Raw genomic sequence first — 115,343 nt, forward strand, 5'->3', positions numbered from 1 at the left:
GACGCTGCTCTATGTCAACGACACCGTGCAGGCGCTGATCCGCGTCTTCGACGTCAACGCCGACGGTTCGCTGTCGAATGCGCGGGTGTTTGCAAGCGGCATCCGTTCCGAGCTGGAGGCCGGCCTGCCCGACGGCATGAAATGCGACCAGCATGGCAATGTCTGGGTCACCGCGCCCGGCGGCGTCTGGGTCTATTCGCCGCGCGGCGAGCTGCTCGGCAAGGTCCGCGTGCCCGAGATGGTCGCCAACCTCGCCTGGGGCGGACCGGATTTCCGAACGCTGTATCTGACCGCGACGCATTCGGTCTACGCCATTCCGACCAAAGTCGGCCCGCGGCATGAGCCCTATATGGCTGGCCGGCGAAGCGGCGGCGGCCAGGCGGCAAGCGCCTCGCCGGCGGCGCCGATCCTCGCCGACGGCGACATGCGGCTCGATCCGCAGCGCTGTGCCATGATTATCCAGGACCTCCAGAACGACGTCATCATGGATGGCGGCGCTTTCGCCGAGTCAGGAGCACCGGGGCATGCGAAGCAGCAGCACGTCGTCGAGAATGTCCGCCGCCTCGCGGAGACCGCGCGGGCCCGCGGCGTCGCCATCATTCACGTCTGGTTCGTCGTCGAGCCCGGGGCACCCGGCGTGACGTTGAACGCGCCGCTGTTCGAGGGTCTGGTCGACAGCAAGGCGATGGTGCGCGGCAGCTGGGGCGCGGCGCCCGTTTCCGGCCTCGAACCGCGGCCAGGCGATTTCGTCGTCGAGAAGATGCGGATGAGCGCCTGGGAAGGCACGCGGCTGGAGACCATCCTCAAGGCGACCGGGCGCGACATGATCATCAACACCGGTGCCTGGACCAACATGTCGGTCGAGCACACCGCCCGCACCGGGGCCGACAAGGGTTACTTCATGATCGTGCCCGAGGATTGCTGCTCGACCATGAATGCCGACTGGCACAATGCCTCGATCAACTTCGCCATGCAGAACGTCGCGATCGTCACGAGGTCAGACGCCGTCATCAAAGCGCTGGGATGAGCGTTGGCAAAGCTCCTGCACCTCTCCTGCTCGCCCCGCGCCGACTCAGAATCGACCGCCGGCGCGCGCGTCTTTCTTGACGGTTTTCGCCAGGCCCGGCCCGACTGGGACCTCGACGTCATGGACCTCTGGCGGGAGCGGATGCCGGAATTCTCGGGCCCGATCGTCGAGGCCAAATATGCCCGGCTGAACGGGCAAGCGTTCAACGACGCGCAGCGCGACAGCTTTGCCGAGGCCGAGCGGATGGCGCTGCGGTTCTCGTTGGCCGATCGCGTGCTGATCTCGACGCCGATGTGGAACTTCGGCATTCCCTACAAGCTCAAGCAGTGGTTCGACATCATCGTGCAGCCCGGGCTGACGTTCCGGTTCGACCCCGCACAGGGCTATCTGCCGCTGCTCAAGGACCGGCCGACGCTGGTGATTCTCGCCAGCGGCAGCGACTTTGCCACCGGCATGAACCGCGGCCGCATCGACATGGCGACGCCCTACCTTCGCGACATCCTGCGCTTCATCGGCATCGACAATGTCCGTTTCGTGCCGATCGGCCCGACCACCGGACCGCAGCAGCCGATCGAGGCTGCGCGGGACAGGGCCCATCGACGTCTGGCCGCAATGGCCACGAATTTTTGAGCACTCGGGAGCGGCGGCCCCGTCCGGGGAGGCCTTGTGCTGAGGCTTGCGCAAAAGCTTCGCAGACCGGCCAGAAGCTGGTCCGGCCCAGACGGGCGAGCGCAGCAGGATTGATTCACCGCAAGAGCACGGAGCGTGGTCCTGATATTCAGGCTTCCAATCAGCAAGGAATGGTCGGATGACGCTGAAGAATTGGTGCGCGGCTCTGGTGATCTCGGCAGGTGCGGTCTCAGCCGCGATTGCCCAGTCCGACTTTCCGCCCTCCGCGAACAGCAAACAAGCAGCGCCTCGCCTCGTCGAGGTCATGAGCATGGCCCAACTTCAGCATCTCAAGTTGTGGCATGCAGGCAAGGCAGGAAACTGGGACCTCGCCGCGTATGAATTGCGCCAATTGACCAACAGCTTGGCCGAAGCGGCCATTTTTTACCCGGCAATTCCGATCAGCAACGTGACCACGATGAAGGAGCCGCTGCTCTCGATCGCCGACGCGATCGCGGCGGGAGACAATCGCAAGTTCGCCGTTTCCATGCGCGGGCTGACCGACGGCTGCAACGCCTGTCACGCCTCGATGGGACGCGGTTTCATTACGATCTCCGTTCCGACCGGCGGGCAACCGCCCGCCAATCAGATTTTTTCGCCATCCGAAAGCGGCAAGAAGAAATAATGCGGCCGAGCCGGGCCGAATGATCGCGGTCCCGGCTCGCGTGGCGGCGGGCCAATGATCAGGTGGCGTCTGGATAAATTCGCTCGCGGTGGACTTCCCGGCCGTTCTCATCGATGACGACGACCCGCAAGTCGGGATGGCCTTTCGGCTTATCTCTGCGCGTCTTGTCGGCCAAGCTCTTGCTGTGCGCGATGGCGGCGCCATCGCTCACCAGTTCCAGTCCAGACCGGTCCCGGGCGGGGACACCGTCCTTCATGTCGAAATAATATCTGGGCATGAACTCTTTCTCGCGCCTTCGCGCGGCTCGTTTGACGCCATCATCCCGGGAAAAGGAGCTGCCGAGGCTTGGGGTGGCCCGCGGCGAACCGGAAAATCGAATCATAATGGTCTCGCCGGTCGAAATCTTGACCCGGATCAAATCCGGGAAAATCAGGCAAGTCTCAAAGGACCCCATTCTTTGCGTAGGGCAATCGCAGACTTCAGCGATTTCGCCTGTGGCCATCGTTCGAGACGCCCGCCGCTGGCGGCCTCAGGACGAGGACCGAGTGCGCGGCCCATCAAGCTGCCGGCGCCGTCATGCGGCGACCGGCTTGCTTGCTCCGGAGCGCTTACCTAGCAACGGCGAAAACTGCTCGGATGTCAGGGTCTCATTTGCGATCAACAGTTCGGCGCCGGCATCGAGATCTGGCCGCCGGCACTGGAGGATCTCCCGGGCGCGGCGATCTCCCTCCTCGATCAAATTACGTACGGCGAGATCTATCTCGCGGCCGGTTGCCTCCGCGGCCGTAACGATCTTGTCCTGCGCCGCCACGAGAAAAACCTGCGGTTTTGTCGCATAGGTGCGTTGCCCCACCGTCTCGTCCATACCGTACTTGGTCACCATTTCGATCGCGATTTCGGTCGCACGTTGAAGGTCATCGGCTGCACCGGTCGAGATCGCCCCGTCGAAGATCAAATGCTCCGACGCGCGTCCTCCCATCAGCACCGCGATGCGGTTCTTCAGTTCCTCGACCGTCAGCAGGAACCTGTCTTCGGTCGGACGCTGAATGGTGTATCCGAGCGCGCCGATTCCGCGCGGGACGATGGACACCTTCTGCACGGGATCGACGCCGGGCAGGCTGGCCGCAACGAGGGCATGGCCCATCTCGTGATAGGCGACCCTGCGCCGTTCGCCCTTGCTCAGCACCCTGCTCTTCTTCTCGATGCCGGCCACGATCCGCTCGATCGCCGTGACGAAATCGTCGAACGTGACCTCCTCGGCGCTCCGTCTGGTCGCCGCGATCGCGGCTTCGTTGATGAGGTTTGCGAGGTCGGCCCCGGTGAAGCCGGTCGTGAGACCAGCCACCTTGTCGAGATCGACGTCTTTGCTGGTGTGAATCTTGGGGGCGTGCACCTTCAGGATCGCAACGCGCCCAATCTTGTCCGGCCTGTCAACCAGAACCTGCCGGTCGAACCGGCCTGCGCGCAGCAGCGCCGGATCCAGAACCTCGGGCCGGTTGGTGGCCGCCAGCAGAATGACGCCGGCGCTCGGGTCGAAGCCGTCGAGCTCGGACAGGAGCTGATTGAGGGTCTGCTCCTTCTCGTCGTAGCCGCCGAACGACTGCGGCCCGCGGCTGCGTCCCAGCGCATCAAGCTCATCGACGAAGATGATGCATGGGGCCGCCTTGCGGGCCTGCTCGAACAGATCCCTAACCCGGGCGGCGCCGACACCGACGAACATCTCCACGAATTCCGAGCCCGAGATCGAGAAGAACGGGACGCCGGCTTCTCCCGCGACCGCGCGGGCCAGCAGGGTCTTTCCGGTCCCCGGCGGTCCGACGAGCAGGATGCCCTTGGGGACATGCGCTCCCAGGCGACCATAGCTCTTGGGATCCCTGAGGAATGACACCACCTCCTGCAACTCGAACTTCGCCTCGTCCACCCCGGCGACATCGGCGAAGGTGACCTTGATGTCCTTCTCGACGTAGACCTTTGCGCGGGACTTGCCGATCGACATCAGCCCGCCCAGGCCCTGGGCGCCACCGATCCCGCGCCCCATCCAGAACCAGATCAGGAAGAAGGCGATGACCGGGAAGATCCAGGACAGCAACGTCTGCAACGCTCCACCACCGGGAACGCCGGTGACGCTCACGCCCTTTGCCGCGAGCTTTTCGGCCAAGACCATATCGACCCGGGCGGTGAGGAAGGCGGATTTGCCGCCCGGAAGCGGCTCTTTCAACTTCCCCTGGATCGTATCCGAGCCGACGGACACTTCCGTAATCTTGTCCTGGGCGAGCAATTGCTCGAACTGGCTGTAGGGAATGGTTTCGGTCGAACTATAGGTAGCAAGGCCGAACTGCAGCATGACGAGCAGCAAGCCACCCGCCAAAACGGCAGCCATCGCGAGGCCCGGCTTCCGTGAACCTTGATCGGACTCCAACCTGCTTCTCCCGTCGCCATCAGCTGCAGCTTGAATGGTAATGAGGAAAGGGAGGTCTCTTCTTGATTCAGCTCAACACCGCCGCCGGCTCACATTCGCGCGACTGAAAAGAGGGGATCTGCTTGGTGTTCGGCGTCAATGCGACATCAGCAGGCAGGTCGGAGCTTGCTGCAGCAGGCTCTGCGTCATGCCGCCGAAAATCCATTCTCCCAGTCGGCTATGCCCATACCCGCCGGTCACGACGAGGTCGGCACCGACGTCGGCGGCCAGCCGAACGAGATAGCCTGCGTCGGGTTCTGCCGTATGCACGCGCACCTCGTGCTGGCAATTGACGCCGTGCCGCTGAAGATACCTGGCAACGTCCCGCACCCGATCACGCGCGGCATCCTGTTCGCTCGACGTGCAGATTTCGGCGATCGTGACTTGCGAAGCCCGCGTCAGAAACGGCAGTGCGTCGCGAACGGCCAGTCGCGCCTCCCGGGAATCTTTCCAGCCGACCACGATCCGATCACCCGACAACGTGGTGACGCCGTCCGGCACCGCGAGGATCGGACGGCCCAGCCGCAACATGGCTCCGGCCGCATCGAGGTAGCGAGTGGATTTGGCCTTCAGCCGGCTGCGCCGCACCACGACAAGGTCCGCCGCCCTGGACTGCTCGACCAGGAATTCCGTCGGAAAGCCGATCGCCCAACGCCATTCCACCTTTTCGCTCGGCAGGCGAACGATGCGCCTGAACCATGCCTCCTTGGCCGAAAGAGTTGCGCGCATGCGCTCGAGATCGTCGGCGGTCGTCTGCTCGATGATCACGCCTTCGGCGACGAACGGAGGCTCTATTGCGATGGCCGAGACGCCGAGCAGGGCCGCTCCAAAGCTGTTCGCGACGCCTTCGGCGACGGCAATCTGTCCTTCGTCCTGCTGCTGGGAATCGACGTAGACCATGACGCTGGCAAGAGACATAGCGTTGCTCCTTTGCTCGGATCACCCCTTTATCTCGCGTTTCCCAGCTATCCCGTTGACGCACATCAAGCAGTCCTGCGGACGGTCCGTTACTGACGTCCGGTCGAGCAAGGAATCGCTCCTCCACAGATGACCGATTCATCCGTCGATATTTCAGGCAATCTGCGCCGCCGGCTCGGCCTTCCCTTGCTTGTCCTCTACGGGACCGGCATCACGAGCGGCGCGGACATCTATGTTCTGATCGGCGCCCTGGCCGGGCACGCCTAACCATATTCCGTATGGTCGTTCCTGCTGGCAGCCTTGGTCATGGGGCTCACGGTGGCATCCTACGCGGAGGCGCGGGTGCCATCGGTTATGTTTACCACCCCGAGAAGATTTGGAGAATGCGAACTGATGGATGTCAAACGCGGCGTTTTCTGCTAATTGACAGGGGTCAAGCGCATGACTTACGGCTTTCTCGATTAGACATTTTCTTCAAAGTCTGCGCTGTTTTGTTCGAAAGTCCATGATCAAACCATGACTTTGCCCCAGGCCCTGAGCGACGGCGCACCCGACGCCCCCGATCTGTCCGCCCTTGCCATCGACCGTAGCGCTGGCTCGCGGCGCCGCAGGCAATTCCGCCGCCTCCTGGGACGGGTCTTTCTCGTCGCGCTGCTCGTCGGCATCGCCGGCGCGATCTGGGTGTGGCGGCGGCATACGCAGATCGTCGTCGAAACGGCGGTCGTCTACTCCGTCTATCCGTCGCAGGCGCTGACGCTGCTGAACGCGACAGGGTACGTCGTTGCGCAACGCAAGGCGTCCGTCGCCTCGAAGGCGACAGGCCGTCTCGAATGGCTCGGTGTGCTCGAAGGCAGCAAGGTGCACGAGGGTGAACTGATAGCCCGGATCGAGAGCAGCGACACGGCGGCGGTGCGCGACCAGGCAGCCGCCAACGTCCAGGTTGCGGAGGCCAACCTCGCCCAGGGGCGGGCGGAGCTCACGCAGGCGGAAATCGCGTTCAAGCGCTCCGAGGCCCTCGGCGAGAAGAACATCATCAGCGACTCGTCGCGCGAAACCGCCGAGGCGCGCCTCGCCAAGGCGCGCGCTGCGTTTGCCGGGTACGGGGCCGCCATCGCCGCGGCGCAGGCCAATCTCCGCGCCTCCGAAGTGGCCGTCGGGCAGACCCAGATCCGAGCGCCGTTCGACGGCGTCGTCCTGACGCGGCACGCCAACGTGGGCGACACGATCACGCCGTTCTCGCAGGCGGTCGACACAAAGGGCGCGGTCGTCACCATTGCCGACATGGACTCGCTTGAAGTGGAAGCCGACGTGGCGGAATCGTCGTATCTCAGCATCCACGTCGGACAACCGGTCGAGATCCAGCTGGACGCGATCCCCGGCGAGCGTTTCGAGGGCGTGGTCAGCCGGATGGTGCCGACCGTGGATCGCGCCAAGGCGTCGACCCTCGTCAAAGCCCGATTCGTGCAGCGCGACCCGAGAATGCTTCCGGACATGAGCGCCAAGGTGGCTTTCCTCGAGCGTGAAATCTCCGAATCGGAGCGCAAGCCTGTTCTTGCGGTGCCGATGGCAGCCGTCTTCGAACTCGATGGGAAGCAGCATCTCTATGTCGTCGAGGATGGCAAGGCCCGTCTGCGGAGCGTGGATCTCGGAGCAAAGGTGGGCGATCAGATCGAGGTCCGCGACGTCAAAGCCGGCACGCGCGTCGTGGTCCGGCCGCTCGAAGATCTGGTCGACGGGCGCGCAGTGAAGCAGGCCACGAAGTGACCGTGGTTCACATCTCCGAGGCGCGGACCGGAGAGGACGTTCTGATCGCGCTGAGCGATGTCAGCAAGAGCTACCGGCGCGGCGCGCAGATCGTCCCGGTCCTCGCCAGACTCACATTCGACATCCGCCGCAAGGAATTCCTCGCCCTGATGGGCCCGTCGGGGTCGGGCAAATCGACCATGCTCAACCTGATCGCCGGCATCGACAGTCCGGACAAGGGCTCGATCAGGGTGGGGGGCGAGGACATCACGCTGCTTCCGGAAGCCGAACTGGCCGACTGGCGCGCGGCGAACGTCGGCTTCATTTTCCAGTTCTACAATCTGATGCCCGTGCTCACGGCCCTCGAGAACGTCGAGTTGCCTCTCACGCTCACGAGCCTGGGGCGGCGCGAGCGCCGGGACCGCGCACAACTCGCGCTCAGCCTGGTCGGCCTCAGCGATCGCGTCAAGCACTTGCCCTCGGAACTCTCGGGCGGACAGCAGCAGCGCGTGGCCATCGCGCGGGCGATCGTGACCGACCCGACGGTGCTTGTGGCCGACGAGCCGACAGGCGACCTCGACCGGCAATCAGCGAAGGAGGTACTGGAGATCATGCAGCGGCTCAACCGCGACATGGGCAAGACGATCGTGATGGTCACGCATGATCACCGCGCCGCCGCGCATGCGAAACGCATCATGAGCTTGGAGAAGGGCGATCTCTCCTATCTGGTGGAGCAGCGGCTTGAGTGAGTGCCGGTCATGAGCCAGTGGCTCACGCTCGTGGCACGCAACGTCTTGCGCCACCGGCTCCGCACGTCCCTGACGCTGGTCGGTCTCGTCGTCGCGATCCTCGCCTTCGGCGTGCTCCAGACCGTCGTCAAGACGTGGTATGCGGGGGTGGACGGCGCCGTCCCTTCGCGGCTCCTGACCCGAAACGCCATCTCCTTTGCGCTGCCGCTGCCGAAATCCTATCAGAAGCGCATCAGCGCCGTCGAAGGCGTGCGGCGCGTCACCCACCTGAGCTGGTTCGGCGGCGTCTACAAGGATTCGAAGAACTTCTTTCCCCAGTTTGCGATCGATGCCGCGACCTATCTCGACATGTTCCCCGAGCTCCTGGTCCCGGACGAGGTGCGGCGCGCCTTCCTGCGCGAGCGCCGCGGCGCGATTGTCGGGCGCAAGCTCGCCAACCGCTACGGCTTCAAGCCGGGCGACGTGATCCAGCTGCGCGGGACCATCTTCCCCGGCAATTGGGAATTCTTGATTTGCGGCGTCTTCGACGGCCGGGATCCAAAAACCGACACGTCGCAACTCTTCTTCCGCTGGGACTACCTGAACGAAACATTGCGTGTGCGCTCCAAGGCACAAGCCGACCAGGTGGGCGTGTTCGCCGTGGACGTCGTCAGCCTGGATAGCGTCGCAGACGTCAGCCAGGCCATCGACGAAATATTTCGAAACTCGCTTGCCGAGACGCTCACCGAGACCGAGCGCGCGTTCCAGATCGGCTTCGTCAAGCAGACCGAGGCGATCCTCATCTCCATTCGCGTCGTCTCCTTCGTGGTGATCTTCATCATCCTGGCGGTCATGGCGAACACCATGGCGATGACGGCCCGCGAGCGGCTCCGCGAGTATGCCACACTGAAAGCCATCGGCTTCAGCCCCGGCTACGTGGCGCGATTGATCCTCGCAGAATCCGTCTTGATAGCCTCGATCGGCGGTGCGATCGGCATCGGGCTCACGCCCCCGGTCGCCGCGCACCTGGCCGAACTCTCGGCCACGCTGTTCCCGACCCTGATCGTGAGCGTCAATACCGTCATGCTGCAGGCACTTGCAGCGGTGGTGGTCGGAATCCTCGCCGCGGCCCTGCCGATGCGCAGGGCTGCCCGCGTCAGCATCGTGAACGGTCTTCGGGCGTTGGGCTGACCATGCCGTTGCTGCTCTCCTACAGCTTACGAAACCTACAGGAGCGCAAGCTCACCAATTTCCTGACCGCGACGGGCATGGCCCTCGTGGTGTTCGTCTACGCTGCCGTGCTCATGCTCGACTCCGGACTCAAGCAAACGCTCGTCGCGACCGGCGAAGATACGAACATCATCATCGTGCGCCGCTCCGCGGAAGTCGAGATCCAGAGCCTGATCGACCGCCGTCAGGCCAGGATCATCGAAAGCCAGCCCGAGATCATGATTGGGGCCGAAGGTGCGCCTCTCATATCGAAGGAAGTGGCGGTTCTGATCTCACAGCAAAGACGCAAGTCCAGGCAGGCGAGCAACCTCGTGATCCGCGGGGTCGGTCCGGCCGCTTTGGCCGTGCGCCCGCAAGTGCGGATCGCCGAGGGGCGCGTGTTTCGCCAGGGGTCCAACGAGATCGTCATTGGGCGCGCCCTCGCGGGACGTTTCCAAGATGTCGAGATCGGATCGAGCCTCCGGTTTGCCCAGCGGGAATGGAGGATCGTAGGCCGGTTCGACGCGGGCGGCAGCGGGTTCGATTCCGAGATCTGGGGCGATAGCGAGCAGCTCATGCAATCGTTCCGCCGAGACTTTTTCTCTTCGATCACGGTACGGCTCGCCGATCGTTCCGGCTTCGAAGCCCTCAAGGCGCGCCTCGAAGCGGATCCCCGCCTCACCATCGAGGCCAAGCGGGAACGCATCTTCTATGAGGAGCAGTCACGCCTGCTCTCCGGGTTCATTCAGATGCTCGGGCTCACGCTTTCGGGGATGTTCTCGCTCGGCGCAGTCATCGGCGCCACGATTACGATGTACGCGGCGGTGGCCAGCCGCATGATGGAGGTAGGGGTGCTGCGCGCGCTCGGATTTCGGCGTTCGAGGATCCTGATTGCATTCCTCGTCGAGGCGCTGCTGCTCGCGCTGATCGGCTGGGCCGTTGCAATCCTATTCGCCTCACTGATGACGCAGGTAAAGATCACGACGCTCAACTGGACGTCACTCTCCGAGCTCGCATTTCGGTTTGTGCTGACGCCAGGGATCGTGCTGCGGTCGCTCGTCTTCGCCCTCATAATGGGCTTTCTCGGCGGTTTCCTGCCGGCCGTGCGGGCTGCCCGCATGAAGATCGTCGACGCCCTGCGGGTCGCTTGAACGCCCGGCGTTGCACCATGTCGATCGGCGATCGTCAGCCGATCGCCCCGCGCAGGCCCATGTCCGCGAGCGCATCGTGCACGAAAGGCATCAACTCGGCGTGGGACGTGACGTGGTCCGGCACGTAGCCGCATACGGTACAGGACAGCTGCTCGCCGACACGACAGCACGCGACGAAGAGGACGCCACCGAGCTGCGCGAGCTCCGAGGCCGTATAGCGCTGCAAAGGCGCAGCCTGCAGGAGCAAGGCCTCGCCACAGGGACGGTTCGCGTCCGGCGGCAATTCGCCAACCAGGCTGCATCCAACCGGTAGGCCAGCCCCGAGCACCTCCTGCTCCAGGCGCCGCACAAGCCACAGCGGCACATACGGAATCAATGGAAACAATGGCGACAGATCATCGCCGTGCTGGTTCAGCGAGGCCAGCGCGGCCTTGAAATCCCGCTGCAAGGCGCGCGGATCGTTGCGGCAGGCATCCGGGTCCGCCATCACCGTGATTGACCGCAGCGCGTTGCCACGCCGGTCGCCGGAACGGCGGTCGCTGACCGGCAGCACCAGCTTCACCCGCCCCGAGGCGTCCACGCGGCCGATCCGAAACGCGAGCCGTGCCACGAATGCCATGATCAGCGTGCTACTTGCAACGCCGAGATCGGACGCACGCTGCTGGCACGCTCCCGCGTCCATGACCACCGGCACGACCGGCGCGTCCACGGCCGGCTCCAAGTGGTCCCGATCTCTTCGCACGCTGGGACTCGAAGCGGGTAACCTCGCCCTGCGCGACCGCCGCGCGAGAGCCGCCAGAGCGCACCAAACGTCAGGCAGGGCGCGCAGGCTCTCGACACTGTCGCGCGCCAGCATCGGCGGGGACCAGCGCCATGACCGGGCCGGAAATCCGCGGTCGAGAGGTCGACCGGCCACCGCGTCGGCGATGGCCAGACCGGCGGCACGCATGTCAGCGATCGTGTGCGACACCAGCATCGTCAGCGCGCAGCCACCGCCTTCCAGCGCCTGGACTGCCAGGCGCCAGCCAGGTCCGCGCTCGGGATCCACCGGGAGATCGAGCAGCACACGTCGCAGCTCGGGCAAACGCTCGCGGGGGAGCGGGTCGCGGAACCACGCCACCGGGCCCGGCACGGGGTTCGCCACCCAGCGGTGCCGCCCCCATGGCAATGGTGAACGCTGCAGCAGGCGTCCGAGCAATCCGTGTGCGAGCCGCTCGCTGAATTGCGTCACGGCCGCCTCATCGATCGCGTGAGGATAGAGCCAGGTGAGCTGCATCGCCGGCTCGCGTCCCAGCGCCCGCAATCCGACGAATGAGGCCTGGTCCATGTAGCACAGGACGTCGTCCGCCCTGACCTCGGGGTTACGCCCGTCACGCCGTTCGTTGGCAGAAGAGTTCAACCGTCAAGCCCCCTGTCGTCCTGCTGCACGATACGACCACCGCCCATCAAGGCTCCATCTCCCTATTGATTCGAAATCCACTTGCAATAACCGGCTTCGGTCACGCGCCGAGATCAGCCGTCTATGACCGCCTCTAGCCGAAAGTCGGTGAGTGTTTGAGAGACCAGCAAACGAAGCTCGTCGAGCGTCGTTGCTGCGGGTCGCAACTGGCAGGCCTCGATGCAGAGAGAAACCGTCTTGTCGTAGCGGGAAGCCACGACGACGAGATGACCGTGGGAACGCTCGAGGTCCTGCCGTGTGACGTTGACATCGACGGCTCGCGTCAGCAAGTGCCGGCACGGCGCGCCGTCGATCCGCGCGAGCCCTTCCGGCAGCATTCCAAGGTCCGAACAGCTTACCGGCAGATCGTCGGCATAATCGAACAACCGGTTCACAAGCGTCCTTGCGACGGTGCGGGGCATCAAAGCGATGGCAGGAAGCAACGAGGTCAGTACATCGGTCTGGCTTTTCCTCGCGCCACGGAGCAGTGCCCTTGCGGCATTCACGGGCTCCAGGCTCTCGGTCAGGCCTTCAGGAGCGACGTTCATCATATGGAATTCGATCGCCAGCGCGCGTTCGTCGGCCAGCCCACGCCTTCGGCTTCTTGGGACGAGCAGGCTGATCGCGCCATCCGACAAACGGCGGCGGCCCAGACGCGATGCCAGCGACGCCACGAAGCCCGGCAGCAGCGTACTCATGCCGCCACCAAGCCGTTGCTCGCACGCGAGCCAGACACGCGATTCAACACTCACCACAACAGAGGGCAGCTCTACGATCGTTGGGTCGTGAATTGCGTCTGCTGCTGGAACGGCCGGATTTCGCCCGGGAGCGACGGGTCTCGACCAGCCCGCCTGTGCAATCCGAGCGAGTGCGGCAACCGTCTGCGGGGCATCGGCGATGATCTGCCACGTATCCGACAGGCAGCCGGACATTCGCCCGCGAGCGCCGTGAGGCAAGTACGGATTCGGGACGCCGGTTCCGTTCACGGCAGCCGCGATGACGCGCAAAGCTCCCATTCCGTCGAGCACCAAATGCGATCCGACGATGCTCACGGCTGTGCTGCCATCATCGAATGGCTGGATGGCCATTCGCCCGGCCGGACCGATGACAGGGTCTACCGGCGCGCGCGCCTGCTGGTTCGCCCACTGCAGCAGCTGCGATCGCGGCAGCGGATCCGAACTCTGCTCGAACGGGACGGACGCCCCGGCCACCCAGCGAGGCCTGCCCCATGGCAAGGGAGACGGCTCGATGAGCCGATTGAACGACAGTGAGATGAGTCGTTCATATGTTTGCACCAGCGCGGCCCGGTTCACGTCACGATCATAGAGCCAGAGGCATTGCATCAGCTGGCTCCGGCCGGTGACCCTGAACAATTCGTAGGCCAGCTGGTCGAGCCAGGCGAGGCGGTGCCGAGCGGCTTTCGAGGCGCCGGTCGCGTTCATCTCAAGCATCAAAAAACTCGGCAGCCAGCTCGTAATCAGCCAAGAGACGTTCGACCAGCGCTCGAAGATGCCGAGGCTCAGTTACCACGCCAGGCTGGTAGGCAACGAAGCTTAGGAAGATATTTCCGGATATGACGCCGGCAAAGAGCGTCGCCACGCCCTGACGCGCTTCGATCGCGCGGCGCGCGACCGGGCGGTCGATGCCGCGAAAGCAGATTCGATCAGCCGCGTTGCCATCGATCTGGAGCATGTCCTTGTGCAAGTCGCCCACATTCGAACACGTGACCGGCAGGTCGGCGAGCGCGCCAAGCGCCAGATGGCTGGCGGCCGAAAATGCGCGTTTGGGCACGAAGGGCACCAGCGGCAGCAGCGCCGCTAGTCGATTGGGCTCCCGTCTTGTCTGCAGCAGCGTTGCCCGCAGACGCCGCTGCAACGCATGCAGGCGCCCGCGCGGTTCGTCGATACGCACCTTCAATGTGGCAAGCGCGACGTCGTTCCCACCGGTGTGCGATAGACCCTCGCGCTGATTCACGGGAATAAGCAGGGTCACATCGTCGTCACGGACGCGACCGAGGGCCTCCGCAAACGCTGCGGTCATCGCGGTCAGGAGCGTGAGACGGCTCGCACCGCGGCTCCGTGCTCTGGCGTCCCAGACCGAAATGGGCACGCTTATGAAAGCCGACGGAAAGACAACCGTCCGGTCATCTGCAGTTGGCACGACTGGTGATGCGGCGGGTGTCTTCGGCGTGCCGCGCGAGGTGCACGCGGCATGGGCCAGCTGCCGGAGCGCTCGAAGTGTTGCCGGCGCGTCACGCGCCATGCGCTGGAGTTCGGCAGCCAGCACCGTCGCGGCGCTGTGTGCCGAGCGGACTGCAGGATAGATCGGGAGCCGGCGGTCTCCACGCACGGCTTCGCTCACGGCGATTGCGGTCGTCAGTCCATCTGCGATGCAGTGCGACAACACAAGCGAGACCACCGTAGAGCCATCGGTGAAGGTCTGGCTCGTCAGGGTCCATGCAGGTCCGCGCACGGGGTCCAATGGAATTTCCACCTGCGCATCGGCCCACGTCTGCATGGATTCGGGCGCAAGCGGCGCCTCAGCGGCCGTCAGCGCAGCCGACGGCGGTGGCGCGTTGGTCCATTGGTGCCGCCCGAACGGAAGCAGCGCCGGCCGGATCAGCCGCGCCAGATGGCCATGCGCAAGATTGTCACGGAAGCGTGTCAGGGCGTCGATGTCTACAGGCCGCAGATAGCGCCATAGCACCTGAATGACCGCGTGCTGCCCGAGCGAGACATGCGCGAGGTACATGGCCTGATCTGCAAAGGACAAGAATGCCGGCGGCCTATCCGACGCGTTCGCTGGGTGCGCCATCGCCTGCGTCATCGTTCACGACCGACATCAGAGTATGTCGGCATCGATGCGTCGGCGGCCATGCGGCATGCGCTCGCAAACGCTTCGACATAGCGGTGCATCGATGCGCGGGCTGTCTCGTTTGCCGGATAAGCCGCCGTGAGCGAGAGACCGCGCTGCGTACGGAAGAGCCAGATCGCAACCTGCGCGGCGATGCCCTGGTTGATATAGACCCGGCCATTCGCCTGATGCCATTCGCGCGCAATGTGTGCACTGAGTGGAGCAACGTTTACATCCATATAGGAGAGCATGACGCCGCCTGTGGCGACGGGCCCGACCGTCGGTAGTCCAGCTGCGAGTTCGAGCACGAGCTCGATCGGTATATCGGCAAGGCTTAGCCGTTCGTCAAAGTTGCTCTGGGCAGTCGAGGCGAGCTCAGGAAACGTCCGTTGTTGCACGTCGAAATCGATCGGCACCACGCCGACGCACCAGCCCGTCGTCCGGAAAGCCTTTGGCGATCTTCGCGTCGTCGTGGGCGTGACGACACTGTAGCGCGAGCGACCTGCCAATTCCCGTTCGGTCAGCGCTGCGCAGGCCAACAGACCGCCGATCGCTCGCGCGCCAGCAGCGTGGCACGCGGCCTCGAACGCGTCCATGACGGCATCCTCGAGGATGTCTACATCCACGTACTCCGCATGATAGCGATCCTCCAGCACACCGAGCGGCAGCGCGAAAGCGGGCATCCGCCCGCTGTTGCGGTGCAGAAACGCGATCCATCGCGTCACCTCAGGATCCGCCAGCGTCGTTGCGGCAGCCCGCCGGCGCTGATTGCTGCAGTAATCCAGATAGCTCCCTGGCAGTCCGAGCTGAAGGGGTCCCTCGCCGTCGATCACGGCGCGATAGGCCGAGCGGATCTCTGTCATCAGGAACGCGATGACGGTCGCATCGGCATGCAAATGGTCGATGCTTGCGAAGAACGTGAACCCATTCGCGCGCTGGAGAACGCCAAATCGAAAGCAATCCCACGCAAACGGTGCAGGAGTTGCCATGACGTGTTTCTGCCAATCCTCCGCGCGAACCTCACCGAGTGCCACAGGCTCCATCTGGATGGCCGCGGGATCTGTGAGCATGTGCCGTACGATGGCCCCGTCACGCTGTTCGAACCAACTGCGATACGTGTCGTGCCTGCGCAGATGTGCGGTCACCACATGGGTCATGGCCCTGGGGTCACACCGCCCGGGCTCCTCCCACACGACGACAAGCAGCCGCGCCATCGCCTCGTGCCGCTGCTCACAGGCGCGGAAGGCGTGCAGATGCTGTTCCTGTTCGTAGCTCGGCAATACGGCAGACACCGGTGCGCGCTCCGCACGTTCCATCGATGCCGCGGACGGACGCCAGAGTGTCAGCATCGCAGGAGGCCCTGACCAGTCGTGCAATGGACGCAGATCAGTCACGGGTATCTGCTCCAGCGGACTGCAATTGCTGCATGGCGCCACACAGCGTGTCGGCGAGTGCGCGCACGGTCGTTACGTTGATGGAACGGAGCCGGACGCCTGTGTCGGCCTCGAGCGCGATCAGCAACTGGAGTGTCCCGAGTGAGTCGAGGCCGTAATCGAAAAGCGAGCGGTCTGGATTCACGGTGCGGCGCAGGATGACACCGAGATGCTCGATGATCAGATGCCGCAGCAGGGCCGGCCGCTCTTCGGAGGGCGCGCGCCTCAACTCCACGCGCCGGTGGCGCGCCGGCTCGCCCGCGGCCTCTGGTGCGTGCGACAGCGCCGCCCCGAACGGGCTCCGCGCGGCGAGCGCCGTCAGCCATGGGGCGCCGTCGAGATGGACATAGGCGGCATACCCCCGGTCGTGCCGCAGCAGCGTCTCGAATGCGTAAGCACCGTCGTGTGGCTCGATCATTCGCGCATCGCCGCGGGCCGACAGATGCGCACCGGCACCGATATCCGCCCACGCCGCCCATGCGATCGCCGACGACGGCAGTCCCTGGGCGCGCCGCCACTGTGTGAACGTATCGAGCCAGCTGTTGGCGGCTGCGTACGCGGACTGTCCGGGCGAACCAAAGAGCGCGGCGACCGAAGAAAAGCAGCAGAACCAGTCGAGTCGTTGCTTCAGTGTTGCCGCATGCAGATGCCAGGCGCCTTCCGCCTTGGCTGCCCAGTTGCGATGCAGCTTCTCGTCTGTGATGGAGGGAAGGATGCCGTCCTCGATAACGGCTGCACCGTGCAGGACACCGCGCAACGGCAGACCCGTCGCCGTGGCAGCTTCGACCAGACGTCGTGAGGTCGATGGCTCCGCGATATCCGCACTTATCACCCGAACCTCGGTGCCGCGTGCTTTCATCGCGACGAGCACACTGGCCACGACGTCGGTGGGCCTGGAACGGGCGTTGACGATGACGCGACCCGCTCCGGCGGCGGACATCGCGTCGGCGAGGAACAGGCCGAGCCCGCCAAGGCCGCCTGTGACGATGTATGCACCATCGCGCCTGAACGGCGTGAAGCGTTCCGGCGCCGCCGACACCCGGTAGCATCCGGTTCTCGGAACGGTGAGCACGAGCTTGCCGGTGTGACCGGCGCCGCCAACAATTCGGATGGCGCAAGCCGCTTCGGCGAGGGGGTAGCTCGCGATGTCCGGCAGGCGCAACCGCTCTTCCCCGGCAAGACGCATGACGCGCGACAGCAGCGCCTGCGCGCGGGCCGGAGCCGTCATACACATCTGCGCAAGATCGACGGCGAAGAACGAGAGGTTGCGCTTGAACGGAGACAGTCCCAGCCACGTGCCTCCATAGATATCCTTCTTGCCGATTTCGATGAACCTTCCGCCCGCCGCAAGGAGCTCCAGGCCCGCGCGCTGCGCCGCGCCCGTGAGCGAGTTGAGGACGACGTCCACGCCATAGCCCGCCGTGTCCTGCCGGATCTGCTCGGCGAATAGCGCGGTTCGAGAGTCGTAAACGTGGCGGATGCCGTCGGCGCGCAGCAGCTCTCGTCGCGCTTCCGAGCCCGCTGTTGCGAATATCTCCGCACCAGCCGCGCGGGCAATGGCCACAGCCGCCTGCCCCACGCCGCCGGTCGCCGAGTGGATGAGCACCTTGTCGCCAGGCCCGATCCGGGCCAGATCCTCGAGGCCATGGATGGCCGTGGCAGTTGTCGTGAGAATGGCGGCCGCTTCGGCATCCGTGAGCGTGCGGGGTATCGCGACGAGCAGGCGTGCATCGCAAGTCAGATAGGTGCCCCAGGCGCCCCCGCAGCAGAGCCCGGCCACGCGGTCGCCCACGCGAAACGCCGAAACGCCAGGCCCGACTGCGGAGACAATGCCTGCGAAGTCCAGGCCAAGCCCCTGCGCACGACCATCGAGTGAAGGATAGCGGCCAAGGGCAACGAGCACATCGGCGAAATTGACACTTGTGGCATGGACGGCCACTTCCACCTCGCCCGCGCCCGGCGCACGACGCTCGAATGCGGTCATCTCCAGGCTCTGCAGATCACCGGGCACGCGGATTTCCAGGCGAAGACCGTCGCGAGCCGCGTCGTGGTCCACCATGCGACGATCAGCGTGACCAAGGGGACTTCGCTGCATTCGTGCGACATACGCGCTCCCTCCGCGCAGCGCCGTTTCGTCTTCGTCCGAGCCGCTCAGTAGTTGAGACCGAAGCAGTGACACGTCAGGCTGCGGCGTTACGTCGATCTGGGTGGGATGGAGTGCGGGACACTCGGCACCGATGGCTCGCAGCCATCCACGCACACCGGCATGCGCGAGCTGAACCGTGTCGTCAGGCAGGACGCGTTGGGCCATACAGGTGACCACGAAGAGCCGGGGCCGCCGCTCGCATTGCCTCAGTGCGTTGGTTAGGTGTAGCAGGCGGCTTATGTTCGCCCGAGATGCGTCGGGTTTCGCCGGCTCATTGCCGCGTGGCAAGACCACCACCACAGCTCCAGGGCGATGCAGACGCAGAGCGTCTTCGATTTGCTCGCGCCATGCGTCCCCCTTCCCCACCCCGGCGCAACTGAGGATCCGAGACTTGAACCCTTGATCGCGCAGGCTTCCTTCCAGATCCAACATCAAGCGGTGCGCCGCATCATCGGCATCGAGCAGCAACCAGGCGCCGTCGTCCGGCCTGACCTTGGCGCGAGGAATGTCCCATGGCTGCCAGGTTATGTCGAGCAGGCGCGCGTTGCAGGCGACGGCATCGGCGTGCTGTTCGGCCGCGCCGCTCCACAGTTCCAATCCATCAACACTGAGCAGCACGCGACCGGAGGCGTCAAGCAATTCAATGTCCGCTTCGACGTGCAGCGCGTCGATGGCTACCAAGCGGGTCATGCAGTGGGCGACTTCGGCGTCTGTGCGGTGGAGCCGGAGGCTTCGTACCGAGCGCGGCAGCAGCAGGCGCCCGTTTGTCTCCGAAACGACCCGGGCGAACGCCCCGACGGACTGGAAGCACGCGTCGAGCAGCACGGGATGCACCGTGTAGCCCCGCCGGCCCGTTCGGAGCGAGATCGGGAGCCGAAGATCCGCAAGGAGCGAAGCGCCGTCCGCAGACATCGCCAAGTCCGGGGCCAGCGCGCGAAATGACGGGCCGTACTGGATGCCCTGCGAGTCGAACCACCTCCACACCTCCTCCGCAGCAACGGGCGTCGCGTGAGCGGCGCGCAGCGCGGCTAAGTCGTGCGCGGCCGGCGGCTTTGCAGAGGGAGCGCCAGAAAGCCGGGCGCTTGCAAGGACCGACGCTTCGCGGTTCGCCTGGCTCTCCAGCCTGAAATTCAACTCACCCGGTCTGTCCAGCACTGCCGAGCAGACGATCGGCAACGATGGCTCCAACCGCAACGCGTGGTCGAACGTGATCGTCTGCACCTCGACGAGCGATGTGCCGAGGGCCGTGCGCGCCGCGGCGAGCGCCATCTCGCAGAAGCCAGCACCCGGGAAAAGCGGCGTTCCGTTGACCCGATGATCCGCAAGCCAGGGGTGGGCACCGAGCCCAACCTCACATGCCCAGATGTGACGTTCCGGCTCTTCGTGCAGGACGCGGTGGACGTTCAACAGCGGATGCGTCGACGGCACGTGATGCGCGCCTACGGGCGGCGTCGCCGGCGCAAGGAACAGGGGATAGTGCGTCCAGGCCGGCAACGGAAGGTCAAGCAGCTGGCCGTCCGGATACAGGACATTGAAATCGATCGCGGCTCCCGCGACATGGACGGCGCCGACCAGATTCAAAAGCCCGTTGGGCATAGGCTCGCCGCGGGTCATCGACGGAAGCGCGCGGACGGCGAAGTCCGTCGCGGCAGCATTCTCCAGCACTGCGCGGGTCACGATCGGGTGCGGCGAAAGCTCGACGAATACGCGGTGTCCGTCTTCGAGCGCCGCCTGCACGGCGGGACGGAAGCGAACCGACTGCCGAAGGTTGTCGATCCAGTAGGGGCCGTCGCAAACCGGGGATTCGCGCGGATCAAGCAGCACGGTGGAGTACATCAGTATGCGCGGATCGTGCGCAGTCACCTCCGCGAGGCGCTCCGACAGCTGCGCCAGAATCGGTTCGACTTGCGACGTGTGTGAGGCCACATCCACCGCGACCTCACGAGCGAAAAGGCCCTCGGCTTGCCACGCAGCCACGAGGCGCTGCACGGCCTCGACGGAGCCCCCGACGACTGTCGAGGTCGGCGCAGCCAGCACGGCAATCTCGACATCGTCAATCCGTCGGCGCGCCAGATCTTCGCGAACCGCCGCCGGTGCCATCCCGACGGCGGCCATCGCGCCGGATCCAGCGAGCGTCTGGCACAGCATGGCGCGATGACAGATCACCCGCACGCCATCTTCGAGCGAGAGCGCGCCGGTCACGACTGCCGCGGATACCTCACCCATCGAATGGCCGATCACTGCCGACGGCACCACACCCTGGGCTTTCAACGATGCTGCCAGCGCGACCTGAAATGTGAAAATCGCCGGCTGGATACGTTCGATGCCTTCGAGTTGCGCGGGGCGACGCAGGGTATCGGTCACCGAGAAGTCGCCGATTGCCTGAATCAGAGGCTCGATAGCGGCAACCGTCCCGGCGAAGACCGGGTCGATATCGAGCAATTCCGCGCCCATCGAGTCCCACTGCGAGCCCTGTCCGGAGAATACGAAGACGGGACCGCTGCTATCATGCTCGGCCCAGTCCGCATCGATAGACTGAGCGGCTGCGAGCTCGCGCAATTGCGCCGACAGGCCGCCGAGCGTTTTCGCAATGAGCGCCTGCCGGACTGTTCGGTGCCCACGCCTGCAGGCAAGGGTCCGCGCGACGTCAACGGGGCGATGACTGGCGGAGCTCCCGTCCAGCCAAGACGCAAGGTGCGCAGCCGTTGCGCGAAGCGCCTCCGGCGAGGTCGAAGAAATTGGAAACAGCCACGGCTGCTCCTGTGGTCTGGCGGCCCCTGGTCGATAAGATGAGGCAAGTGCCCGAGGAGCCTGTTCGAGCACGACGTGCGCGTTCGTGCCGGACATGCCGTAAGACGATACGGCCGCGCGGCGAAGGCCGTCGGGACCAGTCGAAGGCCAGGGCACGGTGTCGGTCGGGATAAAAAGCCGCGTCTCGATTGGCTGGAGATGCGCAGGCAGCTGACGGAAGTGAAGCGATCGCGGTACGACGCCATGTGCCAGCGCGAGCGTCGCCTTGATCAGACCAAGGACGCCCGCCGCCGATTCCGCGTGGCCAAGGTTGCTTTTGAGCGAGCCGAGGGCGCAGGGCGAATGTCGTCCATACTGCGTCGAGAGACTGTGGAACTCCTCCGTGTCGCCCACCGGCGTACCAGTGCCGTGCGCCTCGATCATGCCGACGGATGAGGGATCAACCTGTGCCTCGGCAAGCGCACGATCGATCACCGCGACCTGGGCCGCGCGCGAAGGCGCGAGAATGTTGTGCGTGCGTCCATCCTGGTTGACGGCGCTACCGCGAATGACGGCGAGCACGCGGTCGTCGTCGCGCAGGGCGTCGCTCAGCAGCTTGAGCATCACCACGCCGCAGCCTTCGGCGCGAACAAAGCCATCGGCTCGCTCGTCAAACGCATGACACCGCCCTGTCGGTGACAGCATGCCGAGACCCGACGCCGAAGCGAAGCTCGTGGGCGAGAACATCAACATGGCCCCGCCGGCAAACGCGACGTGGCATTCGCGCGCAAGCAGGCTTCGCCGGGCCGCGTGCACGGCGACGAGGCTGGACGAGCAGGCCGTGTCCATGGTGATGGCAGGACCCGTGAGGCCCATTGCATGTGCAACCCGCCCTGATGCCATGCTGAAGGGCGTTCCAGTGAAAGCGTAGGCCTGGCCCATCGCATCTGCGTCACGCGTGACCTGCATGTAGTCCTGGTGCGAAAGGCCGAAGAACACGCCGGCATCGGTCCCGAACAGGCTGCGCGGATCGCGGCCGGAATGTTCGGCGGCCTCCCAAGCGACCTCGAGCAACAGCCGGTGCTGAGGGTCCATGGCGATGGCCTCGGGTTCACCGATACCGAAAAAGCGATGATCAAAGCCTGATGGGTCGTCCAGGAAGGCGCCCCAGCGCGAAACCGAGCGGCCCGCCACGCCCGCTATGGGCTCGTAGTAATCGTCGGCATTCCAGCGCTGCTGCGGAATCTCGCCAACGAGGTCGGTGCCTGCCAGCAGCGCGCCCCACAAGGATTCCGGGGAGTCGATGTATCCCGGGAGTCTGCAGCCGATGCCAACAACAGCAATCGCAGTCACTATCAAGACCTTCTTATGGGGAAAGACTTTTCGGTCCAAATCAATACATGCGACACTAAACTATTGATCCTCCTATCAATGGTCCAGCACCCTTGGTGGCTGGGAGATGGCTGGATCGAGCCTGCTGAGCCCGTGGCGAAAAGGGCGCCCCAAGTGCGCCAGCACACCACGCAAGGCTGAACTCGCCTGGACCGTGTTTGCCCGCATCATGTACTTGCAAAGGATCGCGGCATCATCACCACCCCTCGACACGACTTTGCGTCGCGGCCGGATCATCCTGACAGACACGCTCGGCCGCCCCGGACGTCCGACGGCTTCAGGACGTCGTGGTCAAAGGCATGCGTGCGAGCTGGTGTCAACAATCTTACGTTTCAAGACCTGACAGTACCGCAGCGGTTCGCCTGGCGATCGCCGGCGCAAGCGGGCCGCAGATCGCTGCCGTGACCGGTCACTCCTTAAAGGACGTCGAGGCAATTCTCGATACGCATTGCCTTGGTCGCGACATCAGGCTCGGAGAGGCAGCGGTCATGAAGCTCGAAGGGCAAACAGACCTGTAGAATGGCCTGTAAAATGAGGCCAATTGCTGTATCGCGATCAATGCAAGTGATTGATTTATATGGTGGGCTACCCCTCCTCCGTCTCCGCCTCAGCACCGGAAATTGACTCAAGATACATTCGGAAACTCGACCTTGCAGCGAAGTCCGGCAGGTAGCTTGTTGTCGGGATTGGGCAATAGAGGCCGGATCCCGAAAGTGCCGCTTCGGGCGTCGATGAGAGGATCGATCACTTCGACCTTTGCGACGTAGCGGCCGCTGACCGGCGCTTCACCTGTCACTGCGGCCTCCATTCCCACTTTGATGGTACCGTACAGGGCGATGGGCACGAAGACCTCGACGTTGAGCGGATTGATCTGCGCAATCGTCATGATCGGCGCCTGATCGTAGGCATACTCCCCACCAAGGAGATTTCGTTCGGCCACCACGCCGTCGATGGGGCTCCTGACAGAACGTAGCTTCAGGACCTCCTCGGCCCGCAGCACTTCGAGCAGCGCGATGCGCAAATTGGCTTGCGCTTCCCGCAGATCCTGACTTGCCACGCCAAAGTCGGACTCGATCTCGTCGAGAGCCGCGGCCGAGGCTGCGCCCTTCGCCATGAGGAGACGGCGGCTGGCATCTGCTCGGTAAGAAAGTGAACACAGCGTCGCCTGATCGTTGCATTCGAAAGCGCCACCCCTGACGCCACAGCCGTGAATTGCGGCAACGTGCTCACTGCGCAGTGCTGGACGGCTTATGCCCCGGGATGGACCAGACATGCGCCGAAACCAGGTTTCGGTAGATCGGAATGTTTTTGTGCGGGTGGATCGACAGAGGCCGACGCAGGCGCATCCCGTCGCCAACCCATTTGCCGCGGTTGACTTGTTATAACATTTGGGCAAATGTTCTAACTAACCGGAAAGTAAAAATCCGGATTTTCGGGAGGACCGCATGCCGTCATTCACGCCGACGCGACGAACGCTACTCAAGACCGGAACCGCAGCCGCCGCTTTCGCGACAATTGGTCCGGCTTTACTCCGGCAAGCCTCAGCGCAGGATGCCGACCTCGCGCCTTACAAATCCGCTCAGATCGATTGGCAGCAGGTCTCGGGCGAGACCATCACAGTCGCCGTGATCCCGGCGAGCTATTTCGAAAACCTCATCACGCTGGCGCCGCAGTTCAAGGCACTCACCGGCATCGACGTCCGTTTCGAAAAGATTCCGCCGGCGCAGATCCGGCAGAAGAGCGTCATCGACCTGACCTCGAAAACCGGCACCTACGCGACCCATGCTGCGGATCCAATGTATTACGCGCTCTGTGCCGCCAACAAATGGGTCGAGCCGCTCGACACCTATCTGAACGACAAGTCGCTGACCGATCAGGTCTGGTTCAAGCTCGACGACATCATTCCGGCCTGGCGCAGCGCCAACGGCATCGACGGCAAGCTCTACGGCATGCCCTATGACGGCGAAGTCACCATTCAGGTCTATCGCAAGGACCTCTATGACGCGAAGGGCCTGAAGCCGGCCGACACGCTGGAAGCCTACATGTCGAACGCCGCGGCGTTGAATACCCCGAACGATCGCGTCTGGGGCGCAGCGCTGCGCGGTGTCGCCGGCGCCGGCCAGAACATGTACATCTATCCGTCGATCTTCCGTGAGTTCGGCGGCGAATGGATGAAGGGCGGCAAGCTCACCGTCAACGGCCCCGAAGCCGAGGCGGCGCTCGCCTGGTACGTCGATATCATGAAGAAGTACGCGCCGACGGCGGCTGCAAACTGGAACTGGCCCGACATCGCGGATGCGTTCTCGCAAGGAACGGTCGCAAGCTACATCGACGCGCATTCCTCGGCCTCCGTCATCAACAATCCCGAGAAGTCCAAGGTGATCGGCAAGGTTGCCTATGCACGCTGGCCGAAGGGCCCGTCGGGCAAGCGCACCACCTCGATCTGGAACTGGGGCTTCCCGATCAATTCCGCGCTGCCGGAGAAGAAGCGCAAGGCGACCTGGCTTTTCATCCAGTGGGCCACGAGCGCCGAGACCCAGGCGCGCACCGCGCATCGTTTCGCCGGCCCCACCAAACGCTCGGGCGTCAACCGCACGTCGGTGTGGAAGGATCCCGACTACATCAAGCTGATGAGCGGCTTTGGCGAAAACTTCGTGGAGGCCACGATGGGCGCTCTGCAGGAGGACACCGACGTCGACTGGCGTCCGCGCGTGCCGCAATGGCCGGCGATCGGTGATACCATGGCAACCGCGATCCAGTCGGCCCTCTCCGGCCAGGCCACGATCAAGGCCGCCTTGGACGATGCGCAACGCCGGATCGAACCGATGATGCGCGGCTGAGCCATGGCGACGACAGCGGTGGCATCGGCCGGGATCGCGAGCGAGGCGCCTCGCAGCGATTTCGGCCGCGTCCTGGCACAGCGCGAGCGCCGGTTTGCGGCGGCCCTGCTTGCACCGGCGTTTCTCGCCCTGCTGGCTACGACGACGTTTCCGCTGCTCTTCCTGGTCTATACCAGTGCGTTTCGGATGGATCTGGCGATGCCGTTCACCAACGGCTTCGTCGGGGTCGACAACTACCAAGTTCTCCTCTCCGACGAACGTTTCTGGACCTCGCTGCTGGTGAGCCTCGTCTATACCGGCTCGACCGTTGCGCTTCAGGTCGTCATTGGCCTCGCGCTCGCCTTGCTGGTCATGGACATGAAGCGCGGCCAGGGCTGGTTCCGCGTCATCGCCATCTTGCCCGTGGTGCTGTCGCCGGCCGTGGTCGGCATGATCTGGCGTACCTTCATGCTGGCGCCGGAATTCGGCATCGTGGATTTCCTCGCGATCAATGCGGGGCTCGGCAGCAAGAACTGGCTCGGCGATCCCACGCTCGCGATGGTCTCGGTGATCGCGATCCATACCTGGCAGTGGACGCCGTTCGCGTTCATGGTGCTGCTGGCATCGCTCGCCTCGCTGCCCGAGGATATCTACGAGGCAGCGCGGCTCGACCGCGCCTCCGCCTGGCAACGCTTTCGCCGCATCACCCTGCCCTTGCTGCGCCCGGCGATCGTCATGGTCATCATCATGAGGACCATGGTGGCACTGACCGCGTTCGCGGCGATCTTCACCGTCACGGCGGGCGGGCCCGGCACAGCGACCGAAATCCTCAATCTCTATGCCTACCGGAAATCCTTCACCGAACTGTCGATCGGCTACGGTTCTGCACTCGCGGTCGCCCTCCTGATCGTGACCATCGTCATCTCCGGCATCCTGTTCGCGATGCGGAGGGCGAAATGACCGCAAAGCGCCTTCGCGTCTTCGCCCTGCTGGCGATCTCCATGGTTTTCCTGCTGGCCTGGGCGTTCCCCATCATCTGGAGCGTGCTGAACTCGCTCAAGACCGATTCCGACGTGCTGGCCTATCCGCCCAAGCTGGTGTTCGCGCCGACCCTGGACGCCTATCGCGACGTGCTGTTCGGCTCGGGATCGATCCTGCCGAACCTTCTTTCCAGCGCCATCATTTCGGTCGGCACCACCATCGTCACGATGCTGATGGCGGTGCCCGCGGCCTACGCGCTGGCGCGCCTGCGCTTTCGCGGTAAGAAGTTCGCGGGCTTCTACGTGCTCGCAACGCAGATGCTGCCGCCGGTCGGCATCATCATCCCCTACTTCCTGGTGCTGCGGAACATCGGCTGGATCGACACCTATCAGGGCATCATCCTGATCTATCTGTCGTTCTCCCTGCCCTTCGCGATCTGGTTGCTGGTCTCCTATTTCGAGGACATTCCCTTCGAGATGGAAGAAGCCGCCTATCTCGACGGCGCCAGCCGGCTCAAAACCCTCTGGCGCATCATCATTCCGCAGGTCCGGGGCGGCATTGCCGTGACCGTGGTGTTCGTGTTCCTCAACGCGTGGAACGAATTCCTGTTCGCGGTCGTACTTAGCGGCAACACGGTACGTCCGGTCACGGTCGCCATGTTCAATTTCGTTTCCGTCGAACAGACATTGTGGGCCAAGCTCGCTGCAGTCTCGGTTCTCGCCATGCTTCCTGTCGTCGTCCTCGGTGTGGTCGCGCAGAAGCATATCGTGAAGGGCCTGACGGTCGGTGCAGTCAAAGGCGGAGGGCGCCGATGAGCGGCCAGGGTCAGGTCAGTTTTCGCAACATCGTCAAGATGCACGGCGAGTTCACCGCGCTGAAGGGCGTAAACTTCGACATCAAGCCGGGCGAGTTCTTCGCCCTGCTCGGGCCCTCGGGCTCGGGCAAGAGCACGACGCTGCGCATTCTCGCCGGTTTGGATGCGCCGACAGCCGGCCGCGTGCTGATCGACGACAAGGATGTCACCTCGACCGACGCACGCGACCGCGACATCGCCATGGTGTTCCAGAGCTACGCGCTCTATCCGCACATGACAGTGGCCGAGAACATCGCCTTCCCCCTGGAAATGGCGAAGCTGCCGAAGGCCGATATCGCGCCTGCGGTCAAGGACGCCGCGCGCAAGGTGAAGATCGACCATTTGCTCGACCGCAAGCCCGGCCAGCTCTCGGGCGGCCAGCAGCAGCGCTGCGCGCTGGCCCGCGCCATCGTGCGCAAGGCCCGCCTGTTCCTGCTCGACGAGCCCCTGTCCAACCTCGACGCCAAGCTGCGGCTGGAAACCCGCGCAGAGCTGAAGAAGCTGCAGCGCTCGCTCGGCGTCACCGCCGTCTACGTCACGCACGATCAGGAAGAGGCCATGACGCTCGCGGATCGCATGGCGGTGTTCATGTCAGGCGAGATCCAGCAGGTCGGCACGCCCGCCGAGGTGTTCGCGCGTCCGAACTCGATCGACATTGCCGGTTTCATCGGCAATCCCCCCATGAACCTCATCCCGGCCCGCTACGTGAACGGCGACGTCATTGTCGCGGGCCATCGTTTCAAGACGACGAGCACGACCGCGGGTGATCGCGATGTGGTGGTCGGGCTTCGTCCCGGCGCCCTGCGCATGACGGAAGGCGGCCTCAGCGCGCGCGTCGACCTCATCGAGGACCTCGGCGATACCGCTGTGCTCGACCTCGACTGCGCCGGCACCATGATCCGCATGCGCGTCTCCGACGGCAACATTCCCGCCGAAGGCGACACGATCTCGATCTCCTCACGCCCGCAGGATATTCACCTGTTCGACCCAGCGACACGCATGCGGCTCTGACACCATGGCTGTTCAAACGCGCAAGAAGAAGCCCGCACCGCTGGGCAGTGATGTGACCGGGGAAAGCTCAACGCCCCTGCACATCCAGATCCGGGAATCCATCCGCAACCAGGTGCGTGACGGCAAGCTGATCGACGAGACCGGCCGCCTCATGACCGAAGCCGAACTCGGCCGTCATTTCGGCGTCAGCCGGATCACCATCCGCAACGCCATCGCGCCCCTCGTGAACGAAGGCATGTTCGACCGCTCGCGCGGCCGCGGCACCTTCCTGCGCTCGAACCAGCCCGAGAACTGGGTCGGCCATCTCATGGGTTTTTCGGAAACCATCCGCGACGCCGGCTACCAAGCCGGTGCAAAGATCCTGCAGCAGGGCATGACCAACCGCCACGATCCCGCCGTTCGCGAGCAGCTTCGCGAGCGGGCCGTCTGGCAGCTTCGACGTCTCCGCTTCGCGGACGACACGCCGATCGCGATCGAGCACGCGTTTTATCCGCCGGACATCGGTCTCGAGCTCGAGAAGCGCGACCTGGTCTCGATCCTGATGTATCGCGTCTTCGAGGATGAGCTCGGGCTCACCATCAAGGACGCGCAGCAGACCATCAGCGCCGATCTCGCTGACGCCAGCAGCGCCAAGCTGCTGGGCGTGAAGGTCGGCTCGCCCCTGCTCGCCATCGAACGCGTCACCTTCGGCAAGGACGGACGGGCGCTCGAGCTGCTGCGTGCCGTCTATCTGCCGAAATATTTCCGCCTCAGCATCAGCCTGACGCGCCGCCACTGACAACGCCACACGTCAATAACGAGGACACGAACATGCCGAATGGCGCAAAGACCCCGGACAGCCCTAACATCCTGCTCATCCTCAACGACGACATGGGCTTTTCGGACATCGGCTGTTACGGCGGCGAGATCCAGACGCCGAACCTCGATCGGCTTGCGGCCAATGGCTTGCGCTATTCGCAGTTCTACAACACCGCCCGCTGCAGCCCCTCGCGTGCCTCACTGCTCACCGGCCTGCATCCGCACCAGACCGGCATCGGCATCCTTACCTACAGCAACGGCCCGGAGGGCTATGCCGGCAATCTGAACAAGAGCTGCGTGACCATTGCCGAGGCCCTGAAGAGCAGGAACTACACGTCCTATCTCAGCGGCAAATGGCACATCGCCAGCAGCCTGACGGAGCCGACCGACGCGTGGCCGATGCAGCGTGGCTTTGATCATTTCTACGGCACCATCATCGGCGCCGGCAGCTTCTATCATCCGAACACGCTGACGCGCGGCAACGAAAACATCGAGCACGAGGCCGAGAAAGATCCGTCGTTCTTCTACACCGACGCGATCAGCGATCAGGCTGCGGCCTTCATCCGCCAGCACAAGTCGGAAAAGCCCGACGCCCCGTTCTTCCAGTACGTCGCCTACACGGCGCCGCACTGGCCGCTCCATGCCCACGACGAGGATATCGCCAAGTACAAGGGGCGCTTCGATGCGGGCTGGGACAGGCTGCGCGAAGAGCGCCTCAAGCGCCTCGTCGATGACGGTATCATCCATCCGAACTGGCGCCTCACCGATCGCGATCCGACCCAACCGCCGTGGAGCGACGCGGAGCAACGCGAATGGACGCTGCGCTGCATGGAAGTCTACGCAGCCCAGATCGATCGCATGGACCAGGGCATCGGCCGGATCCTGAAGGCGCTGGAAGAGACCGGCCAGATGGACAACACGCTGATCATTTTCCTGTCCGACAACGGCGCCTGCGCCGAGGACATTCCGGAGGGGGTCACCGCGAAAGAGCTGGTCGACCAGCTCATGATCGCGCAGGCAAAGACCCGCGACGGCAGGTCGGTGCGCTTCGGCAACGATCCGAGCCTCATGCCCGGCGCCGAAGACACCTATCAGAGCTATGGTACGGCCTGGGCCAATCTCTCCAACACGCCGTTTCGGCTCTACAAGCACTGGATCCACGAAGGCGGCATCGCGACGCCGTTCATCGTGCACTGGCCACGCGGCATCTCCGAAAAAGGCGGCCTGCGGCACAATCCAAGCCAGCTCACGGATGTGATGGCGACCATCCTCGACGTCACCGGCGCCACCTATCCCAAGGAGTATAACGGCAACGCGATCCTGCCCTGCGAAGGCGAGAGTTTGGTGCCGTCATTCGCCTCAGCCTATGGCAACCGTGGGCCGCTGTTCTGGGAGCACGAGGGCAATGCGGCCGTGCGCGTCGGCAAGTGGAAGCTGGTCCGAAAGTATCCCGGCCCCTGGGAGCTCTACGATATGGAGATGGATCGTACCGAGATGAACGATCTGGCCGCGCAACATCCAGATCGCGTCCGCGAGATGACGGCTCAGTATCAGCAATGGGCGAACCGTTGCGGCGTGATCCCGCGCGAGAAGATTCTCGAGCTGATGGAGGCGGAAGGCGGCACCGCCTTCTGGGAGGAAGAGAAGCAGAAATAGGGCATGACCGGGGATCGCTCACATTGTTGCACCCTGCGCACCGCCGGCAATGAACCGGCGGCCGGCATCGACGCGCAAGTCACGGTCCTTCCGAGTCCAACCCCGATCCCGCGCCGCTGGAGCTCACTGATCGGCGGAACGTTCCACATGGGATCCGCCGACGGGGGCTTTGTCGAGGACGGCGAAGGTCCGGTGCGGCTCGTCACGCTGTCGCCGTTTGCCATTGCCTGCTACACCGTGAGCAATCTGCAATTCGGCGACTTCGTCCGGGCCACGGGCTACACGACGGATGCCGAGCGCTACGGCTGGAGCTTTGTCTTCGAGGGGCTCGTGACCGAAGCGACGCGCACCGCGCACACGATGCGCGTCCAGGACACGCCATGGTGGATCCCGGTGACGCGGGCTTATTGGGCGCAGCCGGAAGGACCGACCAGCAGCATCCTTGACCGGCTCGATCATCCCGTCGTCCACGTCTCCTGGAACGACGCGGAGGCTTACTGCCAATGGTCCGGCACGCGCCTGCCGACCGAAGCGGAATGGGAGATGGCCGCGCGCGGCGGGTTGGACCAGGCCGCCTATCCCTGGGGCAACGCGCTGCAGCCCGACGGCGAGCATCGCTGCAACATCTGGCAGGGCAACTTTCCCGACGGCAACACCGTAGACGATGGCTATTTCGGCACGGCTCCCGTTCACGCTTTCGTGCCCAACGGATATGGCCTGCACAATGTCGCCGGAAATGTCTGGGAATGGTGCCAGGACTATTTTTCGCCGAGCTATCACCGCCTCACGCCATCGCGAGACCCCTTGAACCGCGAGCCAGCTCCCAGGCGATCGATGCGTGGCGGATCCTTCCTCTGCCACGAATCCTACTGCAATCGCTACCGGGTCGCGGCGCGAAGCTCCAATACGCCCGACTCCGCGTCGAGCAATATCGGCTTCCGCGTCGTGCGCATCGAGCCGCTGCGGGATCCTGCATAGGATGGAGTCGGCACCCCATCCAGCGAAGCCGGCCGCCGCTCCCGGCATCCGGCTGCTGCCACTGTTCCTGCGCAATTTCGTGCGTAATCGCGAGACCGGCCTTGTGCTGGTCGGCATCGTCGTCGGGCTGCTCAGCGGCGTGCTCGTGGCTGCGATCTCGAGCCTGAGCCAGCTCTTTCACGCCCTGCTGTTCGACATTCCTTTCGACGCCCACCTCAGTGCCACCGGCGTGATCTCGTGGCAGCGCACGCTACTGATCCCGGTGCTCGGTGGGCTCGTGCTTGCGCTGATCGGGCTTTACTTCGCCCGGCGGGTGAAGGGACAGCAGCTCGCCGACGCCATCGAGGCCAACGCGCTCTATGGCGGCCGGGTGTCGTTTCGCGGCAGCCTGCTGATCTCGATCCAGACATTGCTGTCCAACGGGTTCGGCGGATCGGTTGGACTGGAAGCCGGCTACACCCAGATCTGCTCGATGTTCGGCTCCCATGTCGGTCAGCGCCTAGCCGCCCGACGCAACGACATGCGGCTGCTCGTCGCCTGCGGCGCCGCGGGAGCCATCAGCGCCGCGTTCTCGGCGCCCCTAGCGGGCGCCTTCTACGCCTTCGAGGTCGTACTCGGCGCTTACACCTCTGCCGGTCTTGTGCCGGTCATCGCCAGCGCCGTCACCGCGTGGCTCGTCGCGCGGCAATTGACGCACCAGTCCTTCCTGATGGTGCCTGGATTCCCCTCGCCGGTGTCCGTTGAAATGATCGGGCAGACGATGCTGATCGGCATCATCTGCGCCTTCGCCAGCATCGTCGTCATGCTCGCCGTCGCATTCTCCGAACGCTGTTTTCAGCGCATCACGGTGCTCAAGGGCCTGCTGCGGCCGATGCTCGGCGGCCTGCTCCTCGGCGGCCTCGCCCTGTTGACGCCGACCGTGCTCGGCGCCGGCCACGGCGCGATGCAGATCCTGCTGGTCAGCAATCCGACCTGGCTCCTGCTCACGACCACCATCGTGTTCAAGATCCTGGCCTCCGCCATCTCGCTCGGCTCGGGCTTTCGCGGCGGACTGTTCTTCGCCTCACTCCTGCTCGGCGCGCTGATCGGACAGCTCTACAGCGTCGTGCTGACCGGCCCTCTTCCCACGATCGCGCTTCAGCCCGGCACCGCCGCGATTGCAGCGCTCGCCGCGCTTGGAACCGGCGTGCTCGGAGCGCCCTTCAGCATGGTCTGTCTCGCGCTCGAGATCACCGGCGATTTCTCCGTTACCGTCGGCGCCGTGGTCGCCTCCTCGGTCTGCGCGCTGATCGTCCGCGAGCTGTTCGGCTACAGCTTCGCGACGTGGCGCTTCCATCTGCGCGGCGAGGCAATCCGCGGCCCGCAGGACGTCGGCTGGGTCCGGCAGATGAGCGCGGCATCCCTGATGCGCGCCGACTTCGAGAATGCGCTGACGACGATGCCGATCGGCGAGGCGCAAAGGCAGTTCTCGCCGGCGCTGGTCCGCCAAATCGTGTTGCGCGATCCCAATGGAATCTATGCCGGCATCGTGCCCGCCGCCACGCTGCATTCCGTGGCCAGCCGGGACGAGGAGCTGCTCGGGTCGCTGGCGCAGCAACAGGAGGAATATCTGCTCCCGACCACGCCGGTTCGCGAGATCCTGAAGGCCTTCGAACGCAGCGAAGCCGACGTGCTCGCGGTTGTCGACCGTCCCGACCATCGCGCCACGATCGGCACCCTGAGCGAAGCGCACGTTCTGCGCACTTACGGGGAAGAACTCGAACGCCGGAACCAGGAATTGTTCTCGCGTTGAGGGCGCTCAGGGCCGCAGATCCATGTCGATCCGCACGAAGTCGCCGCGATAGGTGACCTCGCCGAGATAGATCACGGTGCGGTCCTGCGTCGTAAAGATGCGGCGGACTTCGGCCACCGGCGAGTTCAGGGGCACGCGCAGCAGCCGCGCCGCCTCGATATCCGCGGTACCGATCGTCAGGGTCTGGCGCGCGCTGGTGATGGCGGGATCCCTGAGATCGTTCAGGATCGGGATCACGGTCTCGTTGCGGAAGCGCTTCGGCGACCTGCGGAAGATCTTCTCGTCGAGATAGATGGAGATGACGCAATAAGGCTGCTTCTGCCGCGAATGCAGCCGACGCATGAAGACGTATTTGTCGGCCGGCTTGCCGTCCCCGGGAAGCAGCGGGGCATTGCTGCGGCTTTCCGAGATGTTGATGATCTCGGGCGAGGTGTCGCGGTACATGTCGGCGAGATCTGACAAGGTGGTCTCGACCTTGAGCCAGCGATCCTGCCGCACGGTCCCCGTGACGAAGGTGCCGCGGCCCTGCTGCGCCTCGATCACGCCGTCGCGGGCAAGCAGCTCCACCGCCTGCCTGATCGTAACGCGTGACACGCCGAACTCGGCCGCCAGTTCCTCGTTGGCCGGCAAGCGAAATCCCTGAGTCCAGACGCCGCGCGCGATGCGCTGCCGGAAGATGTCGGCGATCTGCGCGTATTTGGGGACGTGACTGTCGGAACTCAATTCCATCTCGTCCTCCGGAATTCAGGTCGCGCGATCAAGCCATGACCAGCGCTGCACCGCGTTCGCCGATCATCAGGCTTGTCGCATTCGTGTTGGCCGAGGTGATCTGCGGCATCACCGAGGCATCGATCACACGCAGCCGCTCGACGCCGCGCACACGCAGCTGCGAATCGAGCACGGCCTGCGCGTCGCTGCCCATGCGACAGGTCCCGACGCAGTGAAATACCGTGCCTCCCGTGCTGCGCGCAAAGTCCCAGAGGCCGGCATCGTCCCTGGCTGCCTCGCCCGGCACCATCTCGACATCCCAAAGCGGGCGAAACGCCTTCTGCCGATAGATCTCGCGCAAAATCTTCAGACCCGCAACAATGGTCTTGCGGTCGATCTCCTCGGCAAAATAATTCGGCACGATACGCGGCTGCTCAAACGGATCAGTCGAGCTTATCGCGAGCTGTCCGCGCGACTTTCCGTGGCACTGCCAGACCGAAGCGGTGAAACCAGAATAGCTGTGCAAGGGTTCGCCTGGCTTGTCGACCGAGAGCGGCATCACGTTGAACTGCACGTCCGGTCGTCCACCGACGGCGTATTCCGTGCAGGCTGCGCCGCCGACCTGCCCCGCCCCGACCGTCAGCGGACCGCTGCCTGCCAGCATCCACTGCAGCCCCATCTTCGCGAGCGCGAGGGGATTGCGGACCTGATCGTTGAGCGAAATCCGCTCCTTCAGCCGGACGATCAGCCGGGCCTGATAATGATCCTGAAGATTGCCACCGACATCAGGAGAATCGGCGACGACGGGAATGCCGAGCTTGCGCAGCAGGTCGGCCGGACCGACACCGGAAAGCTGGAGGATCTGCGGGGATTGCAGCGCGCCGCCGGACAGGATGATCTCACGATCAGCCGCCGCTCTGTGGACCTGCCCATTGCTGATCCACTCCACGCCGGTCGCGACACGACCATTGAAAACGACCCTGCTGACCTGTGCGTGGGTGATGATGGTGAGGTTCGGACGCCCGGCGACGGGACGCAGAAACGCGGAGGCCGAACTGGTCCGCCAGTGCCGCCCGATGCCGAGCTGGTAGCTGCCGACGCCCAGCGTGGTGGCGCCGTTGAAATCGGGATTGCGCGGCAGACCGAACTGCACACCCGCCTCGACCCAGGCCTTCGATGCCGGATTGTCATTGCGAAGGTCGGATACCTCAAACTCCCCGAGCCCGCCGTGAAACTGGCTCTCCCCGCCGCGGTAACGCTCGTAGCGCCGGAAGTAAGGCAGGAGCTCGCGATAGCCCCAGCCATCGGCGCCGAGGCGTTCCCAATCGTCAAAATCCTCGTGCTGGCCTCGGATGAAGATCAGACCGTTGATCGACGAGGAGCCGCCGAGCACGCGGCCGCGCGGCCAGACGATGGAACGACCGCCACTCCCTTCCGAAGGCTCGGTCCTGAACAGGCGCGAATATCGCTCGTTGTAGATGGTGCGGTAGTAGCCGACCGGAAGTTTCAGCCAAAAATTCCGATCCGAGCCGCCGGCCTCCAGCAGCAGCACGCGGCAGGTCGGATCGGCCGACAATCGGTTCGCAACGACACATCCGGCCGAGCCTGCGCCGACGATGATGTAGTCGTAGCCAAGTGCTGGCATCAGACCGTCCGGTATTGTTCGATGGAGGCAAGATCGGGCGTGATGCCGAGGCCCGCTTCGTCGCCGAGCTCTATCATGCCATCGCGGACATCGAGCACGGGACCGCAGAACCTGTCGCGCAACGGGTTCTCGTTGCAGTCGACTTCGAGCAGTCCGTCGCCGCCGACTCCGGCGAGAAGATGCGCGGATGCCAGGAGCCCGATGCCGGCCCCGAGATAGTGCGGGCAGAACATCTTCCCCGACGTCAGGATGTCGCGGGCAATACCTGCGCACGCCGACAGCCCGCCCCATTTGGCGATGTCGGGCTGGACGACACCGAGAACCGGCTCGCGCAGCACCTCGGCAAACACGGCGTGGCTCGCGATGTTCTCACCGGCCGCGAGCGGAAAGTGGACGCTCTCATGCAATTGCATCCATTCCTGGCGAGGGCGATCCGCACGGATCGGCTCCTCCAGCCAGGCGAGATCGAAGTGCTCGAGTTGCGGTGCAAGTTCGAGCGCCTGCGCAATGGTCCAGCCCTGGTTGACGTCTGCAGCAAGCAGGCCTTCGCCGACAAGCCGGCGCAGCGCGGCGAGATTGGCCCGGTCACCTGCCGGATCGAAGCCGATCTTCAGCTTCAATGCGCGGTAGCCGCGGCCAAGCGCCGATTCGGCTGTCCGCTCGGAGCCCACCGGATTGATGCCGCTGGCATAGACCTTGATCTTCTGCCTGGCACCACCGAGCAGCCGCCACAGCGCGAGGTTCTGGCGGCGGGCGTGGAGATCCCAGACCGCGAGATCTATGCCGGCGATCGCCTGGGCAAACGGGCCGGCTTCTCCCGATTGCAGCGCGAGCACCGAGGTTCCCTGCGTCAGACGCTCGAACGCCGCAATTGGCTCCGGCACGGAGGATCCGACAAGAGCCGGCGCAAGCACCTCGTTGACGAGCCGAACACGATGTTCGGCACCTGGTGCGGGAAAATTGCACCACACTTCGCCCCAGCCGATATTTCCGTCAGTGTCCTCGACACGGACGAAGACGGCAGGCCGGTCCTTCATCCGCCCGAATGACGTGATGACTGGCGTCGTCAGCGGATAGCGATAGCCAAAGGCCTGAACGCTTCGGATGGTGAAAGGCGATGGTGTCATGCGGGAAAGCCTGCGACGCCTACGACCAAAGGCGGCACTTGTATGGTCATCCTATTTATAATATGACCGTTGAAAACATCAACCTGAATGTGGGTGGACGCGTCGAATGAACGGAGCTGGCGTGAGACGCTTTGGTCTCGGATTGCTGCCGTGGTTCGGCGCGATCCTGCTCTGGTACGCCGTACGCTGGAGCGGCTTCGTCAACGTCTCGCTGATCCCGGCGCCGCATCAGGTCGCCGCAAAGTTTTTCGAGCTTCTCACCAGAGAAGGCTTGCTGATCGACATCTTCGCCTCGACCCGGCGCGTCTTTCTCGGTGTCGCGCTCGGCATCCTCGTGGCAGTGCCGGTCGGATTTCTGCTGGGGTGGTATCGCCCCGCCCGCACCTTCGCCGACCCCATGATCAACTTCTTTCGCGCGCTGCCGCCGATCGCGCTGATCCCGCTGGTGATCGTCTATTTCGGCGTCGACGAGCTCGCAAAGCTCGTCATCCTGTTCTACGCCTCGTTTTTCTCCGGCGTGATCGTGATGTATGAGGGCGTGTCGCAGATCACGCCGCTCTACATCCGCGTGGCGCAGACGCTCGGAGCCAACCAGGCCGAGATCTTCCGCAAGGTCATCATTCCCCTCACCGTCCCGCACATTCTCACGGCGCTGCGCGTAGCGTTGGGCGTGGCCTGGGCGACGCTGGTCGCATCCGAATTGATCGCGGCGCAGCGCGGGCTCGGCGCCATGATTCAGAATGCCTCGACCTACTTCCTGCTCGACGTCATCTATGTCGGCATCATCTGCATCGGCCTGATCGCACTGATCATGGATTTGATCCTACGCAAGATCACGGCCCGGCTGCTGGTCTGGCAAGATCGAGCCATCGCATGAACAAGCGCGCACAATTCGACAAGGTTTCGCTGTCCTTCGAAACGCCGAAGGGCCGCCTCAAGGTCGTCGAGGACGTCAGCTACGACATCAACGACGGCGACTTCATCGCCGTGATCGGCCCGTCCGGCTGCGGCAAGACCACGATGATGAGCATGCTCGCCGGCTTCCAGAAGCCGACGACGGGCAAGGTCCTGTTCGATGGGCGCCCTGTCGCCGGTCCCGGCCCCGAACGCGGCGTCATCTTTCAGGAATACGGCGTGTTCCCCTGGCTGACGGTCAAACAAAACATCGCCTTCGGCCTGACGCTCAACGCCAATCGTGTCCCGACTGCCGAGCGCGATGCGACCTGCGATCACTATCTCGGCCTGATGGGCCTGTCCGACTTCGCCAATTCCTATCCGAAACATCTTTCCGGCGGCATGCGGCAACGACTCGCGATCGCGCGGGCCTATGCCGTCAAACCGCAATTCCTGCTGATGGACGAGCCGTTCGGGGCGCTCGACGCCCAGACCCGCTCCAACATGCAGAACCTGCTGCTCAAGGTGCTGGAGACCGAAGGCAAGACCGTCATGCTGATCACCCATTCCGTCGAGGAGGCGATCTACCTCGCCTCCCGCATCGTGGTGGTGACCGCGCGGCCGGCGCGGATCAAGCAGATCATCGACGTTCCCTTCGGTTACCCGCGCGATGAATCGATCCAGGAACGTCCGGAATTCGCTGAGCTGCGCAGTCATATCAGGCAGCTGGTCATGGACGAATATCGCGCCCAACAGGCGCAGATGCGTCCGGTCTCATTCTCGGAATAACATAACGGAGGACACATCATGGATCGGCGGCAATTTCTGACCACGACGGCAGGCCTGGCACTCGGCAGCTTCACGGCCTCCGCACCCGCGATCGCCCAGGCAAAGACAAAGGTTCGTGTCGGCTATCTTCACACCGTCGCCGTCGACGGCCAGATCTGGACCGGTATGGACCGCGGCTCTTTCGAAAAGCAGGGCCTCGATCTCGAGCTCCGGCAGTTCAATACCGGCCTCGAAATCTTTCAAGCGCTGATCGGCGGCAGCCTTGATGTGCTGGCAACCGGCGCGGTCCTCTCAAACTTCCCGGCCCGCGGCCAGGGCAAGGTCTTCCTCATCAACGACATCGAGGTGGCGACCGCTCAGCTCTGGGTGCGCGGCGATCAGGGCATCAAGTCATTCGCGGACCTCAAGGGCAAGCGTATCGCGACGGCCACCGGCACGACGGCGCACGTATTCCTCGACACGGCGCTCCGTGCCAACAAGGTCGATCCCAAGGAGGTCGAGCTCGTCAACCAAACCATGCCTGCCGCCGTCACCGCCTTCATTTCCGGCGCGGTGCCTGCCGTCGCACTCTGGGTGCCCTTCAACGTCACGGTTCGCGACAAGGTGCCGGGCGCCGTTAAGCTGGCAGATGCTTCGGCATTTTATCCCAAAGCCGCGATCATCGGTGGTTGGGCGGCGGCTAACGACTATTACGAGCCTAACAAGGAGACGTTGGCCAAACTGGTCCGAGGCTGGGCCGATGCCAACGACTATATCGTCGCGAACAGCGCTGAGGCCATGGAGAAGCTGCAGAAGGGTCATTACAGCCAGACGCCGCTTGCGGACATCAACGAGTCGTTCAAGGCCCAGAAGATGTTCACGTCCAAGGACTGGAAGCGGATGTACTCGGACGGCACCGTCACCAACTGGCTGCAGCAGTCGACAGACTTCTTCATGGCCAATGCGGGCATCAAGGACTTCACGCCGGCAAGCAAATACTTCGATCCGAGCCTCTATCTGAGCACCATCGCTTGATCGATTCTGCGCGCCAGCCCGCTATCCAAGCCAAGCCTGGCTCACCGGAATTCGTTCGAGAGTATCACGACGCGCGCGCAAGCCTTCGACAACCGCGCGCAGGCACGTTCATGACGATCATCGCACATTACAAGGCTGCACCGAGTTCACTGGCCTAACGGCGTCGACCCGCCATGCCTACCCTGCCTATATCAAACTGATCGAAGAGGAGTTCGGCGATCTCCCGGTGGTAGCTCTGGCGGATCGTCAGGTACGCAGTGAGTTCAAGGCGTGGCGCGACTTGTTCGCTGAGACGCCACGGAAGGCGGATTACGCCTGGCGATCGCCGGCGCAAGCGGGCCGCAGATCGCCACCGTGACCGGTCACTCCTTGAAGGATGTCGAGGCAATCCTCGATGCGCATTGCCTGGTCGCGACATCAGGCTCGTAGAGGCAGCAGTCATGAAGCTCGAAGGGCGAACAGACCTGTAGAGTGGCCTGTAAAATGAGGCCAATTGCTATATCGCGATCAATGCTAAGTTTCGCGATCAGTCTCGATACCCGTCGACATAGCGTCGCCCGTTTCCGGACACTTGATCATTACCACAACCATCTTGATTTCCTGCAATCTGTTGCGGACCCTGGGCACCTTGGCCCGCCATCGACTGGACCGAGCGTCCCTCGTCGCGGAGGCGCCTGTCCAGTCGATCCGCGCGGCCGGTAGCCTCGATTCAGACGGTCTTGTGCAGCACTCTGTTGAAGCTGGTCTTGATGGGCTCGGTCGTCTCGATCGCAACTTTCTGCGCGAGCTCCCAAAGCTCCCGATTCTGTGCGGAGACAACGTCGAAAGCCTCGCGGCTTCGGGCGGTCGAAAGATGCACGATATTCAGCAGCGACCTGTTCTCAGCGAGCCGGGATAAAAACTCCAGGGTGGCGCTGGTATTGTCTTTGGAAATCTCGATGACCTTGGCGCCGTAATCGACGGCCCCTCTGGCGTTCATAGAGCAGGCTTCACGGAGAGTGTCGCTGATCTCTTGGGAAGTCGCTCTCATGCTCGCGATATTTTTCTTAGTCTGTGCGGCGCCCTGCTCGGCGAAGCCATGGAGGAGTTCCTGGAAATTCAAAAGCGGCAAATCGAACCTTGCACCATTCTTGTTCTCATTCACCGGATCCCCTGCGTTTCGACTTTCACATTGGCATCATTCACGAGTTTTCATCCTTTCAAGCGAAACTAGTATGACGAATCTCCTCTCCCCGCACGTACTGCTCCATAAAACTAGCGCCCCTGTTCTCGGCGTGACGGGAGGCTGCTGCGGATGAACCGCTCGTCCCCTGCCGAAGCCAAATATGATCGATTAAATTCGAGCCATCCGTTCGCTTTCGGACTCTCGCTGATAATTTGATGGTTGCGACCCCGCGGAGCAGCCTAAGCCTTAAATCTGCGACGTTGCAACGGCCGCTCGGTTGCACTGTGAGCTCGCGCGCCGCCCGAGATAGCCCGACCGGCGCAGCTCCCGCTGACGGTTCTCTTCTCGATCCACTCGGCCCCTGAGACTCTCAAGTTCTGCGAGTTGGGAGGCAAGCGTTTCGAGACGCTGGCGAAGAACAGCAGCGGGGTTGTCCACTCGAGCGCAGATTTTCATGTGAGGTCTCTCCTGGCAATATGTACGCTAGAATTCCGCCAGCTTTGACGGTGGGCAAAAAAATATGCAAACACAGAAAACACGACTAACATTCGGATGCTGCTTTGCCGATAACGATGCGGCGGCGCGTTAAGAGAGTACTCATGTGCCCAGGCGCGGCACGCTCCATTGAGCCAGGCTGCTCAGCATGCAACAACAGGGGGTCGAACCGTTGTTAATGCTCGGATCGGGTTGCGCTCGAAAGTCGAGTGGCGGCTCGCCCGCACTCGGGCTTGTGCCTCCGCTCGTCGTCTTCGTCATCTGCACAATCGACCCCTCCATATGCGGTGGGATTTCCGGAGTTCCCTCCTGTCGCGAAGGGCCCTTTGCCACCGGCCGCTCCGCCGGATCCGCCGCCACCGCCGGATGCCCCTCCAGCAGCAGATGCCCCACCACGCCGCCCCCCAGGTCCGCCACCGCCTCCAGGTGACCCGCCGCCAGAGGACCCGCCGCCAGAGGGCCCCGACGCTGCAGAGGATGAGCGATCGTTGTCGAAGAATGACTGGCCCCTGTCGTCGCCATGCGTTGCTCCGCTCAGTCCGCCTGAACGCGCGATGGCCGTCGAGGTCAGCGAGGTCGACAGCAGCAGCGTCATGACGGGGGGTGTCACGGCCGCGAATCTTCCGCAGGTTTTCAGGAACGCCCGCCGGTCGTCATCTTCATTGCCACCTTGGGTCACCATGCGCACCCTATGATTTAATTTGCTTCATTCGTATTATATATTAAATCTATATTCAACCAAAATTTGGTTTAAAAAGATGCAGATTTCGAAGCGTGTGCCACCGGCAGCAGATTGCCAGCATTTCCACGACTCGGGCTTGCCGGCCCCCGGCGCCGGAGCCCCAAATCGAAAGTTTAAAATTAATGGTTAATATGCATATATCTGATTAGCTTGGTTAAGTGCAGCGCAGGACGGATGATTACAATGCCACTGCAATTTCACCGGCCCGTCGAAAACATGGAGATCTGGAGCGCGAGCGGCGATGGCTTCTCGTTTGTGATCAGCCTGGAGAGCCCTACCGGTCCAGGCTTTCACGGACGCTCCGGGTACCTGGCGAGTTGGCGACCAATCTACGAGAACAATGGCGCGATCAAGATCAGCGGGTCGCCCTTCCGAACATTGGCTGAGGCCGAAGGAGCCTGCCGCAACATGGCCGAGCATCTGCGCGCCGCAACCGATGCTCACCGCCCAGCATGATGCGACGTCCAGCTAACGCGTACGTTCCGAAAGGACAATGCTGCGCTTGACGTCCTCATCGTTTCGAACCGCCGAATCCTGCTGTAGTAGGCTGGAAGGGGGCGAGTTCACGTGCGGCCTATTATTGCCCGTTTTGCACTGGGCATTGAATTATCGACCAGTGCAATGTCGGGCACCAGAAGTCGGATGGCCCCAACAGCTTGCAGTATCGCCGCAGGCGGCCATGATCGCAAAATCGCGCTGCGCCGGAAGGAAGCTGCTGATCCCCTGCAAGACAATCGGGTGCCGCTCCGCTATGAAGACCCTGATTGCGGCGCATGCTTCCCCTGCTTATTCCTGATACCCCGCGCGGCAGTTTTTATTCCCGCCCTCACCTCAAGGCGCGCGGAAAGCACAGCCAATCTGTTCTGCCAAAACGTTGTTTCAATTCGTCACGGCGCGCATCGGCAACGCATGATGGCCACACCACTGTAACTCGCTTTGAGAATGCGTGCAGCACCGTAGGACTCCGGTCCTCCATGGTAAAACCGAAGCAGCCAATTCATCCAAAACAGCGCCTTCTCAGCTGGCGATGATCTGCAAACCGTCCCACAGATCTGGCGGTCCAGTATGTGGCTACCTTGTTTGGATTGGTTAACCGCCATCAAGCTCATTACCGACCGCTTATTACGAACGATATATGGTCACGTTCACGATTCAGGTCTAACATCACAAACTTGATCGGAGCGAGGCAGCTGAAAAGGCCTCGACCCATAACGCGAAAAGGAGGTTCAAAAAGGAAGACTATTAATTCAACATATGAGGACTGGACAATTTTTCCGACCATTAATCAGACGTCTCGAACGACAACGGCTCTGCTTCGGAATGAAAACCTGGTCAGCTAAGTTCGGCGACATTTTCGCTAACCCGGCAAACTTTAATCTGCGGTCACGAGTATCGCTGGTAATGAGTAGGTGGTCACATGTATTCTTCGGCTGTTTTGCGGCAAACGCATGAATCTCTGATCGTTCAATTCACCGAATTGCAGAATTTACGTAGTCGCGTGTCGATGGCCGAGCAGCGCTTGCTCGGCCCAATGCGAAGGGCCCGCCGGTGGAGACGGGCTGGGAGGCGACAGGCCGGTCGAAGGCACAGGCCCGGCTGGTAGCACCAAGAAGTACCGCACTGCACACTAGACTGCTGCGCGCAGGCCGATCAGGCTTGCCCGACCGTGCCTCGACCTGATAAGTCCCCTCCTATTTGGAATCGGAAGTAGTGGGGACGGCTTCCATGGGGAACGACGAGTGGGCATCTGCGGCCACAGCCGAGTTGTGGCGGCTTTACGATGAAGTGACGGCTGTTCTTAGTCGGAGAATGATTGCGGAAAAAGCCAAGCTCGAAGAGCGGCTGCGCAAAATCGAGGGAACTTCCGGGGCCCCAAACGGGGAACACGCGCGCCGTCCCTACCCGCCAGTGCTGCCGAAGTATCAAAATCCGAAAAACCCATCCGAGACCTGGTCCGGTCGCGGCAAGCAGCCCCGCTGGTTGAAAGCGCAGCTCCGAGCTGGCAAGAAGCTGGACGATTTGTTGATCAACCGTTCATCCAGCCACAAGCGCCGCCGCACCGGTTGAGCCTCGGGACAGTCGCGACCCCGTACACACCGGAATCGCGTCACAGCGACATCTAGCGATCGCGATCCTCTTTATTGTTCGGACTGCCGTCCCCGCCGCCGTTGCCGTAGCCGTTGTTGCCACGCACAATATGACCGCCTGACCTGGCTATCGCGGCGGAAGTAAGAGAGGTGGACAGCAACAGCGTCATGGCAGGAGGGGTGACGGCGGCAAATTTCCCGCAGCTCTTCAAGAACTCACGACGATCTTCGCCGTCGCTATCGGGGTGGGTCATCAGTATCCTCCCATCGTCGTTGCGGTAAAAATAGGCCAGACTGGAAATACTGCAAGTTAAATTTGTTAATTCAACAATTTAAAATGCCGACCCGTCGTCACAGCACAGCGCTCAACGGCGACCCGGTCGCACAGTCCATTGCGAGCATTGAGGTTGCACTACCGCGCCGCCTCGGCCCGAGCGCGGCCATGGCCCGTCATTGACATTAAATTGGAACTATTATAATTCTAAATACGTGAATTAACTCATGACAGTTTTTGCTTATAAAACCTTTCGGCGCGCAACGAGCTCGGGGCAGCCCGACCACATATGCGGCGCACAAAGCATCGCTCTTGCCAAGTGGTAAAAACGAAAGTCAGTTCATGACCGGAACCGAGACCGGAGCAGCATTCAGGCAATTGCAGTCTGGCTTCGACACGGCCTTGCGACCAGGATTCTCACTGCCGCGTCTAGGAGCCTTGATGAGCCGAGCGCTGACGGCAACGCTCTTAGACCTGTCAGAATTAACGGTTCTCACTGAGGCTGCGACGGGCGCGTATGCCGTGACCGCCGTCCTCGCAGCGATGGCCGGAGCCAGGCACGTTTATGCCTTCACGCGACCTACGCGGCACGGCACACCAGCTGACGCCAGGCAACACACTCTGGAGCTTGCAGATTCGGTCGGCGTGGCCGATCGCATCGACGTCTTGGAGCAGATCACCCCGGATATCCTCCATCAAACGGATATTGTAACCAACAGCGGCCATCTTCGGCCTCTTACCGCTGCGCTCATTGATAAGTTACCAAAGGAGGCCGTCATCGCCTTGATGTTCGAGGCCTGGGAATTTCGCCCCAAGGACCTCGACATGGAAGCATGCTTACGGCGCGGAATTCCGATTGTCGGCGTGAACGAACGCCACCCGTCAGTCGATGTCTTCTCGTTTCTCGGTCCACTCTGCGTGAAGCAGCTCCACGATTGCGGCTTATCCGTCTACAAGAATCGCATTGGTGTGCTGTGTGACAACGACTTTGTTGACTCGCTCTGCGCCGGTCTCGTGAGCTCTGGAGCATGCGTGGACACTTTTGACAACGTTCAAGCTGTGTATCCCGACGAATGGGACGCAATCATCGTCGCGCTGCGACCGGCGGCTCAGCCTCGCATCGGTTCGCCGGAAGCAACGCACCTCGCTGCTTGCGCGCCCGCAGGTAGCGTTATCGTGCAGTTCTGGGGCGATATGGATCGGACTGTATTGTCAGCAAATGGATTGGCCGTTTGGCCAACAGCGCCTCCAGCAATGGGACACATGGGCATTCTCCTGTCGGAGATTGGCCCTGAACCGATCGTGAGGCTACAGGCGGGCGGTCTCCGCGCTGCTGAATGGGTTCGGCGCAGTAGAACCGTTTCGTCTGACGGATACGCACAACTCGTTACGAGGCCCTTCGGCGAGCTTTCGCCAATTCACACTACGTCTTTGCCTCGATGAGTTCGATGAGTGTGCGCGTCGCGGAGGCGAGAAACACTATACGGCGCATGCCGAACGCGACCGCGGGCGCGGGTGACGATACGGGAAAATACTGCCGCTCCCTGAAGTAAGCGATCGCGTCGTCGAGCCGATCCACTTCGTAACCAAGATGATAGAACTTGCTGCGGCGCTTCAGGATGCCCTCCACTGGCGATTGTGCGCTGGCCGGCTCAATGAGTTCGAGGCGCGGACCGCCGCCTGACACGAACTGGATCCGAACCTGCTGGATCGGGTCCTCGAATATGGGTCCTTCCGGACTGTAGCCAACTATCGCGAGTTCTGGCAACTCCGTCGCGATCTTTCGGCACGCCATTCCCAAATGATGAAAATGCAAATCCATCTGCTCTTCCTTCTTCCCTTTCTAGCGCAAGGAGACGAGTGCGTCCGGCGTGGGGTGCTGCGTCCAGGAAACGAGGCCCGGCAGCAGTTGAAATACCAGGACTGTAGAGCTCTTCACGAGCAAGTAAACGATACGAACGCGTCGGGCGACCCGGCCGATAGAAAGGAGCAGAGGGTCCGAGATCCACGCGCGGGCCACGAGGTGCGCCTGAGGACAGCCCCCAATTCCAGCATGAAATCCGTCGCAGCCAGAAGCGCGATGCGCTGCCTCCGCTGCTCTGACCAGTTGCTAGGGGCAGTTAGTCTTCCCGCGCATCAAGAAGCAACGCCGACCAGGCCTGCTTCAACCGCGGATAGTCTTCGCGCGACATCCGAAACGTAATCACGTCGTCGCCGTTCCACCAAGCCTTCGGCGAAATCTTTTCGATTTGAAAACCAAGGCGAATATGGAAGTTCTTCGCAGCCCCGTTCTTGCTTTGCACGTTGGCTACGACGACCGAAAGCCCTAACTGCACGAACGCGAACGCGAGAAGCAGATCGAATATCTCGGCCAGAAAGAGGCGCGCACCCGGGTCTACAATCAACCGCGCCACCTCGCCGCGTTTCGCCGCGAAATCCAGGTTCGCAAGGGCAATGCTGGCAGCGGGTTTTCTCGATCGCTTGAACTCTGCGATGAAATAGTAGTCGTCTGTCCTAGCCTGATAGCCTCGGAAAAACTCTTCTTGCTGGATCAAGGTCAGCTTTTCTCGGGTCATGAATTTGCCGAGAACGGGATCGTTCCGCCAGGCGATGATTTGCGCGGAGTCATCCAGCCGGACCTCTCGGAGGACTAGGTTGTTTCCCTCAGGAAGCCGGCTGAGATTCTCAGTCTTGGCGGAAAGCGTGCGCGAGCCCGGCGGCTCTGACCCCATATGCGCCGTCATATTTACCCCCCGAATTTAACAAAATTAAATATATTTAAATTGACCGGAGCATTAGCATTATTTAATGTTACTGACAATCAGACGATGCTTCTTTCCTTGGTGGAGGCTCGCTATTCTCGCCGCTATCCCCGCTTTGCCGGTCCGGCATGTAAACGATGCCGAACTCAAGTCCTTGGCGCTGTCCGGCGATGCCGCGTTCTGGGGGCATCTCGCGGCCCGCTCGCGGCAAGCTGCGAGCTTTTCCGAACTATTCTTTCTGTCGAACCTTCGGAAAAAGGCGAAGCTACATGCGACCGGAAGCGGTCAGCCAAGACTTCGACTAGCCCTGATCGGCGGCTACAACCTGTATCCGTTGCACGAATTGGTTGAACACCTCCTGGCCATTCGCGGAATCGAGTGCGAACGCTTCCTCGGCGAGTACGATAACTTCGTCTCGGAAATCCTCCACGGGTCGAGTCCGCTGTACGCCTTCAAGCCGGATCTCGCCTTCATTCTGCCGAACGCGAGCCACTGCCGCTTTTCGGGCTCGCTCCGCGATGCCGTGGAACATCAGCGCGAAGCTGCAGTCGGCGCTGCGGAGCAGCTCCTCGACCTCGCGCAGACTTTCATCGAACGCTCAGGTGCGGCGGTGATTCTCGCCAATCTTGCGCTGCCCGGCGACCTCGATCTCGGCTCGTTTCGTTCCCGCACGCTTGGCGCCGATTGGAGCTTCCGTAAGGCGGTGAACCTTGAGCTCGGGCTCCGGGCCCCGGCTGAGGTGCAAATCTGCGACGTCGAGTTCCTCTCGGCACGCCGAGGGATCACGGCCGCGCAGGACGCGCGAGCTTGGTACGAATCGAAGCAACTCGGCTCACCTGATTTTCTAGTGGACGTCGCGCAAGAGCTGAGCCACCTGATCGCCTCCTGTAAGCAAGGCCCGAAGAAGGTGTTAGTGCTCGATCTCGATCAGACGCTATGGGGCGGCCTGATCGCGGAGGACGGCATCGAGGGAATCGAACTTGGGGACTCGTCTCCCCGCGGCGAAGCTTTCAAGGCTTTCCAGAAGTATCTCCTCGCGCTTTCCGAACGCGGCGTCCTGCTTGCGGTGTGCAGCAAGAACGACCATGCGCGCGCGATCGAGGTATTCGAGAAGCATCCTGAGATGATTCTCCGGCTGGAGCACTTCGCTGCCTTCAAAGCCAATTGGGATCCAAAGTCCGACAACCTGCAGAGGATCGCCGATGAACTCCGCGTTGGCGTGGACAGCTTCGTCTTCGCTGACGACAACCCGGCGGAGATCGAGATCGTGCGCCAGTTTCTGCCCCAGGTCGAAGGCGTGCTCCTCGGGCCGGATCCCGCAGAATTCATCGGCCGCCTCCAGGCCGGGCGCCATTTCGAGCCACGTAACGTCACCGAGGAGGATCTCGAGCGGACGGCGCAGTACCGGCAGGAACGGCGACGCACGGAGCTCGCGGCGAGCGTAACCGACATGCCAGCCTACCTCGCGTCGCTCGAGATGCGAGGTACGATCAAGGAGTTCGACCCGCTCGACCTGCCCCGCATTGCCCAGCTGATCGCGCGCAGCAACCAGTTCAACCTGACGACGGCCCGTCGATCCGAAAGTGAGGTCCAGGGCCTCCTGAAAAGGCCGGACTACAAGTGCTTCACCATGCGGCTTGAGGATCGGTTCGGCGATTCCGGGCTCATCTCTGTGGTCATTGCAAAGATCGAGGGTGGCGTCTTCGTTCTCGATACCTGGCTCATGAGCTGCCGCGTGCTCAAGCGCCAAGTCGAGGACGAGATCATGAACGAGATTTTTCGGCTTTCAGAGGTCGCCGGCTGCGCGAAAGTGCGCGGCATTTATCTTCCGACGGCCAAAAACGGGATCGTCGCCGGGATCTACGAGGAGTTTGGCTTCGTACTTACGAAAGGCTCCGCCGCCCGAAAAGAGTTCGAGCTCGAGGTGGAGAAGTATCAGATGCGTTCGACAAAGATCCGCGTAATCCGGAGGGCTTATGAAGCAGGCTGAAGTACTGGCGAAGTTGCAGGAGGTGTTCGACGGTATCTTCCTCGAGAAGGTCGAGGCCAAGCCGGAGCTGTTGGCGGCCGAGGTCGAGGAGTGGGACTCGCTCATGCAGATTTCGCTCGTCATCGCCGTGGAGCAGAAGTTTCGCGTGCGATTCCGCGTTGGCGAAGTCGAGACGGCCCGGAACCTGGGTGAATTCGCCGATCTGATCGCGAAACGGATAGAGCCATAAGAACTGGACATCGCAAAAGACGATCGCGGGAATACGCGGCCCGCCACCCTACTTGGTGTCTCTCGCCCGCCTTATGGGCATGACGCGGCACAGCTTCGCAGAATCGCCGCCGACGCTTGTTCGTCAAGAGCGCGCGGAGCCGCCGGGATCTTCGCCTCCACTGAAGCGGACCCCGCCTTGGGCCGGCTGCATCAACGGGAGCAGCCGCCAGCAGCTGTTCATGATCCGGAGGCTGACTGGGGACCTAGCCTTTCAAGCGAAATTGACAACCGTGCAGAAAAAAATGCCCCCGATAAATATAAATTGTTTTTAAATTAAGTTAACTCCCATCATTTTATTTGTTAAATTTTGTTTATTGCGTGCAAGAAACGACTGCGCGGGAGAACAACATGGCAAGCTTGTTCACCACTCAGGCCCCCGTCCTGACCAACAACACGGATGGAATAGGGGCTGATTATGAGCTTGGGATGCGCTTCACCAGCGACACGTCCGGCGTGATCCAGGCGATCCGGTATTACAAGGCCTCGAATGAGACCGGCACCCATATCGGCCACATCTGGTCGGCCACCGGCCAGGAGCTGGCGACGGTCACCTTCACCAACGAAGGCGCATCGGGCTGGCAGCAAGCGACCCTCGCCACGCCGCTCACCATCACGGCCGGTACGACCTACGTGGTCTCGGTCAATATCAACAGCTACTACGTCTCCACCACCCAGGGCTTCGCGTCCGGCATCAGCAATGGAGGCCTGAACGCCCCGGTCGGCGCCGGCGTCTTCGACTACAGCGCGGGCGTCTTCCCGACCGCCGCCTATCAGAATGCAAACTATTTCCGCGACGTCGTGTTCGCTGCGGGCTCGACGAACCCCAATCACCCCGGTACGGTGAGCGTCAGCGGGACCCCGACGCAGAACCAGATTTTGACCGCGACGGTGAGCGATGCGGATGGAGTGCCGGGCACCGTCACCTATCAGTGGCAGCGAAGCACGAACGGCACCACATGGAGCAACATCACCGGTGCGACGGCGAGCACGCTGACCCTCGGGCAGGCCCAGGTCGGCAGCTTCATACGAGTCAACGCCGTCTACACCGACCTGCTGGGCAGCAACGAGACCCCGGTGAGCGCCGCGACCGCCACGGCAGTGGCCAACGTCAACGACGTCGGCGTCGTCACGATCAGCGGCACGGCGACCCAGAACCAGACGCTGACGGCCAGCGTCACGGATCCTGACGGCGTCCCGGCGAGCATCACCTATCACTGGCAGAGTAGCCCCGACGGCACGACCTGGACCAATCTCACCGCCACGACATCAACCCTCACCCTCGACAGCAGCCTGGTTGGCAAGCGGATCCGGGTGAACGCCACCTACACCGACCTGCTCGGCACCAGCGAGAACGCAACCAGCACGGCCACGGCGACGGTGGCAGCTGCGAGTGCCACCACCACCTTGCTCACCACCCAGGCGCCGGTCAACGCCAATGCCACCGACGGGCCGGGCGCGGATTATGAGCTTGGGATGCGCTTCACCAGCGACACGTCCGGCGTGATCCAGGCGATCCGGTATTACAAGGCCTCGAACGAGACCGGCACCCATATCGGCCACATCTGGTCGGCCACCGGCCAGGAGCTGGCGACGGTCACCTTCACCAACGAAGGCGCATCGGGCTGGCAGCAAGCGACCCTCGCCACGCCGCTCACCATCGCGGCCGGTACGACCTACGTGGTCTCGGTCAATATCAACAGCTACTACGTCTCCACCACCCAAGGCTTCGCCTCCGGCATCAGCAATGGAGGCCTGAACGCCCCGGTCGGCGCCGGCGTCTTCGACTACAGCGCGGGCGTCTTCCCGACTGCCGCCTATCAGAATGCAAACTATTTCCGCGACGTCGTGTTCGCCCCGGCCAACGTCATCGCACTCCTCAACACTTCTACGATCTATGTCAGTGAAGCGGCCGGCACGGCCACCGTCACCGTCGTACGCTCCGGCGACCTCTCGTCTCAAAACACCATTGAATACACGACGAATGAAATCGGCACCGGCGGAAGTGCGACGGCTGGATCGGACTTCATCCAGCCCACCTTCAATGGTCGGGCAAACACCGGCCAGATCGTCTTCGCACCGGGAGAGAGCACCAAGAGCTTCACCATCCCCATCGTCAACGATCAACTGATCGAGGGCAACGAAACGTTCGCTGTCGGCCTTCAAAATCCCGGCGCCGGATCCCTCGGAGCTCCACGCACTGTGCTCGTGACCATCGTCGACGACGACTCACCCGCCACGATCGCAATGGCGGACGTCGCGGTGAGTGTTGCGGAGAGCACCCCGACAGCGACGCTCACGCTGTTGCGCAGCGGGCCCGTCAATCAAACAGCCACCGTCGGCTATGCGACGAGCAGCGGAAGCGCACTCGCGGGATCCGATTACACGACCACGTCCGGCACGGTCACCTTTGCCGCCGGACAGGTGAGTCAGACCATCTCGGTGCCGATCATCAATGATGCGACACCGGAGAACGACGAGACTTTCACCGTCACCTTGAGCAACCCGACGGGCGCCACTCTCGGCGCCCAGGCGACGACGACAGTGAAGATCCTGGATAATGACAACCCCGCTCTCGGCAATCTGGTGGGCGAGACAGCCGTGACGGCGCTGAACCAGCCAGTGGCGATGGACTGGACTCCCGACGGCCGCTACATGCTGGTCGCGGAGAAGGACGGCGTGGTGCGCGTGGTGGACAACGGCACGTTGCGGTCGACTCCACTGATCGACATTTCGAGCGAAGTTAATGATTTCGGCGATCGCGGGCTACTGGGCATCGCGGTGAACCCAAACTTCGCAAGCAACCATTATGTCTACCTGCTCTACACTTACGATCCGCCCGAGACGGCGACCCAGACCGGGCTCGCGGCCGCCGATGGCGGCGGCAACCGACCTTCTCGTCTGGTGAGGGTCACTGTCGATCCCACCACAATGATCGCCGATCCGTCCAGCGAAACGGTGCTGGTCGGCAAGAACAGTATCTGGGCCTATACCAGCAGTCCCGACGCGAACAGCGGCGGCGATCCCAGCATCGTTCCTTCCGGCATCGTCAACGGCACGACGATTACGGCTCCCGCGAGTCAGATCGAGGTTGGATCGCAGGACAACGATCCGGATCGGCCCGGCATCCAGAACCAAAACATCCGTGACTATCTCGCGACCGACAGCGATTCGCACTCCATAGGTGCCGTTCATTTTGGCCCCGACGGCTATCTCTACCTCTCGGTCGGGGACGGCACATCGTACAACTTCGTCGATCCCCGTGCAGTGCGCGTCCAGGACATCCACAATCTCTCGGGCAAGCTCTTGCGGATTGATCCTATTACGGGTGAAGGAGCGCCCGGCAATCCGTATTATCAGGCTGGTGATCCCAACAGCAATCAGTCGAAAGTGTTCTACTACGGCATCCGCAACTCGTACCGCTTCAGCTTCGATCCCGTCACGAATCTGCCTGTGCTTGGAGACGTCGGCTGGAACAACTGGGAAGAGATCGATACGGGGCCCGCAGGCTCGAACTTCGGATGGCCCTACTTTGAAGGTCCAAACAAAACCGCCAGCTACCAGAACCTCGCCCAGGCGATCACCTTCTACAACAACGGCAACCGCAACAATTTGTCGGATCCGCCTGCCGTGTTCCCGATCTTACCTCTAAGCCACGGGGCTCCGGACAACGCCCACGTGATCACAGCGGGAGATTTCTACAATCAGAACACCATGTTCTTCGACGACGTCTACAATGGCACGATCTTCGCCGCGACCTTGGATGCGAACCGGCAGGTCGCAAGCGTCCAGTTGGTGGACAACGTACAGGGCATTGTGGACCTGCAGAAGGGGCCCGACGGTTGGCTCTACGGTGCCGATGTCTATGATGGCACGATCCGACGTTGGGTCGACCCCTCGGCCGCCGCCGGGAACGCGCTGCTCCCAGCGTCATGACAGCGGGCGCGCCGGCTCTCGACTGTCCCCCGCTTCCGGCCGCGTGGCAGGAGTCACGCTCCTGAACGACCAGGCGTCGCCCACAATTGGCTGTCGCCCGGCGTCTGCATGCGGACCCAGCCATACGGAACCCGCGCCCAGGGCTTGATCTCGGGCGTTAGATTGTCGAGGACCAGATCGCCAGTCCTGGCCCGCACCACGAGCACAAGGTGATGGTCTCCGGACCTGGTGACCACTTCGCTCAACAGCAGGACTCGCGCGGGCCAACCGCGTTGCAGCAGTTCATGACGCTTGCTCACTGCGTAGTCGTTGCAATCGCCTCGATCCGGGTTAACGACCCACTCCTCACCTGCAAGGCCGAGTTCATTAGGCTCCGGAGCAATGGCGCGGTTCACGGCGCGATTGACTGCTTTCAGCTCTGCCCACCGTTGTTTCGTCAGCGGGATCGGCCCGCCGCGGAACGACCGCCGCGGGCGACATTCGGCCTCATAGCGCAGGCAAAACACCGTGTAAGTGAGGGGCGGAAGGGTCGGGCGTCCCAGCTCGATGTGCGCAAGATCTGCTTGGGGCGCCCTCGGCATGATCAACAATGCCGCACGCGCCCACTGAATGCCACCGATCACGATAGCTATGGTTGCCGCGATGACAGGGCCCGAGGTTCGTTGCATCTGCCGATCCCCATGTGAACGCCAAAGGCGCCCGCCGCCGGCACATCGGCGCCCGATCGCGCAAAATCGACCATTTTAATATTATACTAATAATTCAATTTAATTTAATTAGCAATAATACATTTAATGTTGGATCGACAAGAAAGTCGCATTGCAGGGCGCGCAGTGACGCCAGTGGCGCCTGCAAGGACGAATGAGACGGAACGGGAAGGATGAAGGGACCCGGCTTCGGTTGGTCTCGCTGGAAAGCGCCGAAGCGCGGCGCGGCGCGGACGCGCTTCGCGCCCCTGAGCCGGGCAACGATTTACTGCCTATATAATTTTATTGTTGAATTAATTATTCACCGGGGCCAAATCGTTGGACAGAGCTTCCTCGGGCAGGATTGTCTCACATGCCAGTCGAGCTACTCGTCATTCTGGGAGCTGAAGTTGCAATACTTGGCTTCGTTGCCGCGATGACCTTGTACGCCAAGCGGAAGGATGTGCTGAGCAGACGGTCGTTCGATCGACCCGTAGCCTCGCCCAAGGGCAACAGGCACCTAACACGGTCAATCCGTCGAAAGGCACGCGATTTACTACGATTGACCAGGAGGTGGGGCGACCGCGTCACGTTCGTCCCACCAGATCTCTTGCGGCGCGCTGATCTCACCAGAATGCGGCGGTGGATCCTTCTCCTTCAAACCAGACTGCAGAAGCCGTTCCGGTTTGAGACGCGCGCTCGCGGCCGGGCACGTCGGCTGCCGATGTTGCCGGCCGCCCAGCCGTGCTTTCAGAGGCTTTCAGAGGCTGGGCGCAACACCGACGCCCACGGAACGGGCGCCGGTCCCGAATGCGTGCAGTCGAGCGCCAACCGCGATCGTGCGCCGACTCAGCGCTCCTTGAACGCGCGCTCCGCCTGATCGTGCAGCGGCTTGAGCAGGTAGGACAGCGCTGTCCGACCGGCCGTCTTGATGAAGACCTCGACCGGCATGCCGGGCAGCAGCTTGGCCGACCCGAGCTTCGCCAGCTCTTCCGGCCTCAGCAGGACGCGGCCCGTGTAGTAGCTCGTGCCAGCACGCTGATCCTGTGTAATGTCTGCCGAGACCATGCTGACCTCTCCGTCGATTTCGGGCGTGGTCTTCTGGTTGAACGCTGCGAACCGCATGGTCGCGGTCTGCCCCACATAGAGCTGGTCGATATCGCGCGGCGCGATCTTGACCTCGATCGCGAGCGAATCCGCATCAGGTACGATCAGCATGATCTGCTCGCCGGGCGAGATGACACCGCCGACTGTATGGACGTTCAGCTCATGGACACGGCCGGATTGCGGAGCCCTGATATCGACCCGATTCAGCTGATCAACGGCAGCAGTCTTGCGCTCGCTCAGTTCGGAAAGTTTCGAGCGCGTTTCGATCAGGTCCTTGCCGACTTCGGTCCGCAGGTCCTGGTCGACCTGAATGACCTGGAGTCCGATTTCAGAGATCTTGCCCTTCGACTGAGCGATCATGCCGGCGAGCTGGCTGCGCTCGCCCTCGATGCGCGCGGCATCGCGTTCGAGGGCATTTAGCCGCGTGATCGGCACCAGATTTTTTTGCCAGAGACTGCGCACGCCTTCCAGCTCCTGGCGGATAAATTCGACTTCCTTCTGCTTGGCCTCGGTCTGCCCCGTATAGCCCTTGATCTCGTTTTCGAGTTGCGCGCTTCTCTCCTGCAACTGCGCTTTTTGGCCGCTTCTCGCCTGGCGACGGAGGTCGAACAACTTCCGCTCCGCGGTGATTGCACGATTCGCCTCGGAGTTGCTCTCCTTGGCCCGATCGAGCAGCACCTTGGGAAACACAACCTGGTCGGCGCTGTCGCGCTCGGCCTCGAGACGAGCCTGCCGTGCGAACAGCTCATCGATGCTGTTTGTGACGATCGTCGCGTTCGCGAGCGTCTGAGTCTCGTCGAGGCGGATCAAAATGTCGCCTGCCTTGACCCGGTCGCCTTGGCGTACGCGCAACTCTCCCACGATCCCGCCTGTGGCGTGCTGGACCTTCTTGACGCTCGAATCCACCACGACCGTGCCTTGGGCGATCACCGCGCCGGACAATTGGGTCGTTGTCGCCCAGCCGCCGACCCCGAAAGTTACCAAAGCGAGCATGATCATACCTACTATCATGTAACGCTGGATGGATTGCAGCGCTGGCGCTACCTCGCTATTCATCGGCCGCCTCCGTGAGCATCGACGACCTTGAGCGGTACTGGATTACGCAACACTTTCTTAAGAACCTCCTCTCTCTTGCCGAAGGACTGGACCCTGCCCTCGCCGAGGCACAAGACATGGTCCACACCTTCCAGCGCCTTCGGACGATGCGCGACAATCGCGACAATCCCACCCCGGCGGCGCACGTTCATGATCGCCTCGGTCAAGGCCTCCTCACCCTCGGCGTCGAGATTGGAAGAGGGCTCATCAAGTACGACCAGGAAGGGCTTGCCGTAAAAGGCGCGTGCGAGCCCGATACGCTGCCGCTGACCCGCCGACAGCGCCAACCCTCCCTCGCCAATCTTCGTGCTGTAACCGTCCGGAAGGGACAGGATGAGGTCGTGCGCGCCCGCGGCATGCGAGGCTTCCAAAACAGCAGCCGCCGTCGCCTGCGGGTCGAACCGCGCAATGTTCATTGCGATGCTACCGTCGAACAATTCGACGTCCTGGGGCAGATAACCGATGTGCTTGCCGAGGGCATCCGAAGACCAGTGATCGAGGGCCGCGTTGTCAAGCCGGATCCTGCCTCGAATGCACGGCCACACACCCACCAGTGCACGAGCCAACGTCGACTTGCCGGATCCACTCGGGCCGATGATGCCAACCGCCTGCCCGCTCCGCAGTTGGAACGACACTTCGCTGAGGGTGGGTCTCTCGGAATTGGGGGCGCCGACATAGAGATGCTCGACGGAGAGGCTTTCGGCAGGCGTGGGCAAAGCCAACCGCTCCTCCTCGTGAGGCAGAAGTTTCAGCAGGTGATCGAGCCGTTTCCCCGATTGCCGCGCGGCTACGAAGCCTTTCCAGTTCGCAATGGCCATTTCGACGGGCGCCAGTGCCCGCGCGGTGAGGATCGATCCGGCAATGATGATGCCGGCGGTCGATTCCTGGTTGATGACGAGGACGGCGCCAACTGCGAGAACCAGCGATTGCAGGATCGACCGGAAAATCTTGGAGGCTCCGCCGAGCCCGTTTGCGACATCGCTGGCCCGCTCATGGGCTGCGAGGTACTTCGCGTTGACATCCCGCCAACGGAAAGCCGCCTGTTGCCGCATGCCCATGGCCTGCAGGACTTCGGCATTTCGCCGCCCCTCGATAACCAGGGCGGTTCGTGAAACAGCCAGGCGCGAGGACGCCTTTGCCGGCCCTCGGGTGCGCGTTTCCGTGAGCAGCGTAATGCCGACCAGCACCAGCGCGCCGGCCAGCGCAGTGACGCCAATCCAGAAGTGAAAGAGGAAGCAGACGCCGAGATAGATCGGCATCCAAGGCAGATCAAACAGCGCCGTCGGCCCTCCGCTCGACAGGAAGCTGCGGACCTGATCGAGGTCCCGCACCGGCTGCAAGCCATCGCCATCGGCCCTGGTCTTGAGAGGCAGACGAACAAGCGCGTCGAATATGCGCAGGCTGAGCCTTTCATCGAAATACCGGCCGACGCGGGCACTGATCCTGTTCCGGACAAGGTCCAGCCCACCCTGAAACAGGTAAAGCACCGTCGCCAGAACCATCAAGGCGATCAGAGTCGGTATGCTGCGACCGGGCAGCACTCGATCATAGACCTGCAGCATGAAGAACGAGCCGGTGAGCATCAGGAGATTGCTCATCCCGCTGAAGGCCGCGAGAGCCCAAAAAATCCGGCGGCAAGACCGCAGGAAAGCCGTCAGCTCTGACTGAGACTCGTCATGATCCTCCGCCGGCCGGGGGCGACCAGCGAATATCCGTTGCCGCAGCGCTTCGACCGGGCGCTTTGCCCAAGCGATCAGTTGCGGCGTCCGCACTTCGACGTCTTCCGCCCACTGCCGACCGAGGGACCAGAGTCCCGATATGTGCACAAGAGAGATTCGATATAGATCCGCAGGCGGGGGGGATCCCCCCCGCCGTCCAAAGTCAATCATGGGTGCCGCCTTTGAACCATGCCTTTATCGGAAGATCCCCCAAGAGATCCCCAAGGCAGTTGTTGAGTACTGCTCTGTGTGGTTACCCCGTCCCCTACGCGAAGTGGAAGTCGTGGCTGGTCAACGAGTCGAGCTTGATGTTCTTCAGCGTGAGCGTGTCGCTCCCCGTCGAGATCACGACGTCGCCGCCGGATTGGGTCGCGTGGGAGAGAACGCTCGCGAAACTGTCGAACACGGTCTTGCTAAAATCGATCGTGTCGTGAGCAGGTCCGCTGGCAACGAAGCCCTTGACGACATCGTTGCCGAAATTCGCGGCAAACGAGAACGTGTCGGCCTTGCTGGTGCCAACGAGCACGTCATTGCCTGAAGTGCTCGTCTGTGTGTTGCTGCTTGTCGAGCTCGAAGTAGCAACGACCTGACTGGTGCTCGTGGACGACGTAGCTACGGTGGAAGTACCGATCTGCCCGTCACCGTTGAGATCCTGATGGAAGCTCGTCTCGAGCGATTTAAGGCCAGAGCTCGTACCCGACACGGAGCCGCCCGACGAGGAACCGCTTAGGCTGCTGACGTGGGAAACGTAGTTTCCGTTGCTGTCGGTGTTCCAGGCCGTGTACTGACCGGTGCTCGCTTCCTTCCAGACAACCTGATAGCCGGTCCCCGTCTTCTCAGCAGCAATCGGTGCCCAGGTGTGATCTGACCCGTCCACAAAATCCGCGCCCTTATTCTTCAGCGTGGGGCCCGATCCGGTGCTGTCGTTGAGGAAATATTTGCCACCGTTCTCAACGAGGGTTGTCACGCCAGCCGACTCGATTTGCGTTCCAGCACTCGGCGAAGTCGGTGTGGTTGGCGACGTCGGCGAAGTCGGTGTGGTTGCAGTGGACGTACCGATCTGCCCGTCGCCATTGAGATCCTGATGGAAGGTCGTCTCAAGCGACTTAACGCCAGAGTCCGTACCCGACACCGAACCGCCCCACGCGGAGCCGGTCAGGCTGCTGACATGGGACACGTAGTTGCCGTTGCTGTCGGTATTCCAGGCCGTGTACTGACCGGTGCTGGCCTCCTTCCAGACAACCTCATACCCAGTCGCCGTCTTCTCCGCAGCAATCGGTGCCCAGGTGCCATCTGACCCTTTCACGAAATCCGCGCCGCTATCCTTCAGCGTGGGGCCCGTTCCGGTGCTGCCGTTGAGATAATATTTGCCGCCGCTTTGAACGAGAGCGGTCGCACCAGCGGACTCGACTACCGTACCGGAAGTCGGCGACGTCGGTGTGGTCGGCGCCGAGGTGCCGGTGCTGATGCTGGCCGTGGCCACGGTGGACGCCGTGCTGGTGTTACCTGCCGCATCCATCGCCTTCGCGGTGAGGCTGTGCGAACCGGCCGCAAGGCCGCTGGTGGTATAGTTCCACACGCCACTGCTGTTGGCGGTCGCGGTCCCGATCTGGGTCGTGCCGTCGAACACCTTTACGACGCTGCTCGCTTCGGCACTGCCCGACATCACCACCTGATTGGCACTGTTCACCGTATTGCTAGCAATGGTCGGCGCAGTCGGCGCTTTGGTGTCGACGGTGACTGCCAACGCAACCGACGCCGCGCTGGTCAGCCCCGACGCGCTGGTCGCCGTTGCGGTGAGCGTATGCTTGGCGTCAGTCAGGATCTTTGTGATGTAGTCCCAGTTGCCGCTTGAATCCGCAGTCGTCGAACCGATCTGGGTCGTACCGTCGTAGAACTTGACCGTGCTGCCGGCAGCAGCGGACCCCTTGAGCTCGATGGCATTGTCGTTGGTGATCTTGTCGCCAGCGGTGCCGCTATCGGTCGAGAACGAGGCTATGACGGGAGCGTCTGGTGCGGCTGGCGCCGACCCGCCCGTGTTGCCGTGGTTCGCCGACGTGTTGAGCGTCGCGACTACGGCCGCACTGTCATCGACGTTGCCGGTGTAAACCGGGTTGTTGCCGGTGAATGCGGTCGGGCCCCAATAACCTCCGCCCATATGATTGTTCGTGACCGACACACCCGTGACGGATCCGCCGTCGAACTGGGCCGAGCTGTAGATGTTGTAGCCACCACCGTACAGCAAATTGTTGTCGACGGTTACGTTCGAGACGGGCCCGAAGTAGTTGTCGATCATGATCGCCGCAGTTTGGGTATGGTCATTGATGACCGTGTTGTGGGTGATCGTGATATTGGAGTTCTTCCCGTCGATCGAGATACCGTCGTAGTGCGGAGATCCCGACGCGATCATGTCGTGGATGTAGTTGTCCTGGATGAGGGTATTCCCTCCATCAACCCCGATCCCATTTTCGACATTGTAGATGTTGTTGGCGATGAACTTCCCTTGCCCCATGATTCCATAGTCGCCGTCATTGCCCGAGCCGACGCCATTGATCTCATTGTGCTGGACCACCGCTCCGGTAACGCCAGCCGCAACCCTCACGGCGTAGAACGCTTCCGTCGTGACCTTGCAGTTCTCCAAGGTGACATTCGGAGCGTTGATGAAGACCGATCCATGGATGTCGAGGCCGCTGATCACGGCTCCCGCTGTATTGATAACGAGATCCCCGTAGTAAGGAGTGAGGGTCACGCCCGCCGACACTCCAGTGTTCGTAGCATCAGGCCACGCAGTCGTCGTTGCCAAAATGTGTTCTCCTTCGAAGTTAAATAGAAACGTGCAGTGCACGTAGGCGCGATCATCCCAATAGGTGCGCCATGGCCTGTGTCATGCTCCATCGGCGGGGGCTTTTTTGGGACGAGATGGGGGCGCGACTAGGGTCATTTTCTGGGTGCATCGCTCGGCCAAATTCAATCGCGATTAAAAAAAAGCGAAGAAACTTCCGCCATATAAGCTGCCACAGATTCGAGCATTCGCGCGTTGCCGCCAGAGCACACCATGAACTTATTCATCTCAATCCTCGCAGGAGTCGGCAGCATTGGACGCCTCTCCACCACTGGCGAGGCCACTGGGCATTTTACTCGATTTAATTGGCAATAAATAATATACGACTGCAGCAAAACCCGCTGCCAGAACGCCTGAGCACGAATGGCATGGGATCGACCCTCTCGATCTGACGGACGTCGTGCGATCTCGCCAGCAAAGCTCGGCTACGTACTGCGCGTCCGCTGGCAACATTCATGAGAGAAGCGGCGGTCGAAAGCGTTCGAAGGAGCTCTTTTGAGTGCCTGATGTTGCGGGCCAATCCTATCGCGTAGCCGTGGCCTTTCGTTATCAGGTGCGAGCGAAGTTCTCGCGCCTCTGAGCTGCACGCTAGGCTGGCTCACCGCGATGTCCCGGCAAGGCCTCGCTGAAGATGCCGCCCTTCCTCTACCGACGCGGCCCTCTGGAACGTCGGCCGCCACAGCGCTCCTGCCCACCCGCTACTGACGTCAATCCGCAGCCGCGCCGCCTGAAGCAATTCGACGATCAAGAATTGGTCCGCTATTCCTCAGTGAACGACATCGCGACCAACACCAGAGCCAATATGGTATCGAACCGGCCCGAGCCGTATGTGGTTTCCGCCTTGCGAAGAGCACGGACGGCTTTTAGAGCCCGGACGCGCTCCGTATGGGTGGTTCTGGTCTGGACGGCGGAATGGCAATGGGTCACAATATTCCCGTGCATAAAGTGGAGCGCTGTTAGACGCCGACAACCCTCGTTTTTCTTCATTCAGATCGGAAGTGATTGTCCATGCACTTTTTCCGCAAATCTGTTTACAGAATACTTGATCTGATTTTGGCTCCGGTCGTTTTGCTCTTTGCTCCGTTTGCAGTCCTCGTGAGCGGCCTTCGTGATAGAGCTCGCTTGTCGAGGTTTGTCTGCGACAGGTTTCAGTTCGCCATTGTGCGGCATCACTACTACGAGCCCATCCTTTTTGCGGCGGACCTGAAGCGCGATCTCTCTCTTCCGAGGCAAATTGCCGGGCTGAACTTGAACGAAGCGGCACAGCTTGAGTTGGCCGAGCAATTTAACTACCGGGATGAACTACTCGAAATTCCAACCATTCAGAAAGGACCCGGCGAATTCGGATACCACAATGGTTCGTTCGAGCCTGGAGATGCCGAATTTCTTTACAATATGATACGACACTTCCAACCCAAGCGGATCATCGAGGTCGGCAGTGGGAATTCGACTCTCATGGCTCGCCTGGCGATAGAGGCGAACAAGAGGGACAATCCACAATACGACTGTGAGCAAATCTGCATTGAACCGTTTGAGCAACCATGGCTCGAATCGGCCGGCGTGACGGTCCTAAGGAAGAAGATCGAGTGTTGTCCCGACAGCCTGTTTGAGACGCTGAGCGAGAACGACATTCTCTTCATCGACTCCTCCCACATCATTCGGCCGCAGGGCGACGTTCTGCACGAATACCTACACGTGCTCGGTCTCCTCCGCCCCAATGTGATCGTCCATGTCCACGACGTCTTCACGCCGCACGATTATCCCGCTCAATGGCTGCTTCGCGACCGCTGGCTGTGGAATGAACAATATCTTCTCGAGGCCTTCCTGAGCTTCAACGTACATTTCGAGATCATCGGCGCAGTCAATTGGCTTGCCCGTTCCCACAGAGACAGGCTGAACAACGCATGTCCGGTTCTGATGCGCGAACCTTGGCGGGAGCCAGGTTCATTCTGGTTCCGGCGAGTGAAATAGACTAGAGACCCGGCCAACCGATGATTTACCTCGGGCCAACAAGGCGGCCTGAGGCGTGATCGACATTCTCCCGCCAGACCGGGACGTTCTTCACAATTGAACTGTAGCCCCACTTTCCTTTGCCCATCCGGTTATTCGTAAAGGAAACCCCACCAACCGTTCCGCCATTGAATTGCGCAGAGCTGTAAACCGTATATCCGCCGCCCATCAGCAGGTTGCTGTCGACTTCAACATTCGAGATCGGTCCGAAATAATTGTCGATCATGACCGCCGACGTCTGCGTGTGCGTGTTGATGACCGTGTTATGCTTGATAACGATGTTGGAGTTGCCGCCATCTATCGAAATGCCATCGTAATGCGGAGAACCGGACGCAAGAAGATCGTGAATGTAGTTGTCCTGGATGAGCGTATCAGACCCTGACACACCAATTCCGTTTTCGACCTTGTAGATGTTGTTTGCGACAAAAGTCCCCTGGCCGACTATGCCGTAGGAACCATCGTTGCCTGAGCCAACGCCGTTGATCTCACAGTTCTTGATCACTGTGCCAGTCACCCCCGGCTCAATTCTCACGATGTAAAATGATGCAGAAGTCACCCTGGAGTCTGTCAAGGTAACGTTCGGTGCCTTGATGTAGACGCGACCTCTAATATCGAGTCCCGAAATAGTCATGCCGGCCTGATCTGCCACGAGGTCGCCAGAAGGCGTCAACTTGGCACTCGGGCTCACTCCCGTATTCGTTTCGTTGGGCCACTCGGACCTGGAAATCTGCTCGCTCTCGGCTGCGCGCGCAACAACTCCACTTGGTTCGGGGCTTGCTAACACAAACAATAGAAGCGCCTGAATGAAGACCAACTGCCGCATCTGGAAGTGAACCCCGACTTGCGTTCGCTATTGGGCCATCCGCTCCTTCGGCCGACCCATCTCGCCTTTCAAACCGGCGACAAGTCCTTCGACCGCTGCGCGACTGTTGTTTGGCGCTCCCTGGAGCAAGAACCTGAGCGCATACATCAGAGAAACCGCAACTCTCAGGGGCACCGACCACGGAAAATGCCGTCGCACAAAGCGAACGCAATTGCGGTGCTGGAGATAGACGGAGAGCATTGGTATGGCCGATGAACCTTTGGCTGATCCCGTCGTCGTACCTCGCTTGTGAACGACGATCGAGTCGACCGCATAGCCGAGCCCCAAGTGTCTCGCCCGAAGCCCCCAATCCATATCCTCATAAAACAGAAAATAGCTTTCATCCATCAGCCCGATCCGCTCGATGCACCAGCGGGTCACGTACATCGATGCCCCCGAAGGACTATCCATCGCGTGTTCAACGGCGGCAATGTTGCAGGACACGTTGAGAAGTTCTCCCAGGCCGATGGCAACATCTCGCGCCGCCAGCTTCTGCCAGGAAAGTCCGCCGCGAAATCTCACGTGGTCTGCGTCCAAGCTGTCGAGAATAGTGCTGCCCACCATCGCTTTCCGGCCGGACTCCGCCCGTTGGTGTAGCGCCGCCAGCGCAGACTCGGTCGGTTGGGTGTCCGGATTCAAGATCCAGACGGCCCGCCAGGTGGGTATCGCAGAGAGGGGGCGCAACCACGCGTTAATCCCGCCTGCATAGCCCAGGTTGTCGGAGGCGCAGGCAACCCACACATTTGACGACCTCGCTCGCAGAGCCAGGCGCTGAACGTCGGTAAACCGGCTGGTGTTGCAATCTATCCCGGTCCCAGAAGATTGGCCCCGCAGGCAAGGGCCTCCCTCGCCGATCAGGGCGCCAACAAGGCGGTGATACGCATCATCACCGCCATTCTCGCATATGAAGATGTCGAAAGCCGGCGAAACTGTCGCCCGCGACAACGCCAGCAGACAATCAACAATGTCCTGTGAGTTGCGATAGCCGACGATGAGCACCGCGACCTCGGAAACGAGGTTTTCCGCCAGCCCGCACGAACCGTCCGTTTCGCTAGCCTTCAAGCCGGCCGTCATGGGGCTTCCGCTCCGACTATCCTGATAGATAATATATGTTCTCGTAACTTTAAATGGTCCACGTTGCAATCTGATTTATTTGGTTTAATCTCAACTTATTTAATGCCCACTCGTAACCTCTGCCGCGGCAAGGTCCTATCGTCATGAATCTGAAGCCTTTTGCCCGTTTCGCATATGCGAACATCCCTGGCGTTGCCGCCGCGCGGTTTGCATTCAAGGATGCGGCGGCCTCATACCTTGCAAAACCCGAGTACAGGGGTGCCACGTGGACCGCGAGGGCTGATGGTTTGATCATCGACATCGGGGCGAACCGCGGACAGAGCATTCACGCGTTTAAGAGGTTCAGGCCGCAATCGAGCATCGTCGCCTTCGAACCCGAACCTCTCTCGGCCGAGCGGCTCAAAATCCGGTTCTCCGGAGATCGGTCCGTCTCGATATTGGCCTGCGCTCTAGGGGCCAAGCCGGGCACCATTACATTCTTCGTTCCCTCATACGGCTGGTGGGCATGCGATGGTATGGCGGCGACCTCCCGCAAGGCGGCGACCGAGTGGCTGAGTGATTCCGGCCGCATGTACCGTTTCGATCAGTCCAAGTTATCCGTGGGCGAACACAGGATCGAATGTCGCACGCTCGATTCCTTTGCCGTGTCGCCCTCCCTGATCAAGGTGCACGCTCAGGGGGCCGAGTTGGAGATCCTGCAAGGGTCGGAGCAGACGCTGAGGCGGCACAAGCCAGCACTGATGTGTGCCTTTGCATCGGACGAGATTTCGGAGTTCGTTTCCGACATCGGCTATAGGCCGTACATCTTTCAGAACGGACGTTTCGTGAGGGGACTGGCGCCGCGTTCAGTCACTTTCACGTGGTATTTGACTGACGATCAAAGCCGCCGCGTTCAGGTCGAAGCTGGGTCACCGAGCAAGGCGGTTCTCTCATGAGCGTCACGGTTGCAGGCGGCGAGTACGGCCTGACAAGTACGGCTTTGCCAAGAGCCGCTGAGCGATGCAGTACGCTGCCGGCTTGGCTGCTGCTGATCGGACTCATTCTGCCAGCAGCACAAGTCCAACTCTACCTCGCCGACGCGAAATTGACGATAGGTCGGATCGGTATCCTGCTTCTCATAGTGCCTGCGGTGGCAAGACTAGCCAGGGCAGGTCGTCACACACTCGCCTCTGACTATGTTGCATGTGCCGTCGCAGCATGGATGTTCGCAGCCGCCTACTACACGAGCGGGCCGAGTGCGATCTCATCGACCGGCGCCGAGAGCCTCGAGTTTCTGGGCGGTTACCTTGTAGCGCGCGGATTTTTCTTCGGACCGGCAGCAATTTACGGCTTTATTCAGCCATTCAAGATTGTGACAGCTTACATCGTCCTGCTGGCGCTTTTCGATAACCTTTCGGGCCGGCTCATTGTTCAAGAAACGTTTTCCGCCGCTTTCGGTAGCTCTGCGCTGCTCTCGCCCGACTTCAGGCTGTACTGGGTAAGAGCTGCCTCGACGTTTGACCACCCAATTCTATTGGGCACCTACTGCACTGTCGCTTGCAGCATCTTCCTGTTTTCGGAGCAACGCCCGTTGTCAAGGATGCTTTGGGCGAGTGTTTGTATTTTCGGCTGCCTCTTGTCGTTGTCCTCCGCGCCCCTATTGTCGTGTCTCATTGTCCTGATGCTCTACCTTTATAATACGGCACTGAAAGAATTCCCTGGACGATGGCGCGTGCTGCAGGTGTGTCTTGTTACGATCGTTGTCGTAATCATGGCCGTGGCCAATCACCCGCTTGGCTGGATCATCTCCCACCTGACCTTCGATCCGGTGTCAGGATACTTTCGAATGTTGATCTGGGACGCAGCTACACAAAAGATTATGGAATCTCCTTTCACCGGATACGCATTCGGCCCGCTCAATCACGACATTCTCGATACCACCATCGACTCTGTGTGGCTGGTGTTTTCGCTTCGGTTCGGACTTCCTATGATTGTCCTTCTTGTTTTGGCAAACATTGCGAGCCTCCTGCCGACGAAAAGTCGCTTCACGGACGTAACGGAGGATCCCAGCGCGCCAGGTCTGCGCATCGCGTTCACCGTCGCAGTAGTGATGCTCATGTTTACCGGGCTGACGGTCCACTATTGGAATTACCTCTGGATATTTTGGGGAGTATGCATCGGCATTAGGGCGTCGCTGCGGGAGTACTCGATGTATCAGGTCTAGCCCTGCCAGCCGGTCCAAACGCGAGGCTTTTTTAGGCGCGGCACCACGAGCAATTCCCGTCAGCGCCGAAACGTCGTGGTAAAGCAGCCAGGAAGCCTCAGAGCCGATTACGGCGTCCTTAGCCGCTCGATGGCCGGCCGCAGCAATTGCCATCCGCGCGATCCCAGCTGCCGTTTGCAGGCGAGAAGCCACCAACGACGCGATCTCGTGACCTTGGGGTCCAGCTTCGACGCAATGGACGAGAGGCGTTCCGATAATTCAACGTCTCCGTCATTGAAGGCTCGGCTCGCGCAACTGATCGCGTCGAGCGCCAAATGGCCCATCAACCAGGACCGGAGATCGTTGACGTCTGGAAGCACCGGAGGGCAGCTATCCAGGAAATGCTCAAACGCCAGCTTGCGTTGAAGGAAGTCCTGCTCTGCCGAATATCCGCCTGACATGTTGGCTGAATGTCGTCGATACACAGCCTGGATCGCATCGATAAAGCCGACAGGACCATGCGCTGCGAACCGCAACCACATCTCCATGTCACCGCTGTGCGTCAAATCCGGTAAGTATCCTCCCACTTTCTTCTGCAGGCTCGTTCGCACAATCACGCTCGGTGCCACCACTATATTTCTGGCGCCCCCGATTTTAATGAAATCTCGGCCGGACAGTATCTTTGTACCAGTCCCAAGTTCCGGAGGCGATGCCACGATCTCCTCGCGACCTTGATAAAGTGCGACCGCGCCGCCAAACGTGAGGCTGACGGAGGGGTTCTCATCCATCAGTCTCGTCGCCCTCTCAATCGCGCCGGGCATCAAGTAATCGTCCGCGGACAGCAAGATCATGTAGTCTGCAGCGGCCCAGGCGATCCCCTCATTGAAGGTGGCGATGTGGCCTTTATTGGCAGAATGCCTGTGAAACTCAACCCGAGGATCAGACCGAACCAGTTCTTGCGCAACCTGGGCCGTATTGTCTGTCGACGCATCATCAATGATGAGCACCCGCAACTCGGGTCCGCATTGCTTCAATAGGCTGTCGACGCAGTCCTTGAGGAAATGCCCATACTGATAACAGGGAATGATTGCATCGACGGAACTCACGGCGCGTCCGTTCCAATGTCGCTTATCCACTGCAGATCAACCGTTCATCAGATGGCGGCAAAGATAATGCCATCTATTTAATTGGATTTTTTGCTCTGCGCAACATATGTTTAATATTTAATTTTTGTGCTACTTATCGGCCTCTATAAATCCAGACGGGCGGCATTTGACGCATGACGGGTCTCAGCCAAAACGACCTTTCTTTACGAGGACGTGCGACACTTTGGGCACAGCGAAACTCCTGGCGGCTGCCAGGAAGCGTTAGACGCATCGCAAAGAAACTGTTCATTAGCAGTCAGTTGGCCTCCGGAAGCGACGACATTGTCGACGACTGGTCGAAGCCGCTCATGCCATACGATGCGACGGTCGCGCCGCATGCACGGGCGGCACCCGCCTCGATTCCGACCAGCAGCGTGTCGAACCCAAGCGAATTTCTTGTCTCGCCAGGCAGTGTACATTGCCTCATCGTCACTCCAGTGCTCGACGCCGGGGGCCTTGATGAATTCGTCGCCTTTCTTGCACGGCGCCTGCCCCACTTCGGATTTCGCATTACGGTTATGTGCGCACATTCATCGTCGGCACCCGTCGGACAACTGTTCACGGCCTTGCAGAGGGAAGGCACAGCGGTTATTGCCGCCTCGCCAAGCGACGCTTGCCTATGGATGGAAACGAACCGTCCTGACGTCGTCAGCGCGCACGATCCGCCCGGCTGGCTCTTGCAGGCGGCTAGTGACGCCCGCGTTCCGATCGTGGAAACGCTCCACGGCATTCCAACTCCCATCAGCACGAATTGGAGGGAGGAGCGCCAGAGATCGAAATTCGTTACCTGCTTTGTCGCGGTAAGCGAGCTCGTGAGGCGTCAGTACCTGTCGGGCAATCCGTCCTATTCTGATAGCGCGGTTATCACCATCCCCAATGCGTTCAACCAGACACACCGCCCCCTTGTGAACCGGCCAAGAGCCCGCGCCTGGCTAGGCCTCAATGACGAATTTCTTTTTCTCTCGCTCGGTCGTCACACGGTTCAGAAGAATGCATACGGCCTGGTACGGGCATTTTCCGAATTCGCAAAGGATGATCAAAAGGCGCAGCTGCTGATTGCCGGTCGCTTGGACGATGCTGTATACACGCGTCAAGTGCGTACGCTTCGCGACACGATGCCTTGCAAAGAGCGAATTCACCTCCGGCACTCGTTTCCAGATCCGTCCATCCTGCTGGCCGCCGCTGATTGCTTTGTTCTGAACTCCTTTTTCGAGGGCTGGTCATTGGCTTCCATGGAAGCCTTAAGCGCGGGGCTGCCCACAATTGTGAGTGACGTCGGCGGCGCGCGTGAACAACTCGGTATGGACGGCAGCCGCGGATTCGTTGTGGCGAACCCGGTTGGCGATCCCGAAAGCGCAAATTGGCACAGCTCGAGTCTAATGCGATTTCAGCCACAAAAAAATAAGGATGAACTCGTCTCCGCTATGAAGTCAGTCGTCGCACACCGAGAGTACTGGTCAGGGGTACGCGGACAACTGTCTGCGGATTCAAAAAGCCGCTTCGATCCTGTCATATGTTCCAAGCGGCATGCGGAGATCCTTCTTCAGGCGATTTCACGATCTATGGTCAAGAGTGAATTCGCGGATTGTGGTCGCCCGTAGTCGACGCCCCGACGAGTATCGAGCGCTTCCGGGACTCGAGCGGTTCGCCTCGCAGTCATCGCCCTGCTAGCTGATCAGCCGGCTCTTCTTCCAATTGATCTTCGGCTGCGCGGTACGTTCACCAGTCGGCTCACCCGCCATAATGTATTGCTTTGCCAGGTGATGGGTCAGGAATCCAAGGGTAAGTCCATCCAATATCTTGGATTTTGGACCTTCAAGGCCTGTGATCAGACCATCTTTGACGATCAGATTTGTATCATTGAGAAGCTTAACGGCGGTGTCCTCGACAAAGAACTTCAAATGGGTGCGGTCAAGAATTCCCGAATCTGCGTATTCAAATCGACGCTGGAAAAGCAGCGGAAGGGTCACGCTCAGATGCGCGATGTTCGGAACAGAAACAATCACGCGCCCACCATCCATGAGCAGATTTCTGGTGATAGCCTGAAGCGTACGAGTTGGATCCGGGACATGCTCAAGGACATCAAGCAACAAGATCAGGTCAAACTTGCTAGCCACCCGTGATATCAAATGGTCGATGTCTCCGATAATCGCGACATCGGCATGCTCTTGCAGGTCGGCCTCGAGTGCTGGATTGAGCTCGACTCCGCATGTTGTGGCAGCGGGGTAGATCGACTTAAGCCACATCAGAGTGAAGCCTGCGCCAGGTCCCACTTCAAGTATCCGAGAGGCGCGGCTAGGCAGCAACGACCGTATCTCGCGGCGAGAGCGGCTATAGTAATTTTTCGCAGCCGAGCCCTGCGCAACACCAACGCGTCCCTGCATTTCGCCGATTTCAATTCTTCTGGAGGCTTCCAAGCTCATTGAACGACGCTCCCTCTGGAAACCTCCATTTGCTCCATTCCGTGATTTTCGCGAGCAAACGGCTTCAGCGATTCACGCCTTGTGGCGGTTACAACAAGGTCGGGCGCAAGTATGGGAGACAGGAGTTGCAACATCGGACCGCTTCGATGGGGAGCGCGCCTTTCGATCTTCTCGATCGCTAGACCGGCCCGCGCACACCAACCTTGAATTTTTCCGATTGTGGTATTGTGGATCCCTACAGCCTCGAAGCTCCCCCAGCGCTGAAAGACGTTGCTGGTCTTCGCGCATTCCCAGGCATAACGAAGCGACGGTCGATTTGGCGCGCTTATGATCACCCTTCCGTCCGGAGCCAGGAGATCGACAAATAGCCTAAGCAGATGTGCCGGATCACGAACGAATTGCAAAACATCGACGAAAAGCAGCCGGTTGAACCGCTCTGCTGCAATCTTTGCTCTCGCCGTCAAGACGTCCCCTAACACCACCTCAGCCCCGAGCTGGGCCAGGCCGTTGCCCACAACGGGGTCGAGGGGAACAGCCACCACGCGGTTTCCCCTCTCCAGCAGTCGCCGCTCGTTTGCGGCGGAGCAGGATCCAATCGATAGTACGGCAGCGTTCTTCGGTACGCCGGACAGCACTTCCTCCCTGGCCGGCTCGTAATAATCCTTCGAATACATGCTATGCCAGAGCCTAGTCTCGACGCTGAATAGCGGAACCGCGTTGTTTCCCTCACGCGCGATCTGCATCAGGACGGATAGTTGTGCGTCCAATTGTTGGCGATCGACGCCGAGCCGGTTGATATACTTGTTCGGTAAATGGTGAGCTGAGAAGTCATCGATATTGGAGATCGGTATCAACTTCTTGAAACCGCACTGCGTGTATGGATCAGTCGCAGCAGTGCACGGCAGGTCGTACTTGCCTTGGTGAGGTCCGACCACAAACCCGCCGGACGCAATTGCTCTCACAAGCTGCTGCCGGGTGAGCACATAGCTGGCGGCATGCTCGTTGGTAAAATGAGCAAGGTAGTAATTTCCCCTGATCTTTACCGACGTGCAGTCCCAGTGGAAAGAGCCATGGGCCTGCGGATAATTCAGTTCGCCGTTTGACGCTTTCTCGACGAGCATTAATCCGGCAACTTCGTCCTCATTCAAGACTGAAGTCACGTCCAGAAAAGCTCGGATGTTCCTTTCCGTTATCAGGATATCGTCTTCGGAATAGATGAACAGGTCATACTGATCAACCCGCGCTGCAAATAACTCCTTGTGCGCGAAGGGAAGCGACCAGGGATTCTTATTGGGAAGGCCAACGACACACTGGATGCCTGCTGCCGGCTTCTTGTCAATGTTGGAGATGATTATGACGTCCACGTCGAACGACATGGACTGGTATTCCTTAATCACTCGATCCAGGTAGGTGTTATTGGCAGTCCCATAGCTCGCGATCACGACCAAAAGCCGCAATGCCTTTTGATCGGCGATCCTCGAGATCATCGGTCCAACTCTGCCCGCACCGCAGCAGCCACCCTCAAAGTATCCTCCGCGTCCATCTGCGCATAAATGGGCAGCAAAATCGACCAATCCTGGGCGAGTTCGGATTGACGCAGATCCTGCCCCTGGGGGTGGCTCGAATAGGGCTGCTCACGGTGGGCGCACATGATACCGCGGCGGGTCGCAATGCCCTTATCGAGGAGATGTTGCATAACGATGCGTTGGTCGAGGCGATCAGGGAGACGCACGCAATAGCTCTGCCAGTTGGATCGGGCCCACGCCGGCTCGGTTGGTAACCGCAGGCCTTCCAGATTGCCGAGCTGTTCGGCATATTTAGCGGCGACCGCTCGTCGGCGTGCTACCAGTTCTGGAAGTCGCTCGAGCTGTCTGCGCCCAATTGCAGCCTGCATATCGGTCATTCGGTAATTGTAGCCGAGAACGACGTACTCCTCGAAGATCACAGACGACGAGTTGTGACGCACCGTATCCGGAACGCTCATGCCGTGCTGGCGCAGCAGCTTGAATTTACGATCGAGCCCCGCATCCGCGGTGGTGAGCATTCCACCCTCACCGGTCGTGATCACCTTTCGCGGATGAAAGGAAAAGCACGCAATGTCTCCACGCGGCTTGCCGATCGGCTCCCATTCCCCGTCTATCCGGATCTGCGATCCGGCGGCACAGGCCGCGTCCTCGATCACGGCGATCCCGTGGCGGCGCGCTATAGCCATGAGCGCTGCCATATCACACGGCATGCCCATCTGATGGACCGCGATGATCGCGCGCGTGCGCTCGGTGATGGCCTCCTCCAGCCGAGCGCAATCCAAATTGTATGTCTCGGGATCGATATCGACAAAAACCGGAGTGGCGCCCTGATGTCTGATGACGTTCGCGGTCGCAATGAAGGAATGGCTGACCGTGATCACCTCGGCGCCGGCGCCGATATCCAACGCTGTCAGGGCGAGTTGCAGGGCAGTCGTACAGTTGGAGACGGCACAGGCGTGCGGCGCGCCAACAAGTGCAGCGAACTCGCGCTCGAACGCCGCCACCTGCGGACCTTGCGACACCCAGCCCGACAGCACGACCGCGCGCGCAGCGTCAGCTTCTTCGTCCGCAAGCAGCGGCAGAGCGATCGGAATCACGATGCCGCCGCCTGTCGCTGGCGGTCCGAACCGAGGTCGCGTTCGGATCGCCACCATTTCACGAGATCGGCGAGCCCCTGCTCAAGCGAGACCGTGGTGCGGAAACCCAGCAAACGCTCTGCCTTGCCCGTCGAAGCCAGCCGTCGCGGCACCGGATTGACCGAGCGCTCCGGCGCGAATTGGGGTGTCAAGCCACGGTGTCCCATCACGGACGCAAGCACCGTCGCCAGCTCGGTCAGGCTGGTTTCAGTGCCGCTCCCGACGTTGAAGACCTCATCAGTAACCTTTGCCCTGGCTCCAAGGATGTTGGCACGCGCGATGTCGCGGACGTGGACGAAATCCATGGTCTGACGGCCATCACCAAAGATAATGGGCGGCACTCCGGCTTCCAAGCGCTCCATCCAGCGGATCAAGACCTCGGTATACCGTCCGTGGATATCCATCCGGCTGCCGTAGACGTTGAAATATCGGAATGCCACATAGTCGAGGCCGCTTACATCGTTGAAGGCCCGCAGGAGCCCTTCGTTAAACGCCTTGGCGGCCCCATAGAGCGTTCGGTTATTGTACGAATTCTGCCGCTCGGTCGTCGGAAACTCCTCGGCCATGCCGTATACAGATGCCGAGGACGCTGCGATGATCTTCTCGATATCGTGCTTGATGCACAGCTCCAGCAGGTCATAGGTGGCATCCACCATGACTTCCTTGGCGAGGCGTGGTTCGGCTGCACAGTGAGTGATGCGGAGTGCGGCCTGGTGAAAGACGATATCGGCCGCCTTGACGAGCGCTTCCATCAGCTTGCGATCGCGTATGTCGCCGTGAACCAATCTCACCGGCCCGCGCCCGAGCGCGCGCCGGAGATTTTCCGGCCGGCCTCGGATCATGTTGTCTATGGCAACAATCTCGATACAGCCCTCGTCGCAGAGCTGATCAACGATGTGGGAGCCAATGAATCCGGCCCCGCCGGTGACCAGAACGCGCTTTCCCTTGAGATCAATCAAGACGCTCTCCTGTTGTGGAACCATGTCATGACGCTTTGTGGATGCTCCGCCCGGTCGCTGAAGGCGTCGCTGGGCCGCAGGACCGCCCCGTTCCTCAATGTAGCGACAACTTCGATCGCCTGTTCCGGCAGCATCTCCGGATAGATGGGAAGAGAGAGGAACTCGTTCGCAAGCATCTCAGTGACGGGGAGATCACCGGCACGATAACCGAGCTCGGCATAGGCTCTTTGCAGATGCACCGGAACGGGATAGTGGATCCCGGCTCCAATGCCGGCATCACGCAATAGGGTCAGCGCGTCGTCGCGCCGCTGCAGTCTGATCGCATAGACGTGATACACGTGACGGGCGTGGCGGGGCGGCTGGGGACGCGCGAATGGGAGATCGGATAGCAGTGCATGGTATCGCTCAGCGAGCGACCGACGCGCTTCCGTCCAACGCTCGATGTAGTCCATCTTGACGTTCAGTATCGCGCTTTGAATCTCGTCCATGCGATAGTTGTATCCGGGGATGACGTGGTCGTATTTCGCCTCCTGCCCCCAATCCCGCAGTAGTGACACGTGTCGCGCGAAGTCAGGCCGATCGGTTACGACCGCCCCACCCTCGCCAAACGCTCCAAGGTTCTTGCCGGGGTAGAAGCTGAAGCATCCCAGATCGCCAATCGAGCCTGCGCGGCGTCCCCGGTATTCCGCGCCGTGCGCCTGCGCGGCGTCCTCGATGACGACCAGACCGTGACGGCGTGCGATCGCCATTATCGGATCCATGTCGGCCATCAACCCGTGGAGGTGAACCGGCAGGATCGCTTTGGTCCGCGGCGTTATGGCAGCTTCAATCAAGCCGGGATCCATCGTCCACGTTACCGGGTCGACGTCGACAAACACCGGCCTGGCGCCGCTGTAGAGAATGGCCGCGGTTGTCGCGACGAACGTCATGGATACCGTGATGACTTCGTCACCGGGACCGACGCCCGCTGCAAGCAAGGCAAGGTGAAGCGCCGAAGTGCCGGTGTTCACCGCGCGGCAATGGGCAGTCCGGCAATAATCCGCAAAGCGCCCCTCGAAGGCCGTCACCTCCGGCCCGAGCACAAAGTGCCCGCTGCTGACGACCCTCGCTACGGCGGCGTCGATTTCCGGCTTGATCTGGCTATATTGGGCTTTCAAATCCAGGAAGGGGATCAAGATTCAAGACCTTGGATTGGAGAAAATTATAAAACAAATTAACTCTCACTATTCAATTTAATCAAGCATTAAATTATACGACATATATCTCTCGATTTAAAATGGTTTATGGAGCGAGACTGACGAGCTTCGATCGCCCAGAACGGTGTTTTCAGTTCCGGACAGAACCCGAGCGGGCACTCCGGCGACGATGACGCCGGGCGGAACGTCCTTCGTCACCACCGCACCCGCGCCTACGGCGGCACCCGCACCGATCGTTACACCGCACAGAATAGTGGCGTTCGAGCCGATGGAGGCTCCCTTGCCGACATGAGTGCGCTGCAGTGTCCAGTCTGACGCTTGCTGAGGACGACCATCCGCGGTTGTTGCCTTCGGAAATTTGTCGTTCGTGAACATCACGCCATGCCCGACGAACACTTCGTCCTCGATTGTGACGCCCTCGCAGATGAAGCTGTGCGACGATATCTTGCAACGCGCACCTATCTTTGCCCCAGCCTGGATCTCGACAAAGGTTCCGATCCTGCTCTCGTCACCGACGGCGCAACCATACAGGTTGACCAGGTCAGGATGCAGAATGCGGACATCGCGGCCAAGCTCGGTGTCCTTTATTGGCATGTCAGTTCCTCGTCTCTACAGTCAGGCAAGCCTTCACAGTACCGGGCGTGACGGAAGCAACCGGGGCGCCATCTCGGCAAGACCTGCTGCCGCTTGACGAAGGTGCTGCAACAGAGGATGCCTTGTCGCGATCAGTCCCCACAACCAGCAGAAGGCGGCGACCACCAACGCTGACATAAGCCCTACCATGAGATTAAGAGTTCCCGTCCCGATCAACACCGCACAGGTGGCTGCGCCCGAGGCGGTCGCCATCGTGACGACACCGCTTTTCAGCAGGGCACGGAAAAATTCGCCCGGCCGCAGCGCCAGATGCGGACTGAGATAGTATATCGCCACTGCTGCTTGGAATGGCAACGTCAGCAAGGCGCACGCTGCGACTGCCTCCACGCCAAGAAAGGACGCACCCAGGAGGGCAAGGAGCGATGGCGGCAACGAGATGAAGGACGAGACAAGCGCGTCGCGCACGCGACCAACTGCCACGAATACAGGATACGTCAGACACGCAGCGAACAGCGCCAGATTTGCAAGGCAAAGGATTCGCACTAACGGCACGACTTCCAGCCACGCTTCACCCAGCCAGAGCAAAACGATCGGTCTTGCCATAATCGCTATGAACGTGAGGAATGGCCACTGCACGGCGGAAAGCAGTTGGACCGCGTCAAGATATACGCCCTTCAGGTCCGCCCCGGCTGCACGCCTCGTCACGATCTCCGGCATGATGATCGGATTCAGCACCTGCGTGACGAGCCTGTCGAACACCTGGGTCAGGATCATCGCCCGGCTATAGAGACCGACAGACGCAAAATCGAGAATTCTCGCAAGAAAGAGCTGGGGTGCAAAGTTGTAGAAGATATTGATGGCGCTGACGCCGCTGGAAAAGAGACCGAACCGAAGGACGTCTCGGTATTCGGACAGCGAAGGACGTAACACGCTGAAATCCCGATACGAGTTCAACAGAATGGCCGTGAGAACCATGCTCCCTGCCACCCCCCCCCAGATCGGAGCCATGTAGCTGAAGTTCATTACCGCCAGTCCGATCGAAACCAGCGCGATCGTCGTGTTGCTTGCAAGATTGCAGATCGCGAGCGTCCCGAACTGCATGTCACGGCGAAACAAGGCGGCCAACGTTCCGGAGACCGGTAGAAGGAGAAGGTTGAGCGCAGAAACCTCGATACCTCGCCTCAGACTGTCCTGCCCAAACAGTTGCGATATGACGTCGGCCAAGGCCAACAGGATCAGCGCAACTGCCAGTGAGATCGCCCAGGTGATAGTGAACGCTGTGCGGATAGTCCCGCGCGATAGCTCACGTTTCTGAATCAGGTAATTCGCGCCTCCAAATTCTTGAAAAGCGGCCGCGATCACGGCGGTGAGCGCATTGACAACCGCGAAGACCCCGAACTCGCCCGGCGCCAGCAGACGCGAAAGTACTGCGGTCGAGACAAGGAACAGCACAAGACTCGCATACCGGTCCACCGCAGAAAACAAGACTGAACGCTGTACTGAGTTCATTGCGACTCCGTCGCGGGGCTCGGCGGGCGAACAGCCACGACCAAACCGCCAATTAAGCCGTGGCCCGAGCCCGCTCCGGTAGCCTGCCCGGCAACTGCCTGATCGCGACTGGTTTGCCCTGTTCGGCGATCGATCGCGAAGCCGCCTCAAGCACCTCGATAACTCGCAGCCCAGACATGCCGCTGGAAATCGGCTGTCCGCCGGTGCGCACGCAGTCGATAAAATGCTCGACTTCCGTTTGCAGCGCCTCCTTAGGCGAGATATGCGGAGCCCACATGTCGCCGGCGCGATATCCGATCCGAAATTGATGTGCACTTTCGGGAGGCCTATCAAGGATAATTCCCTTGTCATAGACCTTCACCTTTTCGGTCGGCTCGAGATCGTCGTAGACGATCATCTTCTTGCTGCCACCAATGAACGTCTGGCGCACCTTGACGGGCGACAGCCAGTTGACGCTGACGTGGGCCACGCATGCGTTGGGGAAGAACAACGTGATGTGGGCCATGTTTTCCGGCGAACCCGCGACATGGCACGAGCCCGTTGCCGAGACCGCGACCGGCTCCTCATCGAGGATATGGTTGATGATCGAGATGTCGTGCACCGCCAAATCCCAGATCACATTTACGTCATTTTGAAACAGCCCGAGGCTAGAGCGTATGCTATCGTAATAGTAGATGTCTCCGAGCTCTCCCTTCACCAAGAGCTCACGGATCTTCTGAACCGCTGGCGTGTAGAGAAAGGTGTGATCGACCATCAACGTCAGTCCACGCCGGTCCGCTTCGTCGATCAAGCGGGACACGAGCTCCGTGCTTGGCGCCAGGGGCTTCTCGACCAACACGTGCTTGCCAGCTCTCAACGCCGCAATTGCCAGCTCGTAATGCGTGTGTACCGGCGTAGCGATAGCGATTGCATCAATCGAGGCGTCCTTCAGCAGATCGTCATATCGCGGTGTGGTTGATACCCCCGGATAGACCTGCCTTATGGCGCCGAGCCTGCCTGGATCAAGGTCGCTGACGCTGACGACGCGGGCGTCCGGACTGATCGAGAAGTTGCGAACGAGATTAGGGCCCCAATAGCCATATCCCACGACCCCGATTCCCACTTGGCTATCTCGCATACTGACCTCGATCTATTCGGGGGTTTACGCCGCAATACGTTATGTCCGTGCCGGCATATCCTGCCATATGCCTCGCGTATCGATCACGTCGAGGTGCCGCCGCTCTGCCAACGGCACCATTTTGAACTCATCATGATCGACGAGGAGAATCGCGATCTCGCAACTGCGCAGGGCTTCCTCGATATTCACGAATGCGACACGATGATCGGCCAATTGAGGAGGCAGACGGCGCAGATTCGGCTCAACAACCTTGATCCGTTCGCCGTATTTTGCCGCGAGATGCGTGGCTATCTCCATGGCCGGGCTTTCACGCACGTCGTCGACATTGGCCTTGAAGGTCAGCCCACAACAAGCAACGTTCGCATAGGGATGATCGTCGATCAGTGCCTCCGTGCGCTCGATGATCTTCTGCGTTTTGGCGTTGTTCACTTCTCGGCTTGTTCGCATCACACGCGCAAGGTCCGGCGCTGAGTCGATGATGAACCAGGGGTCGACCGCAATGCAGTGCCCGCCCACTCCAGGTCCCGGCCGCAATACGTTTACGCGAGGGTGGCGGTTGGCGATATCGATCACTTCCCAGACGTTGATATCGAACCTGTCGCAAATCAGCGAGAGTTCGTTGGCAAATGCTATGTTGGTATCGCGAAAGGCGTTCTCCGTCAGCTTGACCAGTTCGGCCGCACGCGCCGTAGTACCGACGCAAGTGCCGCGAACGAACATCTTGTAGAAGCGCTGAGCACGCCGCGTGCAGGTTGGCGTAATCCCGCCGATGCACCTGTCATTGTTGATAAGCTCGGTCAGGATCCGTCCCGGCAGCACGCGTTCGGGACAGTATGCGACGTAAATCGCTCCATCTTCCTTGCCGTTGACACCTATGTGCAACTCTGGCCTGCGTTCAACGATCCGCTTTGCGATGGCCTCTGTTGTCCCAATCGGCGATGTCGATTCAAGAATAACAAGATTTCCCGGCGCAAGAAGATCCACGATACTGTCGACTGCGGCATTCACCATTGACAAGTCTGGACGGTTCTCGTGATCGATCGGTGTCGGCACTGCGATGATGAACACGTCCGCAGGCTGCGGCTTTCTGGCCGTCGTGAGCGCACCACTCGACACGACCTTGGAAACAAGCCCATCTAGATCGGGCTCGGCGATGTGAATTCTGCCGGATGTAACGGTGTCGACGATGCGTTCATTGGTATCGATACCGACCACCTGCAGCCCTCGGCTCGCAATCAGCGCTGCGGTCGGCAGTCCGATATAACCAAGTCCAACGACATTGATCTTTTGGAATTCAGGCATCGAGAAGCACTTTCACGATCCGCTCGCTCGCGTGCCCGTCACCAAACGGATTATGCGAACGCGCCATGGCAGCATAAGTCTCGTCGTCGTCGAGGAGACGAAATGTCTCCGCAACGATCCTGTCGTAGTTCGCACCGACCAGGCGCGCCGTTCCCGCTTCTACTCCCTCGGGACGCTCGGTTGTCTCGCGCATTACCAGGACTGGCTTCCCGAAGGTGGGTGCCTCTTCCTGTACGCCGCCTGAATCTGTCAGGACCATATAAGACATCGAGAGCAGGCTCACAAAATCCGTATATTCCTGAGGGGAAATAAGGACAACCCGCGGATGGTCCGAGAACCGAGACGCAAACATGTCGCGTACATTCGGGTTCGGATGCACGGGGAGCACCACGGCAACGTCCTCCCTGCGCAGGATGGTCTCCAACGCGTTCGCGATATTAACGACGCCGCCGCCGAAATTTTCCCTGCGATGGCAGGTCACCAGGATGATGCGCCGATTGCCGTGACGCTTCTTGATGCCGTCCCATCGGCACGAGAGCCCTGGATCGGATTCGACCATGGCTTTCGCGAGGATGAGAGCGTCCACCACCGTGTTTCCGGTAACGTGAATGCGGTTATCGGAGACATTTTCAGCGCGTAACGCACGCGCCGCGCGCTCTGTCGGGGCAAAATGTTGATCGGCGATCGAGCCGACGATCTTGCGGTTCACCTCCTCGGGCCACGGCGCGAAGATGTCACCGCTGCGCAGCCCGGCCTCGATGTGCGAGACCGGTATACGGTGATAATAGGATGCCAGTGCACCGGTCATGGCAGTCGCCGTGTCGCCTTGGACAATAACCCTGGTGGGCTTCAATTTTTCGAGGAGTTCGCCGATTTGTCCGAGCAGTCGAGCGGTCAGATGATCGAGAGTCTGATTGGTCGTCATGACGTTCAGATCAAAATCCGGGACCACTTTGGCCAACTTGAGGACTTGATCAAGCAAGTGTCGATGCTGTGCAGTCGCACAGATCGTTACGGAGATGTCCTTGCGCTTCTCGGCCTTGAGCCGGTTGATGACAGGAAAGAGCTTGATTGCTTCCGGCCGCGTTCCCAGAAGAATGAAAAAATGCTTACGCACGCCTCAGCCTCCAATCCGGTTCGGACCAGGCTTAACGGCGCCGGGCGCACCAAGCGGGTGCCGAAGCGCCTGCTTGATGAGGGCCTGCGCCAGGACGCCCGCAAACAGCGTGTTCGTCGTGGCGTATCGCCACCACATCCGCCCAGGCTCCTGATAGATGCGGTACAACCATTCGAGGCCGAGTTTCTGAATCTGGACCGGCGCGCGCCGAACGGTGCCTGCTAGAATATCGAATGCACCACCGACGCCCATGATAAAAGGTACGCCGAGATCATCGCGGTGAGCAGCGAGAAAGCGCTCCTTCCGAGGTGTCGGCATGCCGATGAAGAGACAATCAGCCCCGCTGGATTGGATGTCCCGGACGACGTCACCCTCCTGCTCGCGTTTGAAGTAGCCGTCGTGCCAGCCTCCAAAGACAAGTGAAGGATGCCTCTCGCGCGCGCCTTGCACCGCCTGCCGCAGTACGGCGGGAGTGGCTCCCAGGAAATAGGGCTTGAAGCCCTCATGCGCGCATACCGCGAGCAACTCGGCGAGGAGATCCACGCCCGCGACCCGCGACGTCGCCGGAAGCCCCAGTGCTCGAGCGCCCCAAACAATCCCCATGCCGTCGATGCCGACAACATCGCTGTTGGCCACATCGGCCGCGAGCACGGGATCGGATCGCATATTGACGAATTTGGCGACGTTCAGCGCCACATGTTGCAGCCGTCGCCGGCTGTGCATGGCCCCGCGCGCCAGATCGACGGTTTCCGCCATTGTCAGCAGGTCGATGGGGCATCCCAGAAATGAGGCGCGCATTGGAACCTATCTCCTAGAAAATTCGACCAAATTTAAATTTGCATTTAAGATTATTATTGAGATAATACGCCAGCAGCATTTAATTGCAAGGTTTAAATCGAGCGGCCCTCGTCGCACCCCTCGCAAAATACAGAGGCCGCCGCGCTAACGGGCTGGCAGAAAATTCAACCTGAATTAAATGGAGGAATTAACTTATGATTTCGGTCATTATTCCCCACCTCAACCAGCCCGATGCGCTGGAAGCCTGTTTGCACAGCCTGGACGCGCAGACCCTGACGCGTGACGCGTTTGAGATCATCGTGGTGGACAACGGCTCGGCAACGCCCCCTATGGACGTCGTTGCGGCTCATCCTGGTGTGCGGTTGCAGCACGAACCGCATCCAGGACCCGGCCCGGCGCGAAATGCAGGCGTCGCGGCTGCCAACGGCGAGATCCTCGCCTTCATCGACGCCGATTGTAGGGCCCATCAGGATTGGCTGCGCAGCGTGGTGAAATGGTCTCGCTTGTCACCGGCTGGCACCGTTCTCGGGGGCGACGTTCGCATTTGGCGGCCGGATAATGCGAAGCTTGACGCCATTGCGGCTTACGAAAGCGTCTTCGCTTATCGTTTCAAGCTCTATATCGAGCGCCACGGTTATTCCGGCACTGGCAATATGGCGGTGTTTCGCCGCGACTTCGATCGCGCCGGCCCTTTCGCTGGCATTGAAGTAGCCGAAGATATGGAGTGGGGGGAGCGTGCGCTGCGCGCCGGACTTCGATTTCGATACACCCCTGAGATGATCGTCTTCCATCCGGCCCGGGGCTCTCTCCAGGAGCTCTACGCCAAATGGGACCGACACATCGCGCACTATCGCAACATGGCGGAACGTAAACCCATTTGGCAATTGCGCTGGATAGCGCAAGCTTTGCTCGTCCTCGCGTCACTCGCGCCAAACGCCGTGACTGTGCTCACCAGCGACCGCCTACACGGTAGCGGCGTCCGCCTCAAAGCTATTGCTGTATTGTGTGCTGTCCGAGCGCACCGCGCCATGACGATGCTCTCGCACCTACGAGGCCGCCGAGCAGTCGCCTGGAACCGTTAGCGAAACGCCAATTCTGTCAGGCGCCCCCAAAGGCACAATTGTGGGTCAGCTCCTGCAGGTCGGTACGCCGGCCGAATGACCACAGGATCCAACCCAGCTCGTAGCTCCGGCACTCAAGCCGAACTTCCACGTCAGCGCCATCGATCAGTCGCTCCCCGTTTCCGAGCCAGGCGTTCTTGAGTGCGCGCAATACCCGTGGCGCCTTGGTTGTCAATTCGCCTTTGCGAACCTGCGAGCGGAGGGTCAGGTTTAGTTCAGGCACGAGCATGGCCCGGCCCAGTTGGTTATCGCCAAATACCCAGTTGAATCCTTTGACCAGCGCGTCCCGCGATCCCCGCCGCCCAAAGCGCTCGGCCCACTCCAGCAACGCCGGGGCCATTCCATACTGATGGACCGAATAGACTTCGTAGAAATCAATGACGCGGCCACTCTGCGCGTCGAAAAACCAAGGCCATTCGCCTTGTGGGCCTTGAAGCGCTATAAGGTTGCGCACACAGGTATCGGCCATGACAAGCGCGGACGCGTCGCCAGCGAATTCGCCATATTGATAGCAGGCGATTGAAAGATAGGTCTGCGTCGCAAATGACGAGAAACGGCGACGGAGGCCGAACGGTGCATCGAAGAACAATCCCGTTTCGCTTTGAAAGCGTTCTTTGAGGAAACGATAAAGCGGCTTGGCGTAGCGCACCCACTCATTCTCTCCTGCCCTCGCCTGAGCCACGACTCCCGTGAGCAGCATGCCAAGATCCTGCGCACGGAAGCACCTCCACCCGGACTCATCGACAAGAATGGCTCTCAGCTCGGATTTGACCGGCTCTGGTATTGGGGTGCCGAGCTCGGCGGCGGTCCATAACGCCATACCGAAGGCGTACTTGCGTACCGGAAGCGTCGTGAGTAGCAGAACGTTGCGACGGAATATTTCGGGCAGATCAATGCCACTTGGAATCCCAGCGACGCGCGACATCCCGAGCAGAACGTTGAGGGTATAAAAGACGTCGCTGTTTGGTACCGACTCGTTCGGCGAAGAACGTCCATCAAGATGGTAGATATGCGACCAGCGGCGGTGCTCAGGTAGCCAACAACGTTCCAGCCCGTTGAGGGCATAGTTCACCAGCGGTGAGTTTTGCGAGAGCTTACTCTCCGCGGTCGGCACCACGAGCTTCACCCCAAGATTCGAACTAATGATCATGGTCAATCGCCATCCCAAGCCGGGTTAGTATTCCCGAATGCTTTCATCCAATCCGCGTAGCAATGGATAGAGGAAGTAGGAAATCACCGTGCGCTTTCCGACTTTCATTTCTGCCGTCACGGCCATACCCGGAATCAGTTGAATGCGCTCAGGGGGCAGCCGAAGGTGCGCGTCAGTCAAATCGACCAGTACGCGGTAATAGGGAGCTGGCGCACGGCGCGCACCTTCGGCTTTCGGATCCGGCGAGAACGTGTCCTGACTGATGACGCGGACCTCGCCCGTTGCAGTTCCATACTTCTGGAAAGGAAACGCTTCGAACTTGATCCGGACCGCTTGTCCAAGCGCCACCTGACCAATGTCCCGACCCTCGACATTGACCTCCGCTTGGAGAGGCACGTCACGAGGAACCAGGACAAACAGCGTTTCCGCTTCGCGAACCACCGAGCCGACTGTCCGGTTTGCGATATCCAGCACCACGGCATCTGCCGGCGCTTGCAGGACGATCAGCTGCCGACGAAAGTCGGCTTTCTTCAATTCCTCTGCTGCGCCATTGCGCTTCGGCACGGTCTCTACCAGTTCCTGGTAGGTGGTGCGACGAAACTCCTCGGCGAAGACCTTCTGGTCAGCGCGGGCCTTGTCCAGCCGATGCGTACTATCGGCGATACTTCCACGAACGCGCGCCAAATTGCTCTCGACCTCGAGCCGTGCGTCGCGAGACAATAGGAAGTTGAGCCTCGAACCGACCTCCTTGTCCATCAGCGTGGCGCGCATGGCTTCAATTGAACGCATCGTATCGAGTCGCTGAAGGAGAACCGCCTCTTCGTTCTGCGCTGTTTTAAGATTGGCTTGAGCGGAAGCGATCTGTGCGTCGTAGTTCTGGATCTGCGCCTCATAAGAGGCCCTCCTCTGCAAGAACAACTTTCCTTGCAGGATCTGATCCGGATTCGAAAGCTCCGTGACGGAATACTCGGTTCCATTCAATTCGGCGCTCAGGCGATCGATCGACGCATCGAATCCGGCCACTTTGCCGCGCAATTGATCGCGATCCGCCTGCGAGAAAGTCGGATCGAGCGTCGCCAGAAGGTCACCGCGGTTAACGCGATCACCGGCCTTGACGTGGATCTCGCGTATGACCGACGTTTCCAACGGCTGCACGACCAGGTTTGGACGTGTCGTGGTCAATTTTCCCTGCGCCGTGACGATCATCTCCACTTGCGAAATGGATGCCCAGGTCACCGCGAAGGCAATCAGTGCAAGCACGCTGTAGAGAGTGATACGCGCGAGCCGCGGCGGCGCTTGCTGGTCGACTTCGGTTGCATCGGACTGGAATTCGGCGATCACGGGCGCTCGCCTCGGCGCTGGCCTGAATAGCCTTCGCCGTCGCTCGACCGTTCTGGCCACGACCAGACCGTCCGGCTGCGTATCCGCGCGTGATTGCTTTATCTCCTTCATGCAATCTGCTTCATCTGTTGGTTCCACAAATGCCTGTAGATGGTGCATTTCGACAGGAGGTGGTCGTGGCGATCCACGTCAACGATTCGGCCGCGGTCCATCACCAGGATCTGGCTTGCTTCGGTCAGCATTGACAGCCGATGCGAGACGATGATGACGGTACGCCCTGCCGCCAAACGGCGGAGATTGCGCCTGATGATCATTTCGCTTTCGGAGTCGAGGGCACTCGTCGCTTCGTCGAAAATCACGATCCGTGGATTGACGATCAGAGCCCTCGCAATCGCGAGCCGCTGCTTCTGCCCGCCGGACAGGTTCGAGGCGTCTTCCTCGAGCATGGTGTCGAAGCCACGGGGCAACCGCTCGATGAACTCGTCGGCGCCTGCGAGCTGCGCCGCAGCGACGACTTCGGCAAAGGTCGCGTCACGTTTCACGCAGGCGATATTGTCGCGAACCGTCCCGCGAAACAGGAAATTATCCTGCAAGACGATTCCAAGGTTTCGGCGCAGGTGTGCCAGGTCGAGCTCCCTCGAATCATATCCGTCGATACGGAGCAGCCCCTGCTGCACCGGATACATGCCCGAAATCAGCCGTGTGAGCGTCGTCTTGCCGGAGCCGCTCCGGCCCACGATCCCGAAGATCGAGCCTGGCTCGACGGCGAAGGAGACATCATCAAGCGCCGGCGCTCCCTCAGCTCCGTAGCGAAAAGAAACACTCTCGAACTCGATTTTGCCGGCAAGGTCGGGCCGCAGCCCGTCTTTCTTGCCATCACGCTCAGGCTTCTGATTCATTACCTCGCCGAGCATTTTCACGGCAAGAGCAACTTCCTGGTATTCGTGCACCATGGTCACGAGCTGGACCAATGGTCCGGAGACCCTCCCGGCCAACATGTTGAAGGCGACCAGCGCGCCGATTGTCATTTCTCCAGCGAAGACATCGAGCGCTCCCACAGCGATAATCCCAAGCGTCATGATCTTCTCGAGAAATCCGGTGAGCGCCTGGGCGCCGGCGGAAATCTTTTCGACACCGAATCGCATGGTCACCGACTGTGCACAGCGGCTATCCCAAATCCTGCCCTGCACGGGCTCCATCCCCAGCGACTTCACAGTGCGCATACCGTGAACTGTTTCGACGAGGAGAGCCTGCCGCGCACCTTCCGCCTGGTACAGATCGTAAAGACGTCGCCGGAAAGGGCCCATGAGCAGGCCGACAACAGCGCCGCTCGCGGCAGTGAAAGCCAGAACCATAAGCGTCAACTTGACGCTGTAGAGCGCAAGTACCGGCAGGAAGACGAATAACGAGAGCGCGTCGAGGGTGGTTAAGAATAGTCGCCCGGTCAGAAACTCACGGATCCGCGCCGCTTGCTGCATGTGCTTGACCAACACCCCCGCTGCCATGTGCTCGAAGAAGGTAACCGGCAGCCCGAGGAGATGACCGAACGTCTTTGTAGCGACTCGAATGTCGACCTTATTGGTCGCATAAAGCAGCAGGTAGCGCCGCAGAAAGCCGAATATCGCGTCAAAGACGAGTGCTGCGGCCGCCCCTGCCGCGAGTACGTAGAGCGTGGTGAAGCTCTCGTGAACCAGAACTTTGTCGATGACGAGCTGGAAAAAGATCGGGATGACGAGGCCCAAAGCATAGAGCAGGATGGCGGCAATCGCGACGTCCCTAAACAGTCGCCATTGAGGAAGCAATTCCGGCACGAACCACCGGAGGCCGAAACTCCTGCGACCATCCTGTGTCAACTGCTCCCGCTTGATCAGGATCGTGTGACCGGCCCATTGGGCACAGAACCGGTCCCGGTCGACAACCAAGACCTCGTCCTTGCGGTCGGCGAGCGGGTCGAAGACGCTGACGACCTCAGTGCCCTCGGCTCCCAGTCCTGCACCAAGGACAACGATCCAGTTGCCATTGGTGAGCCGAGCCAGCGCCGGATAGGCTTCTCCGAGACGGATCAGCGCAGCCCAGTCCATTTTCGTGCTTCTCGCGCGCAGGCCTGCATCCTTCGCCATGCGCAACAGGAGATTCAACGAGAGCGGGCCGGCTACGGCATAGGCGTGCTTCAGACGCTCGACCGGCAGGTCGATGCCATGATGACCGGCAATCTTGGACAGGCATTCCAATGCCGTCCGCATCGCCAATCCAGGCGGGTCTGCAACCCGGCCTTTCGCGCCATCAGCGGCGTCAATTTCACCGGAAGTTCGAAGAGACATTATGAGTCCGTGGGGAGTTGGGCGTGAGCGCATCGCGTACGACCGACGCACCGTTGGGCGACTCAACCGGCTGATTCCGCCGGATCACGCCCGCGTCGACCAACCCCTGAAGCGCCTTCTGCATCACATCGACCGAATTGGCGAAGGATTCGACCGAAAAGATCAGCCGCTGAGAAAACACGCGTTTCGGGACATTGTTTGCGTCACGCTCCGTCGGTGAAAGACTGACCAGATCGACGCGGACGATGGTTCCACTAACGGTAATCTCTTCGATTCCGTCGGTATAAAGTTCGGCGTGCATCTAGTGTCTCCTATGCTGCGAGCTGCTGCCTGAAAACCACGTCAACGCCGTAGCTCGTTGCGTTGTAAGTGTTGGTCGGAAACAGACTATCCGTCCCGTACGCAAAGACACCGTTGCCGTTGATCGATGCCGAGGATGGGGCCGTCAGAGGTCCGTTGGTAATTGCGTTGGCGAGGAGGCCCGGATCGGATGCATAATTCCCGGCGGTGTGATAGGAGGCGACGTAGGTCGTTCCCGGCATGATCGTCACGGGCGTGGCAAAATTGACCTGCTGCCAGCCGTCGGCCGTTTCGCTGGTAAAGGTCGCAGTTGCCAGCAAATTTCCGGTGCTGCTCCAAAGATCCGCAACGTGGGTGCCCGTGTTGGATGGGCCCTTGTAAAAACGAATGCCGACGACATCGCCTGGCGCAGACGACTGAAATTTGACGCCAAGTTCCACTGACTGTGGATCATTCGCCGCCACAATGCTGGGCTCATCACTTGCGCTGAACAGGCGCACAGTCGTCGAAGACGCAGCGGTCACATTGAGAGCGACGGATGTAATGGCGGTGCCACCATGGCCGTCGGAGATGCTATAGGCGAAGGACGCCGTTCCCGTGTAGCCGGTCGTCGGAGTGAAGATCACGCTGTTGCTTTGGGCGTTGAAGTTGGCGACGCCATTCACACCGCCGCTCGCGCCCGTAATCGTGAGCGTATCGCCATCGGGATCGGTATCGTTGGCAAGCAATACCGAGGCCGGGATCGCGAAGGGGACGTTCTGCGTGGCGTAGAGGCCACTGTCGTTCGCAGCGACTGGTAACTGGTTGGCGCCGCCGCTCGAGCTGTTGAACACGACATCCACCCAGTAGTTGCTTGAGTTATAGCTGCTGGTCGGGAAAAGATTGGTTGTTCCGTAGCTGTAGACGCCATTGATGCTCGCCGGAGCCGTGAGCGGACCGTTGGTGCGAGCGGTGGTGAAGTAGTTGGTGGTGGAGGCATAGTGGCCGTTGCTGTGAAAGCTCGCGACGTAGGTGGTGCCGGCCGCGATGGACAGGGGATTGCTGAACGTGAGGGTCTGCCAACCGCTGCCGCTCTCGTTGGTGAAAGTTGCGCTCGCCAGTAGCGTGCCGGTGCTGCTCCACAACGAGCCCGTATGAGTACCGAGGTCATCTGCACTCTTGAAGTACTTGATACCGCTGATCGTGCCTGCCACAGACGACGTGAATTTCACCCCGAGGTTGACTTGGGAGGTATCCGAATTCGACCGTATCGCCGGGGTATCTGAGATCGAGAACAGGCTAACCGTTGAAGGAACTGGCGACACTGCGATATCCAATGTCTCACTGCCAGTGAGGTTACCGAGATCAGCAGCAGAGACCGTAACGGTGAACGTACCAAGGTCCGCAGACGTCGGCGTGCCGCTAAAGGTGCGGGTCGACGCATTGAACGCGAGCCAGGCGGGAAGGGTTGAGCCGCCCGCGGTTGCGGTGTAGGTGAGCGAGTCGCCGGAATCGATGTCCGTGAAGGTGCCGGCGGGCAGCGTCAGCGAGAACGCCGAGCCAACGGTTGCAGCCTGGCTGGCGGTCTGAATCGCCAGCACCGGTGCGTCGTTGGCGCCATGAATGGTGACAGTGAGCGTGGCCGAAGACGGGACGCCCACAGAGTCCCGCATCGTATAGCTAAAGACATCTGTCAACGTATTGGTCGGCAGCCGCAGGGCCTGCACAGCTACATCGTTCTCATTCAGCGCGTAAGTGAAGGCACCCGACGGGTTGAGCATCAAGGTGCCGTGCGCGCCCGCGAGCGCTGAGCCGGGTGTGACGTTGGTCGAGCCGAAGCTGACTGCAGTGACAGTCTTGGTGTCACCGGCATCGGGATCGATATCGTTGGCCAAAACATTGCCGATGGCCGCTATGCCGCCCGTGCCGTTGTTTACGCCACCCTTCTCGGTCGCATCAGCGGCGTCCGCGACCGCGGTTGGCGGCGTATTTGTGGCCGAGGAGGAGCCGTTGAAGACGACATCGACCCAGTAGTTGGAGGATTTGAAGGTACTGGTCGGGAACGCGCTTCCAGATCCGTAGCTATAGACTCCGTTGGCGCCAGCCGGAGCCGTCAACTGGCCGTTGCCAAGCGATGTCGCGAAATAGTTCTGGGTACCGGAATAATTACCGTTGGTGTGATAGGACGCAACGTAGGTTGTATCTGCCGTGATGGCTACGGGATTGGAGAAATTGACCTGCTGCCAGCCGCTGGCCGTCTCGTTCGTGAATGTAGCAGTTGCAAGCAGGGTTCCGGTCGAGCTCCAGAGATCCGCAATATGGGGACCGGTATTCAACGATCCCTTGTAGAAGCGCAGGCCGGTTATTGTCCCGTTCACGGATGCGGTGAACTTGACCCCGACTTCGACGGGGCTGGTATCGCCGGAATTGGCGACGTTTGGCGCATCGCTGGTGCCGAACAGGCTCTGCGCGGAGACAGGATAGTTGACCTTGAGCGACACCTGGCCGGACCCGCTTTGGCCGCTCGTGTCCGTGATCGTGTAGGTGAAACTCGCCGCCCCGGCATAGCCAGCGGTGGGAGTAAAGGTCACGGTCTGGTTCTGCGAATTGTAGCTTACGCTTCCATTGGAAGGGCCACCGACGCTGGTAAGCGAGAAAGCCAACCCGGACGGGTTCGTGTCGTTCGCGAGCAGCGTTGATGACGAAATGTTCAGCACGCCATTTTGGCTAACCGTGAAGCCGCTGTCGGCGTTAGCTTGTGGGACACTGGTGGCGGAGGAGCCGTTGAAGACGACATCGACCCAGTAGTTGGAGGATTTGAAGGTACTCGTCGGGAACGCGCTTCCAGATCCGTAGCTATAGACTCCGTTGGCGCCAGCCGGAGCCGTCAACTGGCCGTTGCCAAGCGACGTCGCGAAATAATTCTGGGTACCGGAATAATTACCGTTGGTGTGATAGGACGCGACGTAGGTTGTGCCTGCCGTGATGGCCACGGGATTGGAGAAATTGACCTGCTGCCAGCCGCTGGCCGTCTCGTTCGTGAATGTCGCAGTTGCAAGCAGGGTTCCGGTCGAGCTCCAGAGATCCGCAATATGGGGGCCGGTATTCAACGATCCCTTGTAGAAGCGCAGGCCGGTTATTGTCCCGCTCACGGATGCGGTAAACCTGACGCCAACTTCGATGGGGCTGGTATCGCCGGAATTGGCGACGTTTGGCGCATCGCTGGTGCCGAACAGGCTCTGCGCGGAGACAGGATAGTTGACCTTGAGCGACACCTGGCCAGACCCGCTTTGGCCGCTCGTGTCCGTGATCGTGTAGGTGAAACTCGCCGCCCCGGCATAGCCAGCGGTGGGAGTAAAGGTCACGGTCTGGTTCTGCGAATTGTAGCTTACGCTTCCATTGGAAGGGCCACCGACGCTGGTAAGCGAGAAAGCCAACCCGGACGGGTTGGTGTCGTTCGCGAGCAGCGTTGATGACGAAATGTTCAGCACGCCATTTTGGCTAACGGTGAAGCCGCTGTCGTCGTGAGCTTGCGGCGACGTCAGGCCAGAATCCGTGAAAACGACGTCCACCCAGTAATTCGCGGCATCAATGGAGGAAGCATTGCTGGGGAAGATCGGGCTACTGCCATACGCATAGACGCCGTTGAGGCTGCTACCGGGCGCGGTGAGCGCACCCTTCGTCAGACCATCATAGTCGATGAAGTAGAAGTCGGTTGAGGAATAATGGCCGGTGTTCGTGTGATACGACGCAACATACGTGACGCCGGCCTGCACACTGACCGGCGTCGCAAAATCAACCTGCTGCCAGCCGCTCGCGGTTTCACCGCTAAAGGTGGCGCTCGCAAGCAGCGTGCCGTTTGTAGTCCAGAGATCACCGATATGGGTACCGGTATTCTCAGGCCCCTTGTAGAAGCGAATGCCGGTGATCTTGCCCGACACGGCAGGAACGAATTTGACGCCAAGCTCAACCGCGCCGGAATCGCTGTTCGAGATCACCGCAGGCGTATCGGTTGAACTGAATAGTGTCGTGTTGGAAGATGGTGTGACCGTGTAGCTAGTGCCCGCACCGGGTGTTTGCAGGTTCAGACTGTCGTCGACCGCCCTGGTTTTGAGAGAATATGTTCCCTGAGCGCCTGTGACGAACGTGTACGACCACGTCACGTTCGCCGCGCCGACATTGCTGTTGGCTGGATGCCAGGTCATTCCACCATCGGTGGAGATTTCGACGCCGGCAATCCTTCCACCTACGTCGGTGGCCGTCCCCGTCACCGTGATCGATTGCCCCTCGACAACGCTGGTAGCCGAGAGATTGGTGATACCAGAGGTCGGCGCCGTACCGTCTGTCGACTGGATCGCGGCAACCAAGCTCGCCTGCAGCGTCGCCGGCTGAACCCCCATGTCGGCGAACAGGTTAACCATCGCCTGCTGGACATTGGGATCTACCGGAGTCGCAGGCCCGTCGTGGTCGGTAGCAAGCGCCCACGGCCAGTTGATTGAACCAGCTGAGAATATCAGTGCGCCACTGACGGGATCCCGATGCAGCACGAGATTGTGGGTAGCCGTGCCATTTCCGAACGTGTTGCCATAATCAAGCAGATACTTTCCGTCCACATTGACTGTTGAAGACGAAACACTGACCAACCCAGCTGGGCGAAATCCGTTGTCCGGCGCGACGTCCCATTCAACGCCTAATATGCCAGGCACGAGCGAGGCGGTCTGCCCGGGTGACGTCTGCGCGACGGCCGAATTGCGCCAGAAGCGCAATTGCGTCATTGAGTACGGTATCGTGATCGTATCGTACCGAAATGCGTTGACCGCGAACAAGGTACCGGTCAATTGATTCGAGGGAAGAGGCGTCGATCCGAACCGCGGGTCAGAGTAATTGCCGGTCGCCTGACCTGTTGGATCAAGCAACGCATTTGCGTGCGTATCCTTGTAGCTAATGAGCGTGCGGTTGGCTGATCCGCTGCCATCGATGCTGGGTGCCAACCTTGTTTTCCAGAAAATCTCGTTGCCCGTGAGAAACGCAAGGTTCACGCCAGCGTGCGCTGCGGCTTCTACGTTGGCGCGCTGAGCTTCGGTCCAATACTCGTCATGCCCCGCGTCCATGAAGACCTTGTGATTGAGCAATAACGAGCCGTTAGTCGCAGCATCGATTCCGGAAATGTAAGAGACATCGTACCCGTTCTGCTCAAGCCAATAGATGGCCGCAATCTCAGCCGTGAACGGGGAGTCTCCCCCCTCGGAGAAGGTTCCAGTGCCGTCACGCGTTACGAGCGGGCGATTGTAACTGACCGCATAGGCTGATCCGTTGATGCCCGGGCCATTCCCGAAATAAAGGTTGGCCCCTCCCCAACCGTTGTAGGCTTGCCAGTCCTCATCACTTGTCTGCAGGACGATGTCGCTGTGCGAAGCGTCGTTCCTTATGATGAACGGGATCTGAAAAATCTCGCTGCCGTTGACGACGCTGGCGAAGTAGACGCCCGAGGCCGCATCGGTTGGTATGCTCCACGAGTCGGTTACGCTCCAGTTGCCGGCGTCTACAAGACCGGTCGACGGATCACTCAATGGAGCGGGTTGGACGACCGCAGCTGCGGCCTGATGCTGCAGGCTCGTAACTAGCCTGGCGCCATCGCCACCGTAGTAGCCCAGCCGGTAGACATCGATGTGATAGTTCGGATTGCCGGTCAGGTTGTTGATCTTGAATTGGACCGTCCCCCCGACATTGGTGCTGATTGCTGTCGCAAACCCCTGGGTCAGAGTCGAATTGTCGCCCGGCTGGATCTCCCAGACGCTTCTCGGCGTGCCTGGCTTCTGGTTCTCCAGCACGATGGAATTCGTGGGAGGATCCGAGACAATGGTGCCTCCCTGCCCATCGCTTTCGAATTTCCAATTCAAGTCCATCCCCGAGAACAGCAAGGTGACATTGGCCGCACCATTGCTGAAATCGACTACGCTGATATTCGAGCTAATGTCGTAGTTGACGGTCGCAGACATCGACGATGTGAAGGGTAGATCCTTCAGGTCGATGAGGTTCCCTGGCGAAAGCGGTGCTCCCGGCGACGGACCTGCGATCAACCCGTGGAAGTTGGCCGACTGATCGAGGATAAGCGTGCCAATTCCCGTGTCGAACGACACGGTTACGCCAGAGAACGATCCGTTCAACAACTGCCCGGAAACCGAACCTCCGATTTCCAGGATCGCCTTGTCTGAAATTTCGAAAGATCCTGTGCCGCTGACGTCGCCCTTAAAGTCCCCTGTAGCAATGCGATCACCAAGGAACGCCCCAACTTCGACCGTCCCATTATTCAGTACATCGCCTTCTACGATAAATGGCGACCCGGCACCGAACCAAAGCGTCGCGCCTACATCAACAACCAGACTCTTGATATCAACATTGGCGGTGCTGGTGACGACATAGGCTCCCGCCGCATCGAGCAACGCAGAGTCAGTGATGCCCGGGACGCCGGCGCTCCAGTTCGCAGCGACGTTCCAGACTCCGTCGCTCGAATTGGTCCAGTGAGTGGTGCCCGGGGTCGAAATCGATGATGATGTCGGCGGCGTCCCTTCCCTTGCCGCAGATGGGAATGTCGTGACCAAGCTCTGATAGTGGCTCGTCAATGACGTCGAAGACAGCAGAGTAGACAATCGCGACTGGAAAGATGGGGAGAACAGACGGGGAATGATGCCGTGCAAGTCTGGCAGATCGCCCGAGCCGGCCCGAAACGATTGCGGGAAGAAAGTGGCGTCACCTGCTCGCGGATTAGCAAACAACGGGACCCACGGATCCGAGCCCTCGAATGGATTCCAGGACGGCGTTTCTCGCCAAAACGCGGGAATATGTTTCCCAGGAAAAACGGCCTGGGCTCCCCGACCGAAGGCGCTCGCGTTTTGAATCAGCATGGTTATACCGATTAAATCAAATTACCATATATATTTTAATTCTCTTTTAAACCGCCCGTCAATTCAATGGTAAAACATTTAACATAATTCCAAAAAATCAGCTGAGTGGCGCTATTGCGACGCAAATTGCGGTAGCCGAGTGATTTCGCTCAGATATTTGCCGTAGCCGCTCTTCTCCAACGGTTGCGCCAGCGCAAGAAGCTGATCACGATTGATGAATCCGAGTCTGAAGGCGACCTCCTCGAGACAGGCAATCTTCATTCCCTGTCGCTTTTCCAGGGTCTGCACGAACGTCCCTGCATCGATGAGAGACTCGACCGTGCCGGTATCCAACCAGGCAAACCCCCGCCCCATGCGTTCAACGTGCAGCGCATTGGCCGAAAGGTAGCGCATCTGAAGATCGGTAATCTCGAGCTCTCCGCGCGACGATGGCTCGACTCGACGAGCGTAGCGGACAACGCGATTATCGAAGAAATACAGCCCGGTGATTGCCCAATTCGAAGCTGGCCGTCTGGGTTTCTCCTCGATCGATACTGGGCGGTCCGCCTCATCAAAGGCGACGACGCCATAACGTTCCGGGTCCCGCACGTGATAAGCAAAAACTGTGGCGCCTTCCTTACGTCCTGCGGCCCTGGCAAGCAGTTCGCTCAGGCCATCGCCGAAGAAGATATTGTCCCCAAGCACCATCGCCACACGATCGCTTCCGATGAAATCGGCACCAATGATGAAGGCATCCGCGAGACCGGCGGGACGGGTTTGTTCCGCGTAGCTGAGCCGAATGCCCCATTGGCTGCCGTCCCCCAGCAAACGTTCAAACTGGCAACGGTCTGAAGGCGTGGTGATAATCAGAATTTCGCGGATCCCAGCCAACATCAGCGTCGACAGGGGATAATAGATCATCGGCTTGTCATAGATCGGGAGCAACTGCTTGCTGACCACGCGCGTGATCGGATAGAGGCGCGTTCCGCTGCCGCCAGCCAGCACGATTCCCCTCAACATCGGTTTCTCCTTCTCCGACTAGCCGATCGAGACAGGCTTCGAGTGAATGGCGCCAAGGTGCCAATCGAATCCCGAACACGCGTTCGGCCTTAGATGAGTCCAGGCGCGAGTTCCGTGGCCGACGCGCGGCGGTCGGAAACTCTTCAGTCGTGATCGCCTCAAGCACCGGAATTCGCACTCCACGACGGGAGAGCTCGTCGAAGATTGCCTTCGCAAAGTCGTGCCAGCTTGCCTCGCCTTGACCGGCAAGATGAAAGATGCCGGCCGTAACCCTGCGATCGTCCGTTACTGACCGCTCTGCGATGCGAAGGACGGCCTCCGCGAGGTCAAATGCGTGGGTCGGATTTCCAGTTTGGTCCCGAACAACCCTTAGAATGGGCTGCGTCTTACATAGCCGCAACATCGTTCGAACGAAGTTGCTGCCATAGGGGCTGTAAATCCACGAGCATCTGATCACGGTCGCGAGCGGATGCGCGGCCAATACAGCAGCTTCGCCGGCAAGCTTCGACGCACCATAGACATTCAACGGAGCGGGAATGTCACTTTCGTCGTATGCATCCGGTTTCGCGCCGTCGAACACATAGTCGGTCGAGAGATGGATCAGTGGAATGTTCATCTGCCACGCGACATCTGCCAGCGCTGCCGCGCCATCACGGTTGATGCTGAACACTTTCGCTGGTTCGGATTCGGCCTGATCAACCGCCGTATAAGCGGCCGTATTGATGATCGCAGACGGCGCGATCGACGCGATGAGCTTGTCGATCCCTTCGCGGTTCGCTAGATCGAGTTCTCGGCGCCCGAGAGCCACCGCAGGCCGACCTTGCATTGCAGCGAGATCACGAAGACAGGTTGCCAACTGACCATTCCGTCCGGCGATGAGGATGGGTCGATCTGTCATCTTCACCTCAGTGTTGGGTAGCCAGGAGACCCAGACGCGAGCCGTCATAGACACCGCGGCGAGCACGCTCCCACCATGCACGGTTTTTGAGATACCAGCCGACGGTCTCGGCCAAGCCCTGTTCGAAGGTTCTCGTCGGTTCCCAGCCAAGCTCGCGATGCGCCTTCGACGCGTCGATTGCATAGCGCGCGTCATGTCCGGGACGATCGGGCACGAAAGTAATGAGAAACCGTCTCGCTCCCGCGCCCGGAGACAATCGATCCAGCACGTCACAAACCTGGGTGACTACCTCCAGGTTGGATCGCTCGCCATCTCCGCCGAAATTGTACTTCTCGCCCGGTCTACCTTCGTACAGCAGTCTTATCAAGCCGGCGGCATGATCATCGACGTGAAGCCAGTCGCGAATATTCTTGCCGTCGCCATAGACCGGTAGAGGCTTCCGGTCGATCGCATTGAGGATCGTCAGCGGGATGAGCTTTTCCGGGAATTGGTACGGCCCGTAGTTGTTCGAGCAATTCGATACAATGACCGGCAGACCGTAGGTTCGAAACCACGCGAGTGCGAGGTGGTCCGATGCGGCCTTGCTCGCCGAATACGGCGAACTCGGCCTGTACGGCGTGTCCTCGCGAAACAGGTCGTCCGGGCCCAATGAACCGTAGACTTCGTCTGTCGATACGTGGATGAAGCGGAACTGCTTCCGCCGCGGAAGTGGCAGACGTTCGTAGTACGTCCTGGCAGCCTCAAGCAGCGTGTAGGTGCCAACTATATTGGTGTTGACGAAGGCGTCGGGGCCGTTGATCGAGCGGTCGACGTGGCTTTCGGCGGCCAGATGTATGATCGCATCCGGCTCGTAGTCGGCGAACGCGAGATCCATAACCTCGCGATCGCAGATATCGGACTGCAGGAACGCATAAGACTCCAGTCCCTCGATGCTCGCCAGCGAAGCCGGGTTGGCCGCGTATGTCAACTTGTCGACGTTGATCACTGCGGCACCGGTCTGCTGCACCAAACGGCGACACACCGCAGAACCGATAAAGCCCGCTCCGCCGGTCACCAGGATACGCATTCCACTCATCTCCACTACTCGAAAACGCAAGCAAGCTGGTTGAGCGCAGGAAGGGTCTGGTCCTTCGGCGACACCTGAGCCTCCGAGATGGTCACGGGCCACTTGATCGCCAATGCGGGATCAGCCCAATAGACGCCGCCGTCGTGGCTCGGGGCATAGGCCTGGTCGACCTTGTACAAGACGACGGTCTTGGGCTGCAGCGTACAGAAACCATGCGCAAACCCCTTCGGAATGAACACCTGCTCACCGCTTTCACTATCCAGCTGGAGGGCGACGTGCTTGCCGAAGTTGGGCGATGAGCGCCGGAGATCAACGGCAATATCGAGAATGGCCCCGTTCAACACCCGTATGAGCTTCGCCTGGGTGAAGGGCGGTCGCTGGAAATGCAAGCCGCGCACCGTGCCGATCCGATCCGAGCTGGACTGATTATCCTGAACGAAGTCATGGAGGATTCCCTTCTCCGCAAAAGCCGATCGCTGGAAGGTCTCACAGAAGTAGCCGCGGACGTCGGAAAAGCGATCTGTTCGAATTACTTTGACATCAGGGATCGCCAAGGATCGCAGTTCCAGCATTGGGTACCCTCCTGCCGGCCCTTAATTTCGATCAGGTTTCACGCAGCGGGCCATAATCCTCGATAGAATTAATTTTTCGTCCGCCAACTCATCTATAAACGCTCACATTATTTTCCATGCACGCATCAACCAGACCATAAACTTCTGAAAAATCATCTATTTTGCCGATCGCGCGTCGAGGTGGCGGCCTCATCCTTATTTTCTGCCGCGATCCAATTAATATATGATTTATTTAATTTGGCAAGCATGTTTTTTTAATATATATAATCTCGCAGCGCCCGCACGTTCTCCTTGAACGTTGGTCTGCGGGCGGCGGCCCCAACGTGACCCACCGTCGGACAGGTACGTGATGCTCCAGAACAATCTTCAACACACGGATAGACTGCGGCTGCCGGTGAACGGGCTGGCTCAACCCGCCCCGGCAGACGGTGGAGGAATAAGCGACGTCATCAATTTCGCGATCGGGCTTCTACGGCGCCAATATCTCGTAATTCTTGTCGCCGCGGGACTCATGACTGCGGCCAGCCTGCTCTATCTGCGGTTGGTGTCTCCAACCTATACGGCGCAGGTTCAGATCCTCTTGGCTAATCCAAGGCCCCAATTTGTCCAGCAGCAATCACTCCTCGCCGAGCCGGCTTTCGATCTCAGTCAAATCGAGACCCAGCTTCAGCTCCTGAGATCAAAGGCCACTGCGGTTGCGGTAATCGACCAGTTGAAACTGGTGGACGATCCAGACTTTAATGCGTCAGGGCTATCTCTACAGTCGCTCTGGCAGCGAATTCGGTCATGGGCCTCGACTGGATCGAGGAAGGATAGCCCGCCCGAGACGAAGGCCGCCGAATCATCAGACACTCTCGTAGACGCGTTTCTGAGCCGACTTTCGGCAGGGCGTATCGGGTATAGCAACGTCATTGAGATCAGCTTCAATTCGAGCAGCGCAGCCCGAGCCGCGGAGATCGTCAACGCGGTAGCCAATACCTATGTTGCGGACCAGCTCAATGCAAAATTCGATGCCAATCGAAGGGCAACAACCTGGCTGCAGGAGAGGCTGCGCGATCTCGGTGACCAAGCCCTCGCCGCACAACGTGCCGTCGACGTCTACAAAGCCCAGAACAATATCGTTTCCTTGGACGGAAAGCCCATCGACGAGCAGCAGATCACAGAAATCAACAATCGACTGGCTGCCGCACGCGCCCAGACCTCTGAGGCCACGGCCAAGTTGGCGAGGTATGAATCTCTCCTTGCCTCCGATCCGACAAAGCCGTCCTCGATGAACAATCTGGATGCTGTCGGGGCCGACGCGATGAACAGTCAGATCATCACGGGGCTACGCCAACAGTATCTAGAACTGACAAGACGTGAGGCCGAGTTGACGGCCAGGGTCGGTCGCGACCACTTGGCAGTCGTCAATATCCGTAACCGCATCCGGGAGTTTCGCGTCTCCATTTTCGACGAAGTCAAGAGACTTGCCGAAGTCAGCCGAAGCGAATTCGAGCTCGCCAAACAGCGGCAGGAAGAAATCGAAAAGCAGCTCTCCAAAGCCGTTTCGCAGTCCCGTTCAGTCAATTCTGCCGAGCTGACTATCAAGGATTTGGACAGCCGGGCAAAGGGCCTGCGTAGCTTGTACGAGACTTTCCTGCAGCGTTACATGGGCTCCGCACAGCAGGAGACATTCCCCATCTCGGAAACGCGGGTACTTTTTCCCGCGTCGCCGCCGCCGAGCAAGAGCAAGCCTAAGACAAGGTTGGTGCTGGCGCTCGGCATCCTCGGCGGTCTCGCGCTGGGCATCGGCTTGGCGCTGCTCAGAGATCTCATGGACCGCGTCTTTCGTACCTCTTCGCAAGTGGAAACTGTACTGGAATTGCCTTGCCTATCCTTGGTCCCCTTGTTGCCGGCCCGCAAACCCGCGAAGCTACCAGTTCGCTCCCGGCCAACCGATGATGATGTTCAACAACGGATAGTTCAGTCTCCAACGGCAATTCATCGGACAGTGGTCGGGATGCCGCTATCTCGATATACTGAGGCAATTCGATCGATCAAGCTAGCCATCGACCACAATCCTGCGAAAATCTCCTCCCAGGTCATCGGTATTACCTCGGCCCTGCCGAATGAGGGGAAGACCACGATTGCAGCCTCGCTCGCGCAATTGATCGGGCACACCGGCAAGAAGGCTATCATCGTCGATTGCGACCTCAGGAATCCCTCGCTATCAGCGATCTTTGCGCCCAAGGCTGCCAACGGAATCATCGAAGTTGCAAACGGCAGCCGATCCCTAGCGGACACAATTTGGCGCGATCCCACGACCAACCTTGCATTTCTACCCGCCGTGCGGCGGGGACCCCTGCTTCACACCAGCGAAATTCTGTGCGCCGACGCGATAAGCAAGCTGTTCGACCGTTTGCGAGCTGACTATGACTACGTCATCGTCGACCTTCCTCCCCTGACCCCGTTGGTAGATGTCCGAGCCACTTCGTCTCTAATCGACTGTTACATTCTCGTTGTTGAATGGGGCCGGACCAAAATCGATGTCGTGCAGCATGCACTGCACACGGCACCCAACATTCATGAATCGCTGATTGGGGCAGTTCTCAGCAAAACGGATACCAAGGCAATGGCTCGATATGACGGTCATCGGAGCTATTACTATCATGACAGCCACTACATCCGTTATGGCCTTTCCGGCTCTTGAGGCTGTCTCGTAGCGGCCTGCACGTTCTCCGGCCAGCGGAGTGGCCGCACCACACGATGGGGTTTACATGATGATCCGGCTTGTCATGTTAGCCGAGTTTGTGGCGATCACCGCGGCGCTCGCAATGCCGGAAAGCCTGCAAAGCTTGGGCCTGGCATCATTCATACTAGCAACAGCCGCGCTGGTTGTAGCGATCTTCCCATCGCCCTCCTTCCTCGGGCTCGCCAAGCTGCTCCGGCCTGGTCCCGCCGTTGTGCTCGCGGCTCCGGCCCTCTGGATGGCGTTACAGGCGATGCCGATGCCTATGGACACGCTCGGCAATCCCATCTGGGCAACTGCTTCGGCGGCCTTAAGCGCGCCCCTCGCCGAAATAATCACAGTCGATATGGGGGCGACCATGCTCTCGCTCGCGCAGTATTGCACTGCGCTCGCCACGGCCCTCGTCACTGCGGTCATCACGCTTGACCGTTATCGCGCAGCGCGAGTCCTGCATATTCTACTGGCGATAGCCACGATTGCCACGGCCATGTGGTTCGGCAAGGAAACTGCCGGTGTCGCCGGGCCCGATGGTTCAACCGTCGCAGTGCTCGGCGTCTTGCTCTCCTGCGCGACGGCAATACGCGCGGCCGATCAAATAGCGCGGCACAGTCGGCCAGGAACAATTGCGCCAGCTCCGTTCCTTGCTCTGTCCGGCGCGACCATCGCAATGATTGTCTGCTTGGGCGCGCTGCTCATTCCGACCAACTCCGCCGCCGTCGTCGCCGCCCTCGTCGGATCAGGAATCCTGCTCTCGGTTTTCGCTATTCGCAGGTGGTTCTTAGGCTTGTGGGGTACCGCTGGCGTTTTCGCAACCGCCGCAATATTCTTTATTGCCAGCGTAACGGTCATTCCGTTTAGGACGAACACCGATGTAACGATCGCCTTGTCAACGAGCAGTCAGATCGCGACAGAACGGATGCTGCAGGACGTCAGGCCGGCGGGGTCCGGCGCCGGCGCTTCGACGGTCCTTTTGCCGCTTTATCGCGACATTGGAATCGGCGCCCCGCGAGAAAGGCCAACGGCTGCCGCCGCAATGGTTATAGACATGGGCTGGGCGTTCCTTTGCGGCCTTGTAGTTATAGCGATGCTCGGCGCTTGTATTCTGATCAGGCGTTCTCTTGCGCGAGCTTACGACTACGTTTACCCAGCCCTGGGCGCCGGTGCTTCGATCGCACTGACCATACTGGCCTTTGCCGACAATGGAATTCTGAATTTGAGCGCATCGCTTTTGATCGCTGCGCTTTTTGGGCTGGCGTTCGGTCAAAGCGTCTCCGGTGCGGGCCGTGAGGCCATGTCCTGGGAATCGAAAGAGGCTTCGGCCCGGATGGCGGGTCCAGTTCCGGCATCTCGTCCGGAGCTTGCGCCAGCGTTTGTCACCCTTTGGCCGCGCGTGGCCCTGGCGGTGCTTGGAATAGCGCTGATCGTACCGACGCTATGGATGATCCTCCCTGGGTGGTATCTCGGAGGCCAGTCTTCTTTATCGGCAGCTATTACGGCTGCAGCAGGATGGCCGAACGAGATCTCGAAACCAGTTTCGGTTGCGGCAGCGCATGAAGACTTTCGTATCCGAGGGGAATCACGAACCCGTAAAGATCCAGCTCTCGCCGCGGACGAGCAAAAAACAGAAGTTCCGGCAGCGTCGAATGCGTTTGCCCGCGCGCTACGCTCGTCGCCGCTCCGTGGCGACATTTGGCTCATGCTCGCGGCGGCGTCGAAACAGAATTCGATCCAGACGGCAGCCATGCTCAAGATGTCATACTATACTGCGCCGAATGATCTGGATCTGCTTCCGCTAAGGCTATCCGTCGCGCTCGCTACAGATGCCGTGGTACGGGAGCTTGAATTCCGAGACTTGATCAAGCGGGACGTCAGCCTCGTCGTTACGCGTCGACCTGCTATCAGACCTGTGCTTGTGGCCGCGTACCGAGCAGCCTCGGCGGAGGGGAAGATCTATCTCGAGAACCTGATTTCGGAGCTCGATCCGACCTACCTCGACAACATGCGCGCCCGAAACTCTCGGCAGGGATCCCGATAGAATCATTAAACGACTAAACCGAGATTTTTCTTGATAATAGGTTAATTAAATAATATAATAAATATTAAATCGCTGGTGTCCACGCAATGAATTTCGTGAACCGACATTTCCCCGACCGGGAGGTTACGGATCGTGTCAATCCCGGGCCGATAGCATCTCGCCAACACAAATGGCCTCTCCGTTACGACTCAATCGAATATATGGCGCTCTGTGCGGATGTTGCGACCATTGTTTTTGCGAGCGTCATTTCGACGTGGCTGTGCCAAGCTCAGAATGGGTGGGCTGCAGGCGACCTAAGCAACGCACTTGGCTTGGCGCTAGTGAGCGCAGCATGTCTTGTTTGTCTGTTGAAGCACCACGGCCTTTATCGGCCAGCTGAGCTCCTTGTCCTCCGAAGTCAGGTGCGCGCCGTCTGGATCGCATGGGCGTCATTGTTGCTCTTGATATGGGCCGGGTACGGCTTTGCAATTGGTTCCGGCTCTTCTCACCAAGCAGGCTCACTTTTCGCTGTCCTGGGCCTAGGCTTGCTTCTCGCCGAGCGGTGGGGAGTGAGAGCACTTCTGGGTAGAGGCTTGAGCGGCAGAAGATTCGCCACCACAAACATTGTTCTGATCAGTGACCAGCCGCCATCGAAAAACGCCGGACTGTCTGAAACGCTGGCGATGCATGGTTATTGTGTCCGAGGCCGGTTCAGCTTGCCCCCAATCGGCTTCGGTCCTGCCTACCGAAGGCGGCTTACTGCTAGCGTGATTGACTACATTCGCAGTTCCGAGTTCGACCAGGTGGTGGTGGAAGCGAACCCGGAACGATGGCCCGAACTTCGGGCCTTCGTTGCCGCCTTGCGGGTCTTGCCGCTGCCAGTCGTGTTTGTGCCGGTCGGTACGACATCCGAACTGCTGAGACATCCTACGAGAAGTCTTGGAAGTACCGTTTGTGTTGAACTCCAGCGTGGTCCTCTTACGCCGCTGGACTATGCGACCAAGCGAATGATTGATCTTTTCGTCGCGGGGCTCGCCTTGACGATATTTGCCCCGCTGCTTGTGATCGCCGCATTTGCGATCAAGCTGGATTCGCCCGGCCCCATATTCTTTCGGCAACAACGCTGTGGTTTTAATGGCCGGATCTTCCTGATCCGCAAATTCCGGACGATGCATGTGCTTGAGGACGGGCCCGCGATCCGTCAGGCCAATCCCATCGACCGACGCGTCACCCGTGTCGGCAAATGGCTGCGTCGAACAAGCTTCGATGAACTACCACAGTTGCTGAATGTTCTCGACGGCAGCATGTCGCTGGTGGGTCCGCGTCCTCATGCCTTGGCTCACGACGGAGAATTCGACAAGCTCGTGCGGAGCTATGCCCTTCGCCGCAGGGTCAAGCCAGGATTGACCGGATGGGCCCAAGTCCATGGTTGCCGCGGTCCGACCCCCACAGCCATCACGGTCGAAACAAGAGTACAATACGATCTCTGGTACATCGACAACTGGAGCCTTCGGCTTGATCTTGTAATCCTGCTGCGAACTCCCATCGAAGTGCTGCGGGGACGCAACGCCTATTAGGCGTACAGGATCACGGCGCTGCGCCGGCCATTGACCGCAACCATCCCATCGATCAGTGCCGATTAGGTCACGCGCGCTGACGAAGCTTCGGACTCGCATCTCCGATACGAAAGTCCTCGATCCTACGGCCAGACTTCACGGCAGCAACCAACCACCGCGGCCGCTTGCCGCGCCCCGACCAAGTCTCTGACGTGTGAGGGTTCCGGTATTTCGGCAGCACTCGCGGATACTTGCGTCTCACTTTGGCGTTCGGAGACACGCCCGATCCGCTCGCGTCCGCCGAAACAGCCATCCCCCCCCCGAGAACCGCCAAGCGCTTCTCTAGTTCGTGCTTTTCTGCCTTGATCCGATCCGATAAGATCCCGCTAATTTCCTCATGGAGCGACCAGAGATCGTCAAGTGACATTGATTCTAATTGGAGTTTCTTAGCCGACATATCTGCACCTGTAGTTGCGCCCAGGTTAATATTGCCCCAGATCAGCATTAATCAAGACGGCGAACTCGATTTTACCAGAAAATAGACGGACCCAAGCCTAACTTCGCGTTCCAGATAAATGCGTTGCACCAGCTAATCAAGCCGAAAAATGAAATTTACGCACAGTTGAGATGTGGATGGGTGAATTCACGCCGCGAGCGGTCATGGAGCCATTCAAGCGACCCCCGACGCGGCGAGAACCACATCAAGTGGTCATACCGGCAGCTGCAAGGCGGTATTTTCTCCAGGAATAAGGTTGGCTGGCGGGTTTACCCTCAATTTCCCTTAGCGCTGGTCGCCGGAGCTCGTTATGGGCCATCGGTCTCGAATGCCAGACGGTGCGACGGAGAGGGATCTCCGGTTATATCCTGGGGCGCCTTAAGTAGTAGCCCGATCAGTCTCCCATTTCCCCGCTGCAGCAAACCGTTAATCTTCTTCATTTAATAAATAACCCTCGCAATAAATTATTTAACCATATATATTATATTATCGCTTCGATTTAACCACTGACTTTGGTCCACACTCACGGATGGATCAGGCTTCAGTCGAACGGTGACGAGAATGCTATGCGTCGGCAAGATCTCGAAGCCATGAATTTCGAGGAACTCTGGATGCTCCACGAAGAGCTGACGAAGATACTTGCCGAAAAGATCACAGTCGAGAAGCGGGAGCTCGAGAAACGTCTTGCACAACTCAACCAACCGGATCAATTTAGCCCAGCTAAAAGCGGGGCGGCCCAGGATGAAACGGACCAGCCACCGCGCCGCAAATACCCGAAGGTCGTGCCGAAATATATCAATCCACTCCACCCGACCGAGACTTGGTCGGGACGTGGAAAACAGCCTCGCTGGCTAGTTGCCGCGCTCCAATTGGGGCACACGCTCGAAGAGTTCAGAATTCGCGAGAACGACGAGTCGTCCGATCGGAATGCCGGTGGACAGGGTCATTAGCTCCGCGCAACTGCAGAAATGCTGGCTGTCGAAACTGTTTGGCTGCCAAGGCGCTCGTGCGAGCGTTGTTAGATTTAAACCTTTCCGACACGAACTGCGGTGGCTGCCCTCAACAGAAACTGTAAGGTGTCTGTTCTTGGCAGGGACCACAAGCCAGGCCGGCGCGTGCCGATTGGCGTGTAGCCAGAGGTCGCCTCCCTCCTGTAATTTCTGAGGTCCAGGACCGTCATTACGAGCAACGGCACACGTGTGGCCGGAAACCGCGCCTGCATCAATTGTCGCATGACCTGCAGATGAGGAATCAACCGGGTGCGCATTGAGCGCGGGATATCGACCCCAAGCAGCGCAGCAAGGGCGAGCAGTTGGGTTTCTACCGCGTTTCTCATCAGTTCGCCCGAGATATGAGAGGCAAGTTCTTGCCAGTCCAGCCCTTCGGAATCGTTCAAGTCGCGCAACTCAACCAGATGCCGCAGATCGAGTTCGCCAAGCCAGTAGCCGTAGTCTTGAAACTGATCGTGGATGATCAACATCAGCGCTCGATAGGTGGGCGTCGGGACGTACACGCGCCCCCGCCCCAGCAGCGCGGGGACGCAATGGTTCAGGGCGTGTCCGGGGCCAGCATAGAGGTACGCGGGGCCTGGGGCGGCCCGCTGCAGATCGATGGTTCCGACATCCCGCGGTCGACTTAGCTCGACATACCACCTCCGGCTTTCGGGGCGCGCTTGATTATGAATTTCATAGCCGATTGCGCCCAGAGCGGCGACCGCACTTTCAGCTTCGTCCGGCACGACCATGATGTCCAGATCGGACATCAGCCGAACTCCTCGCCGCTCGACAGGTGCCGTGGCTAGCGTTGCCGCACCTTTGAGCAACACCGGCGTAACTCCATGGCCGTTCATCGCAATGACAGCCTCTTCCAATTGACCGGCCAACCGGTCGTTGCGCAGCACGTTTCGGCGATGGATCTGGCGGATATAGGTGCACACGTCCTCCGGCAACACCGATGCAAATTGTTCGACGAAGTCAATGAGAGCAGGCGTCGTCAACGTCTGGTTTGCGAGCCCGATGACGGAGGTCCATTCCACTTCGACGGGCGGCAAGCCTCGCAAGCAGTTGCATAGGCTTGTGAGTGCCGCACTATGCCTTGTCATTGCACAAATCCATCAGCAGCTGGCGAGCCTGCGCCGATTCCGAATAGACGAGTTGAAACGATCGTGCGCCCGCAACGATCCGCTTCAAAGCAAAAAAGCCGGACTGCGACAGCTTCCCGTCTGCGGCAAAAGCGCCATCAATGAGCCGCTTGATCGAATCAAGCTGATCCAGGGGGGTCAGCTCGGCGGGGCCGCTTGCAACCCGGTTCAGAAAGATGATCCAGTTGGCAGAGAGGCTCCCGTTGTGCGCATCCGGAATCGGCAAATACCGCACTTCGGCGCCATCGGACCGGCGGTGCGTCACGTCGTTCCAATCGCCATACAGTCGGGACAGCAACCGCCACGATCCCTGCTTGAGGGTGAGGGCAAATGGAATGCCGCAGATCGTTCCGTCCGCCCCAATCAGCGCAACGTCATCGCCGGCATACTGAAATCCAGCGTCTACCAGTTCTAGTGCAAGAGTCGACTTGCCGGCTCCCGGTTGGCCGCACAGCAGCAAGCCCATGCCGCACTTTGCAAGAGAAGCGGCGTGGAGCGCGATAGCCGACTGATTGCTTCGGATAAGTCGCTCGGTGATGTGAGCTTTGATTGTAGGGACCAGAGCTGCGGCTTCGCATCTTTGGATGCTCGCGTCATTCCCTCGGAAGAATACTCGATCGCCGAGCATCATTGTCTCGATCGCAATTTCCTCCTCCTCCCCGCCGCGGTCGTCCGTAACACAAAATAGCGAAATCAACTGTTGCGAGAGCTCTCGATTTGCAGCCCGGACGCTGATCCTGCGCTGGGCAAGAACCGTTGAGAAGGCACAACCGGCTGACATTCGCCAATCGAGATCGAGCACCCCTCGATCGATCCAGACGTTCATCGCCTGCCACGTGAACTCGCGCGCTGCGCGCTCGCCAATGCCTAGCTGCTCAAGCTCCTGATGGACGTCTTCCAAAGAAGCGCCTTGTGCCAACTTGCACCAAATGAATGCTCCTAGCTGGTCCAACTCATATAGCTTCTGCCTTGTCTCGCTGAAAAGCACTGATCGACCGTCCACCAGCGCGAAGACTGCACCCGCGGCGGGTCTCACGACCATCTCTGCCGATGTTTTTTCCAGCATAGCTATGCCCGATAGCAACGATATCTGTTTCGCCGCTGTGTCGACGCGGCGGCGACAACATCCTGCAATGTCCTGTCCGCGGCACGTTCAAACGAGCCGGAGTTGTCGAGGAAATTCGGCTTGATCGCCGTGCTACAGCTGCGCAATTCCACCTTCAGTGCAGATGCACATCGCCTGACTGGGATTCGTTTCGAATGACCATACGGCCCCAGATCACGCCGCCAGCTGACCACCCTCGTTCACCCCAGATGGAGAAATATTCAACACTTGTCCTGCGAGAAAGGTCGCCGGCGCAGTCAACCGGTGAGAGTCTAGCAGATAGCGGTAAACTTCGCGAGCAGCACTCCGCTCTCGTAGAACGCGCTCCCTTTCGCTGATGCTCGCTAGTTTCTCGCGCATTTGAGCCAACTGCTTCGCAGCCGAGGTGGAGTTGCGCTTCTTCTGGACTGATTCCCGCATCGTTTCCTCCAGCCAAAAAAATGACGAAAACAGCTTACGTCATTGACAATAATTTTCAACGAGATTTATATGATCTCAATATAATCAATATTTATTTCATGTTTGAACCGGATGCCCCATTCGAATACCAAGGAGCGGGCCTTGCGTCGAAATAAACAGCAGGCCGAGAACAGCGTCCCAAAGATCGCCGCGATGTTCCTGGCCTCCTGCGTGCAGGACAGCAAAAGATAAAATTTGACGATGGTCGCGAACCAGACCCACAGCGTAAGGCTTTTTTGCAGGATTAAATTTTAACGAAGAATATTTCGCTGACGAGAGTGGAGTCAAACCGATTGATCGAATTAGGCATTTGCCCATCACGAGCAACATGATCGTCTTCATCGCGAGCGGCATAGCACGCGCAAAACTCCCACCCGCTCAGATTGACCCATTTCAGTGGCACCCCAGGAGCTTTCGCGAGACGCATAATCAACGCCCGCGCTGCCGAGCCAAAGAGCGGCGGCGTCCAAGGATCGCTCAAGCAGAGTCCGGCCGATCCGAAAACGTCGTCACGAGCAACCCGCCCTGCTCGAACAAGCTCTCCCGGTGCGCGATGCCCCCAAGTAACCCACACTGAGATGACGACGCGCTCCTGCCGGCCGGTTCTCTTTCGTTCGACAACGAATAATTTCCAAGGGAGGCTCGCATGGCAATGATCACGGTCAAATGTCCGCAAACCGGTTGCGCGATTCCTACTAATATTAGGTCGGACCGTGAGGCTTTCCTGCGGAGCGTTTGTGTTTTACCGCTTGCCCAGTCTGTCGCGCCAATCACAACTGGTTCTCTCGCGAGGCCCGGGTCGATGAGCCGGTCGTGCGGCCCAGGGAGGTATTCGAGGAAGCGCCGCTGTGTTGATGCGTAGCGGGCTTCAGTACAGACGCGGAGCCGAACTGACATGCATTACAGGAATTTGGGCCGACCGCCTCATTCGACGCCCCTTGTGCGGAGTTGACCTGTTGCGGCATGGCTTGCCGAACCGGCTGGGAACTAGTCTTGGTACGGACTGGATGCGCTCAATCCTCGCGCAGCGTTCATCCAGATTCCTGTCTCGACGGCTATTTTTGCCAGGGCTTACTGGAGGGATGCGAAATATTTTGGCCTATCGTCGTGAAGCGAACTGACGCCCTCATGAACCGTAAATTAGGCGTCACACCGGCAGATGGGCGCAAACTAACGCTTCCGATCGCTGATCCTGCAAGGGCCCGTTTGGGGGTATTTTAGTGAGTAGTGGAGTTTGCAGCCGCTTGGCTGTTCTGCGTCAAACGGCGATGGAGCTCGTTAGCTTGCTTGCCCAATTGCACAGGCTACGAGAGCAAGTGCGAAGGGCGGAAGGGCGAAGCCTCGGAGAAAGAGCGAGACTAGGGCCGGCGTCACGGATGCGTAGGCCCCGGTTTAGGACGAGTTGCCGCACGCGGATACAATGATGGCGAGCGGCGAGCGTAATTTCAGCGAACTCGAAGACGATCTTTTCACGGATCGACCTTGAGGCCTCCAATAACCCTTTGGCACGGCTCCAAGCCACCCGAGCGCTCCCCAATGAGGCGTGCGCGCAGCAGAGTTTCAAGGCAGCCGATCCCCCGTGAAGGCTTTGTGCCAAGAAAAGTGCTGTACTTAAATCCAACGTCTCTTTCCGGCTCTGACCGAGATCATCCTCGAGCGGCATGCTGCGGATCATGTCCCGCACCCGAGTTGGTTTAAGCTGACTTTTTGCCTGTTTTCGGTTTTGTCAAGCGAAAGGCACATTTCGTTATCGGGTATAATCATAATCAATATGGCGCAGAACAGAACATTGGGTGAGGGAAAACTAACGGGAGGAGTGGATGGAGACCATACGCTGCTTGCGCGCAATGGCTTCGCTGTGCCGGCAGACTTCTGCGCGTCATCCTGATCGAAGCTGGAAGCTTCTCGCCGAAGCTGAGTTCTGGAGCCCGCCACTGCGCCGCCTGCTTGGGCCAGGCCAGCACAGATGCGCTCGTGATAGTCGCGACGATCGGCGAAGGGATTTGGTGGAGCATTGGACCATCGCCTTCTCAAGCGACCGGCTGCATCGGCCGAAAATTTAATTATTGATATAAAAAATTTAATAAAATATAATGTGATTTATTTCGCATATGGATAAATAGAAATTGGGAAACGGATTGACGCATTAATGTCGCGGATGTGGGCACAAGCGCCGATGCAGGCAGGGTCGGGCCTTGGATCGCTCGTTCGCCGCGCAGACGTGTGGATTGCCGTGGATTGTGTTCGTAGCTGTGCGCGCACCTGCGCAACAAGGTTGGCGTGGGTTGCACCGACTGTCCTGACGGTAATATCGGTATTGACCATGCCTGTGCTCGCGCAGCAGCCAAATCGGCCGGCGAGCTACGCCCATGTCGTGGCGACGCACTTGCGCGGCGCGACCGGCTCGGGAGGGTGGCGCGCGGCGCAGCTGAAACCATCCGCCGACACGACACCCCTGAAGCTCGCACAAGCCACAATCAGCAATAGCGAGCGATCGCGGCAAGTGCTCGCCACAGAACAGGAGAGGATACAGGCCCTCGCTGCTGACCTTCGAACATGCCGCCGGGAGCAGGATACTGTGCTGGGGCTGTTGCAGCATGCACGCGAGCAATGGAGCAGCGTTGCGGAGGCCACCGAGAATGAAACCGATAAGCTGCAGAAATCGCTCGTGGAGGAGCGCTTGCACACGCAGCGTCTGGAGCGGGAACTTGTCAAGGCGCGCAACGATCTCGATGTGCAGGCACGGCTAAGCCGCGAAATTGGCACCGAGGGTCGCGAAACCGAACGCCGGGCACAGAGTGATCCGAGAGAGCTGCAACAAGCTGTCGAGCGGGAGAAAGATTGGGCAAACCGGCTGAAGCAGAATCTGACAGCCGCTCATCACGACCTGGAGACCCAGTCGGCAGAGGTAACCAGGCAAGCCGCAGAGATCAGTGCAAAAGAGGCAGCGGAGGCTCAGCTACAGGCAAGCCTTCGACAGGAGCACGATCGTATCAAACAGCTGGAGGAGACGCTCGCGACGACGCAAATCGAGCTCGACAACCGATCCCAGCAGATCGCGAAGGCAACCGAAGAAACGAAGCAGACCAAGCAAATAGCGGAGAATACCTCGGCTAAACTGATGCTATCATTAAGGGAGGAGCACGAAAGAGCAAACGCGCTGGCGCAAGAGCTCTCATTGGCGCGTTCCAAGCTGTTCGCGTATGAAGCGCAAGCCGCGGCAACTAATGATCGAGCCGAACAGTCAAAAGAGCAGCTCCGGCGAGAATGCCACCAAAGCAGCCGAGATGAGCAAGAACTTGCCGCAGCGCGCCCCAATGTCGGACCGTGGCTACCCGCCGAAGTGTCGGGTGAACGCGGAGCCGGCAATTCGCCAACAAGGGAACTGCTCCGAACGCTGCTGCTGGGATCGCCGCCGCTGCCCCCGCAATCCGCGCGAGAGCCCGTGGTCACAGCCGATGAGCCGAAGGCGCCATCCCTGGTTCTCGGGAACGAACAAGCCGCCGAGCTCGTGCGATTGATCGCTCGCTCAACCGGATTGCTTCGACAAGGCGACATTGGGGCGGCACGAGTTGTCCTGGAGCGTGCTGCTGAATTAGGGAGCGCACCGGCAAGTTTCGCGCTCGCCGAGACGTATGATCCGGGCCTGCTTGCAAAATGGGGCGCGAGCGGAACGCGCGGCGACACGTCCAAGGCGCGCGAGCTTTACGCGAGAGCAGCAGCCGGAGGGGTCAAGGAGGCAAAGGAGCGGTTCGACGCACTTGGTCATTAGCAGCATTGGTGCAGACAAATGGTCGTGCGCTGTATCGACTAGTCAAATCGAACTTAAACTTACGTGTCGAAGGAAAAGCGCTGCGGACAAAACAGAATAGACGTTCCTAAGGGAGCCGGATCGATGAGGCAGCTGGTTGGAATACGCTCTTGGTTTCTCCTCATCGTGATAGCCGCTCCGCTTCTGATCATGAGCTGTTGCTTGGCAACGGCCCAGCAGACTCAGCGGGCGCGTGCGGATCATTCGAAGCCGGAAATCGCGGCCATGAACGACTGGACTGTTGGAATTGCCGGAGGTCTGCTGGAAGGAGCTCCCATTAGGCTTGCCGCGGAAATGGCGCGAGTGGCCGATGATGGAACGAACCTCCATGTGCTGCCCATCGTGACTCGGGGCGCAACCGAAAACGTCAATTCGCTGCTGTATTTGCGGGGAATTGATGCAGCAATCATCAATTCCGACGCACTTGACGAGTACAAGGTCCAAGTGCCGGACATCCAGCGACGAATCACCTATGTGCTCAACCTGTTTCCATCAGAACTGCACATATTCGTCAGGCCCGAAATTCAGAGCTTGAGTGATCTGGTCGGAAAGAAGGTCAATTTCAACACACAGGGTACCGCCGCAGCTTATTCGGGCCCGCTGATTTTCAGCCGGCTAGGGATCGAGGTCGATAAGGCATTCATCCCCCACCAGGTTGCGATGGAACAAATGCGCAGGGGTGAGCTGGCCGCCGTCGTTTTCATAACATCGAAGCCGGTGGATGCGTTCATACGTGGTCGTTGGGATGTCGGCTTCAAGTTCTTGCCGGTCCCCTACGAGAGCAAGTTCGAAGACTATTATCTGCCATCCTGGTTGGACGCAGGTGATTACCCGAACTTGATCAGGCAGGGGGAGCGCGTGACAACTATTGCCGTCCCAACCGTGCTGGTCGCTTTCAATTGGCCAATCAAATCCAATCGCTTTCATCGTGTGGCGCGCTTTGTTGACCGCCTGTTCTCGCGGATCGACAAGCTGCAGGAGCCCGGCTTCGATCCAAAATGGAAGTCGATCAACTTGGCGGCGACAGTCCCTGGCCTGACGCGCTTCCCAGCGGCGCAGGCCTGGCTCGATCGTCTGCCGCGTTCGAGCCAGGCGGCACAATGACGTTCACCCTCATCGCTCTCGTCGGGACGCTCGCGATCGCAAATGACTTCGCTCGAGCCAGAGGCGCCGAGGATTTGATGGCGCCGCTTCGCGTCTCTGATCGGCCCTCAAATGGAGGCTGGGCGTGGATCATTAGCGAAACCACATCGCCAGTTGATTATTCCTCGATCATCAAGGCTACGCTACCATCTCAAGGGGGCAGTTCCGACGCAGCAATGAGCCTGTCGATACGCTGTCGAGGAGACCTGACCGAAGTGTTGCTTGAGGGAGCTAGCTTGTCGGGCCGCGGCGGGGACCATATCCTCTCCCTGCGCATCAATGATGATCCACCTTTTCGGGTCTCGACCGTTGCATCGGCGCGCGGTGTCGCGCTTAAAAGCGATGTTGTTCACCTTTTGCAAACACTCCCTGAACACGGCCAACTTTCGGTGGATGTGTCACGCCGGACGGGGGCCGGCGCCAGTGCAGTGTTCGTTCTCGATGGTATGGACCGCGTACGTGCAAAAATGGCGGCAACGTGCAAATGGCCAGGCACATACGCAAGGCCCAAGAATTGATGATGAACCCCAACTCGCTTGGAGAAGCAACCTCATGAGCAAATTTTCGCAGACCACCGCCGCAATGAGTGCGACAATCATCTCGCTCCTGGTTGGGCTGTCTAGCTCTGTGGCACAGCAGGCTGGCCTTATCCCGGCACAGACCAGCGTGACTGCTGCCTCAACGCCCGGCGCGGCAAGAACGCACGCAAATTCATCGGCAAGGAGCGGAACGCAAAAAAGAACCGAGCTGGCGCGCATCGCACCACCGTCTGCCGCCAAGCAAGAGCACCGCTTGATCCTTCAGGTCAACACAAACGACTCAGCGTCCATGAACCTTGCATTGAACAATGCACTTAATGTCACGCAATACTACAAGGAGGTTGGCGAAGCGGTGAAGGTTGAGGTGATTACCTTCGGCCCCGGCCTGCATATGCTCCGCGATGACACGTCGCCGGTGAAAGCGCGAATCGAGGAAATGGCTCTGAGCACGCCGGAAGTATCGTTCAAAGCCTGTGGGAACACGCAGGAGAAAATGCAAAAGGTCGAAAATAAGGACATTCCGATCGTTGCCCAAGCTCAGGTGGTGAGGTCGGGCGTCGTTAGGGTGATGCAGTTGCAGGAGCAGGGATGGACCTACGTCAAGCCATGAAAATGGCGACCAGACAATGCCTATCGAGCGGCTAGGTGCTGGCCTGCGGTCGCGACACCATCCGCGTGGGTCGCCGCAGCCGTTGCAAATTGAACTGGCCTCGATCGGGGGCATATCTATCGCGCGCTGTTCACCGGACAGCGCCAGACCGACTGTCTGATTAACAGAGCGACTTCGGGAAAGGGTTTGAGTGAACATCGGTTTGTCTCAGTCACTTGCGAGGTTTGGTAGCAATTTTGCGGGGCAGCCCGCGGCCGCCCATCCTGCTCGGCCGCCCGCTAAGGTCGATTGGCGAGCTGTGAGGCACGGTGCGATTTACGTCAGTTCTAGTGACCTCTTTTTCGACGGCAATTGATTAAATTTTGCTGGATTTTATTTGTTTAACGCTT

General features: G+C 60.3%; 85 protein-coding genes and 1 pseudogene (1 of these 86 only partly in view). 38 read left to right on the top strand and 48 right to left on the bottom strand.

Features of this window, described 5'->3' with window-relative positions; all coding sequences use genetic code 11:
* The 3 genes from C7G42_RS28970 to C7G42_RS28980 form a co-directional block, all read left to right on the top strand.
* Positions 1 to 1,027 carry the 3' portion of an isochorismatase family protein gene (locus tag C7G42_RS28970; RefSeq protein WP_106952333.1) on the top strand. The gene continues 548 nt to the left of window position 1, outside the view, so only the last 1,027 of its 1,575 coding nucleotides appear in the window; its start codon lies beyond the left edge, outside the window; the stop codon is at positions 1,025 to 1,027.
* Positions 1,028 to 1,030: 3 nt separating this feature from the next.
* Positions 1,031 to 1,657 carry an FMN-dependent NADH-azoreductase gene (locus C7G42_RS28975; RefSeq protein WP_106952334.1) on the top strand — a complete coding sequence of 209 codons (627 nt, stop codon included), beginning with the start codon at positions 1,031 to 1,033 and terminating at the stop codon, positions 1,655 to 1,657.
* 178 nt (positions 1,658 to 1,835) lie between these two features.
* Positions 1,836 to 2,321, top strand: coding sequence for a hypothetical protein (locus C7G42_RS28980; protein ID WP_106952335.1), 486 nt, complete (start codon positions 1,836 to 1,838; stop codon positions 2,319 to 2,321).
* 58 nt (positions 2,322 to 2,379) lie between these two features.
* Here C7G42_RS28980 and C7G42_RS36265 read toward each other — a convergent pair whose 3' ends face one another.
* The 3 genes from C7G42_RS36265 to C7G42_RS28995 all read right to left on the bottom strand — a co-directional run bounded on the left by C7G42_RS36265 (position 2,380) and on the right by C7G42_RS28995 (position 5,697).
* Positions 2,380 to 2,823, bottom strand: a complete 444-nt coding sequence (locus C7G42_RS36265) for a DUF6894 family protein (RefSeq protein WP_349627538.1) — start codon at positions 2,821 to 2,823, stop codon at positions 2,380 to 2,382.
* A 72-nt stretch (positions 2,824 to 2,895) separates the two neighbouring features.
* The gene (gene ftsH, locus C7G42_RS28990) at positions 2,896 to 4,701 is read right to left on the bottom strand and encodes an ATP-dependent zinc metalloprotease FtsH (protein WP_245428022.1); all 1,806 of its coding nucleotides are present in this window, start codon (positions 4,699 to 4,701) and stop codon (positions 2,896 to 2,898) included.
* 174 nt (positions 4,702 to 4,875) lie between these two features.
* Positions 4,876 to 5,697 carry a universal stress protein gene (locus C7G42_RS28995; RefSeq protein WP_106952337.1) on the bottom strand — a complete coding sequence of 274 codons (822 nt, stop codon included), beginning with the start codon at positions 5,695 to 5,697 and terminating at the stop codon, positions 4,876 to 4,878.
* 129 nt (positions 5,698 to 5,826) lie between these two features.
* Here C7G42_RS28995 and C7G42_RS29000 point away from each other — a divergent pair, with 129 nt between their 5' ends.
* The 5 genes from C7G42_RS29000 (at position 5,827) to C7G42_RS29020 (ending at position 10,528) form a co-directional block, all read left to right on the top strand.
* A complete protein-coding gene (locus C7G42_RS29000) occupies positions 5,827 to 5,964 on the top strand; it encodes a hypothetical protein (protein ID WP_245428023.1) in 138 nt (45 codons plus the stop codon).
* Between the two features lie 249 nt (positions 5,965 to 6,213).
* Positions 6,214 to 7,461, top strand: coding sequence for an efflux RND transporter periplasmic adaptor subunit (locus C7G42_RS29005; RefSeq protein WP_106952338.1), 1,248 nt, complete (start codon positions 6,214 to 6,216; stop codon positions 7,459 to 7,461).
* The gene (locus C7G42_RS29010) at positions 7,458 to 8,189 is read left to right on the top strand and encodes an ABC transporter ATP-binding protein (RefSeq protein ID WP_106952339.1); all 732 of its coding nucleotides are present in this window, start codon (positions 7,458 to 7,460) and stop codon (positions 8,187 to 8,189) included. Before C7G42_RS29005 ends, C7G42_RS29010 begins: the two co-directional genes overlap by 4 nt.
* A gap of 9 nt (positions 8,190 to 8,198) precedes the next feature.
* Positions 8,199 to 9,359, top strand: coding sequence for an ABC transporter permease (locus C7G42_RS29015; RefSeq protein ID WP_106952340.1), 1,161 nt, complete (start codon positions 8,199 to 8,201; stop codon positions 9,357 to 9,359).
* Between the two features lie 2 nt (positions 9,360 to 9,361).
* Positions 9,362 to 10,528: an ABC transporter permease gene (locus tag C7G42_RS29020; protein ID WP_106952341.1), complete on the top strand. Its 1,167-nt coding sequence runs from the start codon at positions 9,362 to 9,364 to the stop codon at positions 10,526 to 10,528.
* A 34-nt stretch (positions 10,529 to 10,562) separates the two neighbouring features.
* Here the strand turns inward: C7G42_RS29020 and C7G42_RS29025 are convergent, their stop codons facing one another.
* The 6 genes from C7G42_RS29025 to C7G42_RS29055 form a co-directional block, all read right to left on the bottom strand.
* Positions 10,563 to 11,927, bottom strand: coding sequence for a hypothetical protein (locus tag C7G42_RS29025; RefSeq protein WP_147250295.1), 1,365 nt, complete (start codon positions 11,925 to 11,927; stop codon positions 10,563 to 10,565).
* Between the two features lie 113 nt (positions 11,928 to 12,040).
* Positions 12,041 to 13,417, bottom strand: a complete 1,377-nt coding sequence (locus C7G42_RS29030) for a hypothetical protein (protein WP_106952343.1) — start codon at positions 13,415 to 13,417, stop codon at positions 12,041 to 12,043.
* A complete protein-coding gene (locus C7G42_RS29035; RefSeq protein ID WP_106952344.1) occupies positions 13,410 to 14,717 on the bottom strand; it encodes an amino acid adenylation domain-containing protein in 1,308 nt (435 codons plus the stop codon). Before C7G42_RS29035 ends, C7G42_RS29030 begins: the two co-directional genes overlap by 8 nt.
* A gap of 71 nt (positions 14,718 to 14,788) precedes the next feature.
* A complete protein-coding gene (locus tag C7G42_RS29040) occupies positions 14,789 to 16,213 on the bottom strand; it encodes a condensation domain-containing protein (protein WP_147250296.1) in 1,425 nt (474 codons plus the stop codon).
* A complete protein-coding gene (gene pks2, locus C7G42_RS29045) occupies positions 16,206 to 22,481 on the bottom strand; it encodes a sulfolipid-1 biosynthesis phthioceranic/hydroxyphthioceranic acid synthase (protein ID WP_199581202.1) in 6,276 nt (2,091 codons plus the stop codon). The genes C7G42_RS29040 and pks2 overlap by 8 nt, the downstream gene beginning before the upstream one ends.
* Positions 22,482 to 23,145: 664 nt before the next feature.
* Entirely contained in the window at positions 23,146 to 23,634 is a 489-nt protein-coding gene (locus C7G42_RS29055; RefSeq protein WP_158537642.1) for an efflux RND transporter periplasmic adaptor subunit, read from the bottom strand.
* 331 nt (positions 23,635 to 23,965) lie between these two features.
* Here C7G42_RS29055 and C7G42_RS29060 point away from each other — a divergent pair, with 331 nt between their 5' ends.
* From C7G42_RS29060 to C7G42_RS29095, 8 genes are all read left to right on the top strand, one after another.
* Positions 23,966 to 25,360, top strand: a complete 1,395-nt coding sequence (locus tag C7G42_RS29060) for an ABC transporter substrate-binding protein (RefSeq protein ID WP_106952348.1) — start codon at positions 23,966 to 23,968, stop codon at positions 25,358 to 25,360.
* 3 nt (positions 25,361 to 25,363) lie between these two features.
* Positions 25,364 to 26,299, top strand: a complete 936-nt coding sequence (locus tag C7G42_RS29065; RefSeq protein ID WP_106952349.1) for a carbohydrate ABC transporter permease — start codon at positions 25,364 to 25,366, stop codon at positions 26,297 to 26,299.
* Positions 26,296 to 27,135, top strand: a complete 840-nt coding sequence (locus tag C7G42_RS29070) for a carbohydrate ABC transporter permease (protein ID WP_106952350.1) — start codon at positions 26,296 to 26,298, stop codon at positions 27,133 to 27,135. Before C7G42_RS29065 ends, C7G42_RS29070 begins: the two co-directional genes overlap by 4 nt.
* Entirely contained in the window at positions 27,132 to 28,184 is a 1,053-nt protein-coding gene (locus tag C7G42_RS29075) for an ABC transporter ATP-binding protein (protein ID WP_106952351.1), read from the top strand. The genes C7G42_RS29070 and C7G42_RS29075 overlap by 4 nt, the downstream gene beginning before the upstream one ends.
* A 4-nt stretch (positions 28,185 to 28,188) precedes the next feature.
* Positions 28,189 to 28,962 carry a GntR family transcriptional regulator gene (locus C7G42_RS29080; RefSeq protein WP_106952352.1) on the top strand — a complete coding sequence of 258 codons (774 nt, stop codon included), beginning with the start codon at positions 28,189 to 28,191 and terminating at the stop codon, positions 28,960 to 28,962.
* Positions 28,963 to 28,994: 32 nt separating this feature from the next.
* Positions 28,995 to 30,638 (top strand): arylsulfatase, encoded by a 1,644-nt coding sequence (locus C7G42_RS29085; RefSeq protein ID WP_106952353.1) that lies wholly within the window; start codon positions 28,995 to 28,997, stop codon positions 30,636 to 30,638.
* 147 nt (positions 30,639 to 30,785) lie between these two features.
* Positions 30,786 to 31,616, top strand: coding sequence for a formylglycine-generating enzyme family protein (locus C7G42_RS29090; protein WP_245428025.1), 831 nt, complete (start codon positions 30,786 to 30,788; stop codon positions 31,614 to 31,616).
* A 1-nt stretch (position 31,617) separates the two neighbouring features.
* On the top strand, positions 31,618 to 33,408 hold the full coding sequence (locus C7G42_RS29095; RefSeq protein WP_106952355.1) for a chloride channel protein: 1,791 nt from the start codon (positions 31,618 to 31,620) through the stop codon (positions 33,406 to 33,408).
* Between the two features lie 6 nt (positions 33,409 to 33,414).
* Here the strand turns inward: C7G42_RS29095 and C7G42_RS29100 are convergent, their stop codons facing one another.
* From C7G42_RS29100 to C7G42_RS29110, 3 genes are read right to left on the bottom strand one after another with little or no spacing between them, the layout of a single operon-like run.
* A complete protein-coding gene (locus C7G42_RS29100; protein WP_106952356.1) occupies positions 33,415 to 34,137 on the bottom strand; it encodes a GntR family transcriptional regulator in 723 nt (240 codons plus the stop codon).
* Positions 34,138 to 34,165: 28 nt separating this feature from the next.
* The gene (locus C7G42_RS29105; protein WP_106952357.1) at positions 34,166 to 35,761 is read right to left on the bottom strand and encodes a GMC family oxidoreductase; all 1,596 of its coding nucleotides are present in this window, start codon (positions 35,759 to 35,761) and stop codon (positions 34,166 to 34,168) included.
* A complete protein-coding gene (locus tag C7G42_RS29110; RefSeq protein WP_106952358.1) occupies positions 35,761 to 36,888 on the bottom strand; it encodes a mandelate racemase/muconate lactonizing enzyme family protein in 1,128 nt (375 codons plus the stop codon). The genes C7G42_RS29105 and C7G42_RS29110 overlap by 1 nt, the downstream gene beginning before the upstream one ends.
* Positions 36,889 to 37,009: 121 nt before the next feature.
* On the opposite strand from C7G42_RS29110, the gene C7G42_RS29115 reads away from it, so the two are divergent.
* The 3 genes from C7G42_RS29115 to C7G42_RS29125 are packed head-to-tail and all read left to right on the top strand — an operon-like array spanning position 37,010 to position 39,585.
* Positions 37,010 to 37,765: an ABC transporter permease gene (locus C7G42_RS29115; RefSeq protein WP_502694242.1), complete on the top strand. Its 756-nt coding sequence runs from the start codon at positions 37,010 to 37,012 to the stop codon at positions 37,763 to 37,765.
* A complete protein-coding gene (locus tag C7G42_RS29120) occupies positions 37,762 to 38,571 on the top strand; it encodes an ABC transporter ATP-binding protein (RefSeq protein ID WP_106952360.1) in 810 nt (269 codons plus the stop codon). The genes C7G42_RS29115 and C7G42_RS29120 overlap by 4 nt, the downstream gene beginning before the upstream one ends.
* 18 nt (positions 38,572 to 38,589) lie before the next feature.
* Positions 38,590 to 39,585 carry an ABC transporter substrate-binding protein gene (locus C7G42_RS29125; protein ID WP_106952361.1) on the top strand — a complete coding sequence of 332 codons (996 nt, stop codon included), beginning with the start codon at positions 38,590 to 38,592 and terminating at the stop codon, positions 39,583 to 39,585.
* Positions 39,586 to 40,294: 709 nt separating this feature from the next.
* Here the strand turns inward: C7G42_RS29125 and C7G42_RS29135 are convergent.
* Both C7G42_RS29135 and C7G42_RS35945 read right to left on the bottom strand, forming a co-directional pair.
* Entirely contained in the window at positions 40,295 to 40,729 is a 435-nt protein-coding gene (locus tag C7G42_RS29135; RefSeq protein WP_245428027.1) for a phasin family protein, read from the bottom strand.
* Positions 40,730 to 41,549: 820 nt separating this feature from the next.
* Positions 41,550 to 41,927: pseudogene (locus C7G42_RS35945) on the bottom strand (hypothetical protein); the annotation flags it as partial.
* A gap of 243 nt (positions 41,928 to 42,170) precedes the next feature.
* Between C7G42_RS35945 and C7G42_RS29145 the strand changes: the two are divergent.
* Together C7G42_RS29145 and C7G42_RS29155 are read left to right on the top strand one after the other, a co-directional pair.
* On the top strand, positions 42,171 to 42,443 hold the full coding sequence (locus C7G42_RS29145) for a hypothetical protein (RefSeq protein ID WP_199581203.1): 273 nt from the start codon (positions 42,171 to 42,173) through the stop codon (positions 42,441 to 42,443).
* A gap of 1,269 nt (positions 42,444 to 43,712) precedes the next feature.
* Positions 43,713 to 44,054 (top strand): H-NS histone family protein, encoded by a 342-nt coding sequence (locus C7G42_RS29155; RefSeq protein ID WP_106952363.1) that lies wholly within the window; start codon positions 43,713 to 43,715, stop codon positions 44,052 to 44,054.
* Between the two features lie 52 nt (positions 44,055 to 44,106).
* Here the strand turns inward: C7G42_RS29155 and C7G42_RS29160 are convergent, their stop codons facing one another.
* Positions 44,107 to 44,328: a hypothetical protein gene (locus tag C7G42_RS29160; RefSeq protein ID WP_106952364.1), complete on the bottom strand. Its 222-nt coding sequence runs from the start codon at positions 44,326 to 44,328 to the stop codon at positions 44,107 to 44,109.
* A 362-nt stretch (positions 44,329 to 44,690) separates the two neighbouring features.
* Here C7G42_RS29160 and C7G42_RS29165 point away from each other — a divergent pair, with 362 nt between their 5' ends.
* Positions 44,691 to 45,791: a hypothetical protein gene (locus C7G42_RS29165; protein ID WP_245428029.1), complete on the top strand. Its 1,101-nt coding sequence runs from the start codon at positions 44,691 to 44,693 to the stop codon at positions 45,789 to 45,791.
* Here the strand turns inward: C7G42_RS29165 and C7G42_RS29170 are convergent.
* Together C7G42_RS29170 and C7G42_RS29175 are read right to left on the bottom strand one after the other, a co-directional pair.
* On the bottom strand, positions 45,772 to 46,170 hold the full coding sequence (locus tag C7G42_RS29170) for a VOC family protein (protein ID WP_106952366.1): 399 nt from the start codon (positions 46,168 to 46,170) through the stop codon (positions 45,772 to 45,774). The genes C7G42_RS29165 and C7G42_RS29170 overlap by 20 nt on opposite strands.
* 298 nt (positions 46,171 to 46,468) lie before the next feature.
* Positions 46,469 to 47,092 (bottom strand): GNAT family N-acetyltransferase, encoded by a 624-nt coding sequence (locus tag C7G42_RS29175; RefSeq protein ID WP_245428031.1) that lies wholly within the window; start codon positions 47,090 to 47,092, stop codon positions 46,469 to 46,471.
* 64 nt (positions 47,093 to 47,156) lie between these two features.
* Between C7G42_RS29175 and C7G42_RS29180 the strand changes: the two genes are divergently transcribed.
* The 3 genes from C7G42_RS29180 to C7G42_RS29190 all read left to right on the top strand — a co-directional run bounded on the left by C7G42_RS29180 (position 47,157) and on the right by C7G42_RS29190 (position 53,303).
* Complete coding sequence (locus tag C7G42_RS29180) at positions 47,157 to 49,100, top strand: HAD-IIIC family phosphatase (RefSeq protein ID WP_245428033.1); 1,944 nt, start codon at positions 47,157 to 47,159, stop codon at positions 49,098 to 49,100.
* Complete coding sequence (locus C7G42_RS29185; protein WP_106952368.1) at positions 49,087 to 49,329, top strand: acyl carrier protein; 243 nt, start codon at positions 49,087 to 49,089, stop codon at positions 49,327 to 49,329. The genes C7G42_RS29180 and C7G42_RS29185 overlap by 14 nt, the downstream gene beginning before the upstream one ends.
* Before the next feature lie 389 nt (positions 49,330 to 49,718).
* Positions 49,719 to 53,303: a DUF4082 domain-containing protein gene (locus tag C7G42_RS29190; RefSeq protein WP_106952369.1), complete on the top strand. Its 3,585-nt coding sequence runs from the start codon at positions 49,719 to 49,721 to the stop codon at positions 53,301 to 53,303.
* A gap of 53 nt (positions 53,304 to 53,356) precedes the next feature.
* Here C7G42_RS29190 and C7G42_RS29195 read toward each other — a convergent pair whose 3' ends face one another.
* The 4 genes from C7G42_RS29195 to C7G42_RS29215 all read right to left on the bottom strand — a co-directional run bounded on the left by C7G42_RS29195 (position 53,357) and on the right by C7G42_RS29215 (position 60,658).
* On the bottom strand, positions 53,357 to 53,971 hold the full coding sequence (locus C7G42_RS29195; protein WP_106952370.1) for a transglutaminase-like cysteine peptidase: 615 nt from the start codon (positions 53,969 to 53,971) through the stop codon (positions 53,357 to 53,359).
* A gap of 867 nt (positions 53,972 to 54,838) precedes the next feature.
* Entirely contained in the window at positions 54,839 to 56,152 is a 1,314-nt protein-coding gene (locus tag C7G42_RS29205; RefSeq protein WP_106952372.1) for an HlyD family type I secretion periplasmic adaptor subunit, read from the bottom strand.
* Positions 56,149 to 58,080 carry a type I secretion system permease/ATPase gene (locus C7G42_RS29210; RefSeq protein ID WP_283809868.1) on the bottom strand — a complete coding sequence of 644 codons (1,932 nt, stop codon included), beginning with the start codon at positions 58,078 to 58,080 and terminating at the stop codon, positions 56,149 to 56,151. The genes C7G42_RS29205 and C7G42_RS29210 overlap by 4 nt, the downstream gene beginning before the upstream one ends.
* Before the next feature lie 94 nt (positions 58,081 to 58,174).
* Positions 58,175 to 60,658: an Ig-like domain-containing protein gene (locus C7G42_RS29215; RefSeq protein WP_245428037.1), complete on the bottom strand. Its 2,484-nt coding sequence runs from the start codon at positions 60,656 to 60,658 to the stop codon at positions 58,175 to 58,177.
* Positions 60,659 to 61,759: 1,101 nt separating this feature from the next.
* Here C7G42_RS29215 and C7G42_RS29225 point away from each other — a divergent pair.
* On the top strand, positions 61,760 to 62,722 hold the full coding sequence (locus tag C7G42_RS29225; RefSeq protein WP_106952374.1) for a class I SAM-dependent methyltransferase: 963 nt from the start codon (positions 61,760 to 61,762) through the stop codon (positions 62,720 to 62,722).
* 25 nt (positions 62,723 to 62,747) lie between these two features.
* On the opposite strand, the gene C7G42_RS29230 is transcribed toward C7G42_RS29225, so the two are convergent.
* Together C7G42_RS29230 and C7G42_RS29235 are read right to left on the bottom strand one after the other, a co-directional pair.
* Entirely contained in the window at positions 62,748 to 63,584 is an 837-nt protein-coding gene (locus C7G42_RS29230; RefSeq protein WP_106952375.1) for a right-handed parallel beta-helix repeat-containing protein, read from the bottom strand.
* A 27-nt stretch (positions 63,585 to 63,611) separates the two neighbouring features.
* Entirely contained in the window at positions 63,612 to 64,697 is a 1,086-nt protein-coding gene (locus C7G42_RS29235) for a glycosyltransferase family 2 protein (protein WP_106952376.1), read from the bottom strand.
* Positions 64,698 to 64,840: 143 nt separating this feature from the next.
* Between C7G42_RS29235 and C7G42_RS29240 the strand changes: the two genes are divergently transcribed.
* Positions 64,841 to 65,632 (top strand): FkbM family methyltransferase, encoded by a 792-nt coding sequence (locus C7G42_RS29240; protein ID WP_106952377.1) that lies wholly within the window; start codon positions 64,841 to 64,843, stop codon positions 65,630 to 65,632.
* Positions 65,629 to 66,900: an O-antigen ligase family protein gene (locus C7G42_RS29245; RefSeq protein ID WP_106952378.1), complete on the top strand. Its 1,272-nt coding sequence runs from the start codon at positions 65,629 to 65,631 to the stop codon at positions 66,898 to 66,900. The genes C7G42_RS29240 and C7G42_RS29245 overlap by 4 nt, the downstream gene beginning before the upstream one ends.
* A gap of 107 nt (positions 66,901 to 67,007) precedes the next feature.
* On the opposite strand, the gene C7G42_RS29250 is transcribed toward C7G42_RS29245, so the two are convergent.
* Positions 67,008 to 67,985, bottom strand: a complete 978-nt coding sequence (locus C7G42_RS29250; protein ID WP_106952379.1) for a glycosyltransferase family 2 protein — start codon at positions 67,983 to 67,985, stop codon at positions 67,008 to 67,010.
* A gap of 173 nt (positions 67,986 to 68,158) precedes the next feature.
* On the opposite strand from C7G42_RS29250, the gene C7G42_RS29255 reads away from it, so the two are divergent.
* Positions 68,159 to 69,625, top strand: coding sequence for a glycosyltransferase family 4 protein (locus tag C7G42_RS29255; RefSeq protein WP_106952380.1), 1,467 nt, complete (start codon positions 68,159 to 68,161; stop codon positions 69,623 to 69,625).
* A 66-nt stretch (positions 69,626 to 69,691) separates the two neighbouring features.
* Here the strand turns inward: C7G42_RS29255 and C7G42_RS29260 are convergent, their stop codons facing one another.
* The 11 genes from C7G42_RS29260 to C7G42_RS29310 form a co-directional block, all read right to left on the bottom strand.
* On the bottom strand, positions 69,692 to 70,447 hold the full coding sequence (locus C7G42_RS29260) for a class I SAM-dependent methyltransferase (RefSeq protein WP_245428039.1): 756 nt from the start codon (positions 70,445 to 70,447) through the stop codon (positions 69,692 to 69,694).
* Complete coding sequence (locus C7G42_RS29265; protein WP_106952381.1) at positions 70,444 to 71,934, bottom strand: class I SAM-dependent methyltransferase; 1,491 nt, start codon at positions 71,932 to 71,934, stop codon at positions 70,444 to 70,446. The genes C7G42_RS29260 and C7G42_RS29265 overlap by 4 nt, the downstream gene beginning before the upstream one ends.
* Complete coding sequence (locus C7G42_RS29270) at positions 71,931 to 73,127, bottom strand: DegT/DnrJ/EryC1/StrS family aminotransferase (protein WP_106952382.1); 1,197 nt, start codon at positions 73,125 to 73,127, stop codon at positions 71,931 to 71,933. The genes C7G42_RS29265 and C7G42_RS29270 overlap by 4 nt, the downstream gene beginning before the upstream one ends.
* A complete protein-coding gene (locus tag C7G42_RS29275; protein WP_106952383.1) occupies positions 73,067 to 74,068 on the bottom strand; it encodes an NAD-dependent epimerase/dehydratase family protein in 1,002 nt (333 codons plus the stop codon). The genes C7G42_RS29270 and C7G42_RS29275 overlap by 61 nt, the downstream gene beginning before the upstream one ends.
* Complete coding sequence (locus C7G42_RS29280; protein WP_106952384.1) at positions 74,065 to 75,243, bottom strand: DegT/DnrJ/EryC1/StrS family aminotransferase; 1,179 nt, start codon at positions 75,241 to 75,243, stop codon at positions 74,065 to 74,067. Before C7G42_RS29280 ends, C7G42_RS29275 begins: the two co-directional genes overlap by 4 nt.
* A gap of 96 nt (positions 75,244 to 75,339) precedes the next feature.
* Positions 75,340 to 75,858 carry an acyltransferase gene (locus C7G42_RS29285; protein ID WP_106952385.1) on the bottom strand — a complete coding sequence of 173 codons (519 nt, stop codon included), beginning with the start codon at positions 75,856 to 75,858 and terminating at the stop codon, positions 75,340 to 75,342.
* 33 nt (positions 75,859 to 75,891) lie between these two features.
* Positions 75,892 to 77,367, bottom strand: coding sequence for an oligosaccharide flippase family protein (locus tag C7G42_RS29290; RefSeq protein ID WP_199581205.1), 1,476 nt, complete (start codon positions 77,365 to 77,367; stop codon positions 75,892 to 75,894).
* 52 nt (positions 77,368 to 77,419) lie between these two features.
* Positions 77,420 to 78,484, bottom strand: a complete 1,065-nt coding sequence (locus C7G42_RS29295) for a Gfo/Idh/MocA family protein (RefSeq protein ID WP_106952387.1) — start codon at positions 78,482 to 78,484, stop codon at positions 77,420 to 77,422.
* A 39-nt stretch (positions 78,485 to 78,523) separates the two neighbouring features.
* Positions 78,524 to 79,786: a UDP-N-acetyl-D-mannosamine dehydrogenase gene (gene wecC, locus C7G42_RS29300; protein WP_106952388.1), complete on the bottom strand. Its 1,263-nt coding sequence runs from the start codon at positions 79,784 to 79,786 to the stop codon at positions 78,524 to 78,526.
* Entirely contained in the window at positions 79,779 to 80,903 is a 1,125-nt protein-coding gene (gene wecB, locus C7G42_RS29305) for a non-hydrolyzing UDP-N-acetylglucosamine 2-epimerase (protein ID WP_106952389.1), read from the bottom strand. The genes wecC and wecB overlap by 8 nt, the downstream gene beginning before the upstream one ends.
* A 3-nt stretch (positions 80,904 to 80,906) precedes the next feature.
* A complete protein-coding gene (locus C7G42_RS29310; protein ID WP_106952390.1) occupies positions 80,907 to 81,701 on the bottom strand; it encodes a WecB/TagA/CpsF family glycosyltransferase in 795 nt (264 codons plus the stop codon).
* A gap of 194 nt (positions 81,702 to 81,895) precedes the next feature.
* Between C7G42_RS29310 and C7G42_RS29315 the strand changes: the two genes are divergently transcribed.
* Positions 81,896 to 82,783, top strand: coding sequence for a glycosyltransferase family 2 protein (locus tag C7G42_RS29315; protein ID WP_106952391.1), 888 nt, complete (start codon positions 81,896 to 81,898; stop codon positions 82,781 to 82,783).
* Between the two features lie 16 nt (positions 82,784 to 82,799).
* Here C7G42_RS29315 and C7G42_RS29320 read toward each other — a convergent pair whose 3' ends face one another.
* The 9 genes from C7G42_RS29320 to rfbC form a co-directional block, all read right to left on the bottom strand.
* Positions 82,800 to 83,972 carry a hypothetical protein gene (locus tag C7G42_RS29320; protein ID WP_245428063.1) on the bottom strand — a complete coding sequence of 391 codons (1,173 nt, stop codon included), beginning with the start codon at positions 83,970 to 83,972 and terminating at the stop codon, positions 82,800 to 82,802.
* A 24-nt stretch (positions 83,973 to 83,996) separates the two neighbouring features.
* The gene (locus tag C7G42_RS29325; RefSeq protein ID WP_106952392.1) at positions 83,997 to 85,313 is read right to left on the bottom strand and encodes an HlyD family type I secretion periplasmic adaptor subunit; all 1,317 of its coding nucleotides are present in this window, start codon (positions 85,311 to 85,313) and stop codon (positions 83,997 to 83,999) included.
* Positions 85,314 to 85,420: 107 nt separating this feature from the next.
* Positions 85,421 to 87,556 carry a peptidase domain-containing ABC transporter gene (locus C7G42_RS29330; protein ID WP_106952393.1) on the bottom strand — a complete coding sequence of 712 codons (2,136 nt, stop codon included), beginning with the start codon at positions 87,554 to 87,556 and terminating at the stop codon, positions 85,421 to 85,423.
* A gap of 55 nt (positions 87,557 to 87,611) precedes the next feature.
* Positions 87,612 to 87,935, bottom strand: coding sequence for a hypothetical protein (locus C7G42_RS29335; RefSeq protein WP_106952394.1), 324 nt, complete (start codon positions 87,933 to 87,935; stop codon positions 87,612 to 87,614).
* Positions 87,936 to 87,945: 10 nt separating this feature from the next.
* A complete protein-coding gene (locus tag C7G42_RS29340) occupies positions 87,946 to 94,818 on the bottom strand; it encodes a DUF4082 domain-containing protein (RefSeq protein ID WP_245428041.1) in 6,873 nt (2,290 codons plus the stop codon).
* 111 nt (positions 94,819 to 94,929) lie between these two features.
* A complete protein-coding gene (gene rfbA / locus C7G42_RS29345) occupies positions 94,930 to 95,817 on the bottom strand; it encodes a glucose-1-phosphate thymidylyltransferase RfbA (RefSeq protein ID WP_106952396.1) in 888 nt (295 codons plus the stop codon).
* On the bottom strand, positions 95,726 to 96,715 hold the full coding sequence (rfbD, locus tag C7G42_RS29350; RefSeq protein ID WP_106952447.1) for a dTDP-4-dehydrorhamnose reductase: 990 nt from the start codon (positions 96,713 to 96,715) through the stop codon (positions 95,726 to 95,728). The genes rfbA and rfbD overlap by 92 nt, the downstream gene beginning before the upstream one ends.
* 7 nt (positions 96,716 to 96,722) lie before the next feature.
* Positions 96,723 to 97,781, bottom strand: coding sequence for a dTDP-glucose 4,6-dehydratase (rfbB, locus tag C7G42_RS29355; protein ID WP_106952446.1), 1,059 nt, complete (start codon positions 97,779 to 97,781; stop codon positions 96,723 to 96,725).
* Between the two features lie 14 nt (positions 97,782 to 97,795).
* Positions 97,796 to 98,353, bottom strand: coding sequence for a dTDP-4-dehydrorhamnose 3,5-epimerase (rfbC, locus tag C7G42_RS29360; RefSeq protein WP_106952397.1), 558 nt, complete (start codon positions 98,351 to 98,353; stop codon positions 97,796 to 97,798).
* A 349-nt stretch (positions 98,354 to 98,702) separates the two neighbouring features.
* On the opposite strand from rfbC, the gene C7G42_RS29365 reads away from it, so the two are divergent.
* The 3 genes from C7G42_RS29365 to C7G42_RS29375 all read left to right on the top strand — a co-directional run bounded on the left by C7G42_RS29365 (position 98,703) and on the right by C7G42_RS29375 (position 104,672).
* Positions 98,703 to 101,042 carry an AAA family ATPase gene (locus tag C7G42_RS29365; RefSeq protein ID WP_106952398.1) on the top strand — a complete coding sequence of 780 codons (2,340 nt, stop codon included), beginning with the start codon at positions 98,703 to 98,705 and terminating at the stop codon, positions 101,040 to 101,042.
* A gap of 67 nt (positions 101,043 to 101,109) precedes the next feature.
* Positions 101,110 to 103,116 (top strand): DUF2339 domain-containing protein, encoded by a 2,007-nt coding sequence (locus tag C7G42_RS29370; RefSeq protein ID WP_199581207.1) that lies wholly within the window; start codon positions 101,110 to 101,112, stop codon positions 103,114 to 103,116.
* Between the two features lie 86 nt (positions 103,117 to 103,202).
* Entirely contained in the window at positions 103,203 to 104,672 is a 1,470-nt protein-coding gene (locus C7G42_RS29375) for an exopolysaccharide biosynthesis polyprenyl glycosylphosphotransferase (RefSeq protein WP_106952399.1), read from the top strand.
* Positions 104,673 to 104,739: 67 nt separating this feature from the next.
* Here the strand turns inward: C7G42_RS29375 and C7G42_RS29380 are convergent, their stop codons facing one another.
* Positions 104,740 to 105,108: an H-NS histone family protein gene (locus tag C7G42_RS29380; RefSeq protein WP_106952449.1), complete on the bottom strand. Its 369-nt coding sequence runs from the start codon at positions 105,106 to 105,108 to the stop codon at positions 104,740 to 104,742.
* 605 nt (positions 105,109 to 105,713) lie between these two features.
* On the opposite strand from C7G42_RS29380, the gene C7G42_RS29385 reads away from it, so the two are divergent.
* Positions 105,714 to 106,097: an H-NS histone family protein gene (locus C7G42_RS29385; RefSeq protein ID WP_106952400.1), complete on the top strand. Its 384-nt coding sequence runs from the start codon at positions 105,714 to 105,716 to the stop codon at positions 106,095 to 106,097.
* 74 nt (positions 106,098 to 106,171) lie between these two features.
* Here C7G42_RS29385 and C7G42_RS29390 read toward each other — a convergent pair whose 3' ends face one another.
* The 3 genes from C7G42_RS29390 to C7G42_RS34900 all read right to left on the bottom strand — a co-directional run bounded on the left by C7G42_RS29390 (position 106,172) and on the right by C7G42_RS34900 (position 109,181).
* Positions 106,172 to 107,197: a nucleotidyltransferase family protein gene (locus tag C7G42_RS29390; RefSeq protein ID WP_245428043.1), complete on the bottom strand. Its 1,026-nt coding sequence runs from the start codon at positions 107,195 to 107,197 to the stop codon at positions 106,172 to 106,174.
* Positions 107,198 to 107,234: 37 nt separating this feature from the next.
* Positions 107,235 to 108,353: a serine/threonine protein kinase gene (locus C7G42_RS29395; RefSeq protein ID WP_106952402.1), complete on the bottom strand. Its 1,119-nt coding sequence runs from the start codon at positions 108,351 to 108,353 to the stop codon at positions 107,235 to 107,237.
* A gap of 555 nt (positions 108,354 to 108,908) precedes the next feature.
* Positions 108,909 to 109,181 (bottom strand): hypothetical protein, encoded by a 273-nt coding sequence (locus C7G42_RS34900; RefSeq protein WP_147250297.1) that lies wholly within the window; start codon positions 109,179 to 109,181, stop codon positions 108,909 to 108,911.
* Positions 109,182 to 111,174: 1,993 nt separating this feature from the next.
* On the opposite strand from C7G42_RS34900, the gene C7G42_RS29415 reads away from it, so the two are divergent.
* From C7G42_RS29415 to C7G42_RS29425, 4 genes are all read left to right on the top strand, one after another.
* Positions 111,175 to 112,623, top strand: a complete 1,449-nt coding sequence (locus tag C7G42_RS29415) for a coiled-coil domain-containing protein (protein WP_245428045.1) — start codon at positions 111,175 to 111,177, stop codon at positions 112,621 to 112,623.
* 123 nt (positions 112,624 to 112,746) lie between these two features.
* The gene (locus tag C7G42_RS29420; protein ID WP_106952406.1) at positions 112,747 to 113,766 is read left to right on the top strand and encodes a TAXI family TRAP transporter solute-binding subunit; all 1,020 of its coding nucleotides are present in this window, start codon (positions 112,747 to 112,749) and stop codon (positions 113,764 to 113,766) included.
* Positions 113,763 to 114,323 (top strand): hypothetical protein, encoded by a 561-nt coding sequence (locus tag C7G42_RS34905; RefSeq protein WP_147250298.1) that lies wholly within the window; start codon positions 113,763 to 113,765, stop codon positions 114,321 to 114,323. The genes C7G42_RS29420 and C7G42_RS34905 overlap by 4 nt, the downstream gene beginning before the upstream one ends.
* A gap of 34 nt (positions 114,324 to 114,357) precedes the next feature.
* Positions 114,358 to 114,954, top strand: a complete 597-nt coding sequence (locus tag C7G42_RS29425) for a DsrE family protein (RefSeq protein ID WP_245428047.1) — start codon at positions 114,358 to 114,360, stop codon at positions 114,952 to 114,954.
* Positions 114,955 to 115,343: the final 389 nt, after the last annotated feature.

The organism is Bradyrhizobium sp. MOS003, from assembly GCF_003020125.1.
Lineage (GTDB): Bacteria > Pseudomonadota > Alphaproteobacteria > Rhizobiales > Xanthobacteraceae > Bradyrhizobium.

Bases quoted from the DNA above. Each gene is read 5' to 3' on its own strand.
- C7G42_RS29370 (WP_199581207.1), top strand. From the start codon at position 101,110: ATGATGATCCGGCTTGTCATGTTAGCCGAGTTTGTGGCGATCACCGCG.
- C7G42_RS29315 (WP_106952391.1), top strand. From the start codon at position 81,896: ATGATTTCGGTCATTATTCCCCACCTCAACCAGCCCGATGCGCTGGAA.
- C7G42_RS29015 (WP_106952340.1), top strand. From the start codon at position 8,199: ATGAGCCAGTGGCTCACGCTCGTGGCACGCAACGTCTTGCGCCACCGG.
- C7G42_RS29415 (WP_245428045.1), top strand. From the start codon at position 111,175: ATGCCTGTGCTCGCGCAGCAGCCAAATCGGCCGGCGAGCTACGCCCAT.
- C7G42_RS29260 (WP_245428039.1), bottom strand. From the start codon at position 70,447: ATGAGCTTGGAAGCCTCCAGAAGAATTGAAATCGGCGAAATGCAGGGA.
- C7G42_RS29165 (WP_245428029.1), top strand. From the start codon at position 44,691: ATGACCGGAACCGAGACCGGAGCAGCATTCAGGCAATTGCAGTCTGGC.
- C7G42_RS34905 (WP_147250298.1), top strand. From the start codon at position 113,763: ATGACGTTCACCCTCATCGCTCTCGTCGGGACGCTCGCGATCGCAAAT.
- C7G42_RS29085 (WP_106952353.1), top strand. From the start codon at position 28,995: ATGCCGAATGGCGCAAAGACCCCGGACAGCCCTAACATCCTGCTCATC.
- C7G42_RS29055 (WP_158537642.1), bottom strand. From the start codon at position 23,634: ATGGCGAAGGGCGCAGCCTCGGCCGCGGCTCTCGACGAGATCGAGTCC.
- C7G42_RS29385 (WP_106952400.1), top strand. From the start codon at position 105,714: ATGCGTCGGCAAGATCTCGAAGCCATGAATTTCGAGGAACTCTGGATG.
- C7G42_RS29060 (WP_106952348.1), top strand. From the start codon at position 23,966: ATGCCGTCATTCACGCCGACGCGACGAACGCTACTCAAGACCGGAACC.
- C7G42_RS29230 (WP_106952375.1), bottom strand. From the start codon at position 63,584: ATGCGGCAGTTGGTCTTCATTCAGGCGCTTCTATTGTTTGTGTTAGCA.
- C7G42_RS29155 (WP_106952363.1), top strand. From the start codon at position 43,713: ATGGGGAACGACGAGTGGGCATCTGCGGCCACAGCCGAGTTGTGGCGG.
- C7G42_RS29175 (WP_245428031.1), bottom strand. From the start codon at position 47,092: ATGACGGCGCATATGGGGTCAGAGCCGCCGGGCTCGCGCACGCTTTCC.
- rfbB (WP_106952446.1), bottom strand. From the start codon at position 97,781: ATGCGTATCCTGGTGACCGGCGGAGCGGGCTTTATCGGTTCTGCGGTG.
- C7G42_RS29270 (WP_106952382.1), bottom strand. From the start codon at position 73,127: ATGGTGGCGATCCGAACGCGACCTCGGTTCGGACCGCCAGCGACAGGC.
- C7G42_RS28995 (WP_106952337.1), bottom strand. From the start codon at position 5,697: ATGTCTCTTGCCAGCGTCATGGTCTACGTCGATTCCCAGCAGCAGGAC.
- C7G42_RS29425 (WP_245428047.1), top strand. From the start codon at position 114,358: ATGAGCAAATTTTCGCAGACCACCGCCGCAATGAGTGCGACAATCATC.
- C7G42_RS29185 (WP_106952368.1), top strand. From the start codon at position 49,087: ATGAAGCAGGCTGAAGTACTGGCGAAGTTGCAGGAGGTGTTCGACGGT.
- C7G42_RS29090 (WP_245428025.1), top strand. From the start codon at position 30,786: ATGGGATCCGCCGACGGGGGCTTTGTCGAGGACGGCGAAGGTCCGGTG.
- C7G42_RS28980 (WP_106952335.1), top strand. From the start codon at position 1,836: ATGACGCTGAAGAATTGGTGCGCGGCTCTGGTGATCTCGGCAGGTGCG.
- C7G42_RS29035 (WP_106952344.1), bottom strand. From the start codon at position 14,717: ATGTACCTCGCGCATGTCTCGCTCGGGCAGCACGCGGTCATTCAGGTG.
- C7G42_RS29120 (WP_106952360.1), top strand. From the start codon at position 37,762: ATGAACAAGCGCGCACAATTCGACAAGGTTTCGCTGTCCTTCGAAACG.
- C7G42_RS29205 (WP_106952372.1), bottom strand. From the start codon at position 56,152: ATGAATAGCGAGGTAGCGCCAGCGCTGCAATCCATCCAGCGTTACATG.
- C7G42_RS29000 (WP_245428023.1), top strand. From the start codon at position 5,827: ATGACCGATTCATCCGTCGATATTTCAGGCAATCTGCGCCGCCGGCTC.
- C7G42_RS34900 (WP_147250297.1), bottom strand. From the start codon at position 109,181: ATGTTGCTCGTGATGGGCAAATGCCTAATTCGATCAATCGGTTTGACT.
- C7G42_RS29195 (WP_106952370.1), bottom strand. From the start codon at position 53,971: ATGCAACGAACCTCGGGCCCTGTCATCGCGGCAACCATAGCTATCGTG.
- C7G42_RS29295 (WP_106952387.1), bottom strand. From the start codon at position 78,484: ATGCGAGATAGCCAAGTGGGAATCGGGGTCGTGGGATATGGCTATTGG.
- C7G42_RS29160 (WP_106952364.1), bottom strand. From the start codon at position 44,328: ATGACCCACCCCGATAGCGACGGCGAAGATCGTCGTGAGTTCTTGAAG.
- C7G42_RS29235 (WP_106952376.1), bottom strand. From the start codon at position 64,697: ATGACGGCCGGCTTGAAGGCTAGCGAAACGGACGGTTCGTGCGGGCTG.
- C7G42_RS29255 (WP_106952380.1), top strand. From the start codon at position 68,159: ATGACGGGTCTCAGCCAAAACGACCTTTCTTTACGAGGACGTGCGACA.
- C7G42_RS29095 (WP_106952355.1), top strand. From the start codon at position 31,618: ATGGAGTCGGCACCCCATCCAGCGAAGCCGGCCGCCGCTCCCGGCATC.
- C7G42_RS29080 (WP_106952352.1), top strand. From the start codon at position 28,189: ATGGCTGTTCAAACGCGCAAGAAGAAGCCCGCACCGCTGGGCAGTGAT.
- C7G42_RS29070 (WP_106952350.1), top strand. From the start codon at position 26,296: ATGACCGCAAAGCGCCTTCGCGTCTTCGCCCTGCTGGCGATCTCCATG.
- C7G42_RS29020 (WP_106952341.1), top strand. From the start codon at position 9,362: ATGCCGTTGCTGCTCTCCTACAGCTTACGAAACCTACAGGAGCGCAAG.
- C7G42_RS29100 (WP_106952356.1), bottom strand. From the start codon at position 34,137: ATGGAATTGAGTTCCGACAGTCACGTCCCCAAATACGCGCAGATCGCC.
- ftsH (WP_245428022.1), bottom strand. From the start codon at position 4,701: ATGGCTGCCGTTTTGGCGGGTGGCTTGCTGCTCGTCATGCTGCAGTTC.
- C7G42_RS29210 (WP_283809868.1), bottom strand. From the start codon at position 58,080: ATGATTGACTTTGGACGGCGGGGGGGATCCCCCCCGCCTGCGGATCTA.
- C7G42_RS29265 (WP_106952381.1), bottom strand. From the start codon at position 71,934: ATGATCTCGAGGATCGCCGATCAAAAGGCATTGCGGCTTTTGGTCGTG.
- rfbD (WP_106952447.1), bottom strand. From the start codon at position 96,715: ATGACAGATCGACCCATCCTCATCGCCGGACGGAATGGTCAGTTGGCA.
- C7G42_RS29075 (WP_106952351.1), top strand. From the start codon at position 27,132: ATGAGCGGCCAGGGTCAGGTCAGTTTTCGCAACATCGTCAAGATGCAC.
- C7G42_RS29240 (WP_106952377.1), top strand. From the start codon at position 64,841: ATGAATCTGAAGCCTTTTGCCCGTTTCGCATATGCGAACATCCCTGGC.
- C7G42_RS29125 (WP_106952361.1), top strand. From the start codon at position 38,590: ATGGATCGGCGGCAATTTCTGACCACGACGGCAGGCCTGGCACTCGGC.
- C7G42_RS29180 (WP_245428033.1), top strand. From the start codon at position 47,157: ATGTTACTGACAATCAGACGATGCTTCTTTCCTTGGTGGAGGCTCGCT.
- C7G42_RS29170 (WP_106952366.1), bottom strand. From the start codon at position 46,170: ATGGATTTGCATTTTCATCATTTGGGAATGGCGTGCCGAAAGATCGCG.
- C7G42_RS29030 (WP_106952343.1), bottom strand. From the start codon at position 13,417: ATGCTTGAGATGAACGCGACCGGCGCCTCGAAAGCCGCTCGGCACCGC.
- C7G42_RS29225 (WP_106952374.1), top strand. From the start codon at position 61,760: ATGCACTTTTTCCGCAAATCTGTTTACAGAATACTTGATCTGATTTTG.
- C7G42_RS29340 (WP_245428041.1), bottom strand. From the start codon at position 94,818: ATGCTGATTCAAAACGCGAGCGCCTTCGGTCGGGGAGCCCAGGCCGTT.
- C7G42_RS29005 (WP_106952338.1), top strand. From the start codon at position 6,214: ATGACTTTGCCCCAGGCCCTGAGCGACGGCGCACCCGACGCCCCCGAT.
- C7G42_RS29375 (WP_106952399.1), top strand. From the start codon at position 103,203: ATGAATTTCGTGAACCGACATTTCCCCGACCGGGAGGTTACGGATCGT.
- C7G42_RS29065 (WP_106952349.1), top strand. From the start codon at position 25,364: ATGGCGACGACAGCGGTGGCATCGGCCGGGATCGCGAGCGAGGCGCCT.
- C7G42_RS29290 (WP_199581205.1), bottom strand. From the start codon at position 77,367: ATGAACTCAGTACAGCGTTCAGTCTTGTTTTCTGCGGTGGACCGGTAT.
- C7G42_RS29110 (WP_106952358.1), bottom strand. From the start codon at position 36,888: ATGACACCATCGCCTTTCACCATCCGAAGCGTTCAGGCCTTTGGCTAT.
- C7G42_RS29395 (WP_106952402.1), bottom strand. From the start codon at position 108,353: ATGCTGGAAAAAACATCGGCAGAGATGGTCGTGAGACCCGCCGCGGGT.
- rfbA (WP_106952396.1), bottom strand. From the start codon at position 95,817: ATGTTGAGGGGAATCGTGCTGGCTGGCGGCAGCGGAACGCGCCTCTAT.
- C7G42_RS29420 (WP_106952406.1), top strand. From the start codon at position 112,747: ATGAGGCAGCTGGTTGGAATACGCTCTTGGTTTCTCCTCATCGTGATA.
- C7G42_RS29285 (WP_106952385.1), bottom strand. From the start codon at position 75,858: ATGCCAATAAAGGACACCGAGCTTGGCCGCGATGTCCGCATTCTGCAT.
- C7G42_RS29330 (WP_106952393.1), bottom strand. From the start codon at position 87,556: ATGCGGACGGCATTGGAATGCCTGTCCAAGATTGCCGGTCATCATGGC.
- C7G42_RS36265 (WP_349627538.1), bottom strand. From the start codon at position 2,823: ATGGCCACAGGCGAAATCGCTGAAGTCTGCGATTGCCCTACGCAAAGA.
- rfbC (WP_106952397.1), bottom strand. From the start codon at position 98,353: ATGCTGGAACTGCGATCCTTGGCGATCCCTGATGTCAAAGTAATTCGA.
- C7G42_RS29320 (WP_245428063.1), bottom strand. From the start codon at position 83,972: ATGATCATTAGTTCGAATCTTGGGGTGAAGCTCGTGGTGCCGACCGCG.
- C7G42_RS29335 (WP_106952394.1), bottom strand. From the start codon at position 87,935: ATGCACGCCGAACTTTATACCGACGGAATCGAAGAGATTACCGTTAGT.
- C7G42_RS29145 (WP_199581203.1), top strand. From the start codon at position 42,171: ATGCCACTGCAATTTCACCGGCCCGTCGAAAACATGGAGATCTGGAGC.
- C7G42_RS29245 (WP_106952378.1), top strand. From the start codon at position 65,629: ATGAGCGTCACGGTTGCAGGCGGCGAGTACGGCCTGACAAGTACGGCT.
- C7G42_RS29380 (WP_106952449.1), bottom strand. From the start codon at position 105,108: ATGTCGGCTAAGAAACTCCAATTAGAATCAATGTCACTTGACGATCTC.
- C7G42_RS29365 (WP_106952398.1), top strand. From the start codon at position 98,703: ATGCTCCAGAACAATCTTCAACACACGGATAGACTGCGGCTGCCGGTG.
- wecC (WP_106952388.1), bottom strand. From the start codon at position 79,786: ATGCCTGAATTCCAAAAGATCAATGTCGTTGGACTTGGTTATATCGGA.
- C7G42_RS29105 (WP_106952357.1), bottom strand. From the start codon at position 35,761: ATGCCAGCACTTGGCTACGACTACATCATCGTCGGCGCAGGCTCGGCC.
- C7G42_RS29310 (WP_106952390.1), bottom strand. From the start codon at position 81,701: ATGCGCGCCTCATTTCTGGGATGCCCCATCGACCTGCTGACAATGGCG.
- C7G42_RS29190 (WP_106952369.1), top strand. From the start codon at position 49,719: ATGGCAAGCTTGTTCACCACTCAGGCCCCCGTCCTGACCAACAACACG.